Source organism: Natronorubrum texcoconense (assembly GCF_900100335.1).
Classification (GTDB): Archaea; Halobacteriota; Halobacteria; order Halobacteriales; family Natrialbaceae; genus Natronorubrum; species Natronorubrum texcoconense.
The window spans coordinates 57,672-173,014 of record NZ_FNFE01000005.1 but is presented as its reverse complement, the minus strand read 5'-3'; the positions used below and the strand labels follow the sequence as shown (position 1 = coordinate 173,014).

The window sequence follows — 115,343 nt, the reverse complement described above, 5'->3', positions numbered from 1 at the left end:
TTGCGACTTCGAGCAGTCGCTCCTCGTCGACGTTCGTCCGAACGCCCATATCGTGGAGCATGTTGACGAGATCCTCTGTCGGGGTGTTCCCAACGTCGCCGAGGCCGCCCGGGAGAATGGTCCCGCCACCGAGTCCGCAGACGGATGTGTCGAAGCGACTGACGCCACACTGCATCGCCGCGAGCGTATTGGCGAGGCTCATCCCGTTCGTATCGTGGAGATGGAGTCCGACGTCCGCGTCGGGGTGGCGATCGTACACCGCCGACAGTCGCTCGGTCACCTGCCGGGGATCGGCCATCCCCATCGTCGTCGCCAGCGTCACCTCGTCGACGCCGGCCTCGAGCACACGGTCGACGACCGACAGCGTTTGCTCTGCGTCGATCTCGCCGTCGTAGGGGCAGAAGAAACTCGTTCCCAGCCCCGCCTCGACCTCGATATCCGTTCCGTCTGCGAGGTCGACGATAGCTTCGACCTGTTCGAGGTTCTCCTCGAGGCTCATCCCCTGATTCTTTTCGCGATAGCCGTCACTGATGACGACCAGGGCGTTGACTTTGTCGACGTCGGCGTCGATCGCTCGTTCCATCCCGACGGTGTTTGGCACCAACGCTCGGTAACAGACGTCGTCGCGCCGCTCGATTCGCTCGGCGACCTCGGCGGCGTCCCGCAAGCTCGGTACGGCTTTCGGATGCGTGAACGAGGTGAACTCGATCTCGTCGACCCCCGTCGTGGAGAGCGCGTCGATCAGCTCGACCTTCTCGTCGGTCGGGATGAACTCGGGATAGCGTTGGAAGCCGTCTCGCGGGAGCATCTCGACGATGGTCGCCGACTCGGGCAGGCTCAGGTCCATCAGAGCACACCCTCCTCTTCGAGTTCCGCGAGGACGTCTTCGTCATAGGAGAGGAACTCGCCGTAGACCTCCTCGTTGTGTTCGCCGAGGCCGGGGCCCAAATGGTCGACCCGACCGGGCGTCTCGCTGAACTTGGGGATCGTGTTCTGGACGGACGCCTCGCCGAGATCCGGGTCGTCGACGGTGATGACGGCGTCCCGAGCCTGATAGTGTTCGTCCTCGACGATGTCTGCGACGTTGTAGACCGGTGCGATAGTCGCGTCGTGTTTTTCGAAGGTCTCGAGGATCTCCTCGCGGCTGTGGTCAGCCATCCAACGCTGGATGACCTCGTCCAGCTCTTCGACGTTCTCGAGGCGACTCTCGTTGTCCGCGAATCGAGGATCGGCTTTCAGTTCCGGTCGACCGATGGCATCGAAAGTTCGCATCGCGATCGGCTGGGCGCTCGCGGAGAGGGCTACCCAGCGGTCGTCTCCTGTCCGATAGACGTTCCGCGGGGCTGAGGACGTCGAGCGATTCCCGGAGCGACGGGCGACTTCGCCCGTCTGGTCATACGTGAGCGGAAACGGTCCGATCAGGTTGAAGATCGGTTCGATGAGGCTGACGTCGATATACTGGCCCGTGCCGCCGTTGACGTCCCGGTGATACAGCGCGAACATCACCGAAAACGTTGCGTAGAGCGCGGCAATGTTGTCGGCCAGTCCCGTCGGCGGGAGCAGTGGTTCGCGATCCTCGAAGCCGTTGACGTAGGCGAAGCCGCTCATCGCCTCCGCGAGCGTGCCGAACCCTGGCTTTTCGGAGTACGGACCGGTCTGGCCGTAGCCCGACATTCGCAACATGACGAGTTCTGGGTTCTCCTCGGAGAGCGCCTCCCAGCCGAGGTTCCACCGCTCGAGCGTCCCCGGACGGAAGTTCTCGATAAGCACGTCAGCTTCCGAGACGAGGTCCCGAAAGACGGTCTGTCCGCGCTCGGCGGAGACGTCGAGCGTGACTGACCGCTTGTTTCGACTCAGATACTTGTGCCACATCCCGGTCCCGTCCTTCTGGGTTCCGAAGTTCCGGATGTGGTCGCCGTGTTCTGGGTGTTCGATCTTGATGACGTCCGCGCCGAAATCGGCGAGAAATCGGCCGACGGTCGGCCCGGAGATCATCGATCCTGCTTCGATTACGGTGAGTCCCTCGAGGGGGCTCGTCTCAGTCTGTGATTGTGGCATACTGTGTGGCAGTCGTCTCTGTTATCGGTGTCTTCGAATCGCTACAGCGGGCGGTCGACGTGGGTCCCCGTTCCGGGTTCGGCGAGGACCTGTCCCTCCTCGTATGCGAGTTCACCGCCGACGATGGTTTGTGTCGGCCAGCCGGTCACGGCTCGCCCGTCGTAGATCGAGTAGTCGGCGACACTCTGGAGACGTTCCGGCGTCACCGTCTTCGTCTCCTCGAGGTCGACGACAACGAGGTCAGCGTCGCTGCCGACGCGAACCGTCCCCTTCTTCGGATAGAGGTTCCAGGCTTTCGCCGTGTTCGTACTCGTCACGTCGACGGCGCGCTCGAGGCTAATTCGGCCCTCGTTGACGCCTTCCGAGAGGATCAGCGGGAGCATGGTCCCGCTCGAGGGGAAGCCGAGTTTGCTCTCGCGGATCGTCTCGCCGATCTTCTCGTCGGTCGTGTTCGCACAGTGGTCGGTGCCGATACAGGAGATCGTGCCGTCGGCCAGCCGGTTCCAGAGCGTTTCCTGATCTTCGGCGTGGCGTACCGGCGGGTTGACCTTCATTCGATCGTCGCATTCCTCGGACGTCAGCGTCAGGTAGTGCGTGCAGGTTTCTCCCGTAACGTCGTAGCCAGCTTCCTGTAGCGTCGCGAGTTCGTCCGCGGTTCGGCCCGCACTGACATGGACGGCGTAGAAGCTGTCGTCGTAGCCGTGTTGGCGGGCAAGACTTGCACCGGCCACGAGACTTTGTGCCTCCGCGTAGTCGGGGAACTCCTCGACGAAGACCTCGTACTCCTCCTCCTCGGCGGTTTCGTCCGCCTCGGTCTCGATGTACGGGTTCCCGCCCGCGAGCGCGTTCGTAATCTCGACGTTTTCGGAGTGGTAACCGAGCGTCGTCGGCTCATCTTGCTTAGCGAGGGTCTCGATGAATTTGCTGCCGAAGTCGTCGCGCATCTCGCAGTCGACGCCGAACTTCTCGCTGGCAGCGTACTTGTAGTTCATGTACCACTTGAACGTGGTAATCCCGAACTCGTCGATGATCGTCGGAATCTCTTCGACGTGCTCGAACGAGAGCAGACCGAGCGAGAAGAAGTAGTCGTGGCGGTAGTTCGACTCCGCCGCCTCAACGTAGTCGTCCATGATCTTCTCGTAGGACCCCGGTCGCCGGAAGAAGTTTCCGGTCGTCGTGACGCCACCGACGAGATCCGACCGACTCTCAGTATTCGCGTCCTCCGCGAGCGAGTTGTAGATCCCGTGGTGCGTGTGGGGATCGATGGCCCCCGGCAGGACGTGCTTTTCGTCGGCGTCGATGATCTCTTCGGCCTCGAGGGAGCCGTGGCTTCCGATCGCAGCGATCGTTCCGTCTTCGGCGGCGACGTCGGCTTCCAGGAGTCCGCTTTCGGTCACGAGCGTTCCGTTCGTGATGACGAGATCGTAGCTCATGACTCGTGCTCCATAGACTCGAGATAGGCTTCGACTTCGTCGGTCTCCAGTACCTCTGCGTACTTCATCCACATGTCGAGCAGTCCGATCTTATGGGAGGCTTCAATTCGGTCGAAAATACACTCCTGGGGCAGGACCACGTCGAAGCCGTGTTGCTGGGCGTCGACCGTCGTCGCCCGTACACAGCCGCTGGTCGAGTTACCGACGACGACCAGCGTGTCGACGTCGTTGCGGTTCAGTTGGGCGAGCAGATCGGTGCCGTAGAAGGCACTGGCGTAGCTCTTGTCGATAACCGTTTCGTCGGGTTCGGGTGCGACGGGATCGACGATCTGTAGATCGTCGTGGTTCGGATCGTCGTACGAACTTGGCACGACCCGCGTGTAGCTGACTGGAATGTCGTTGCCCCGGGCGAACTCGAGGAACGCTGCGATCCGGTCGACGGCATCCCAAGCAATTTCGCCCATCGCGGTTCGATGCTCCTCGACGGCCTCGAGAATGGGGACGTTGTCACCGACGATGAGTTCCTGTACGTCGATCACGAGCACCATCGGGTTCGATCCGGCCCCCCGAGATTCCCACGATGACGCCCCTTCCTTGTCGTATCCCGCTTTTTCGATAACCCGTTTGTCCTGCTCGGTGAGCAGATCCTCCCAGATACGCTTCGTCATACAGTGAATCGTGGTAAGCGAACGATTATAAAGATGCGCACTCAGTTTGACTTTCCAACCTATCTTATCGGCCGTCCTCGAGGGTCGATGCCGCGTGTAACCCGGCGAGTCGGCCGAGGCCGAGCGCGGTCGTGAGCCCGTTGCCACTCAGGTACCCACCCGATCCGTGACCGCTGATTCCGACCGCAGATCCGCCGCCAGCGTAGAGGTTATCGACGACATCGCCGTCCGTTTTGCGAACACGGCCGTGTTCGTCGACGACCAGCCCGCCCTGTGTGTGAAACAGTGAACCGGTGACCGTCGCGCCATAGAACGGTGGTTCGAGGATGGTCCGACCGTCGACTCGGCCGACATCATCGGGCTCGTCGCTTCGGATCGCGTCGTTGTAGGATTCGAGCGCATCGGCCGTCGTTTTCGGGTCGCAGCCGAGTTTTTCGGCGAGCATCTCGATGTCGGGTGCACTGCGGTACGATCCGAGATCGACTGCCTCGTCGAAATCGTCGAACTCGCCCTCGAGTTTCTCGAAGATTCGTTCGTCGAAAATCTCGTAGGCGACGCTACCGGACTGTTCGACGACGTCGAGTGCTAGCGCGGAGTACCCTTTCGCTTCGTTCCCGAATCGCCTGCCGTTTTCATTGACGAGAAAGCCGCCATTCATGATGATGGCGTAGGTCGATAACGCACCCGTCCCCTGGACGACCGTTGCGTGGCCCTGATAGGAGTCCATACACGCTAATTCGGCGTCGAGTGCTGCTCCCCATCGGATGCCGTCGCCGGTGTTTCCATCGGAGCCGAAATAAAGCGCTTCAGCGATCTGCCCACAGTGCCGTTCGACCATTTGCCTATTCCCGGCGAACCCGTCCGTGGCGAGAATGACTTTTTCGGCTCCAATTACCTCCTCGTGGGTTTCACCGGCAACGGCCCCGACGACGGCGTCGCCGTCCGCAACGAGTTTCGTGACAGGTGTGTGTTTGAGTAGTTCGATGGTTTCGGTCGCCTCGATTCGCTCGCTTAGCTCCTCGATCAGGTTCTCGCCGTTGCGGCCTGCTGGGGCGTGCATTCGGTACGCCGAGTGTTTCGGATATTTAAAATCATCTACGAGGTTGAGCGTGATATCCCAGTCGTCCACGAGCCAATGTATCAGGTTCTTGCTCTCCGTACAGAGGTGTTCAACCATCGCTTCGTCCGCTTCGTGGTCGTTCTTCTCGAGGATGTCACGCGCCATGTCGGCTGGTTCCTCCTCGATACCCACTTCGCGCTGGAATCTGGTTCCGGCGGCGGGGACCATCCCCGTCGACAGGGATGTGTTCCCACCCAGTCGGTGTGACTTCTCGAGCACCGTTATCGTTCCATCCGTCCGGTCGGCTGCGGCGAGTGCAGCGACAAGACCGGTACCACCACCGCCGGCAATGAGTACGTCGGTTTCGACATCGATCGTTACGTCGGCGACATCGACGACCTCCGGTGTGGGGTCCTCAAGCGTTCGCTCTCCCAGTTCTGGTGTTGCCATACCAGCTACGTGAGTCCCACCGTTATGTAAACTTATCCCAGCACGGTCTATGTGAGTGTCTGAACTTTCTTCCCTACTGTTCGACACGCTGACTACTAACGCTCGAATCCGTTACTGTTCGGCGATAGCGAACAGATGCAGACCTGGTGGATCGATAGCAATCGGTATCGGATGGAGTATATCGTGTGTGATCACGTACCACCACGGTTGTGGTCCTCTCGGTTGCTCCCAACGACTGTCTCATCGGTTATCCGTTCGAGAACGACGGTCGCTGTTCGGCAGGAAAGAACTTAGGGGGTCCGGCGCCTTTACACGGCTATGACAGCCAGTTCCCCGGGACAAATACAGTCGGTGCAAACGACCTTTGCGATTCTCGAGTATATTCGAGACAGCGAAGGCGCAGGTGTGACCGACGTCGCAGACGCATTTTCGGTATCGAAAAGTACCGCTCACGGCCACCTCTCGACGCTTGCATCGCTCGGATACATCGTCGACGTCGACGGCAAGTATCGGATCGGGCTGCAGTTTCTGGAATTCGGCCATCACGCGCGGTCGCGGTACAACCTCTATGAGGCGGCCAAGCCGGAGGCTGATCAGCTTGCACAGTTGACCGGTGAGCGCTGTCAGATAATGGTTGTCGAAGATTTTCGTGGCGTCTACATCTACCAGACGGCGGGTGAGCAAGCCGTCCAGACTGACTCACATATCGGTGGCACCGTGGATCTTCACTGTACTGCCGTTGGCAAATCCTATCTCGCGTATCTTCCGGACAACGAACTCGAGGCCTACCTCGAACAGGTTGGGCTTGATGAGCGGACGAAACACACGATCACGGACCCGGAGAAGTTCCGTGAGGAGATCGAACGGGTTCGCGAGCAGGGATACGCTCGTAATCTCGAGGAGCGAATTGAGGGTATGAACGCGTTTGGCGCACCGATTCTTACCGAAGACGGCGAGGTGCTGGGCGCGATCAGCGTTTCGGTCCCGACCACACGTATCGACGACTCAGTCGACGAAAATGAACTGGTCGAGCAGATTCGCCGCAGTGCTCGTGTCATTACGATTAGAACCACGTACAGTTAGTAACGTTCGGTACTGGAGAACTCGATAGTTGCTTCCGGCAACTGACTCGCCGAACCGCTCGCAATTGGTCGCAATAAATTATGTACGTCGGTCTCCTGTTCGGTGAAGGGGAACGATTTCACTGAAATCAACCGCGTAGTATCAGTTCTCGGGTAGCCGACGGCTGGTCGGGTCCGGACATTCGCATACCGTTCTACCACGCGAAATTACAATAGTACCTTTGTAATTCATTCTCTCCCTAGATGGCTGTTCGACCTATTCCGTTGGCGATCCTGACACTACACAAGCAAGTCACAGAATCCGATTAACTTCCGTCTGTAATTCACGGTAGCTATCAAATCGTCATCCGGACTGGCCACTTTACGTATCGTGCTCTGTAAAGGCGTCACCAGCGTCTTTGGCCATCTCTTTCGCCTCGATGTGTGAGTACGACTGGCGAACCACTTCCTCGCTGTTGTCCAGGAGCCGAGCGGCGGCAGTGAACCCGCGCTGGCGGACCATCACTTCGCCAGCACCACGTCGGCCGCCGTGGGGTGCGAGATAGCCGTGTTTATCCTCGAGTTCGATCCCCGCGTCCGCACACAGCCGTCGCATGACCCGCCGGGCGCCGTCCGTATTGATCGACGGTGGCGCCAGCTCCCACTCACGAAACGCCTCGAAAACGTCCAGTTGACCGGTGAGCTCGTCGACGAGCGTCTCGATCTCGTCCGACGACCAGTCATGTCCGTCTCGCAGTCCCGTACGGAGCGTCTCGTAGAGCGAGGGCAGGTGAAACGTCGGAAACACCGGCCACTCGTCGCCGGCAGGATCGGCCACTCTTTTGTATCGCGACATAGGATTTATAGCTTGTTTCGTCAGTGATCGATCTGACCAGTCCTGTTTCTTCGCGAGGACGGTCATCCGCCGGTCCTCGAGCGAGACGTCCCCCCATTTGAGCCCGTTTCGCCGGTCGTCTTTCGGATCCGCAAAAATTTCGCCGCCGCGGACGCCGGAGTAACAGAGCACGTAGACGAGTGCTCGGTCCCGATACGCTCTGATGGTCTCAAACCCCTGCTCGTCGAGGGCGTCGTGGGCCCGTCCGTCGACGTATCGGGTGATCAGCAGCCGATGCTCGTCGGTCCAGGCCTGCTGGTCGCCCGATCGACGGCCGTCGTTCTCCGGCAGCGGCTCCTTCGCGACGTTTCGCTGGGCGTAGTTCGCCTCGAGGAGTCCCTCGCGAACGCACCAGCCGATATACGCGCTGACCTGCGCGTAATAAGTCCGAACGGTTCCCGGCGCGAGATCGCGACTCGCGAGTTCGCGGGCGTACCGCCGAAACGTTCGCTCGTCGATCTCGTCGAAGGTCGTTCCCGACCGAGAATCCGCCTCGAGCCACGCGAGGAAGTCCTCGACGCAGCGCTCGAGGTTCCGTCGGTAGTTCCCGCTTCCCTCGCCGCCCTTGGACTTCGATCGAAGGAACTCCTCGAGCGGCGCCCCAACGGCTGTCGGTTTCGAATTCACGCCTGACCACCCTCGAGAGCCCGGATCTGGCTAGATTTCATCGGTCGTGATTGATAGAGGGAGGCGACCATCATAAAACCACACTTGATTATTGTGCTAATCAAGAGTGACTGGTGTCGCCCACAACTCTGCCGATTTCTCCTATTTCAACCACCGTAAGCTACGTTACCCACATCTATAAATCATATAATGATATACCGAATTCGGGCGGCGTCCACCTCCCACAGATACGGCGTTTGGATTACTACAGATCGTCAATCTTCTACACATGACGGTTGTACTGTTCATATGGATCTCGCTAGGAGCTAGAGCAGGAGTTTGTCATTGGAGCCGCCAGGATCGTGCCAGCGAATCGTGGCTTACGCAGGAACTGGCATGAACGTCTCCGTCAACCACTATCTTTGTCCGCTACGACTGCTAAACAGATGTATTTCGGGCACGCTACCCCTTCGGTCGGACTTGCAATCGATCTATCCCTTTCTTTCACCCTCATCATTTACATCCATACTATTGTAATATATTGGGTCCATCGGGTACGAAAAACTCATAGTCAGTATCGTATCAACGACAGTCGGGATACTCATCCTACCATGCCGGTTCTACATCCCATATTGTACGATACAATATATTTGCAATTTAAATAGCGTCTAACAAAAGCCTTATTCGCGCAATATCGGTCGTTCATCCCAAATTACACATTCCCAGTTCGGTTTTGATTCTGGCCGGGGGATCAATTCTGTCCTGTTATAACAGTCGGCTCAACTGAGTTGCGCCATATTATAGCATCTCGTCATTTCCACCCATTTATTGGTCCGGATCGTCGGCGATAGCATCACGAACTCGGCGGGCAATAGTTGGATAGTCAATCGGTGGTCGATCATCGGTATCGACGGGGTCGACACGACAGACAATCATCGAGGTTCCATCGGTTGCGATTGCGTTTCGATACGCAGTCTCAAACGCGTTGGTACTGTGAACTTCAGTCGCGTGAACGCCGCAGCTTTCGGCCACACCAACGAAGTCTACGGCCGGTGAACGAGTCGGCTGGCCACCGGTGGTTGCATACGTCTCGTTATCCCAGACGACTACAGTAAGGTTGTCGAGGTTGTGCTGGGCCACTGTCGTAAGCTCACCCAGCGACATTAGTAGTGATCCATCTCCCTCGAGGACGGTAACGTGCTCGTCGGAAACGAGCGCGAGTCCTACTCCGACGGGTATCGTGACACCCATGCTTCCCCATTGGTAGAAGTTGCGTTCCCGGTCGGCGACGCCGGCGAGGACGTACGAGGCGACGCCGAGGTTCGAGACGAGGACGGCATCCGGCGTCACGTCGAGGAGTCGCCGGGTACACGCGGTCTGATCGGCGGTTTTGGGAGTGCCGTCCGACATACTACAGCCCCTCCAGTTTACTTCCAGTTACTGTTTGCTCGAGAAGAATGATGTACGGCGTCGCCGTCGAGAATGCCGACTCTGCAGCTAACCGAATATGGTGTCCCACGTCGTCGGCCTCTGTTACCGTGTCGTTTCGGACGCCGAAATCGTCGAGAATACGGTCGATGTTGTAGCCAACGGGCACCTGTGCGACGTTGAACTCGCCGAGATTCCCGCGACGAGTCACGACAGCGAAAAAGGGTGTGCGAGCGGGGAGTGTGAGCGATCCGATCGCATTTATCGCGTTTGCCAGCCCACTCGATTGACAGAGCAACGCTCCGCGTGTTCCGCCAACCCACGCGCCCGTGAGGACACCGATCGCAGCCTCTTCGCGAGCGACCTGTACCGTTTCGAACGCCGAGTCGGACTCGACAGCTTCGATGAGGGGGCCGATTTTCGAATCGGGCAAGTGAGCGACGACCTCCACGTCGGCCTGCTTCAGTGCCTCGACTGCATCGGGAATCCACCGGTCCGTGCGGTTCGAGGATGTCACGTTGTGGTCACCTCGGTAGTCGACGGAGCGGTCTCGACGCTCGTCCCGTTCTCAGCCGTGCGATCGGTCACTGGCGGAACGGTGGAAGTACCAGTGCTGTCTCTAAAAGATTCTTGCGAACTGCTGTCGTCCATGTCCGTTGGTACCGTAACTGCTGTAATGAACGTTTGGACGCTGAGTGGATTGCAGCGAGTATCGGACGCGAAGTACGTCAAACGGACTCAGTAACCACATCCATATAATCTTACACAAGGAGCAAACGCTTTGAGGGTCGTCCGCCACTGTGTGGCGTATGGCGTCCCACCGAACAGATAGTCGTGGATGGATGCAACCGACCGGGTACGAGAGATGACTGAAACATCGACCGAGACTGGAAGTAATTATATTTTGGATGCCCTCGAGCGAGAAGGCATCTCGACGCTGTTCGGTCTCGTCGGGGAGGGGAACGCTCATCTCGTCGACCGAACGAACGACCATGCCCTCCAGTTCACCTACGCTCGCCACGAGCAGGCTGCAGTCACGATGGCCGACGCGTATGCCCGCATGACCGGAACAGTCGGCGTCTGTACGCTCACCCACGGACCAGGCCTGACGAACGGGGCGACCGGGATCGCGGCTGCCGACCGGGACAACGTTCCACTAGTAGTACTGGTTGGAGACACCGGGTTTGCAGGACGTGAGACGTCGTTGCAGTATCTGGATCACCAGTCGTTCACCAGTCCGATATCGGCCTACCAGACGCGAATCGAGACGTCCGAGACCGTCCCCGAGGCGATCCGTCGAGCGTTCGGTGAGGCACGAACCGAGCGCGGACCAGCAGTAGTCGAAATACCGGGCGATATCCAGTCGGCGCCCGCTCCCGAAACGCTGTATCGGCCGAAGCCGACCCCCTCCCAGCGACCCCGTCCCGATCAGACTACTGTCGAAGAAGCGGTTTCCGTCCTCGAGGATGCCGACGCACCCGTGGTTCTGGCCGGCGGGGGTGCAATGACGGCCGATGCGGCGGAGCCGATCGTCGAGCTAGCCGAGCGGATCGGCGCTCCGATCGCGGTGACCTATTTCGCCAAGGGCCTGTTCCCCGAGGATCATCCGCTGTACTCGGGTATCGCGGGTACGTTCATGTCTCCCGCCAACGACGAACTGCTGTGGGACGCCGATGCGGTGGTGACCGTCGGCGCACAACTGTCCGGGAAGGTGACCCGGTACGGCGAACTCTATGCGGACGCAGCCGTGGTTCAAATCGATATCGACCCCAGCGCAGTCGGTCGATACCGCGACCCGACTGTCGCGTTATTGGGAGATGCGTCCGCGGCTATCGAGGCGTTAGTCGATCGAGTGAGCGTCGATTCGAATCGAGTGACGCGAGTCGCGACGGCGATCGAGGAGGCCGAAAACGCGTTCGAGTTCGAACCGGCCTCGACCGACGAGTACGTCGATCCGCGGGTGGCAACCCGAGAAATCGCTGCCCGCGTTCCGGACGATACAGTCGTCACCATCGACTCGGGAAACAATACGGGGTTTCCGGCGGCGTTTCATCCGGTCGGTGACGGCGGTCGAATGCTCGTCAACGGGAATTTCGGGACGATGGGATTCGCCCTTCCGGCAGCGCTGGGAGCGCAGGTCGGTACGCCCGATCAGACGGTGCTGTGCTACGCCGGTGACGGATCGTTGCTTCAGGTCGTCCAAGAGATCGAGACCGCGGTTCGTCTCGAACTGCCGATCATCGTCGTCGTATTGAACGACGAGAGCTACGGCATCATTCGCCACCGGCAGCGCCTCGAGTACGGTCGGGAGACAGCGGCGGACTACTCGAGTTCGGACTTCGCAACCGTCGCGCGCGGGTTCGGTGCTCGCGGCGAGACGATTCGATCGATCGACGACTTAGACATCCTCGAGGAGTACTGTGAATCGGAGCCGTCAGTCCCGCTCGTCCTCGACGTTCGGACCAACCCGGATATCGCGCGGCCGGGGTTCCCACCGTACTGATTCGATCGGGGCAGTGAACCGGTCGACCCGGCGATAACGATGACCCGAACGTATTTATCGGTCCACGGCCCCCCTTTCGGTAGGAGGATGAAGATACTACTCACGGGTGCCAACGGAACCGTCGGTGAGGCGATTCTCTCTCGGCTCGGTGATCGAGACGAGTTCGAGTTTACGTGTCTCGACGTCACGGAGCACCCCGAGCGAGAAACGGTGGTCGCAGATGTCACCGAGTACGACGACATTCGGCCCCACTTCGACGGCCACGATGCAGTGATTCACCTCGCGGCGCTGGTCGATCTGAGCGCCGCGTGGGACGAGATCCTTCGGACGAACGTTATCGGCACGTACAACGTGTTAGAAGCAGCCGCCGATGCAGAAGTCGAACGGTTCATTTTCGCATCGTCGATCCACGTGGTCGGGATGTACGAACTCGACCTCGCGCCGGAGCTCTACGACTCCGAGTACGATCTCGCGCTCGGTCACGAGACGCCGGCCCGACCCGACTCGTTCTACGGACTCTCGAAGGTGTTCGGCGAGAACCTCGGCCGACTCTACGTCGAGAGCCACGAGAGTCCGCTGGGATCGGTCCACTCGGCGTTTACGACCAACACGCGGGAGTTTCCGAGTCGGTTCTACTCGCTTCGCATCAAGAGTGTCAGGGATGACGCTCACGACCACCCCTACGGACTCGCGGAGGAAGGCGTCGAAGCCGGACTGTGGGATCGAGACAGCGAGGACTACGAGTACATGGCGGAGCGACTGAAAGCGACCTGGCTCTCCCATCGTGACCTCGGCGACCTCGTCGAGCGTTGTCTCACCGACGAAACGGTCGAGTTCGACAGTTTCTGGGGAGTCAGCGACAACGACGGGAAGTGGGTGGATCTCGAGCACAGTCGCGAGGTTCTCGGGTACGATCCACAGGACAACGGCGCCGAGTGGACCGGGCCGCCGAGTGAGGAGTGAATCGCCCGTCTCGAAAGCATACGTCTCCCAATTTAGAGGGGACTGTGGGTCGTTACTACCCGGTTGGCGCCCGCATCTTTATGAGACGAGACTCGGAAGTGAGTGTATGGTAGATACGGGCGAGCTAGAAATTTTTCGTCACTCGTTGAAGAGTATCGTCGAGGAGATGGGCGTGACGCTTCAACGGACGGCGTACTCGACGAACATCAAAATCCGACGCGACCACACGTGCGCGCTGTTCGACGCGGACTTGCGTCACATCGCACAGCACGATATCGCGCCACAGCATATCGGCTCACTGGTCTCCGTCATTCCGAAGAACGTCCCCGACTGGGAGGACGACCTCGAGCCCGGCGACGGAATCCTCATCAACGACCCGGATAAGGGAGCGGTTCACCTGCCGGACGTGATGCTCATCTCGCCGCTGTTCCACGACGACGAGATCGTCGGCTACGCCGCGAACTCCGCCCACCACGTCGATATCGGCGGCGGGACGCCGGGTGGCATTCCGAACGACAGCACGGAGCTGTATGCGGAGGGACTGATCATCCCCGGCGTTCGCGCGGTCCGTGACTGGAGCTACGACGAGCAGATCCTGTCGCTGATCCTCCGAAACGTTCGTCGGCCGGATATGCGCCGCGGCGATTACCAGGCACAGCTGGGAACCAACCGCATCGGGGAGCAGCGGTTCACGGCGCTGTACGAGTCCTACGGGGCGGAGCAACTCACGACGTACCTCGACGAACTTCTCGACTACACCGAACGGCGGGTCAGAGCGGCGATCGCCGACCTCCCGGACGGTCAGTACACCGCCGAGGATTACATGGATGGCGACGGCATCGTCGACGAACCGGTCCGGCTCCGGATGGCCATCACCGTCGACGGCGACGAGATAACGGTCGATTTCACCGGGACGGCTGCGGAGAACACCGGGCCGCTGAACTGCACCCCGGCGATGATTTTCGCCGGAACGATGTCGGTAATTATGGCCTTTATCGGCACCGATCTCCCGAAGAACGACGGGTTCTACCGCCCGTTCGAGGTGATAACGCCCGAGGGAACGATGGTCAACCCCTCCGATAACGCCCCGGTCGCCGGTGGGTGGGAGATTCCGATGCGCGCCGGCGATCTCGTTACCAAAGCGCTCGCCGACGCCGTTCCCGAGGAGACCATCGGCGCGACGAAGGGAATGGTCTGTAACGTCGCATACGGCGGGACCGACCCGCGAAACGAATCCGAGTACGTCTACTACGAGACGGTCGCCGGCGGCTACGGCGGTCGCGCCACGAAAGACGGAATGGACGCGGTTCAGACGCACTTCCAGAACACGGCCAACAGCCCCATCGAGGAGTTGGAATCGGAGCTTCCGGTCTACGTCCGACGATACGAGCTGATTCCGGACTCGGCGGGCGCGGGCCGACAGCGCGGCGGACTCGGCGTCCGCCGCGACCTCGAGTTCTCCGATCACAGCGCGTCGTTCTCGCTGTTGACCGACCGAACTCGCTCGGCACCGTGGGGCGTCTTCGGCGGGAAGAGCGCACGCCCGTCCCGGTTCCGCCGCAATCCCGACACCGACGCCGAAGTCGAACTCGAGTCCAAGTCGACGACGCAACTGGACCCCGACGACGTTGTCAGTATCCAGACGCCGGGCGGCGGCGGATACGGCGATCCGCTCGAGCGCGATCCGGACGCCGTCCTCGAGGACGTTCGGAACGAGAAGGTGTCGCCGGAAGCGGCTCGGGAGGCGTACGGCGTCGAACTGACCGACGAGACGAACGTCGACGGCGACGCGACGGCGGCCCGTCGAAGCGAACTCCGTGACACCGCTGCTGCTGACGGCGGTGAGTTGGAATGACGGTCCGTATCGGCGTCGACACGGGCGGCACGTTCACCGACGTGGTGTTGTACGACGCAGCGACGGGTGAGATACACATTACCAAGACGCCGTCGACGCCGCCGAACTTCGACGAGGGCGTGCTGACGGGCATCGATAAGATCATCGAGAAGACGGACACGGAGCCGTCGACGGTCTCGTTTCTGAGTCACGGAACGACCGTCGGCACGAACGCCGTTCTCGAGGGCGATATCCCCGACCTCGGGCTGATAACGAACGAGGGGCTGCGAGACGTCCTGGAGATCGGCGACCAGACCCGGCCCGAACTGTACAATCTGCAGGTGGACAAACCGCCCGCGTTGGTCCCCCGTCGCCTTCGCCGGGAGGTCCCCGGCCGTTTCGATTCGGCGGGCGAGATCATCGATCCGTTCGACGAGACGCAGGCCCGAACGGTCGTCGAGTCGCTCGCCGAGGCGGACGTCGACTCGATCGTCGTCTCGCTGCTGTTCTCGTACCTCGAGGACGACCACGAGCGACGGGTCGGCGAGATTATCGAACGGGTCGATCCCGAACTGGACTACGCGCTCTCGTCGGCGGTCTACCCGGAGCGACGCGAGTACGATCGGACGGTCACGACGGTGCTCAACGAAGCGGTGAAAATTCGGATCCAGGACTACCTCGACCGGCTCGATACCGGAATCGCCGACCGCGGTCTCGACGTTCCGCTCACCGTCATGCATTCGGGTGGCGGTATCTTCGGCACGACGCAGGCGACCGAGTTCGCCATCCGGACGGTCCTCTCCGGTCCTGCGGCGGGTGCCGTCGCGACGCGGGACGTCTGCCAGACCGAGGCGCTCGAGAACGTCATCGGGCTCGACATGGGCGGGACGAGCACCGACGTCAGCGTCGTCGAAGACGGCGATATCGTTCGTTCGACCGCCGGCGAGATCAACGACCTGCCGATCAACACGCCGATGATCGATATCCACACCGTCGGCGCCGGCGGCGGGAGTATCGTCTGGATCGACGAGGGGGGCGGACTCCGGGTCGGTCCGCAGAGTGCGGGTGCGGATCCGGGGCCGATCTGTTACGATCGCGGAGGCACGGAGCCGACGGTCACCGACGCAAACCTCGTGCTCGGTCGGATCGACCCCGACGCGTTCCTCGAGGGAAACATGTCGACCGCTGCCCAACGAGCCCGCGATCGGTTCCGGACCGAGATCGCCGATCCGCTCGGCGAATCGCTCGAGGAGGCGGCAATGAGCGTCCTGAAGGTCGCGAACGCGAAGATGAGTCGCCAGATTCGAAAGGTGACCGTCGAACGGGGACAGGACCCAGCATCGTTCTCGCTGGTGGCGTTCGGCGGGGCCGGTCCGCTGCAGGCGGCCGCGGTCGGCCGGCAGATGGAGATGGATTCGATCGTGCTCCCGCAGAGTCCGGGCGTGTTCTCCGCCAGAGGGCTGTTGCTCGCGGATATTCGACTGGACGAATCTCAGGCGTCTCATAGCACCCGCCCCGATGCCGAAATCGCTCGCTCACAGTTCGAGTCGATGGAAGCGACGCTCGTCGAACGGTTCGACGAGCAGGGGTTCGACCGTCGCGAGGTCGACGTCGAGTACGCGATCGACGCTCGGTACGAAGGGCAGTCCTACGAGCGAACCGTAGCGCTGGCCGGCGAAACGGTCACCGAGGAGACGCTCGGAGCCACCGTCGAGCGGTTCCACGACGTCCACGAGCAACTGTACGGCTACTCCATGCCGAACGAACCCGTCGAACTGGTTGCGCTTCGATCGACCGGGACGGTCGAGACGGCTCCGCTGGAAGCCCAGTCCGTCGACGCCGATGTTGACGCCGTTCGCACCGAACGGAAGGTCTACTTCGAGGGAGGGTTCCGAACCACGCCGATCTACCGGCGATCCGGGCTTTCCGTGGGCCAGCAACTCGAGGGACCGGCGATCATCGAGGAACCGGGCTGTACCTCGCTGTTGCCGCCGGGGACGACTGCAAACGTGACCGAGGACGGGAACGTGATCGTCACGCTTTGACCGATCACGGTTTCGAGCTGGAGCCGCTCGATCGGACGAAGCGGCTACGAGAACCGAAGATTGATTTCGATGATGTCGGCCGCTTCCTGGACGAGTTGTGGCAGTTCTTCCTCGAAGAACTCCCCTTTGACTCTGCTTCTCGGTCCGGAGACGCTGATCGCGCCACAGGGATCGTCGCCGGACGGGGTGATCGGTACCGCAACACAGCGGATACCCGAAACCCGTTCTCCGCGGTCGATCGCGTACCCCCGTTCGCGAATCTCTGCGAGTTCCTCCTTTAATTCGTCACGGCCGGTGATCGTGTTCGACGTCGCACTCGGGAGCCCGTGATCGTCGATGACGGCGTCGACTCGCTCTTCGTCGAACGCCGACAGCATCGCCTTTCCCAGTCCGGTTTGATGGAGGTACGTGCGCATTCCGGGATGGGCGTCCAGATAGAGCGCGTTGTCGCCGCTCTGCAGGTAGGCGTAGATACCCTTGTTGTGTTCTTCGACCAGTACGCTGGCGAGTTCGCCCGTCTGCGCAGCGAGTTCGTCGATCTCCGGCATCGCAATATCACGGATCGTCAATCGATCCTCGATGTGTTTACCGACCGCGAGGAACCGCAGGCTGATCCTGTAGGTGTCGTCTTCCTTGACCAGATACTCGTTCTGCTCGAGCGTCTGCAGATAGTTGTGGACCGTACTCGTCGGTCGGTCGAGTTCGGCAGACAGCTCCCCGACACCGGCCCCGTCGAGTTCTCTGATCGTCTCGAGTATCTGTAGGGTCGTTTCAGCCGATTTGATCCGACTTTTTTGGGCCATGATATCATGGTGCATCCGCGATGGTAAATATCTATCCCACATCGTGGGATGGTTGGTCAGTCGAGATACCGCTCTTGGAACGAGCGTTTTAGGTGCGTACTACAACAGCTACTGACGTCAGCGGAGCCTGTCACAAGATATATCGACATATTGGCAAAAATGATATGTGTCCCCAGCGGAACTGTGGATGTGTATGTCTGACAAGCTAGCTGGCAAGACAGCCGTTGTTACCGGATCGAGTAGCGGTATCGGCGCCGCAATCGCTACCGGGTTCGCCGAGGAAGGGGCGAACGTCGTGACGAACTCCCGAGCCAAGGAGCGAGCTGAGACGACTGCAGCGGAAATACGCGAGGACGGTGGTTCTGCGATCGCCGTCGAAGGCGATATTAGCGACCCCGACGACGTATCGGCGCTCGTCGAGGCCGCCGTCGACGAGTACGGCAGTCTCGACATTATGGTCAACAACGCGGGCATTTCGGTCATCGAACCCGCCATGGAGATGGATCCCGAGGACTGGCAAAACGTGATCGACGTCAACCTCTCCGGCGTCTTTTACGGCGCACAGGCGGCCGGTCGACAGATGATCGAGCAGGGAACCGGCGGACAGATCATCAACATTTCGAGTATCTTCGGGAAAATCGGCATTCAGGGACGGTCCCCGTACAACGCGTCGAAAGGGGGCGTCAACAACCTGACGCGGAATCTGGCGGTCGAACTGGCCGAACACGATATCCACGTGAACGCGCTCGCGCCGGGATTCATCCGAACGCAGTTGGACGAACAGACGCGAGACAGCGACGACCGAGACACCGTTCTCGACGAGGACGAGTGGCCGTACTACGGGTACGACGACCAGCACATCGAGAACCGGGTGCCGCTGAACCGATTCGGCACGCTAGAGGAGATGCAAACCGTCGCCCTCTTTCTCGCGTCCGGCGACCACTATACGACCGGCGAGATACTCAACGCTGATGGCGGCTGGCTCGCGTTCGGGTGGGGAAGCAAAGGACGATAACCGTCCCCGATCAGACACTCACTCGTAGGTACAGCAGTAATCGACGAGTTCGGCGACCGAGACCTCGAACGTCGTCGCTGCGGGGACGGTGAACGATTCCCCCGCTCCGTACTCGGTCGATTCGCCGTCGACCGTTGCAGTGAGTCTGCCGGCGTACAGCTCGATGTGTTCCTCGTCCTCGGTTTCGAACTCGTACTCGCCGGGGTGCATGATCCCGAGGGTCTTCCGAACGCCGTCGTCGGTAACCAGCGATCGGCTGGTAACGCTGCCGTCGTAGTAGACGTTCGCTCGTTTCGTTATCGTCGCGCTTTCGAACGTATCGTTCGACATCTGCACGTACCGTTACTGCCCGCCCACTAAACGCTATCGTCGGATCTGACCTGGACCGTGTCTTCCGCCCTACTCGTTCGACTCGACCAGCAGCAGTCGGCTCTTTGCTCTTCGTCTCTGAGTTACTCGCAGGTCGACCTGTCACGGAATGTCACGGGTTGCAAAATCTATAAAACCACGTACTGTCAATAGAGTACTCACCGCATGGTAGAAATTCACAAGCTATTAGGCGAGCATAGTCACAACGAGTTCAAAGCGTTCCGTGACGATGAAGCTGGCCTTCGAGGATTCATCGCGATTCACGATACGACGCTCGGACCGGCGGCCGGTGGGACCCGACGATACGCCTTCGAATCGGAGGAGGAAGCGATCATCGACGTTCTCAGACTATCGCGTGCGATGACCTACAAGTACGCGATTTCCGGGATCAACATGGGCGGTGCGAAGGGCGTCATCTGGGTGGACGACGAGGACCAGCGAAGCGAGGACCTCTACCGCGCCTACGGACGGATGGTGGACAGCTTCGGCGGCCGATTCGTCACCGGGGCTGACGTCGGTACCGATCAGGAGGCGATGCGTTGGATCGGCGACGAGACGGATTACATCATCGGGCTTCCGGAACAGTTCGACCACCCCGAGGGCTATCACGGCGGTGGGCTCGGCGTCATCAAGGCGATGGAGGCGTGTTGCGAACTCGAGTACGATGGTGACCGCGACCTCGCGGATCTCCACGTGACCGTCCAGGGGGTCGGCGAGATGGGGACCAGTATCGTCCGCTACCTCCACGAGCGGGGTGCGCAGGTGACGGTGTCCGACATCAACGAGGAACAGATCGACTACCTCGAGGACGAGTACGGCGTCGGGTCCGTCGATCCCGAAGGCGTGTACGACGTCGACTGTGACGTGTTCGCGCCGTCGGCACTCGGATTCGTGCTCAACGACGACACGATTCCGCGGCTGCAGTGTGACATCGTTTGCGGCGCGGCGAACAACCAACTCGACGACGAGGAGCGCCACGGCACGATGCTTCAGGAGGAAGGGATCCTGTACGCACCGGACTATCTCGCCAACTCCGGACGGACCATTGACGACACCGATCTCCTTCGGAAGGGCGGGTACAAACACACGCGAGCACGCGCCATGATCGACGGCATCTACGACCGAATGCTGACGATCGGCCGCCGCGCCGACGACGAGGGCCGTCCGACCTACGAAGTCGCCAACGACGTCGCTCAACAGCGCATCGATGCGATGAAAACGATGCGCCAGAAGGTCCACGAGACGCGAAAGCCCCAGTGGTAACGATCTCAGACACGATGTGTACACGCAGTTCGACCACCGACAGCAGTAGCGGGAGTTCGATCGTCGTCTCAGCGGTCGCAACCGACGGCGTCGGAGACACCGACAGTATGAGCAACCAATGAGTTTCGAACCCGGATTTCACGCAGAAGAACAGATCCTCGACGAAGACGGCCGAGTGCTCGATGGCGAAACGCCGCCGGACCTCGACGACGACGTTTTCGTCGATATGTACAAACAGATGCGGCTGTGTCGACAGTTCGACAAACGAGCCGTGAGCCTCCAGCGACAGGGACGGATGGGGACGTACTCGACGATGCTCGCCCACGAGGGCGCGCTCGTGGGGAGCGCCTTCGCTCTGCGCGACGACGACTGGATCGTTCCGTACTATCGCGATCACGGGGCGACGGTCACGCACGGCCTCGGCTTCGAACACATCCTGCAGTACTACATGGGCCACGAGGAGGGCAGCGTCGTCCCGGAGGATACGAGCGTCTTCCCGATCTGTATCACGATCGGCGATCAGATCCCCCACGCAACCGGGGCCGGGATGGCGTCGAAGCTCCGAGACGGAGACGACAGTGCGGTCGTCTGTTACTTCGGCGACGGGGCGACCAGCGAGGGCGACTTCCACGAGGGCCTCAACTTCGCCGGCGTCTTCGATACGCCGAACGTCTTCTTCTGTCTGAACAATCAGTGGGCGATCTCGACGCCGATCGAAAAACAGACCGCCGCGTCGACGCTCGCTCAGAAGGCGTCGGGGTACGGATTCGACGGCGTTCGAGTCGACGGCATGGATCCCCTCGCGGTCTACGAGGTGACTCGGAAGGCGCTCGAGACGGCTCGTGACGCCGAGTCCGAGGCCCCTCGCCCGACCCTGGTCGAGGCGTTGTTGTACCGGATCGGTGCACACAACACGAGTGACGATCCCTCGAACTATCGCCAGGAGTCCGAGACGGAGCCGTGGCGCGAGCGCGATCCGATCTCGCGGATGGAGACGTTCCTCCGCGAGCGCGGCCTGTTGAGCGACGAACGGATCGCCGCGATCGAGGAGGAAAACACCGAAGAGATCGAGTCGGCGGTCGAGATCGCGGAGGCCTACGAGCCGGATCCGGACGACATCTTCGAGCACGTCTTCGACGAACTCCCCGACCGGATCGAAGAGCAACGTGCGGCGTTCCGCGAGCTACACGAACAGTACGGCGACGAGGCGTTTCTGCGCGACTAACGAATGGCAACCACAACACCAGATCCAGCGGCGGTCGACAGCCAGACCCTGACGCTGGTACAGGCGGTTCGAGAGGGACTGTACACGGAGATGAAACGAGACGACGACGTCCTCATCCTCGGAGAGGACGTCGGCGACAACGACGGCGTGTTCCGGGCGACCGAGGGGTTGGTCGACGAGTTCGGCAGCGATCGAGTGATGGACACGCCGCTGGCGGAATCGGCCATCATCGGTACGTCGATCGGGATGGCCGTCCGCGGATTTCGCCCCGTCCCGGAGCTCCAGTTCATGGGGTTCGTCTATCCCGCGTTCGACCAGCTCGTCAACCACGCGGCACGGTTCCGAACGCGATCTCGAGGACGCTTTACGTGTCCGCTGACGGTCCGCGTCCCCTACGGCGGGGGTATCCGCGCGCCCGAACACCACTCCGAATCTACGGAAGCGTTCTTCGCCCATCAACCGGGGCTCAAGGTCGTCGTTCCGTCGACGCCGTACGACGCGAAGGGACTCCTCGCCAGTGCGATAGAGGACCCCGACCCGGTCGTCTTCCTCGAGCCCAAACTCATCTACCGATCGTTCAAGCGGGAGGTTCCGGACGAGCGCTACACCGTCCCGATCGGCGAAGCGAACGTGCTTCGCGAGGGGTCGGACGTCGCCGTTTTCACTTGGGGGGCGATGGTCAGGCCGACGCTCGAGGCTGCGGAGACGCTCGCCGAGGACGGCATCGACTGTCACGTCGTCGACGTGCGCTCGATCTATCCGCTGGACGAGGAGACGATCGTCGACGCGTTCAAGCGTACCGGGCGCGGCGTCGTCGTCCACGAAGCGCCCCAGACGGGCGGAATGGCGGCCGAGTTGACGTCGACGATCCAAGAGGAGGCCGTCCTGTACCAGAAAGCACCGATCAAGCGCATCACCGGATACGATACCCCGTTCCCGTTGTACGCGCTCGAGGACTACTACCTGCCGAGTGCCGCTCGCATCGAACACGGCATTCGGGAGACGGTCGAGTTCTGACAGCCGATGACCAGCAAGGAGTTTACCCTGCCGGACGTCGGCGAAGGGATCGCGGAGGCGGAACTCGTCCGGTGGCTCGTCGAACCCGGCGAGGAGGTAGCCGAAGACCAGCCGATCGCGGAGGTGGAGACGGACAAAGCGGTAGTCGAAGTCCCGTCGCCGTACACGGGCGTCGTCGACGAACTCCGTGCGGTGCAAGGAGAGGTCGTTCCCGTCGGCGACGTACTGATCACGATTCGGGTCGGTGAAGCCGACCTCGAGGGAGGCGTTCCTGACTCGGAGGGGACGGTCGATGGCCGCGAACAGCGCTCTGGGCCGGCGGCCCGGACGACCGATTCCGACGCGAACGACCGCGTCGGTTCGCCCGAAGGGGAACGCGGCGAGCGGGGCCGTCCGATCGCACCGCCTTCGGTTCGACGGTTCGCCAGGGAGCACGACGTCGATCTGGCAGCGCTCGTGCCCGGCCGCTCCGCGACTCGTCTCACGAAAGCGGACGTTCGAGCGGCTATCGATTCGTCCGCAGAACCGACGGAGTCGGGACAAACGGAACCGGTAGCTGATCGCACCGAACGGCCAAGCGGCGACGCGTCGGACCCACTGTCGGCTGACTCGTCCGACACCGTCTCCGCCCCCGCCGCCGGCCGAACTCTCACGTTGGCCCGCCCGAACACGCGACGGATCGCCCGCGAGAACGGAGTCGATATCGACGACGTTCCGACGGAGACACGTCGAGATGGTGCGGCCTACGTGTCCGAAAGCCAGGTCCTTCGCTATGCTGAAGGGGAATCGCCTCCGACTGCATCCACGAATTCCGGACGGGCGACAGCCGCGACGAGCGAGGACGGAGCGCCCGCAGCCGCGACGGCCGAACCCCCGCGGACCGACGCCGAGATCGAGCGGCGTCCGTACGAGGGCGTCAGGCGAACCATCGGCGAGCGGCTGTCGCAGTCGAAGTTCACCGCGCCCCACGTCTCCCATCACGATACGGCGACCGTCGAGGAGCTCGTGGCAACTCGAGCACAGCTTTCGGATACCGTCGAAGGGCGAGGTGCGTCGCTCACGTACCTGCCGTTCGTCCTGAAAGCCGTCGTCGCGGCTCTGAAACGCCATCCGATACTCAACTCCCGACTCGATGAAGAGGCGGCTGAAATCCGTCTGCTTCGGGAGTACCACATCGGTATCGCCGTCGCGACCGACGCCGGATTGCTGGTCCCCGTCGTCGAGGACGTCGATGAGAAGGGTATCGCGTCGCTCGCCGAAGAGATCGCTGACCTCGCCGAGCGGGCTCGCTCGCGGGAGCTGACACCCGACGAGATGTCCGGTGGAACCTTCACGGTCACCAACTTCGGCGTGATCGGCGGCGAGTACGGGACGCCGATCATCAACTATCCGGAGACGGCGATCCTCGGACTCGGCGCGATCGACGAGCGAGCGGTCGTCGAAGACGGCGACGTCGTCGCCCGGCCGACGCTTCCGCTGTCGCTTTCCTTCGACCACCGCGTGATCGACGGCGCGGACGCTGCCGAGTTTACGAACGCCGTGATGGCGTTTCTCGAGCAACCGCAGCTGTTGCTAGTGGAGGACTGAGATGGTCGTTGCGTGAGGCGTCGGAACTCGTTGCCGGGGTGGGACTCGCAATCGAGATGGGTTCGGCGCTTGAAGACGTGTCCGAAACCGTTCACACGCCTCCCCAACGTTGTCCGAGGCGATCGCTGAAACCGCCAAACGTGCCGTAGTCAAGCGATTAACGCGGGTAATTGATCGAATCGGTCAGAATGCGGCGTTCGAGACGCCGAACTGAGAGCGGGTGCCGCCAAAACGGCGGAGCGACGTCCGGGTCCAGACTGTGTGGATCACTTCTTCAAAAGCTTCGTTTGTCGTAGAATGCCGATAACGGCCCCCGATTCAAAAGAACCAGTGTGGATAATTCATATTATGAATTGATAGTACAGGAATCGGTGTCGATGTGCTGAACCAGAACCTATATGTTTGTCTATGACTACCATGATAACGTGTATGGTAGACGATAATCTAGCGCGCAGAACGGTACTAGCCGGTGCAGGTGCGGTGACTCTCGGCTCGTTGGCAGGGTGCTTACAGGACGACGACGGCGAGACGGACGGCTACGTCGTCGGGATGGTGGATGCTCTGACTGGAACGCTGGCTCCCTACGGTAGCGAATACAACGAACGCGCCCGGGAGATGGCCCTCGAGGACATCAACGACGTCGGAATCGGACCGGACAACGAGGAGTTCGAGATCATCTTAGAAGACAGCGAAAGTTCGAACCAGTCCGGCGTCAACGCGGCCCAGCGACTGATCAATCAGGAGAACGTCCCGCTGTTGTACGGTGCAGTCAGCAGTGGCGTCTCGATCGCGATCCACGAGAGCGTCGTCGATGGGACTGACGTCGTTCACATCGCACAGTCGAGTTCGGGGGCGACCGTGTCCGACTATCCCAACTTGTTGCGTCCGGTGCCGAGCGGTGCCGGAAAGGGCGCCGTCCTCTCGAACATGATGTACGAGGATGGACACGACACGATCGCGGTGACGTGGATCAACAACGATTACGGGGACGCAATGGGGCAGGTTGTCGAAGAACACTTCGAGAACGAAATGGGCGGAACGGTCGCGTACAACGGTTCGCACGACCCCGGCGAGGCGAGCTACAGCGCCGAACTCTCCGAGATGGCCGACACGGACGCGACCGCGTGGCTGTTCGCTACGTACGCCGACGAAGCGATCGTGCTGTTCAACGACGCCTACGACCAGGGGTACAACGAGGAGGTCGACTACTACGGTGCCGAGAGTACTATCGCGGACACGATCCTCGACAACACGGAACCGGGGAGTCAGGAGACCCTCAAGGGAGTCCGGGAAGGACCGCCGGAGGGTTCCGACGTGTACGAGCAGTTCGAAGAGCGGTTCAACGACGAGTACGATGCGAACCCTAACGTCTATACGGCGTACACGTACGACGCCCTGATGTGGGGTGCGATGGCGATCGAGGCGGCCGACGAGTACACCGGCGAGGCGATCGCAGAACACATTCGAGAGGTCACGAAAGAGCCGGGCGAGGAGGTCAACTCGTTCGAAGAGGCGAAGGAGATCCTCGAGGACGGTAGTTCGGACGACATCAACTACGTCGGACCGAGCGGTCCCGGCGAGCTGGACGATAACGGCGATCCAGTCGGCGTCTACGAAGTCTACACCGTGGAGGATCACGACTACGTGATTGGTGAAACCATTTCGGCAGACGAAATCTAAGCGGTTGTCTATTGGCACATATGTCGGTTATTCAATTAGCAGTAGACGGAATCGTCTATGGAAGCATCATCGTGCTCGGGGCTGTCGGGCTCTCGTTAGTCTACAGCATCGGGGACTTTCCGAACTTCGCACACGGCGACCTTATGGTGGCCGGGGCGTACGGTGGACTGGTCGCAAACCTCGGCCTTACCCAGATCGGGCTTCAACCGACGAGCGTCTTTTCCCCCGAACTCCTCGTAACGATCGTTGCAGGCCTTGCCATCGGAATTGTCGTCGCAGTCGCAACACACTATCTCGTCTTCAAGCCACTCGATAGTGGCCCGATCGCGTTGCTCATCACGAGTTTCGGTGTTGCTCTCATCTATCGATCGCTCATCTGGATGGGATTCGGATCGAGCGCCCGATCGTACAATTTCCCACGAAGCGGGCCGATCGGATCGATTCGAGACGCGACCGGACTGGCGGTTACCAATCGGATGCTCGTGATCGTACTGGCAACCGCCGTCGTCGTCACGACGCTGCACTTCGTTCTCCAGTACAGTATGCTGGGGAAGAAAATGCGCGCGGCCGCCGACAACGGCGACCTCGCTCGAATCAGTGGGATCCGTCCCCGAGAAACCGTCCTGACGATGTGGGTCGGTGGCGGTGCGCTCGCCGCGATGGGCGGGGTCTTTCTGGGACTCCACACGCTCATCCGCCCGCTGATGGGATTCGACATTCTCCTCCTGATCTTCGCTGCCGTGATCCTCGGCGGGATCGGTAGCATCTACGGCGCGATGCTCGGCGGGTTCGCGATCGGACTCGCCCACGAAATGACACCCGTTATTCCGGGCGTCGGCTCCGAATACGGCGCAGCAGTCGCGTTCGTCATTATGATCATCATTCTTCTCGTCAGACCGGGTGGAATTCTCGGGGAGGAAACGACATGAACGTCACCATTCCGAAGACCGATCACGAACTGGGTTCCACGTCAGTCGTACTGCTCGGCCTCATCGTACTGTTGGGTCTCGCAATCCTGACGGGTGCACTGACCGTCTCGTATGCAACGTACCTGATCGCACTGAGCGGCATGTACGTGCTCCTCGCGCTCGGACTCAACGTCCAATGGGGCTACGGCGGGATTATCAACTTCGCCGTCGTCGCCTTCTGGGGGCTCGGCGCGTACGTCGCTGCGCTTGCGACCGCGAGAACGTCGCCGCTGGGTCTCGAGTGGCATCCACTCTTCGCGCTCGTCGTCGCGATCATCTTCAGCGTGATCGCCGCGATCCTCGTCGGGCTTCCAGCGATCCGATTGCGCGCGGATTACCTCGCCATCGCGACGCTCGGCTTCTCGGAGATCTTCCGACTCCTGGTCGCCAACGAGACCCACATCACCGCCGGAATGGCCGGCCTGGCCGGCATTCCGAGCGTGCTCGAGGACCTGCCGTTCGATACCGTCACGACGAACCTGTTGGTCGTTGCGGTAGCGGGCGCGCTCGTCTTCCTGTTCCTCCGACGGATACATCGCTCTCCGTGGGGGCGAGTCATGCAGATCATCAAGGCCGACGAGGACCTCGCCGAATCGCTCGGCAAGAACGCCTTCTCGTTCAAGATGCAGACGTTCGTCCTCGGTTGCGTGATCATGACCATCGCCGGGGTCTACTACGCTCACTTCATCGGCTACGTCGATCCGACGGACCTCGATCCGCTCGAGACGTTCTTCGTCTGGGTCGCTGTCATCCTCGGCGGCAGCGGGAGCAATCGCGGCGCCGTCGTCGGAGCGTTCATCCTCGTGGCCGTCCTCGAGGGAACGCGATTCCTCACGGATTTCTCGATCTTCGCGGCGCTGAGTACCGGTCCGCTCCGATTGCTCATCGTGGGCGTGCTCATCGTCCTGATCATGCGATTCAAACCCGAGGGACTCTACCCGCCGCGTGACGAACTGATCTGGCCCAAGAGCCAAACGGATACGGAGGGGCAGTCATGAGCTCGTTCGAACTCACCTACGACGGTGCCAACCTCCAGAAAGAGAATACCGTCCTCGAAGTCGCCGGACTGAAGAAATCGTTCGGCGGATTGGTCGTTACCGACGACGTCTCGCTGGCTATCGAATCGGGATCGATTACGGGAATGATCGGGCCGAACGGCGCCGGGAAGTCGACGCTGTTCAATCAAATTTCCGGGTTCTACGACCCCGACGACGGCACGGTCGAGGTCAACGGAACCGACGTCACCGGCAAGCAGCCGAACAAGATCGTTCAAGAAGGTCTGTTACGGACGTTCCAGACGCCTCGACGGCTGGAGAAGATGACCGTTCGCGAAGCGATGCTCGTCGGCGCACAGTCCCAACTCGGTGAATCGATCCTTCCGCTGTGGATATCGGGCGCCGAGGTAACTCGCGAGGAGCGAGCCAACCTCGAGCGAGCGATGGAACTGCTCGAGTTCTTCGAGATCGATCACCTCGCGACCGAGCCGACGACGAGCCTCTCGGGCGGCCAGATGAAACTTCTTGCGCTGGCGCGAGCGCTGATGGCGGAACCCGATATCCTGTTGCTCGACGAACCGGTGGCCGGGATCAACCCGACGCTGGTCAACCAGATCGCGGGCTTTATCGAAGAACTCAACCAGGAGCAGGGGTATACGTTCTTCATCATCGAGCACGACATCGAGTTCCTGATGGGGCTCGCCGAGGAGGTCATCGTCCTCAATCAGGGCCGCGTATTGCTCGAAGGCACACCGGAAACGGTCCAGTCGGACGAACGAGTTATCAACGCCTACCTGGGTGATATGTAATGACCGTACTCGACATCGATCAGGTCGACAGCGGCTACGGTGATCTCCAGATCCTCCACGACGTCTCGATGCACCTCGAGGAAGACGAAATCGTCTGTATCATCGGCCCGAACGGCGCCGGCAAGAGTACGGCGATCAAGACGATTTTCGGGCTCGTCCAGCCCTGGACCGGAGCGATCACGCTCCGCGGAACCGAAATATCCGGGCAGATGCCCGAGGATATCGTTCGACAGGGGATCAGCTACGTTCCACAGACCGACAACGTGTTCAGCACGTTGACGGTCGAGGAGAACCTCGAGATCGGCGGCGTCACGGTCAGCGACGAATCCACGGAGATGATCGAAAAGCTGTACGATCGGTTCCCGATCCTCGAGGAGAAGCGCTCCAAGAAGGCGCGAACCCTCTCCGGCGGGCAGCGTCAAATTCTCGCGTTTTCACGCGCGTTGATGGTCGATCCCGACGTCCTATTGATCGACGAACCGAGCGCGGGACTCGCCCCGTCGCTCGTCCAGGACGTGTTCGAAAACGTCAAGCAGATCAATAGCCTCGGCACGTCGGTTCTGATGGTCGAACAGAACGCCCGCGCCGGGCTCAATATCTCCGACCGCGGCTACGTCCTCGCACAGGGCCAGGTCAAGTACGAGGACGACGCACAGGCGATCCTCGAGAACCCGGAGATCGGTGAGCTCTACCTCGGCGGATAACCCACTACCCCATATTTATGACACCCATTCCAAGCGAGTACGAAGACTTGCTCACCGGTGATGCCATCGCACACGTCGGTACGGTGTATCCAGACGGGAGCCCCCACCAGGCTCCCGTTTGGGTGGATTACGACGGCGAGTACGTGTATATCGGCGGGAAAGCCGAGACGAGAAAGCACCGAAACATCGAGCAGGATCCGAGAGTGTCGATCTCGGTGACGGATCCCGAGAACCCGTATCGGTTTCTGACCGTCAGGGGAACCGTCGTCGAGCGCAACGAAACGGATGCGATGGCGTTCATCGACCGACTCTCCGAACAGTACTGGGGCTGTGAGTTCCCGAGCGATCGGGACGCCGACCGCGTCAAACTGCGGATACGGCCGGATCACGCCGTTGGACGGACTATCCCGCGGCCGGAGTGACGGCGGTCTGCTCGCTGTTGTTCTATCCGCTGCAACTGTTTGCCGCCGTATCTTTTTGTCACATGAGAACATACCACTTGGGTAGCTATGGCCGAACTAGACGGAAAGACAGCCGTTATCACCGGTTCGAGTACGGGCCTCGGACGAGCGATCGCGGAGCGGTACGCCGCGGAGGGTGCAACCGTCGTGACGAACTCGCAGTCGAAAGCGCGTGCAGCGGAGGTCGCCGAGGCGATACGCGAAGCCGGTGGTGACGCGATCGGCGTCGAAGCGGACGTCACGGAGAAAAGCGACGTCGCTGGACTCGTGAACGCCGCCGTCGACGAGTACGGAGCGCTCGATATTATGGTCAACAACGCGGGGACGACCGTGGAGAAACCGCTGTTAGAACAGAGCCCCGAAGATTGGCGACGCGTCCTCGACGTCAATCTCACGGGCGTCTTCTTCGGCTGTCAGGTCGCTGGCGAACGGCTGATCAACCAGGGAGGTGGCGGACAGATCATCAACATGAGCAGCATCTACGGTGCGGGTGGCGTACAGGGCCGGGCACCCTACAACGCCTCGAAAGCCGGCATCGAGAATCTCACGCGAAACGCTGCCGTCGAGTTCGCTGACCACGGCATTCACGTGAATGCACTCGCACCGGGATACATCAAGACCCGGCTGGCCGAAGCGCCGTTGGGCGAATCCGCCGGGGACGACCTCGAGTGGCCGTACGTCGATTACGCCGAGGAACAGATCGAGAACCGAACCCCGCTCGGCCGGTTCGGCACCCACGAGGAGGTCACCAACTGTGCCGTGTTCCTCGCGGCGGGCGGCCACTATACGACCGGTGAAGTGTTGACGCTGGATGGCGGCTGGACGAGTTTCGGTTGGGGCTCAAAGAGTCGGTGAGCCGGTCGAGCCATCGGTCACGACCGATCGACCGCACCGAACCGACCGCCGACGTCGATATCGAACCAGTAGACGGTATCGTCGCCCCAGGCGGTCTCTTCGGCGATCCGGAACTGCTCTCGGACTGCGGCGACGTCCGTCGCGTCGACGAGGAACGCACACGGCAGCGGCGTGTGATTGCTCTCGACGCGGTCGGCGAGCCAGGAATCCGTCGCGAGCGGTTCCGCGACCGCGACCGGAGCGTCGTCGAACGAGACGACCTGCGCCTCAAGTGTGTCATCCTCGCGAGTTTGCGTCGAGGACGTGCCGAAGAACGTCTCGAGCCCCTGAACAGTTTCCTCGAGTTGATCCGTGCCGATGACGACCTCCGTGAGTCCCATCAGCCCCGAGGTTTCCGGGTCGGTCGTCACTTCGACGCGCCACTCGAGGGGGGTGTGATCCATCTCGAGCATCGGTATGGGCGTCCCCTGCGGTCGGCCGCCGACGATCGCTAACTCCCACTCGACGGACGTTCCGTCGGGTCGCTCTCGAGAAAATTTCGTCGGGCCTTCGATTTCGAACCCCTCGTCGGCCAGTCGGTCGCTTTCCTCGTCGATGTCGTCGACGGTCACCGACCACGCCGATGCGCCCGCGTTCGTATCGATCTGGTCGTTCCACCACGGTGCGGTCCCGTCGGGATCGTTCTTGGAAATCAGTTCGACGTACGAGAGGTTGCCGAACCCGATGAGGTGCATGTGCGTGATCCCGTTCGAATGGGTCCCGCCGTAGGCCGTTTCGAATCCGGCGCTTGCGAACGATTCTTCGAGGGAATCCAGATCGTCCGCTGCGAAGACGACGTGGTCGATTGGTCTCGACATGAGATACGGTAGAGATTGGCATCCACTGATAAAAACGTACCGTCGGCGAACACCCGTTCTGGCGAGTGAGACGGGTGTATCGGTCAATCGAGCGACCGATCGGCGAGCGACGCGAGGTGTACGGCTACGGGCTTCGGTTGCGCTCGAACAGACGGCGTCCGTCGATCACAGCACCAATGTCCTTCTTGAGAGCGTATATCCACGCGTAAAGGGTTAGATAGATCGCTCTCTTTGTACTGTCCTGGAACGCTGCTTCGTCGGGTGGACAAACTGAGGTAATACGATTTCGTGTTACATCATATCAAAAGTAGATTGACTCGGAGATGACGCGACTGGCTCGATTTGAGTCTCGTAGAATAGGAGGGGACACCGCGTCAGCAGATGGAGATCAGTGAGCGGCTCAACCTTGCTTATCTCTCGCTTTTGAATACCGATCGAGAATTAGAGACTTCGATACAAAACGTAGCCGAAAGGCAGTCTACGGTTGGGTTCACAAATGCGATCCACAGCGGCAGTCGACAAGAAACTGAATCACTTCGCGCTTGGTGAGACGGTGATTCAACTCGCCGGACATCGCTACTGGTTGTACAGTTCCGCCGATCCAGAAACGAACAGTGTCCTCCATATGCGGCTGTAATCGACGATATAACTGGGTTGACAAAACGATTCCTTCAGGAACTCACTGGGAATGACGATCTCAACAATACCGCGATTACTGTCGATACAGTGATGTATTTCCAAACTGCCCCTCCACGATCTGGGCTTCAATTTTGTTCTGGAACACATGAAAATAGAGGATTCTGAAAATGTTTGTAATACGATGAGATCGCATAACTCTTTGTTTCCAAACTGCTTCAGTTACACAAGGCCATCAACAGCCGAACCGTAGCTTCAGGCCGTCGCCGTCTGGCACAATGCTACAAACCAAACCTGATCGGCGTTGGAGGTATCCATGCGACATCTTCGGAGCGACAGCTATCGGCCGGTGCCGCGTCTTGCACGTCGGCTACGCGACTGCGATCGCTGTGCACACCGCCTCGTCAGGGATTTGCACGCGGACGGCTCTCAATGACCGACTCACCGATGACTCATTCGGCCAGCGGAACGCCGTCCTCGTAGCGTGGCAGGTATCGTCCGTCCCCGCCTTCGACGAGCACGTCGTTGTGTTCGACCACGAGTTCGCCACCCTTGATCGTGTGCGTCGGCGCACCGGTGAGTTCGCGGCCGAACGCCGAACACCAGCGGTTGTCCAGACCGTAGAGGTAGTCCTCGTCGACGGTAAACGATTTCGTCAGGTCGACGATCACGGCGTCGGCGTCCGCGCCCTCGACGAGCGCGCCTTTGCGCGGATAGATCCCGAACCGTTTCGCGTTGTTCGTCGAGCAGACCTCGACCATCCGCTCCATCGAGATGCGGTTCTTGTTCACGCCCTCGCTGAGCATGAGCGGGAGGAACGTCTGCAGCCCCTGATCGCCCGGCGGCGAGTCCCAGACGCTTCCGTCCCGCGGCCCCTTGAACTCGAGTTGATACGGACAGTGATCGGTGCCGACGTTCTGGAACGTGCCGTTGCGAAGCGCCTTCCAGAGCGCTTCCTGATCCTCCTTGTAGCCGATCGGCGGCGAAATCTTCCCCCAGAGACCGACGTCCTCGTCCTCGCAGTGGTTGGCGAGGAAACTCGGCAGGGTCTCCCCGTAGAGGTTGACGCCGCGCTCTTGATACCGGGAGAGGGCGTCGAGCGTCTCCACCATGCTGTTGTGCACGACGTACGACGTTGCGCCGGTGTGCTCGGTGAGCATCCCGATCTGTTCGATCTGCATCGCCTGACTGATGCCCGGCGAGGCGTCGGCCCACGCGCTGAGGTCGTCTCGACCGGCTTCCTGCATCTCTTCGACTTTCACCGGGCCGAGGTCGTCGTTTTCTGCGTGGAACATCACGACCGCGTTCTCCATCTCGGCCGTCTTCTTCAGGACGGTGTAGACGCGGCCGGCGTCGGAGTGGCCGATCCCGAGCTCCGGCGCGGACGTCTTGTACATGTTGAAGAACAGTTTGAACGAGCGGATTCCCTCTTCGGCGAGGTCGTCGATCTCGTCGATGTGATGGTCCTGGTGGACGATGGCGTGGAACCCGAAGTCGATGTAGGACTGCTGCTCGCCGGTCTCGACGAAGAAGTCCATGTCGGGGACGTACGGCTCCTCCTGCAGGAGGAACGTAAAGAACGACGTCACGCCGCCGGCGAGACACGCCTTCGTCTCGGTCTCCATGTCGTGTTCGTACTGGGTGTGATAGTCGTTCTCGTACCGCGAGATCCCCATGTGGTTGTGCGGGCAGATGAACCCCGGTATGAGGTAGTTCCCCTCGGCGTCGATCGTCTCGTCGGCCTCGGGAAGGGAATCCTCCGATCCGATCGCAGTAATCTTACCGTCTGCGGCAGCCATTCCGCCTGGAATCGTTCCGGATGGTGTCACGACGCGTGCGTTGACGACCCGGATGGTAGACTCTACCATATCGTGTACAGACAGCGACCGACGACTTAACTGTAGAGGACCGATCGGGAGCCGCGGCGGGTCGAACAGCAATTTGTCGCGCTACGGTCCCCGCTCGGTGATCCAAGGTCTTCGTCCCAGTACCGTGTCCCTCCTCTCGTGGCGACGTGAACAGTTATGCCGTCGCTGCGGGATAATTGTGTATGGACCGTCTGAACGGAACGACAGCGCTAGTGACGGGTGCGAGCAAGGGTATCGGACGCGGGATTGCTCAGGAGTTAGCGGCCGAAGGTGCGGCCGTCGGCGTCAACTATCCGCCCCAGGAGGGCCCGACGCACGCCGAGGACGTCGTCGAGACGATCGAATCGAACGGCGGAACGGCACGCGCGTTCGAAGCCGACGTGAGCGACGCCGACGACGTCGAGTCGATGATCGACGCGGTCGAAGCCGCGTTCGGGACGATCGACGTGCTCGTCAACAACGCGGGGATCTTGACCCAGTCGCGTCTCGAGGAGATGCCGGTCGAGATGTGGGACGAGACGATCGCGGTCGACCTTCGCGGAACCTTCCTCCCGATCCGCTTCGCCCTCCCGGGGATGCTCGAGTCGGGCGGCGGCTCGATCATCAACGTGGCCTCGCAGCTCGGCATCGTCGGCGGCGAGGAGTTAGTCCACTACTCGGCCGCGAAAGGCGGCGTGATCAGTATGACGCGAGCGCTCGCCCGGGAGGTGTCGCCGACGGTCCGGGTCAACGCGGTCGCGCCGGGACCGGTCCAGACCGAACTCCTGGACGATATCAGCGAGGAGTGGCGCGAGGCAAAGGAGGCTTCGCTCCCGATGGGTCGACTCGGCGAGGTCGAAGACATCACGCCGACGGTGGTCTTCCTCGCGTCCGACGAGAGCAGTTACTACACGGGCCAGACGCTCAGTCCCGACGGCGGGGACGCGATGCACTAGGGTCGCGGAGGTAATCGACCACCTCGTCGACCGGCCTGACGTCGCCGTACTTCGCGTGGATATCGAAGAGGTTGGCCTCGTGGGGCTCCGGCGCGCGGTCGCCGACGCTCTCTTCGGGGACGATCACGCGAAACCCGTGCGAACAGCCGTCGACGGCCGTCGCGCGGACGCAGCCGCTGGTCGTACAGCCGGCGACGACGAGCGTATCGACCCCCCACGCGGTCAGCATCGAGTGGAGCTCCGTTTCGTGGAACGAACTCGCCTGCCGTTTCTCCAGTACGTGATCGGTGTCCCGGAGGTCGAGTCGCTCGTCGAGGTCGACCCACTCGGAGCCCGCGGCCAGCACCTCGAGCGTCGGAATCTTTTCGCCCCAGATCCCGAGATCGGCTCCGTCGGGATGGGAGGTGACGATGCGCGTCGCAACGACGGGACAGTCGGTCTCGCGTGCGGCGTCCAGGAGTTCGTTCGTTCGTTCGACGACGCTCGAGAGCTCCCCGCCCAGCACGCACGAGGGGTCGGTGAAGCCGCGTTGGAGATCCACGATGAGCAGCGCGGGCGAGTCGCCGTAGCCGACGAGTGAGTCCAGTCCTGCACGGTCGTATACCGCCGGTGTATCTGGTGGCATGGGAGATGACGAACTCCGATTCGGTCGATAGCAGTCCGCGCCGGAATCGGATACGCCGATATCCACCGACGCGGTAAAAAAGATTTCGCGGATGAGTGTCTCGAAACCGGTGGCGACGAGCCCGGAATATGTTTTAGGAATACTATGTAATAACATGGAGACTGCGAAACGGTCATTTAGTATTGGGTCATACTAGCACCCAACATGGATGCAGGTGAGACGCAGCTGTCGTCTGTCAAGTCGGTCGATAGACTGTTCGAGATCATCGACGTCCTCGACGAACTCGACGGTGCGCGCGTGACCGAGGTAGCCGAGTTGCTCGAGATGCCAAAGAGCACCGTCCACGGCCATCTCTCGACGATGCACCAGCACGGCTACGTCGTCAAAGAGGGCAACGAGTACTACCTCAGCCTCCAGTTCCTCCGACTCGGGGAACACGCCCGTTGGCGGAAACAGGCGTACAAGCTCGCCCACGAGAAGGTGAGTCGATTGGCCGAACGCACCGACGAACGCGCCCAGTTCATCATCGAAGAGCACGGGAAGGGAGTCTACGTCCACCGCGAGACCAGCGAACACGGCGTGGAAACCGATTCGAACATCGGCGAGAGCGTCCCCTTGCACGCCACCGCGGCCGGGAAGGCGATTCTCAGCGCGCTTCCCGTCCCCTACGCCGACTCGCTGATCGAGGAGATCGAACTCGAGCGGTTCACCGAGCACACGATCACGGACCGCGACGAGCTTCGCGAGGAGCTCCAGACCGCCCGAGATCGAAACTACGTGTTCAACAACGAGGAGAGCACGAAGGGGTTGAGTGCGGTCGGCGTGCCGGTGTTAGAGCAGTCGGGCGCGGTCCTCGGCGCGATCAGCGTCTCGGGGCCGACCTACCGAATGAACGGCGACTGGTTCACCGAGGAGATCCCGCTGATCCTCCTCGGAACGGCCAACGAACTCGAGCTCGATATCACCTTCTCGTGAATATCACCTTCCCATAATATCCTCTTCCCGTACTTCCAACACGGTCGCGTGTGCGGACAGGTTGCGATCACCACGTTGCGCTCGAGCGTGCGATCGCCTCCGTGTGAGCCGACTGACCGTGGTGTTCGTACGCAAAGGCTTATCTACGATTCCCGAGACATAGCTGTATGCCGGTTGCGCTACAGCGAGAGCGATTTGTTTCGACGATGAAAGAGCAGGCCGAAATTGGCGGCACGGACGACGGTGGGCTGCACCGTCTGGCACTTTCGGACGAGGACAGGCGGATCCGCGACTGGTTCGCGGATCAGCTCGCGGCGGCGGACATCACCGTTCGCATCGACGAGTTCGGAAATATGTTCGGCCGCCGTGCGGGGACCGACCCCGACGCGAAGCCCGTGATGGTTGGCTCCCACCTCGACTCCCAGCCCTACGGCGGGATCTACGACGGCGCGCTCGGCGTCATCGCGGCACTAGAGCTGATCCGAGCCCTCGACGACGAGGAGGTCGAGACCGAGCATCCGATCGAGATCGTCAACTGGACCAACGAGGAGGGCTCGCGCTTCCAGCCGGCGATGCAGGGCAGCGGCGTCTGGGCGGGCGCTCACTCGCTCGAGGACGAGTACGCTAAGACCGACGTCGACGGAAACGTATTCGAGGACGAACTCGAGCGGATCGGGTACAAAGGCGAGGAACCCTGCGAACCGCCGGAGGAGTACGAGGCGTATCTCGAACTCCACGTCGAGCAGGGACCGTATCTCGAGGAGAACGAGAAAGACGTCGGCGTCGTCACCGGGATCGTGGGCTTCACCTGGGGAGCGATCACGTTCCACGGTGAGGCCGATCACTCCGGCCCGACGCCGATGCACTACCGACAGGACGCGCTCGTCGCCGCGGCGGACGTGATCAGTCAGATCCGCCGCATTCCGAGCAGCCTGGGCGAGCGCACGGTCGGGACGACCGGCTACATCGACGCGAAACCGAACTCGATCAACATCATTCCCGACGAGGTCACGTTCACCTGGGGCTTCCGGGACCCGTCCGACGACGTAATCGAGGAGGCCCGCCGGCGCGTGCTCGAGGAGGCCGAGTGGGCCGCCGAGCGGGAGGGCGTCGAGTGGGAGTACGAGGATCGAATGCGCGCGCCGGCGGTCGAGTTCGCCGACGCGTGCGTGGACGCGGTCCAGAACGCAGCCGACGACCTCGAGTACGACAGCATGCGGATCTTCAGCGGCGCCGGCCACGACGCGACGCACATGCACAGCGTCTGTGACACGGGGATGGTGTTCGCGGTGAGCGAGAACGGGAAGAGCCACAACGAGTCGGAGTACACCAGCTGGGACGACTGTTTCAGCGCGGCGTCGACGATCGCCAACGCTGCCGTCGACCTCGCCGGAGGTGCGCAATGAGCGACCCGTCGTTCGACCGACTCGGCATCTGGAACTGGGAGAGCGAGAACGTCGCCGACGAGATCGAGTACGCGAAGTACGCCGAATCGAAGGGGTTCGACTCGGTCTGGCAGGGCGAGTCCCGATTGGTTCGCGACGCCATGACGATCATGGGAGCGTACACGCAGGTGACCGATTCGATCAAGTTCGGGCCGGGCGTCACCAACTGCTACACGCGAAACGTCGCGCTGATGGCCCAGACGTTCTCGACGCTGCACGAACTGTCGAACGGTCGGGCGATGCTCGGCATCGGCGCGTGGTGGGATCCGCTCGCCAGCAAGGTCGGGATCGACCGGCAGAACGCCCTCCGGTACATGTGGGAGTACTGCACCGTCCTCAGCAAGCTCCTCGATCTGGAGAACGTCACCTACGACGGCCAGTACATCCAGGTCGAGGACATCGAACTCGACCTGGTGCGGGCGAACGCCGATCCGCGATCGGTGCCGATCTACATCGGCGCGACCGGGCTGACGATGAACAAGATGTCCGGCGAACTGGTCGGGAAGGGCGTCGTCGACGGCGTCTACATGAACTATCTGATCCCGCCGGAGCACAACGAGCTGGCGATGGAGAAGCTCACCGAGGGCGTCGAGAAACAAGGCGGTGAGATCGAGGACGTCGACCGGCCACAACTCATCGCCGTCTCGATGGATGAGGACGCCGACGTCGCCATCGACAACGCCCGCGGGCTCGTGACGCAGTACATCGGCCAGCAGCCACACATCACGAAGGCGTCGGGAATCGATCCCGAAGTCGGCGAACAGATCGGCGAGGAACTCGGCGGCTGGCCCGCCAGCGCCGAGGACATCGAGCGCGCCAGCCGACTGGTCCCCGACGAGGTCGTCACCAACGTCGTCGCGGCCGGCACGCCCGAGGACTGCGTCCAGAAGGTCGGCGACTACTGTGAGGCCGGCTGTACCGAGCCCTCGCTATACTCGCTCGGATCGAACACCGAGGAAGTGATCGACGTGTTCGCCGAGTTCAAAGCCGAGTAAGCAACCCGGGCTCGAGCCCGAATCGCCGTTCGATTTCGTTTTCTGTCGCTTTTTCCGGTCCAACGCTCCCAACCGAGCCCTGTCGCTGTGACGGTGGAGACGGCCGAAAAATGCGCCGCAAAGAATGGCTCGCGACCGAACGTCGGTCGTGTTCCGTCGAAACCGACGCTTGCTTCCAGCGCGGATCAGTTGTCCGGCCAGCGTTCGATGTAAACGTTCTTGTCCGTGTAGAAGTGGATCATGTCCTCGCCCTGGGCGTGGAGGTCGCCGAAGAACGAGTCGCGCTGTCCCCCGAAGTGGAAGAACGCCATCGGCGCGGAGGTGCCGACGTTGACGCCCAGGTTCCCAACGTCGGCGCGGTGGCGGAACTTGCGGGCGTCGAGTCCGCTGCCGGTAAAGAGACTCGCCGCGTTCCCGAACTGGCTCTCGTTCAGGACGTCGATCGCCTCGTCGATGTCGGCGACGGACATCAGCCCGAACACCGGTCCGAAGATCTCCTCGCGGGTGATCACCATGTCCGTCTCCAGTCCGGCGAAGACGCTCGGCGCGAGGAAGTTACCGTCCTCGTAACCCTCGACGGTGACGTCGCGGCCGTCGAGGAGCAGTTCGGCACCTTCGCTGATGCCGGTCTCGATGAAGTTGCGAACGTGTTGCTCGTGTTCGGGCGTGATGAGCGCGCCGATGTCGACGCCGTCGTCGAGTCCGTACCCCACCACCTGAGACTCGGCCTCCTCGAGGACGAGGTCGGTGAACTCGTCGTAGACGGCGTCCTCGACGACGACGACGTCGTTGGCGAGACACCGCTCGCCGGCGCAGGCACACGCCGACGCGACCGTCTTTGCCGCGGCGAACTCGAGGTCGGCCGTCTCCGTGACGATGATGTGGTTCTTCGCCCCGCCCTGGGCCTGAACCCGTTTGCCGTGGGCCGCCGCGGTTTCGTAGACGTGTTTCGCGACCGGGGTGCTGCCGACGAAGGAGATGCCGGCGATGTCCTCGTGCTCGAGCAACGTGTTAACGGTGTCGACGCTGCCGTTGACGAGCTGGACGACGCCGTCGGGGAAGCCCGCCTCGTCGATGAGCTCGAACATGCGCTGGGCGACCAACGGATCGCGTTCGCTCGGTTTCAGAATGAAGCTGTTCCCGGTCGCGACGGCGTACGGCAGGAACCACAGCGGGATCATGCCGGGGAAGTTGAAGGGCGTGATCGCGGCGAAAACCCCGAGCGGCTTGCGAACGGCGCTCTCGTCGATGTCGGGTGCGGCGTTCAGCAGCGTTCCGCTCTGCATCATCGACGGGATGCCGCAGGCGACTTCGACGTTTTCGATGCCGCGGCGGAGTTCGCCCCGGGCCTCCGGCAACGTCTTTCCGTGTTCCTGAACGAGGAGCTCGGCTAGCTCCTCCTGGTGCTCTTCGAGCAACTGCTTCAGTTCGAACAGCGGCTGGATACGGGCTTCGACGTGCGTCGTCGACCACTCGTCGAACGCCTCGAGCCCGGTCGCGACGGCGTCGTTGACGTCCGATTCGGAGCTGAACGGGACGAACGCGAGCTCCTCGCCGGTCGCCGGGTTGATGACGTCCTGTCCGTCGTCGCTGTCCGCGCGTTTCCACGTGCCGCCGACGTAGTTCTGTACGTCCCCCGTCTCCGAGAGTGATGCTAACTCGACCATGCGGAGGCATACCACGACCGGTGAAATAACTCTTCGGTATTCTACCCACTTCGTTCAACGAAATCAGACCATTACTGGACATAGTTCTGCGACATCCGATATAGTCGGAAAATAGTCCGCTCAGCTAGAGCTTTGGTAAAGATTAATCACGCGCGGCAACGATGGGGGAGGTATCAATGTCAGATTCCCAGACATCCGGTGACGCGCTTCCGGACGATGCGACGGAGATCGAACGGCTCGACAAGGAGTACGTGTTCGGAACCTGGTCGTTCCAGAGCGAGGTGTCCCCGACGGAGATCACCGGTGGATCGGGCGTTCGGTTCTCCACCGCCGACGGCGAGGAGTACATCGATCTCTCGGGACAGCTTATGTGCTCAAACCTCGGCCACTCCGCAGACACCGTCGCGGACGCGATCTCAGAACAGGCCCACGAGGGCGCGTACTTCGCACCGGGCTTTACGACCGAACCGCGGGCGCGACTCGGCGAGAAACTCGCGGAGGTGACGCCGGGGAACCTCTCGAAGACGTTCTTCTCGACCAGCGGCACCGAAGCCGTCGAAGCCGCGATCAAGATCGCCCGCATGTACACCGGGAAACAGAAGATCATCTCGCGGTACCGCTCATACCACGGCGCTACCGCGGGTTCGATCAGCGTCACCGGCGACCCGCGACGGCTGCTGGCCGAACCCGGCGTTCCGGGGACGATCAAGGCACCCGACCCGTACGCCTACGGCTCCACCCTCGAGCCGATGGAGAGCCTCGAGTACATCGACGAGATGCTGATGCTCGAGGGCGACACCGTCGCGGCGGTGCTCGTCGAACCGGTCGTCGGCTCGAACGGGATCCTGGTCCCGCCGGATGAGTATCTCCCGCGACTCAAAGAGATCGCCCACGACCACGGGGCGCTCCTGATCTGCGACGAGGTGATGAGCGGCTTCGGCCGTACCGGCGAGTGGTTCGGCAGCGACGTCTTCGACGTGACGCCCGACATCATGTCGATGGCGAAGGGACTGAGCGGGGCGTACGCGCCGCTAGGCGCGACGATCGTCACCGACGAGATTGCCGACCACTTCGAGACTGAGATGTTCTGTCACGGCCACACCTACGCGGGCCACCCCCTTGCCTGCGCCGCGGGGCTCGCCGCCGTCACGAGCTACCAGGATCAGGAGCTGATCCCGCACGCTCGCCAGGTCGGCTCCTATCTCGAGAAGCGACTCGAGGAACTCGCCGAAGATCATCCGAGCGTCGGTGAGACGCGGGGAGTCGGTCTCTTCCGCGGAATCGAACTGACGAAAGATCCCGACGAGCGCGTCCCGTTCGGCCACCGTTCCGACAAGATTTCGATGGGATCGACCGTCGTCGACGAGGTCAGCGCCGCGGCGTGGGACGAGGGCGTCTACGTCGGCAACATGATCAACACGCTCATCATGGCGCCGCCGCTCCCGATCACCGAAGACGACATCGACGAGGCCGTCGCGGGTCTCGACGTCGCCCTCGAGGTGTCCGACGCCGCGATGGATGGGTAGCCCGTCGAATCACTCGAGCGCGGACTTACGCCGATGGCATCTGCTGCTTGACGCTCGAGCGTGGTCGAACGCGAATCGCACGGTTAACCTGCTGGCGACGTACTGACTGGTATGGACACGAACGAACGACCGGCCGTGGACGAGACGGACGTTGCGATCCTCGAGCGCGTCGAACGCGACGCCGACGTGAATCTCGCGGAGCTCGCGGAGGAGCTCGGACTGTCGAAATCGGCGGTTCACTACCGGCTGAACAAGCTCAAGGACTCCGACGTCATCACCTCGGTGTCGGCGGACGTCGACCCGCTCGCGCTCGGGCTCAACATGGTGGTGATCACGGAGGTGTCGGTCGCCCACGAGAGCGGCTACGCCGAAGATATCGGTCGGTCGCTCACCGCGATCGACGGCGTCTTTCAGGTGTACTACACGATGGGGGACGTCGATTTCGTCGTCCACTCGCGGGTGCAAAACCGGGACCAGATGAACGACCTCGTCGACGAGATCGTCACGATCGACGGCGTCAACGAGACGGCTTCGAAGTTCGTGATGCGGGAGCTGAAGACGAGTACGCGGACGGTCGAGAACATGTCCGAAGAGATGCTGCGAGACGCCGTCGACGGCGCCGACTGACGCCGACGGTCGGGACTGGCGGCGTCTGAGCTAGCGGCTATTCTCGGTATAGGACTCGAGCGCGTCGGTGATGATGTCGAGGCCGATCTCGGCCTGTTCGTTCGTCATGACGAGCGGCGGCAGGAGTCGGAGCACGCCGTTTTCTCGGCCGGCTTTCCAGACGAGGACGCCCTGCTCGTAGCAACTGGTCTGGACCGCCTTTACCATCTCCGCGTTCTGTTTCCCGTCCTCGTCGATCAGTTCGACGCCGATGAACAGCCCGCGTCCGCGGACCTCCCCGATCAGGGGGCTGTCGACCGCTCGGATTCGGTCTCGGATGTACTCCCCGAGCTGGGTCGCGTGGTCGAGCAGGTCGTGCTCCTGAATGTACTCGATCGCGGCGATTCCGCCGCGCATAGCCGGGAGGTTCCCGCGGAACGTTCCGAGGTGGCCGCCAGGACCCCACGTGTCGAACTTCTCGTGGTACAACATCGCGCCGAGCGGTAAGCCGGCGCCGCCGATCCCCTTCGCCATCGTCATCGCGTCGGGGGTGACGCCCGCGTGCTCGGCGCCCCACCACTCGCCGGTGCGCCCGAAGCCGGACTGAATCTCGTCGAAGATCAACAGCGCGTCGTTGTCATCCGCGATGTCGCGTAGTCCCTGCAGGAACCCCGCAGGCGGGACGACGACGCCGCCTTCGCCCTGGATCGGTTCGACCCAGATCGCCGCCGGCGGCTCGTGGCCGCTGTACGTGCCTTCGAACTTCTCTTTGACAGCCTCGAGCGAGCGCGCACAGGATATCTGCCCGCAGCAGTCCGACTGCGGACAGAGCGCTGTCGCGCCGTCGTTCGGGAGTCGCTCGCGATAGGGATCGGGATACGGCACGTGAACCGTGTCGGGTAACAGTGGCTCGTAGCCGGCCTTGTACGCCCGGCCGCCGGTGAGGCTCAACGCCCCGGCCGACCCGCCGTGGTAGGAGCCCTCGAACGCGAGCAGTCCGTGGCGGCCGGTGTTGTGTTTCGCCAGCTTGATCGAGCCCTCGATGGCGTCGCTGCCCGAGGGACCGCCGAACACCATTCTGCTGTTTCCGCGCAGCCCCGGCGGCGCGATTTCGCCGATCGCGTCGATGAAGTCCAGGCGGGCTTCCGTCGGGAAGTCGATCGTGTGAACGAGCGTGTTCGTCTGCTCGTTGACCGCCTCGAGCACGTACGGGTTCGAGTGGCCGACGTTCAAGACGCCGATGCCGGCGAAGAAGTCGAGAAATACGTTCCCGTCCGCGTCCTTGATCGTCGCGCCCCGGCCCTCGGCGAACGCCAGCGGCACGGATTTCGGATACGCGACGGCGCTGCTGTCGATCGCCTCCTGTCGCTCGAGTAACTGCTGTGAGCGCGGGCCCGGAATCTGCGTGTCGACGCGCGGTGCGGCATCGAAATGGAGTTCCTCGATCGGTGGTCCTCGGGTCATCGGTAGAGGGTTCGGAAGGCACCCTAATGACTGTTGTTAACTTCACCCATGGATATCGGCTTCGAATGCCGTTTCGGCGTCGCTCCTCGGGGGTCGATCGCGTCTATTGCTCGCGGTTCGTCGGCGGACGCTCGCGTCTCGATCACTCCCCCGGATCGTCACTCGTCAGATCGTACCTGAACGAGATGCAGTACTTCTCGTAGCCGAGCGCGTCGGTGTAGAACCGGTGTGCGTCGTCGCGCCAGTGACCCGACTCGAGTTCCACCGCCACGCAGCCCTCCGTCACCGCCCAGTCGTGGACGAACGAGAGGAGCTGTTCGCCGAACCCTTCCGAGCGCCGGGACTCGGTGGTCACCAGATCGTAGACGTAGGCGTGCTTGCCGAGGTAGAAGTTGGTCGCGGTTTTGGCCCCCGCGACGGCGACCATCTCGTCGTCCTCGTAGAGACCGAACAGTCGGTACCCCTCCTCGTACATCTGCTCGTACTGTTCTTCGAACAGCGCCTCGTCCAAGTGCGTCCGCAGTTCGTTGAGAATCGGGAACGCCTCGCGCCGTTCCGCGTCGGTCGATAGCTGCTGGATGGTGATCTTGCTCATCTGTCTCTCGCCTCGACGGTCCCGCCGCTGGCCGACTGACTCCACCGCTCGGTGGCGTCGGCGACGACGATCGATCGATAGCAGTGGAGTACACACGGAGTACCGGCAAAAGCGTTTTGTCAGGCCGCTGCCGGCTACGGGCGACCCTACTGCCACTCCGCGGCTGCTCGTCGACCGAGCATCTCGCGGAACTGCTCGGTCGTACGCTCGAGCAACTCCTCCGTCTCCCACTCGAGGATGACGCCGTACTGGCGGACGAGGTCGTGCTGGTCGAGTTCGCCCTCGCGGTAGCGTTCGGCGACCGATTCGGGATCTTCCTCGAGCCAGGACTCCCGGTTCTCTCGAATGTGTTCGCGCGCTCGCTCCGTCGCCTCGCGATCGATCTCGTACTCGCACAGATCGGGATCGACGGCGTCGATTACCACGCCGTAGTCCGTCTCCGCCCGCTCGATCGAGACGTAGTCGTCGATGACGTCCTCGCGGACCGCCTCGGGGTCGCGCTCGAGCGGATCGCCGAAGCCGCCGCCGCCCGAGGAGGGGCGAACGAACGCGTCGCCCTCCGCGATCGGTCGGTTGGAGAAGACGGTCCCCATATCCTCGGTCTCGCCGTCCCGCGTGAGCGACACGCCGTGTGGGATCCCCGGTAGCCCGCCGTTGAGCCCCCACGTGATCGAGCGGGACCGATCTGAACAGTAGGAGATCACGCTGTTCTCGCTCTCGAGCAGACGGCCACCTTTCCGGACGCCACAACCGCCGCGGAACTCGCCGGGGCCGGCGGAGTCCGTGACGATCGTATGCTCGCTCGTCAGCAGCGGCGTGTCCCGCTCTTGGCCCTCGAGCGACTGGACGGCCAGCCCCGCGCCGAAGACCGGAGCGGTCGCGTTCGCGCCGTCCATCCCGTCGCGGCCGCCCCAGCCGCCGGCCATCCAGTCGTACCACATGAACTCCTCGCCGTCGCGGTCGGGGCGACGGTCGGTGCCGCCAGAGAGCAGGTACTCGAGGTTGAACGCACAGGCCATCGCGCGCTCGGGCAGCACCTCCGACCACATCTCGAAGATGGCGTTCATCACCTTCTCGTAGGCCCCCGCGACCGAGCCGGTGACGGGGACGGGCTCCGGCGCGTTGACCACGGTCCCTTCGGGGAGCGTCGCGTCGACGACCCGGTACATCCCCGAGTTGAGCGGCACGTCCGGGAAGAACATCTTCGTCCCGGCGATCACCGCGGAGAACGACGTCCCGTACGTGGAGTTGAGGAAGTTGCCGATGTACTCGTCCGAGCCCGAGAGGTCGTAGTGGACCTCGTCATCGTCGATCGTCATCTCGACGTCGATCGTGACGAACCCCTCCTCCTCGGTGGGGTCGCCGTCGATGTAGTCCTGGGTTCGCCACGTGCCGTTCGGAAGCTCCCGGATCCGTTCGCGCATGATCCGCTCGACGTAGTTCTTCGACTCGCCGAACGCCGTTTTCACGGTGTCGATCCCGTACTTGTCGACGAGTTCGAGCAGGCGCTCCTCGGCGATCCTGGTCGCCTCGGTCTGGGCGCGCATGTCGCCCAGCCGGTCCTCGGAGAGGCGCATGTTCGACACCAGCAGGTTCGCGACGTCCTCCTGGAACTCGCCGCGGTCCCAGATCTTCAGCGGCGGGATGCGAAGCCCCTCCGCGAAGTAGCTGCTCGCTTCGATGTTGAACGACCCCGGCGACGGCCCGCCGACGTCGGCCCAGTGACCGTTCGACTGCGTGACGGCGATGAGTTCGTCGTCGTAGAACACCGGCCGCATGATGCGAACGTCGTTGATGTGCGTCGCGCCGAGGTAGGGGTCGTTGACGATGTAGACGTCGCCGGGATTGATGTCCCCCTCGAAGTACTCGAGCGTCTCCTTGCAGGTGTAGTGGAGGGTTCCGACGTGGACGGCGATGTCCTGTGAACCCTGCATGACGGTGTTTCCCTCCGCGTCGTTCAGGCAGTTACTGAAGTCGCGGTTGTAGATCACGAACGAGTAACACGTTCGCTGAATCTGTTCGGCCATTCGATCGACGAGGTTCGTAAACGAGCTCCGCAGGACCTCGAACGTGACCGGGTCGAGGTCGATATCGGTGTGTGCGTTGGATTGTGACATGGTTATATCTCGATGATCAGGTTCCCCGTCGCTTCGACTTCCGCCGTGGCTTCCGGCGGGACGACCACGGTGGAGTCCATCTGTTCGACGATCGCGGGGCCGCTAACCGTCTCGCCCGCGCCCAGTCGCTCGCGTTGGTAGAGGTCGGTCTCGACGAACTCGCCGGCCGACTCGAAGTACACCTCGCGCGTGCCGAGGTGGGCGTCCTCGAGACCCCCCGAATCGATCTCCGGGAATGACGGCTTTTCGACGACGCCGCGTCCCGTGACGCGGATGCCGTATATCTCGACGGTCGCGTCGCGATCCGAGTAGGCGTAGACGCGCTCGTGTTCCTCGTGGAACCGCTCGCGGATTGCCTCGACGCTCTCGATCGGTAACGAACACGGCACGGCCAGCGACCGCCACTGGCCCGCGTAGCGCATCTTCACCTCGTGCTCGAGCCGGATCTGGTCGTCCGCGATCTCTTCGGCGCGCAGGCGGTCGAGAATCTCCGCCTCGACTTCCCGAAGCGTCTCCTCTAAGTCGTCGACGATTTCCTCGGTCGCGTTCGCGACGAACGTCTTCGAGAGGTCGTGCTCGACGTCGACGAGCAGACAGCCAAGCGCGGAGTTGATTCCGGGGTACGGCGGGACGATCACGTTCGGGATGTTCATCTCCTCGGCCACGTGGGCGGCGTGCATCGGGCCGGCGCCGCCGAAGGCGACGATCGCGAAGTCGCGGGGGTCGTACCCCTTGCTCGTCGAGACGAGCCTGACGGCGTTGCACATGTTCGCGATCGCGATCTGCTCGATGGCGGAGGCCGCCTCGGTGATCTCGAGACCGAGCGGCTCCGCGATTTCGCGTTCGATGACGTCTCGAGACGGGCCGGCGGTCGCGTCCATCTCCCCGCCCAGGAACTTGTCGGGGTCGACCCAGCCCAGCAACACGTTCGCGTCGGTGATCGTGGGCTTGTCGCCGCCGCGCATGTAACAGGCGGGGCCGGGATCCGCGCCCTGGCTTCGGGGCCCGACGCGGAGCGAGCCGCCCTCGTCGATCCAGGCGATCGAGCCGCCGCCCGCCCCGATCGTCTTGATGTCCGTCGAGGGGAACATGATCGGATAGCCGTACTCGACGGCCCACTCGTCGGTCATCTCGATGTCGCCGCCGTAGGTGAGCGAGACGTCGACGCTGGTGCCGCCCATGTCGAAGCCGATGGCGTTGTCGAACCCGCACTGCTCGGCGATGTACTGTCCGGCGATCGCTCCCGCCGTCGGCCCGGAGTTCGCGATTCGGGCCGCGTAGTAGGCGATCGCGTCGGTGGTCATCACGCCGCCGCCGGAGTGCATCGCGAGCACGTCGTTGTCGTAGCCGCGTTCTCCGAGTTGGCGTGCGAGATCGGTCAGGTACTCCCTGACGACGGGCACCAGCGCCGCGTTGACGATCGTCGTGCTCGTCCGCTCGTGCTCGAACATCTCGGGCAGGATCTCGTGGGAGCAACAGACGAACGCGTCTGGGTGTTCCGCCTCGACGATTTCCTTGACTCGACGCTCGTGATCGCCGTTGACGTAGGCGTTAACCAGCGAGATCGCGATGGTTTCGATGCCCCGTTTCTCGAAGATCTTGACGGCCTCGCGAACGTCGTCCTCGTCGAGCGGCGCCACGACCTCTCCGTTGTAATCGATTCGCTCCGTCACCTCGAGCCGATCCCGCCGGGTTACGTACGGCTCTGCGACGTCGGTGTAGGCGTCCCAGACGTCCTCCTTGGTCGCGTCACGGATTTCGTGGACGTCGCGAAAGCCCGCCGTCGTTATCAGTCCCGTTCGCGGCAGTTCCCGTTCGATCAGCGCGTTGGTCCCGACGGTCGAGCCGTGCGAGAAGAAGTCCAGATCGCTGATCTCCGTCTCCGCCTTCGTCAGCCCGTTGATCACTCCCTTTGCGGAGTTCTCCGGCGTCGACGGCGTCTTCGTAATCTCGATCGTCCCGGTCTCTTCGTCGAACACGATGAGGTCGGTGAACGTCCCGCCGATATCGATACCGGCTCGAGTCATGATATCATCTCACGTAGAAGGACACGCAAGTGCTATATAACGTTTTAGTCGAAAACGCTGGGTACAGACGGCCGACGCGGTCGACGTCGATACGACTAAGGTCGACGGGAGAGAGTCGAACGCATGAGCCTGGGTTTCCAGTGTCACGGACAGCGCCGCCGACGGACTCCGAACGCGAACGAGCAACTGTGCGGCGAACGATGGCGTCGAAGCGATCGATCGAGCCGAACCGAGGGGGAACGCCGATGAGCGAGTCCGACCTCGCCGAGATGCGAACCCAGGCCGATCGCCTCGGGTTCGACCTCCCCGAGTCAATTCTCGAGGAGATTCTCGAGACGGCGACCGCCGGCGAGGAGCACGCGGCGGCTTCCGTTCGGACCAGCGAGGGCGCCGGCCACCGCTCCGAGGACGAGGAGAACGCGCTACTGGCCGTTTTCGACGAGCCGCGAGTCCGTACCGACTCGGGTCCGCTCTTCGGCAAGACGCTCGCGGTCAAGGACAACATCGCCGTTTCCGACCTCGAGATGACCTGCGGCTCCGCGGCCTACTCGGTGGTTCCGTCGTTCACCGCGCCGGCGGTCGACCGCCTCCTCGAAGCCGGCGCCGGACTCGTCGGCAAGGCCAACATGGAGCCGTTCGCGATGGGACCCACGGGCGAGTTCAGCGACTTCGGGCACGTCACGAATCCGATCGATCCCGATATCGTCGCTGGCGGCTCCTCGAGTGGCAGCGCGGCGGCCGTCGCGGCCGGCACCGTCGACGTCGCACTCGGCTCCGATACGGGCGGCAGCATCCGCATCCCGTCGGCCTGCTGCGGCATCGTCGGCGTCAAGCCGTCCCACCGGCTCGTGCCGCGGAACGGCTTCGTCGACTTCGCCCCCTCGTTGGACACGATCGGACCGATGACGCGGGACGTCTCGACGGCCGCCAGCGCGCTGGCGGCGATGGCCGGGCGGGACCCTCTCGATCCGACCTCGGCAGATCGGTCGGTCGCGCTCGAAACGCTCGAGGACCTCGACGACGTCGACGGGCTAACCGTCGGCATCCCCGACACGCCGTTCGAGCGCGCATCGGACGAGGTCGCCGACGCCGTTCGGACGGTCACCGACCGGCTGTCGACGCTCGGGATCGAGACGGAGTCCGTCGAACTCGACCTGGGCGATACCGAGGCGGCGTACCTCAACATCGGCGCGGCGGAATTCTCGTGGCTCGTGTCCGGTAACGGCGTCACCAGAGGGCAGGGGACGGGCTACGACGAAACCCTCCGTCAGGCGTTCGAGTCGGCCCGAGAGGCGGGACTGGGCGAACACGTCGCGAGGCGCATCCTGCCGCCCGCGTTCCTCGACATGACCAGCGGCGGGGCCTCCTACGCCGCCGCTCGCGAGGAGGGACTCGCCTTCTCCGCCCGACTCGAGACCGCGTTCGAGGCCGTCGACGCCCTCGTCACGCCGACGCTTCGCGTTCGGCCGCCGGCGGTCGAGACGGTCACGACTCGAGCGGATCTGCTCCCGATCCTCGGCAACACCGCCCCGTTCAACATCGCCGGAACGCCGGCCGTGACGGTCCCGGTGACGTCGGTCGACGGCCTGCCGGTGAGCGCGCAGGCGGTCGCCCCGCAGTTCGAGGACGCTCGAGCACTCCGCGTGGCGCGGGCGTTAGAGCGCGTCGCCGACTGATCGATCGACGCGCCACTCGGACGGACTGAAACGCACTGAAAACCGAAGAAACGATGCCGACTATTCGCCGCGCAGTTCCGCCGTCGCCGCCGTATCGAGGGTTCCGTCCTCGATGACGACACCGTACTCATCCCGGGCGTCGGTCGCCGACACCAACCCGTCCAGATAGTCCTCGTAGACGGTGTCCGCCGGCCGCTCGTGCGGATCGCCGTAGCCGCCGCCGCTCGCCGTCTTGATGAGCACGCGGTCGTCGGCTTCGAACTTGTAGCCGGACTCCTTCGAGTGCAGGTCAAGCACCTCGCCGTCGGCTTTGATGTGCTGGAGGTCGCCGTGGGTCCCCTCGCCGCCGCCGAAGAGTCCGTGCGGGCGGTAGCTGTTCCCGTCGCCTTCCATCGTCATCACGGCGTCCGTCAGGAAGCGAGACTCCCGGACGATCCCGTGACCGCCTCGAGTCCGACCGGCGCCGTGGCCGTCTTCGCGGAGCCCGTAGCGCTCGAGGCGCATGGGGTGCGAGAGCTCGATGTCCTCGACGGGCCGGTTCTTCGTGTTGTGGACGAGCGCGTCGACCGCGTCGAGGCCGTCAGCCCCGGGTCGGCCGCCGTAGGAGCCCTCGTTCACCTCGAGGTAGACCCAGTACTCGCCCGCGTCGTTCGTCCCGCCGTAGCTCACGAAGTACACTTGACCGCAGGTGCCCGCACAGACCCGCTCGGGGATCGCATCCGCGAGCGCTTTGATGATGAGATCGCTCATCTTGTCGACCTGGTTGATGCGGGCGAACGCCGACGTCGGCGGCGTCGGGTTGAACATACAGCCCGGCCGGGCCTTCGGGTGGACCGGCGCGAACGTCCCCGAGTTCTGCGGGAGGTACTCGTCGCGGACGAAGGTGTCCATCAACAGCGATCGGATCGTGAAGTAGATGCAGACGTCGGTCGAGCCGTGGAACGGGATGTTATACCCCGTCGGCGTCTGATCGGCGGACTTGCTCATGTCGACGGTGATGTCGCTGCCGTCGACGGTCACCTCCGCGGCGATCTTCAGGGGGACGTCCCGGTTACGGCCGTCGTCGTCGAGGTAGTCCTCGGCGTAGTAGGTGCCGTCGGGGATCGTCCGAATCTCGTTGCGCAACAGTGCCTCGGCGTAGTCCATGAGCGCCTCGCCGGCGTGTTGGATCTCCTCGAGGCCGTACTTCTCGACGAGGTCGAGGTATCGATCCTTCCCAACGTTACAGGAGGATATCTGGGCCTGGAGGTCGCCGATGACCTCTCGCGGAGTTCGAACGTTATCCTCGATGAAGTCCCAGATGCCGTCGACTCGTTCGCCCTCCTCGTACACCTTCGTCGCTCGGAACAAGCTCCCCTCGGCGTACATGTCCTCGAGGTCGATCGCGAGGCCGGGCGTCGCCGAGCCGATATCGAGATGATGGGCCGTGTTGGCCGCCCAGGCGATGTGTTCGCCCTCGTAGAAAATGGGCACGGCGACGGCGATATCCGGCGAGTGGCTCGCCCCGTAGTGGGGGTGGTTGTGGATGAAGACGTCGCCCTCGTTGATGACGTCCTCGCGATCGACGCCGCGCTCCTCGAACGTCTCGTACATGCCGTCGAGGTAGCCGATGAGCGAGCCGACGTGCATCGGCGTGGAGTCGCTCTCGCACAGCTCGCGACAGTCGGTGGTGAAAATCCCCGCGCCCATGTCCTCGCTCTCGCGGATGATCGAGGAGTACGACGAGCGGATGAGTTTGTACCCCATCTCCTGGGCGATCGTGTCGAGTTCGCCGCCGATGACCTGCATCGTCACCGGGTCGATGTCCCGCTCGCGGAGGACGTCCGCCGCCGTCGTCTCCGCGCGTTCGTCGTCCGTTGCCTCCGTTCGGTTCGTTTCGTGGGGGTTCTCGGTCATTTGTCGCTCTCCGTCCGCAGTTTGATCGATCCGTTCTCGCCGATGGTCGCCTCCCAACCGGGGTTGACGACGACCGTGCTGTCGAACTCGTCGATGACGGCCGGCCCGCCGATCACGTGTTCGGCCGCCAGTTTCGCGCGGTCGTACCGCGGAACGGTCATCTCCTCGGGGTCGTCGGCCGTTCCGAAGACGACCGTCGACTCCGTCGTCTGGGCCGCGGAGAGATCCCCCGTCGCCGGGATTTCGGGGGGTGCATAGGACTGCACGTCGCCGATCGCGGTCACGCGCACGTTGAGGAGTTCGACGGGGTCGTCCTCGAAGTAGTGGCCGTACTCGGCCTCGTGTTTCGCCTCGAACTGCTCGCGGAGTCTGGCGTGCCAGTCCCCGTCCGTGCCGTCGAAGTCGATGTTCAGTTCGTAGCCCTGCCCGTCGTACAGGCAGTCGACCGACGATCTGAACGTCCACTTCGAGGAGTCGATCTCGTCGCGCGCTAACTGCTCGCGTCCGCGATCCTCGAGTCGTTCGAACGCCTCGTCGACGAACGCGCCGTCGACCTCCTCGAGTCGACTGCTGACCGTCTGCTGGTAGTCGTACTTGACGTTCCCCGTCAGAAGCCCGCGAGCGGAGGCGATCCCCGGCGACGGCGGAACCAGCACCGTCGACACGTCCAGCTTCTCGGCGATGCTCGCGCCGTGCATCGGGCCGGCGCCGCCGAATGCGACCATCGTGTACTCCCGCGGGTCGTACCCGCGCTGGACGGTCTGTTCGCGGATCGCCCGATACATGTTCGTGTTCGCGACCTCGAGCGCCGCGAGCGCGGCTTTTTCGGGCGTCTCGAACTGCGCCTGATCGGTGCGATCGCAGAGCTTCGTCTGCAGTGCTTCTCGAGAGCGCTCGGGCTCGAGGTCGAGGTCGCCCCCGAGGAAGCTGTCGGGATCGATCCGTCCGAGGACGACCTGGGCGTCGGTCGTCGTCGGCCGATCGTTGCCGCGGGCGTAACACGCCGGGCCGGGGTCAGCGCCGGCGCTCTTCGGTCCGACGTTGAACCCCATCGCGTCGTCGAACCAGGCGATCGAACCGCCGCCAGCACCGATCGTTTCGATGTCGAGCATCGGCGTGATCGTGGGGTACCCGCCGACGGTGCTGTCGCGGGGGTCGCGCTCGAGCACGCGCCCCGGGATCACGGAGATATCGGCGCTGGTGCCGCCCATGTCGAGCATGACCAGATTCGGTTCGTCGACGTGGTTCCCTTCGAACTCCGCCGAGAGCACACCGGCAGCCGGTCCGGAGACGAGCGTCGTGACGGGGCGTTCGGCCACGTTTCGGACGCTCGCCATCCCACCGTTAGACTGCATGATGAGCACCTCCGCGTCGAACCCTTCGTCGGCGAGCCCATTGCTGAGGCGATTGAGGTACGTCGACAGCACGGGTTCTAACCGCGCGTTGATCGCCGTCGTCGTGAACCGCTCGAACTCCCGGAACTGGGCGACGACGTCGCTCGAGGTCGAGACGCTGACGTCCGGAAACTCCTCCTGGAGGAGTTCTTTCGTCCGATCCTCGTGATCGCGGTTCAGATAGGAATGGAGATAACAGACCGCGATCGACTCGACGCCGTCGTCGACGAGCTCGCCGGCGTGCTCGAGCACTTCGTCCTCGTCTAACGGCGTGATGACGTCGCCGGGCGGGTAGACGCGCTCCGTGACCTCCTTTCGATGTCGTCGTTCGACGATCGGGTGTTCCTGCCAGGGGATCGTCTGCTGGAGGGAGAAGCTGTGTGGCTTTCGGTGCCGACCGATGTGGAGGACGTCCCGAAAGCCCTTCGTCGTGAGGAGTCCGGTTCGCGCCCCTTCGTGTTCGATGAGGGCGTTCGTCGCCACCGTCGTTCCGTGGAGGATCTGGTCGACCGCGCCGGGATCGATGCCGGCGTGGCGACACACCTCCACGATCCCGGTGATCGTCGACTCCGACGGATCCGCGGTCGACGGCGTTTTGAAGGTGAACTCGTCCTCGTCGGTGACGAGGATCACGTCGGTGTTCGTCCCACCGACGTCGACGCCGACGCGGATCTCGCTTCCGCTGGTACTACTCTTGCTAGCCATGCACACCCAATACTCTGCGCTCGAGGAGTTAACCGTTTCCCTCGGCGGATAGCGGTTCGCTGGCGGCGATTCGATCGCGAGTCCTCCTCGTCGGCCGCTCACGGCGATGTGACGGCCGGCGAACACCAGCCACGCGTAAGTTTATCTCGCCGACCACACAAGGAATAGTGATGGCCACAGTAGCGACGGATACCGTAGCGCTGACTGCGCAGCAGGAACTCGTCAGGGACAGCATTCGCGATATCTGCAGCGAGTTCGACGACGAGTACTGGCGGGAGAAAGACCGCGCGGCCGAATACCCGACGGAGTTCGTGACGGAACTGGCAGATCACGGCTGGCTGGGGATCCTCGTCCCCGAAGCGTACGGCGGGGCCGGGATGGGGACGGCGGAAGTCGTCGTGATGATGGAGGAGATCGCGGCGAGCGGCGGCGGGTTCGCTGCCGCACAAGCGATTCACGGCGGGATTTACAACTCCGTGCCGATCGTCCGCCACGGCAGCGACGAACTCAAAGAACGGTTGCTGCCGGACGTTGCAGCGGGGGACGTCGCGATTCAGTCGCTCGGACTCACCGAACCGAACGCGGGTTCGGACTCCACGTCTATCGAAACGTTCGCTGAAGAGCAGGAAGGGGAGTACGTGATCAACGGACAGAAGATCTGGATCTCGCGGGTCGACGCGAGCGACTATCTGCTGGTCGTGGCCCGAACGACGCCGAAATCGGCGGCCGAAAAGCGAACGAAGGGGATCTCGATGTTCCTCGTCGACATCGACGACGCCGTCGACGCCGGAACGTTGACGATGCGATCGATTCCGAAGTCGGCCAGCAACGCCGTCGGCGCCTCCGAACTCTGGTTCGACGACCTGCGGGTTCCCGCGGACAATCTCGTCGGCGAGCGCGGAAACGGCTTCTATCAGCTGCTGGACGGACTCAACGAGGAGCGGCTGGTGATCGCGGCGGAGTGTCTCGGACTCGGCGAACTGGCGATCCGAACGGGCGTCGACTACGCGAACGAGCGTGTGGTGTTCGACCGCCCGATCGGGATGAATCAGGCTATCCAGCATCCGCTGGCGAAGGCGTACGCCGAACTACAGGCCGCAAAGCAACTGACCTACAGCGCCGCGAGCGCGGTCGACGGGGAGTCCGGAAGGGGCGTCGGCGCGCAGGCGAACATGGCGAAGTATCTGGCTGCCGAAGCCGCCTTCGCAGGCGCCGATGCCGCCGTCCAGGCCCACGGCGGGTTCGGCGTCGCTCGGGAGTACGACGTCGAACGCTACTTTCGGGAAGCGCGACTCACGCGACTCGTGCCGATCACCCAGGAACTCGTCCTCAACTACGTGGGGGAGAACGTGCTTGGGCTTCCGCGATCGTACTGACTGCCGAGTCGTCCGTACTCGACCCACGGCGACTCCATCGCTGAGTTTCGGTATCGACGCGCTATCGAACTGAACCGCTCGAGGATCCGATTCCCTTTTCGACTGTTTTGGTTCAGCCGGCGCCGTACCCGTCTCAGAGCGACGAATTACTGTCAGACCGACGGCGACCCTTGGCGTTTGGGTATAAAAGGTTCGTTGTTACCGAACGACATCGTTCTTCTGTGATGTGTCTGTCAGGAATCGATTCGAGTGGTCGACGCCTGGCTTCGAAATCATGGGTGGGTTTGCCTATCATGGCCCTCCCGTTCAAATCGCTGACGCCTAAATATTCGAACTACAAACAAATTCCCGATCTTAGAAACTGCATCGGAATGATTTGCGAGTATAAATGGTGATTTGGTGCAATATATGGAGATATAATGAATATAGGCTGGTGAGGGTCAATTTTCAAACTCATGATCTCACGATGACTATTAGTATATAAAAGGCGGCGTTATCGAACGGGTACACCACAGTCGATTAGTGCGGAAACCGCAGTACTGCAGCGCCATAGGTCCTCGTCGTACCCGATCGAATCGCGGGTTCTGTCTCCCCGTTGACGGGTGGTTCTCCGCGATTATTTACAGAAGTACGTATGTAACGCATAGATTTCAGCACTGCCACGTCTGCAAATGATCATCTCCGATAGCGGACATACCTGGCCAAATTTACGAATGTACTTTTGTAATTTTCGGAGAGAATAGTCGGAAACGTTCTCGAGTCTCGATTCGTCCGGCGAACGGTGGTCGATCACATATAAAGTTCGACGATGACGAACGACGCCCGATTGTGTTGCTCTTCGTTCCACACGTTCGGCGCTCGAATCTTCTGGAGAGCGGGTGCTCGTCGGGCTGAGTCGAATCGAGAACGGAAGGGAGACTGACCGCTTGAGTCCGTGCCTACAACTGGTAGCGTTCGGGGTAGCCGACGATCTCCTTCGACTCCGGCCGTTTGTAGGTTCTAACCGTGCTCGTGCGCTTGCCGAGCTGGACGAGACTCTCCGCGAGCACGGCCCCCGCGCCGACGCTGTCGATGACGGGGACGGGCAGTTCAGCTTCGAGCGGTTCGTCGAGGCCGCCCATCCCGGCGCAGCCGAGACAGATCACTTCGGCGCCGTCCTCCTCGACCGCCTCCCAGCTCGCCTCGAGAAGGGCCTCCGCGGCCGCGTCACGCGTGTTTTCGGTTTCGACGACGGTCAACTCGGTACAGCGGACCGACGCGCAGTGGCCGTCCAGCCCCGTCTTTCTGACCGCTTCCTCGATGAAATCGCGCGCTCGAGGGAGGATCGTGACGACCGAGAAGTTCGCTCCCAGCATGTTCGCGACGTACATCGAGCCCTCGGCGATGCCGACGACCGGTTTGTCGGTGACTTCGCGGCAGGCGTCGAGCCCCGGATCGCCCCAGCAGGAGTTGACGAACGCGTCGAACTCGTCGTCCTCGTCCTTGAGGATCTCGTCGAGGATGCCGGGGACGGCGAGGTAGTCGTCGTAGTAGGATTCGATACTGATCGGCCCGCGGTCGGGGGAGGCGGCGACGACTTCAGTGTCGTCGCTCGTGTACTTGTTCGCGACCGCGCCGATGTTCTCGGTCATCTCGAGGGTGGTGTTCGGATTGATAGCTTTGATTTTCATAGTCTCGCGCCACGGGGAGAGGTGGACGGGGACGGGCAAAGCTGTTTCTCCGGTCGAACCGCGCCGCACCGCCGCTGTAACGATAGTACCGTCGGCCCGGCGTCAGGATCGCCAGTCGAACGCCGACCCGAGGTGGTGGGGAATGTGACCGCCCCCCGTCTCGCCGCGGGCGACGTACGCCTCGAGGTCGTCGACGAACTGCGGGTGGCCGCAGTGCTCGATGAGCAGCCGGCTGCGCTCGCGAGGCGAGCGCCCGCGGAGGTCGGCGACGCCCTGTTCGGTGATCACGACCGAGATGTCGTGCTCCGAGTGGTCGACGTGCGGACACATCGGGACGATACACGACGTCTCCGCGCCGTGTCTCGAGGGAAGCGTCGTAATCGAGAGGGCGGCGTTTCGGTTGAAATCGCCGCTGCCGCCGACCCCGTTCAGCACGCGCGAGCCGTCGACGTGCGTCGAGTTCGCGTGTCCGTAGAGATCGACCTCGATGGCGCTGTTGATCCCGACGACGCCGAACCGATCGATCAGCGCCGGGTTGTTCGAGAGGTCCGCGGGCCGAAGGACGATCGACTCGCTGTAGCCGTCGATGTCGTCGAACAGCCGCTGTTGGCCAGCCGAGGTAAGGGCGAACGCCGTCGCGCTGGCGCCCGCGAGCGTCCCGTTCTCGATCATCTCGAGCAACCCGTCCTGAAACACCTCGCCGTAGTAGTAGACGTCCCGGTCGCCGAAGTCGATCGACGACAGCGCGCCCATGAGCGCGTTTCCGAGGCTTCCGACGCCGAACTGAAGGGCGATCCGGTCGTCGAACATCGAACAGCGCTCGAGTTCGGACTCGAGGAACGTCGCGAGGTTCGCGGCGATCTCCCGGTCGGTCGCCGAGGGCTCGCGGAAGTCGTACGGATCGTCGGCCGCCTCGGTCTCGACGACGGCGAGGAGATTCGCCGGATCGAACTCGATCCGCGAGTCGCCGATTCGGTCCGCCGGCCCCTCGAGCGGGATCGACTCTCGATTCGGCGGCAGCGAGCGCTCGTAGACGTCGTGAAACCGGCCGACGTCGCGCGGAATCGAGTCGTTCACCTCGATGATCAGCTTCTCCGCAGCCCTGACGTACGCGACGGTGTGGCCGATCGAGAGCGAGGGGACGAACCAGCCGTCGCCGACGGCCACCGCCTCGACGATCGCGACGTCGGGCGCCGGAACGTGTCCGAGTTCGACCTCGTCGCCCAGTTTCGAGATGAACCGATCCTGAAAGGCGATCGTTTCGTCGTTGACCGCCTCCCGCGCCGCGGCTCTCGCCTGGTAGGGATAGCGACGAGCGATCGCGTCCGCTTCGACGAGTGCCGTGTCGATCTCCTTACCGACGCTGCCCCCGCTGATGATCGTCAGCGAGAGGTCGCGATCGTCGGCCGCAAGGGCCAGCGGAAGGGCTTTCGGGTAGCCGACCGCGCCGAACCCGCTCACGGCGACGACCGCATCGGGGTCGACGTGGGCGGCGGCCGTCGCGGCGTCGACCGGCGCGTCCGTCTTCTCGAGTCGGCCGCTCATGAGTCGGTCTCCGGCTGCGTTCCGATCCCCTCCGGCCATCCCGGGGGTTTCGCCGCGCTGGGCTGTGCGTGCTCGCGTTTGAGCACCATCGGCGTTCGCTCGAGGGAGATCACGAGGTCGCCATCCTGATTGTAGCCGCGCAGTTCGGTCGTGACGATCCCGACGTGGTCTCGGGAGCCGCTCTCGCGTTTGTCGATCACCTCGCTTTCGGCAAAGAGCGTATCGCCGTGATAGACGGGTCCGTGATGGCGGATATCGTCGTAGCCGAGGTTGGCCGTGGCGTTGACCGAGATGTCGATCACGCTCATCCCGACGACCAGCGCGATGACGAACGTGCCGTCGACGAGCCGTTCGCCGAACTCCGTCTCGGCGGCGTACGCTTCGTTGAAGTGCATCGGGTTGAGGTTCATCGTCACGTTCGTCAGCCAGACGTTGTCCGTCTCGGTGACGGTGCGGCCGAAGGGATGCTTGTAGATATCGCCGACCTCGAAGTCCTCGTAGTATCGGCCGTGCCATCCCTCGACGATGCGCGTTTCTCCGTCCGTTTGGTCGTCTGTTGTCATAGGGTCCTCTCGGGGCGGTGTCTACGGCGGTCCTGACCGTTCCGACGGTATCGTCGGCGGCCGGACGCCGAGTTTTGAGAGTAGTATTCGTTCTCGGCGAATCGCTATAGCTGTTATCGCTACGAACTGCAACGTGGCGTCCGGAGACGGTCGCTGACTCGGTGTCGGCTGGTCGCTCGAGAACGTATATACGTGTCCGCGATCATCGATTCGTATGCCATTCGACGAGCAACCGAGTCGACAGGGCGACGCTCGAGCGATCGACGACGAGGGGGTGGACGGACTCGAGATCGGGGAGCCGGATCGGCGCCAACTCCGCGAGCGACTGGACGACGACGAACGGGTTCAGTACGCGCTTCGCGGGCGGATCATGGATTACGAGACGAACGACGACGACCGCGACCGTCGCGAGGAGAGCCGAACCCGCAAGATGGCGAGTCGCGGCCGCGACCTGCTGACGCTCGTGACGGACCGACGGCTGTTGATCGTGATTCAACGCGAAGCGCCCGCCGATCACGAGTACCGATCGATACCCTACGACGAACTGGGGGAAGCGACGCTGGAGACGGCGAACGGCAACCAGCGGCTCGTGCTCCGCGGACCGAAACGGTACTACATCGACGTCGGGCGGAGTGCCACCGACGACGCAACCGCAGCCTGTTCGACGATTCGCCAGCAGTTAGCGGCCGAATCGGACGACGACTCGTTCGATTCGCTCGAGCGACTCGAGGCCTTATTCGAACGGGGCCACCTCACGGAACGCGAGTTCGAGACGATGAAACGGGAGTTGCTGGAGTAGAGTGGTCGGCAATCGGTTCGAAACCCGGTACGGGACCGCCGTCTCATACGGTTTACTGTAATTCATTTCCGGCGCAACCGCCTCCGGATCGCGGTTGGGCCGGTAACTCGTTACAGTAATCCGTCTCAGTTGTTCTCGCGGAACTCGGTGGCGACGGCGTCCATCTCCTCGAACTCGACGTCGTCCTTGCTCTTCATGTGCTCGATCAGTTCCTCGAGTCGCGAGATGCGGTGGGCCTGGCCGATGACCTGCGGGTGGAGAGTCAGGATGAAGACGCCGTCGTCGACGTTCTCGTGCATCCAGTCGAACTGGTCGTAGTAGCGCTGGAACAGCGAGTCCTCGCTTACGTAGCCCATGCGGTGTGGCCGCGCCCAGGTGAACGTCAGTGCGGGCCAGTCGTCGCGCTGCCAGGAGACGGGGAGTTCGACGATATCGGTGGGCTCTCCGCGGTCGTACGCACCGTCCTCGGGGGCGCTCCAGCCGCCGTAGAGCCAGTGGGGTTCGAAGTCGGAGGCCATCTTGCTCGAGTCCCACTCGATGCCGACCTCGTCTAAGATGTCGAGGGTGTTCGCGGAGTAGTCCCACGCGGGAGAGCGATAGCCGGTGGGTTTGCGCCCGGTGAGGTCGACGATCGAGTCGATCGCTCGCTCGACGTCGGCTTTCTCGTCCTCTTTGGTCTCGTAGGTTGCGGGCCCGGTGTGGCTCCAGCCGTGGTGTTGGATGTCGTAGCCGCGGTCCCACACCTCGGCGCTGATCTCCGGGAAGCTGTCGATCGTGTGGCCGGGAACGAACCACGTCGCCGGGATGTCGTGTTTGTCGTGGAGGTCGAGCAACCGCGGTGCGCCGATGTTGGCTCCGTATACGCCCCGGGAGTGTCGTGTCGGCATATCCCAGGAGTCGTATGACCAGAGCCACGTCGATACTGCGTCGAAGTCGTACGAAAGGCAGACTTTGGACGTCATTGCGAATTGAGGTTCGAGGGGTACCTAAAAAGCCTTTTCTTGTGGTTGATTGATAGTAACACGCATATTCGGTCCGCGGAAGCGTCGCTTCGGTAGCGCTCCGTCAGGACTGTCTGGCGCCGTAGACGACGAGACCCCCCGCGACGAGGAGAAGGATCGTCGAGAACACCGTCGTTACGCTCCCGAGGGCGAACAGCTCCGGGGTCGCCCGCTCGGCGGATGCGATGCTGAACACTTCCATGGGCATCGTTCGGTCACGTCCGACGAGGAGCAGGCCGCGTTCGGCCTCGTTGTACGAGAGCGTGAACGCGAAGACGGCCGCACCGAGGACCGTCGGGGCGATCTGTGGCAACACGATCTCGCGGAACGTGGTTACTCGATCCGCACCCATCACTCGCGCGGCCTCCTCGTTCTGGGCCAGGTTCGGCGGGAAGCCGGCGAGCAGCACGATCACCGCGAACGGGAGCGTCCAGACGACGTGTGCCGGCAGGGCAACCCACATCGACCGCGACAGACCGAGTACCTCGTTGAGCAACAGCGTCGAACCGACGCTGAACGCGATCCCCGGGGTGATGATCCCGAGCACGATCAGGTAGAGGAACAGCTTCCGCCCGCGGAAGTCGAAGCGGTACGCGAGTGCCGCAGCCGTCCCCAGCACCGTCGTGATCACCGTCACGACGAGTGCGAGTTGGATCGATCGCAGGACCGAGTTGATGATCCCCTGGTTCGCCGCGAGTTCGCTGTACCACGCCAGCGTGAACCCCTGATACGGCGGCGAGATCCCGCCCGAGTTGAACGAAAAGGCGATCAGCGCGAGCATTGGCGCGTAAATATACAGTGAGATCAGGATAAAGTACGCTGCCAACAGGCGTTTCATATCGACCCACTGCACGAGCCGCGTGAGCGCAGATCGATCCATCTGCTTGTCGACCGAAGTGTGCTTTGTCGCCATCTACCTTGAGTACTGGTGGCATATTATATAAAGATGCTGCGCTGGGGCCGTGAGACGCGACCGCGCGTGATCGCCACCGGTGGCGACGCGGGATAGGTTTTTACCTGCTGCCCGACGGAATGACAGTATCGAAGATGGGAGACACAACCGATTCGGAGGCGGAAATACAGTTTCCACACGCAAATATCGTCGCCGCTCGAGCGATCCGCGGCGTCCTCGAGAGCTCGCTGGGGCCGCTCTCCCACGAGACCCTGATCCAAAGCCGTGCGGGGAAGACGGAACGGGAGCCGGGGGAGCCGGAGACGCGGGTCGATACGGTCAGCAGCGACGGGGCGACCATTCTCGAGGAGCTGCCGGTCGAACACCCGATGGGGCCGATTATCCGCCGGCTCGTCGCCCCGGAACGCCCGGGAACGACGGACGTCGAGGGAGAGCTCGTTCCCGACGGGATCGCGACCACCGTAGTACTGCTCGGCGCGCTGCTGGACGAAGGGGAACGCCTGCTCGAGATGGGCGTCCATCCGACGACCATCGAGGACGGCTACACCGCTGCACTCGACTGTGTCGAGCAAACGATAGAGTCGCTCTCGCGTCCGCTCGAGTCGTTCGAGGATCCGACGGCTGCCGCGGAGATGGTCGCGCGATCGGCGATGACGGGAAACGACGTCGGAAACGCGCGGGAAGCGTGGGCGAGCGGCGCCGTCGAGGCGGCGAGACAGATCGGGATGCCGGACGAGGAGACGCTCGCCATTCGGCAGATTCGCTCGGGCTCGATCGACGACTCGCGACTCGTCTTCGGGACGGTGCTCGATCGAAACGATATCTGTGACGATCGAATGCCGAGCCGGGTGGAGGACGCGAACGTCCTCGTCATCAGCGGATTCAAGCGCGGGAAGGCCAACGACGGCAAGACCGGTGGCCTGCAGGACCCGGACTTTCAGCAGGACGGCGAGCGACTCGTCATCGAATCGCCCGACGAGATCGACGCGTTCGACGACGTGTTCGCGAACCGCCGCGAGGAGGTCGTCGCGGGTCTCGTCGACGCTGGCGTCGACGTCGTCGTGACCAGAACCGGCATCAACGACGCCTATCAGGAGCTCCTCGTCGAACACGGGATCGTGGGTATTCGCGGTGTCAACCGCCTCAAACTCGCGCAGTTAGCGAGTGCAACCGGCGCGACGCCGGTCGTCGATCCCACCGACGTGACGTCGGCGGACCTCGGCCACGCGGGACTGGTCGAACAGCAGACGATCGACAAACGGCAGGGTCGCCGAAAGCGCCGACGCATGGTGGTGTTCGACGAGTGTTCCGACCCGGCGTCGGTCACGTTCCTCCTGCGCGGCGTTCACGGCCAACTCGGCGCGCAGGCGGCGACGGAGATCCGAAAGGCTGTCGCCGCGGTCGCGACGGCGATGGGGGAGACGACCGGTCCAGCGGGCGTCCTCCCCGGTGGCGGGGCGACGGAGCTCGAACTGGCGAGCGCGCTCCGCGACGCCGCACTCGAGGCGGACGGACGGGAACAGCTCGCGTTCCAGGCGTTCGCCGACGCGACGGACCGATTCCTCTCGACGCTTGCCCGGAACGCGGGGATGGACACGCTGACGACACTCACGTCGCTCCGGGAAGCAACGACGAACGCGACGAACGGCACCACGCCGGGGCTCGTCTTCCCCGCCGGGGAGATCGACGACGTACTCGAGGCCGGTCTGCTCGATCCGACGGCGATCCGGCTCCGGTGTTATCAGCACGCGGTCGACGTCGCGTCGCTCGTGCTCCGCGTCGACGACGCGCTCGATGCGACCTTCAGCGAGGAGCCGACGCAGCCGGGAGATGCGATCTACGACGAACACGCGGAGAACCATCAGGCGTATCTCGACGAGCGGGACGATACGATCTGGCACGAGTGAGCGTTTTTGCGGGTCGGGACGGCTCGATTGCCGAGTCGCCGACTGTCGGGTGAACTCCGTCAGAAAAGTCCGTCTCGAGTTACTCCTGGCTCGCGATCTCGGTGATGTCGACGACGCGGAACAGGAGGAACACGAACGCGAAGATCACGACGAGTAGCGTGATCGAGAGCGCGGCGGCCGACGGGTAGTTCAGACCCTGGCTGTAGCGGCTGTAGATCAGGGTGGGAACAGTGTTGGCACCGCCGCTGAGGAACGACGGAACGGTGAAGTTCCCGATCGTGAGGACGAACGTGAACATACAGCCGATCGCGACGCCGGGCAGGCTCAGCGGCCACGTGACGTTCCGGAACGTTTCGATGGGATTGCCGCGAAGCGTTTCGGACGCGTTGAGCAGTCCCTCGTCGATCTGCGAGAGCGAGATGTAGATCGGTGCCGCCATGAACACCACGTAGTTCTGGAGGTAGCCGACCGCCTGGGAGAACGACGAGAACAGGAGCCAGCCGATCGGCCCGCTGGTGATCCCCAGGTTCATCAGTAGTCCGTTGATGATCCCGTTTCGACCCAGGATCGGGAACCAGCCGAACGTCCGGATCAGTTCCGACGTCCAGAACGGGATGACGAGGAACAACAGCAGGACGAGTCCGACCATGGGCGTGGTGTGGAATCGGAGATAGTACGCGAGCGGGTAGCCGAACACGAGCGTGATGAGGGTGACGACGATTCCGACCCCGATCGTTCGGACGAACGCACCGCGGACCGCACCGGAACCGAACACGCCGTCGATCCAGGCCGAGAGCGTGAACTCGTGGATCACGTTGAACGACGAGTAGGTGAGGAAGCTGTAGTAGAGGATAACCAGCAGCGGCAGGAGCAAGAAGACGGTAAACCAGATGACCGTCGGTGCTATCAGGCCGGTTACCTCGTTGTTCAGATCGTCTTTGTCGATACCCAGGCGACTCAACGCTCCGGTTTTCGGTTCGGAACTCATTTGATTCGTCTCGCTGGTTGTGTTGAAAGTGTCGAAAGCATGTTCTGTTCAGGCGGCCTGGAAGTCCTCCCAGCGCGAGACCATGTAGTCCGCCTCGCTGGGCCAGATCTGGAAGAACCCGATGCGGTCGATCCGTTCCTCGATCGGTCCGCTATCGCGGGTGCCGCCGTCCGAGTCGGGATCGCCCTCTTCCATCGACCAGTCGTAGTCGAGCGGATCGAACAGTGCCGGTTCGTCGATCTCCTCGTACGTGGCCTCGCCGCGGTACGCCCAGTCGTAGTACTCCGGACCCATCCCCTCGCCGGAGTCGTCCGAGCCGTCGCGGACGAGTTCCTCGTTCTCGTAGTGGGGAACCGAGTAGCCGCGACCCTGCACGAAGCCGGGGAACCACGCGCCGAGGTGAACCTTGTCGTACAGGAACGTGACCTGATCGACGTTCTGGCGCTCCTCCGCACCCTCGAGCGTCGCCATCCCGCCGTACCAGTACCGGTAGCCCTGGATACCTTCGCTCATCGTCGCGTATGTACACGGCGTCCCCTCGCGGCGAACGTCCATCGCCGCCGGCTGCCAGATGTCGCCAATGACCGCTTCCTCACCGGCCATGAGCGTCACGGACTCGCCGTACGCTTCCCAGGTCGAGCGGAACTGGCCGGCCTCTTTCTGCTCGATGAGGAAGTCGATCGCCGTATCGAGCTGGTCCTCCGTCGGGTCGTTCAACTCGCCGATGTCTCCGTCGATCATGTCGTTGTCGAGCAGGTGCATGATCGCCTGCGGGATAGTGATCGCCGCCGTCTCCCCGACGATCACTTCGCCTTCGTACTGTTCGTCGAACTGCGCACTCCACAGGGAGACGTCGTCGACGTACGACGGGTTGTACCCCATCGCGTCGAAGTTGTAGGCGTACGGCGAGAACAGGATCTCGTCGCGGCTGTCCCCGTCGACCCACAGCTCTCGATTGACCGTCTCGACCTGCTCGCCGAGGTGGCTCAACCGCTCCTCCGGGTTCGTGAACAGATCGGAAATCTGCTCTTCGTCCCAGTTGTCCAGGTCCTCGACCGGCATCGGAATCGTCACCGGGTTGTCTCGAGTGAGCGCTCCGGAGCCGGTCGTGTCCGAGGTGAACACGTCCGTGTTCTCGGAGCCGCCGCCGAGGAGCTGTGCCTGCGTGTCACCGATCGTCGCGATCGTCGTGTTCACTTCGACGTCGGACATCTCCTCCATCTTCGCGGCCTGTTCGTCGCTGACCGCCCAGTCCGGGCCAATCCACTCGAGCGGACGTGCCGGTCCGTCGTCGCCACCCACACATCCCGCGAGCGCGGCGCCCGCTGCTGCTCCACCGTACGCAACAAAGTTTCGTCTACTGATACCGTCTGGCATTACAGGCTGTCACACACACCGTGCCGTATTAAACGTTCCTCTTAGGGACCTCAGAAGAGGAGATGTTACACGATAAGACGGTCTTCAGTTGAACATTCCGAGGAAGCTATCGATCGTGCGAAAGAGATAACCAATGTACGGGTGATCGTGATGTATGCCACCAACTGTTGTCGTCCTCGGAACGGGCGGAACGATCGCGAGCACGAGCGCGTCGGGCGGTGCGACGCCGAGCAAACGCGGGGCCGAACTGGTCGATGCCGTCCCGGACCTCGAGCGTCACGCCGAGATCGAGGTCGAAGAGGTTGCCCAGATTCCGAGCTACGATATGGGGTTCGAGACGATGACCGAGTTGGCGGCTGCCGCCCGGCGCGTCGCGGCCGACGGCGCGGACGGCATCGTCGTCACCCACGGAACTGATACGATCGAGGAGTCGGCGTACTTCCTCGATCTCGTCCTCGACGGTGGGATTCCGGTCGCGTTCACGGGTGCACAACGACGGCCCGACGAGGTCAGCCCTGACGGGCCAGCGAACCTGCTGGCGGCGGTGAGAACCGTCACTCACGACCGGTTCGACGACGGCGTCTACGTGGTCACGAACGACGAAGTCCACGCCGCCCGCGATGTGACGAAGACCCACACCAGCGCGCTCGAGACCTTCGACTCGCCGAGCACGGCGCCGGTCGCCTCCGTGACGCGCTCGGAGCTTCGAATCGTCCGCGAGCCGAGGAGTTACTCGCAGACGTTCGACGTGGAGGACGTGACGAGCGACGTCGCGGTCGTCGCCAGCGGCGCCGGCGTGGGGCGTCGACCGATCGATCGAGCGCTCGAGGACGGCATCGACGGACTCGTCGTCGACGGAACGGGCCTCGGGAACACGACGAGCGCGCTCGGCGACGCGATCGACGATGCCGTCGCCGACGAAACCCCCGTGGTTGTTACGTCGCGCTGTCAGGCCGGGACGACGGCCCCGGTGTACGGCGGCGCTGGCGGCGGCAGCACACTCCGTTCACACGGGGCGATCCACGGCGGTGAGCTGCCGGCTCACAAGGCCCGGATCAAACTGGCCGTCGTCTGTTCGGTCGACGACGACCTCGAGGAGCGACGGCGACTGTACGCCGGCGAGTGAGCCAAACGGTAGCTATTTCTCCCCGGCCATAGATGTTGGTGACGCATGACACAAGGACGCCTAGACGGCCGTGTCGCACTCGTCACGGGTGCGAGTTCGGGCATCGGAAACGCGATCGCATCGACGTTCGGCGCCGAAGGCGCGAGCGTCGTCGTCACCGACGTGAGACGTGAACCGAAACTCGAGGACGAAGAGTCCGTCTTCGACCGACTCGACGCGGTCGACGCCGACTACGAGTTCGTCGAACTGGACGTGACCGACGAGGACGACATCGAGGCGGCGCTCGAGACGGCGACCGACGAGTTCGGTGGGCTCGATATCCTCGTGAACAACGCGGGGATCTACTTCCAGAATCAGGCCCACGAGGCGCCCGCGGACGAGTACGACGCCATCATGGACGTCAACCTCCGGGGGGTGTTCCTCGCGAGCAAACACGCGCTCCCGCTCTTGAAAAAGAGCGACCACGGGAAGATCATCAACCTCTCGTCGATCTACGGGCTGGTCGGCGGAGAGAACAGCGCGGCCTACTGCGCCTCGAAAGGGGGCGTCTCCAATCTGACGCGCCAGATGGCCCTCGACTACGCGGCCGACGAGATCAACGTCAACGCGCTGGCGCCGGGCATCATCGAGACCGCACAGAACGCCGAGTGGCGGGAGACCGACGAGGAACTGCTCGCCGACTGGCAGGCGTCGACGCCGTGGCCTCGGTTCGGGACCCCCGACGACGTCGCCGACGCCGCGCTGTTTCTGGCGGGCGAGGAAAGCGAGTTCGTCACCGGTCACGTCCTGCGCGTCGACGGCGGCTGGACCGCGTGGTGAGCGTCGTGAGCGAACTCCACCTCACCGTCGGCGAGAACACGTACGTCGCACCGCTCCTCGAGTCGGAGGCTCCCGAGTCGGTTCGTGCGCTACAAGATATCCTCCCGCTGACCTCGGAGCTGATGCACGTCCGGTGGAGCGGCCACGCGACGTGGATCAACATCGACGAGATCGACCTCCCGGAGCTCCCCCGAGAGAACCACACCGTCTACCCGTCTCGCGGTGACATTCTGCTATACCCCGGCTACAGAAACGAACAGGAGATTCTGGTCGCCTGCGGCCCCACCTGTTTCAAGAGCCCCGCCGGCGAGCTCGCCGGCAACCACGTCGGCACGCTCGAGGCGACACGGGCGGAACTCACCGCACTGGAAGAACTGACCCTTAGAGACGGCGTTCAGCCGGTTACCGTACGAATTCGGGAGTCTGACGCGGACCAATCGTAACGGGAGGATCGCGACGAGAGGGGCCACGACCCCGCGCTTGCTCGCTCATTCGCCGAGAATATCGGTCTCGAGATCGATTCCGTCGACGATACTCGTCTGCTCGAGCAGCGTCGCGTGATCCGCGCTCCAGCCGACGTCGACGGTACCCGTGGGATCGATTCGGTCGAACGACTTCAGCTGAATTTCGTGGGCCGCCCCCTCGGGCGTGGTCGCCTCGAGGATTACTTGCGTCCCCGATCCGGGCTGGTGGATAACGTCTTCGACCTGACAACTGACGCTGTTGTCCAGTTCGTCGGTGACCTCGAGGTACTGCGGCCGGACCGAGAAGGGGATCCGTTCCCCGACGAGGGACGTCGGTTCGGATCGAAGATTCGCCGTCGTCGCGAGAAACGTCCCGAGCGGCGTCTCGATGTGCGCGTAACTGCCGTCGTCGCTGACGTCGGTCAGTTCGCCCGTGAAGATGTTCGAGTCGCCGACGAACGCCGAAACGAACGCCGTCGCCGGATCGTTGTAAACGCGCTCGACGGAGTCGGATTGCTCGATCTTGCCGTCGTTCATGACGACGATCTGATCGGCCAGTCGCATCGCCTGCGTCTGATCGTGCGTGACGTAGACGAACGTCGTGTCGAGCTGGCGGTGGAGTCGGAGCAGCTCTCGTTCCATGTGTTTCTGGAGCTTGTAGTCCATGTCTCCCAGCGGTTCGTCCAGCAGGAGGAGTTTCGGCTTGAGGACCATGCTCCGGGCGAGTGCGACGCGCTGTTTCTGCCCGGCCGAGAGCTCCTCGGGGTGGCGATCGACCAGCTCCTCGAGACGCATCATCTCGATCATGTCCTCGACACGAGCCGTGCGGTCGTCTGCGTCGACCTGCAGACGTTCCAGTCCGTAGCCGATGTTCTCCTCGACCGTCAGGTGTGGAAACAGCTGGAAGTCCTGAAAGACGAGCCCGATGTCGCGTTCGTAGGTTGGCTCGTCGGTGATGTCTTCGCCTCCGAGCCGTATCGTTCCCTCCGTCACCGGGATTTTGCCGACGAGCGAGTGCAGCGTCGTCGACTTCCCACAGCCGCTGGGACCGATCAGCACGCAGAAATCTCCCTCACTGATACTGAAGCTGATCTCTTCGACGGCGACGGTTCCGTCGGGGTAGATCTTCGTCAGTTCGTCGACTTCGAGCGCAACTGATTGCGATTCGTCGAGCGCCGGTTCGGGCGGCGACACGTCCGCCTCGGTGGGTTCTATGTCAGACATTGTCATTCTTCAATGAGATCCGTGATGGTAACGGTGTCGGTTACGCTGAGTTCGTCGAAGTAGAGCGCGTCGTCGACGTTCCAGCCGAGATCGATCGGATCACCGATCGCACCGATCTCGGGGTTGTCCGGAACGACGACGTAGAACTCGCGGTCGGTTCCGTCGAGTGACACCGCGAACTCGGTGGTTTCGCCGGTGTACGTTCGGCCTTCGAGAACGCCCGTGACTGTTACGTCACAGTCGTCCGTTTCGAGCGAGACGGCCTCGGGTCGGACGATCAGCATTCCGGTCTCCGACTCGGTCCCGTTCTGGGCAGTCGCCCGCATCGGACCGACCTCGGTCTGGACGTCCACGACACCGTCGCCGACCTCGGTCGGCTTGCCGTTCGTCACGAGCGCGTTCGAGTCACCGACGAACCGGCAGACGAACGCGTTCTTCGGGTTGTGATACACCGTTTCCGGGGTGCCGATCTGTTCGATCATGCCGCGGTTCATCACGACCAGCTTGTCGGCGAGTTTGAGCGCCTGGTCCTGGTTGTGCGTGATGTAGAGGAACGTGCTCCCGAGGTCCGCGTGGAGGCTTCGCATCTCGAGTTCCATGCGTTTCTGTAGCTTGTAGTCGAGGTCGGCCAACGGGTCGTCGAAGAGCATCACCTCGCAGTTGCGACACAGCTGTCGCGCCAACTCCACGCGTTGTTGTTGTCCGCCCGAGAGCGCTCCCGGGAGATCGTCCCGCGTCTCCTCGATCGCTAACAGGGTCAACATCTCGTCGATCGTCTCGTCAATCTCCGACTGAGTGGGCGGGTCGTCCCGTTGCTCGAGACCGAACGCGATGTTCTCCGCGACGGTCTTGTGGGGGAACAACGTCTCTTCGAACTCCTGGAACACGTAGCCCAGATTCCGATCCTGGACGGAGAGGTCGGCCGCGTCACGACCGTCGAGCGCGATCGTCCCGTCGTCGGACTCGATCAATCCGGCGATACACTTGAGGAGCGTACTCTTTCCACAGCCGCTCGGGCCGAGCACGACGCAGAACTCGCCGCTTTCGACCTCCAGTTGGATATCCCGAAGCACCGTCTCGCTGCGAAACGATTTGGTCACTGACTCGATCGCTATTGCGGTAGCCGTCATCACTGCACACTGTGTGCAGCGAGCATTTAGCTCTACCTCCTCGAACGGCCCGATGTGGGAGACCGATCGTGAAGGGCTGCTGAAGCGCCCTCGTCGACGACGGTTCGCTCGAGTCGAGCGACTGCGTCGAAACCGGGTCGGTATGCGATTACATTGGGATCGGTCTCCCTCGAGGAACCGATGTCACACGCCACGGAGATCGTCGGTAACTCCCGTCGCACTCGTATTCGGTTTCGGATCGGCGTCGTCCCTATTTTGTATACTACTCTGAAATCAGTCAGTTACGCTCTCGAAAATGTCCAAATACTCGCCTTCGAACGAGTTGACAAATGTGATGGTCGAGTGATAATATATTTTCAGCCCACGACGAGCGCGACGGTACCGTCGGTTTGCTCGTCAGTTAGCGATGCGGTCTCGAGCGAACGGCCTATCTCACATACCGAGTGAAGCGCGCGTATGAAGCAGTTTCGGGCGCTTTGGCCGTGACCGTGCGTCTTTTATAGGATACCTCGATCGATCCGCAGAACACGGTCACGTAGGAGTTTTATTCGTAGACGGGATCAATTTTTCGGGAACCGGTGACGGGGGGAAGACTCTGATTCGAGACCGATATTGGAGAGAGAATACCTATCACCGTGAAATGAGTATAGAATACTACTCCGAATGCAGATAATTCTATTGAGTGCCACTATCTATGCTGAAATCGTATGATCGCACTCTCCAGACCTATTGTACCTATTGAAACTACTGTGCCTATTGTCACTATTAAGCCTATTGCACCTATTGTCGCTGCTACCCGCCGCATTCGGTTCGCCGCATGAGCAACGGCACGGCCAGTTCCAGGTTCTGCTCCCGTCAACCGACCGCTTGTGCGCAAAAAAGCCCGGGACCGAATCTCCGTTACTGGGCCGCCGACGCCGAGTCGATCTCCGTGATCACGCCGTGGTCGACTTCGACTGCTTGTGCGTCCTCGTCGAGCAGCGCCACGACGAGGTACGGCACGTAGGACTCGAAGTAGTCGACGAGCATCGCGATCCGCTCGGAGTCGATCGCCTCGAGCGAGTCCAGAAGCATGAACGGAACCGTTTCGTAGACGTCGTGGACGAGGTAGCCCGCGAGGGCGAAGACGAGCCCCGTCACCTCTCGCTCGCTCTCGCTCAGGTGGTCGATCGTGTCCTCGTAGGCCGCCCCCTCGTCGGTGCTGCGGACGATTTTGAGATCGAACGACGAGCGCGACACCTTCCGTCGTCCCTCGCGGACTTCCTGGGTAGTCCGATCGATCCAGATCCGATCGAGGTTGCCGTACTCGAGCACCTCGAGGAGGTTCTCCATGTGCTCGTTGAAGGCTTCGACCGCGTCGGCCTCGATTTGGTCGATCCGCGTGCGCAGATCGGTCAGTTCGTCGGTGATGTCGTCGCGTCGGGCCTCGAGCGTCTCGCGCTCGTCGAGGCGGTCCTCGATCGACGCCATTCGGTCGTCGAGATCGTCGCGTTCGCGTTCCTTTCGCTCCAGTTTGAACTCGAGCTGATTGACCTCCTTGTGCTGGTCGAGGACCCCGCTGTAGTCGTCGGTCTCGAGGTCGTCGATCGTGTCCTCCAGCTCGTCGACTTCGTCGGTAAGCTCCTCGCGGTCGGCCGTCGACGCCTCGATGCGCTCGCGTCGCCGCTCGATCTCGTCGTCGATCGAGTCGAGGCGTCGCTGCGTCTGACGGTACTCGGTGCGGTTCTCGTTGATCGTGGACAGCGTCTCCCGCTTCTCGTCGAGTTCGGCGCTGATCCCCGATCGTTCCTCGAGTCGCTCCTGGCGCGCGGTTCGAAGCTGTTCGATCGTCGTTTCGATCTGGTCGCGGGCGACCGACGAACCGCAGGTCCAACAGGTGACCGTCTCCGAGTCCGCCAGAAGCTGGTCCGTCACCGGCTCGTCGTCCTCGTCGGCTTCCGGGAGCACCGACTCCTGCTCGTCGAGGAGCTGTTCGTTGAACTGAATCGTGCTCTGGAGCTGCGAGATCTCGTCGGAGAGCGCCGCCTTCTCGTCCTGAAGCGTCTCGATCTCGGCCTCGAGTCGGCTCACCTCCGACTCGTCGCCGGACGAGAGCGAGTCGAGGCGCTCCTCGACCTCCTCTCGCTCTTCCTCGAGCGCGTCGATGCTTTCCCGTTCGGTTTCGATCCGATCGCGAACGCGTTCGAGATCGGAGCGGGTCTCGCGGAGTTCCTCGAGTTTCGTCTCGAGTTCGGACTGCTCTTCCCGCCGTTCGTCGACGTCGACGTTGGTCTCGTCGAGCTCAGCCTGTGCCTCCTCCAGCTCTTCTTCGAGCGTCTCGATCTCGTCGGTCACTCGGGTCCGCTTTGCCTCGAGGTCGGGCAGCTTGCCTTCGAGTTCGTCCAGCTCCGCGAGCTGATCGTCGATCTCCTGTTTCCGTCGCTGACACTGCTCGATTTCGGCCTTGATCGCGTCGGTGTCGACCGGGCGCATGATCAGTTCGCGGAGATCGTCGCCGCGTGCGACGGCGCGTCGCGCCTCGTTCGATTCGAGCAGGAACGCAAAGAGGTCCGCGAGCTCGGGGTCGTCGAGGTAGGGCTCGCCGTCGGTAACGATAGTACCGTTTCGACGCTGTAGCGTCCGTCGGTAGGTTTCGTCACCGAGCTCGAGCTCCGCCTGCCCCTCCTCAGCGTCGGCTTTGAGACTGACTTGATCGCTCCCCAGTGCGGCCATGATCGCCTGTAACAGCGATGTTCGGTTGGTTGCGTTTCGTCCCGAGAGCACCGTTGCCCCTCGCTGAAACGAGACCTCCGTCTCGTCGATGCCGCCGATATTGTCGACGAAGAGCGTCGCTTGCTCCGGAGTATCACGTTCCGCCCTATCCAGTTCACTTTTCATATCACCGCGTTCTCGCTCCCATCAAAAATATTTTGCCCCTTCCGTGCGCGGTGAACGACGCTCCGAGATCGTCGGTTTGATTCCCTGCTATGCCGAATCGTCCGCGGTCGCGTCCTGGCAATCGCAGGATCGTTCGTCCAGCAACGTCCGAATCGGGTACTCCTGGAGGCAGTCCTCGCACGTTACGGTCACGGAGACGGTCACGTTGAACTCGCCGAGGTCGAGGATTCCGTTTCGCTCGAGTTGGGCGATCGTATCCGACGTCACCGCCTCGGTTCTGTTCTGCAGTGCGCCGAGTTTGTCGGCGCTTCGTTCCACTCGTTCGTCGTCGCTCGGCGTCTCGAGCGTCGCTGCCAGACAGTCCGTCAGGTGGTTGTAAACCGTCTGGTGGGAGACGAAGTTCGACTCGACCTCGTCGATCGGCACGCCGTCGCGCTCGAGTTCGTTTCGCGTCTGCACCTGTGTCCCGCTGCTGACGTCGTCGTCGGTCAGCAGTCGGTAGGTGTTTTCGATCTCGCCGTCTTTGAGGAGGACGTTCGCGTCCTCGAGTGCGGTCTCGAGCACTCGCTGGTTTACGTAGGTCGCGAGTTGGCGCGTGCTCATCTTTTCGTCCCGCTCGCCGGTCCAGTAGCCGACCAGTTGGTCGTCGAGGCTCTGGAGCCCGTACTCGTCGGCGACGCGTCCGAGCTTACATCCACACGAGGTCTCCGAGTCGGACGACTGGGTGCGTTCGGTCACTGACTGAAGCTATCGACTGGTGGCTAAAAAATATTTGGGTCACGACTGGTTTACGCCAGTATGTATGTAATCAAGGTTCCTATTATACCCCTGACCAGACACCCCATAGTATCGATTTTATGGGAATGAAACACAACAGTCATATCATCATTATCTCCCTCCGAAAGAGAGAACTCGAGCCACACTAACTCAGATCGTACGCAACTGTTCGAGTACCGGGAGTAGGACACTTCTACTATCGTCTCGCGACTTCGAGTACGATCGTTTCGACCGCGGATCGATCGAGTAACGAGATCGCTCCAGTTGGACCCTCCAGGGACAGACAACGTCTCTGTTCCGTTCTCGGTTCGGGAATGGTTCCGTTTCGACGGTGGTACTGGTGCAGACTATCGGTTTAACACCACTCATTCCAGTTCGATACCGCTACCCGTCGCGAGGTTGACTATCTTCGCCTTTGTCGAGCGTTCTCGCTCAGGTCGAACTCCTAAACTGACCGGTCCGGAACCCAAGGAACAGTCGTCGGTAGACACGACACGCGACGAATTGCCGCCGATTGTACGCAGATCACAGTGGCTCCAATCGACGAAAGGGCACTATATCTATAAAAATATGCTTTCGTGCACATATCAGTATATGATTATATCTGCCGGTCGCCGCTTCGCAACACTAGCGGTTACTTGTCGCTACACAGATTCCACCAATCGATGTCGTCTGTGGTCGTGCGCGGGCATCCTCCTCGAACCCGATTCGGTTCCGAGCCGTCGGCGACGTCACTGCACCCACGACATACTCAAAGACGAACTACTTGCTGCCGTGCTGTCCGAGATACACCCGCCGAGATCGGTATTATTATCCCCCGATTCGTCCTATCGACTACGCGTTATGGCCGATTTAGCCACGCGAACGGACGAGTATCGCTCGTCGCTCGAGCAGACGCTGACGGACAACGTCCTCGGGTTCTGGTTCCCGCGAAGCATCGACGACGAACACGGGGGGTTCCTCACGAGCTACGACGAACGCGGCGAGTTCGCCGGCAACGGGAACAAACAGGTCGTCACGCAAGCGCGCATGGTCTGGCTGACGGCGCGCCTCGCCCGCGAGGGGTACGGCGACGAGTACCGCGAAATCGCCGACCACGGGGTCGCGTTTCTGCTCGACGAGATGTGGGACGAAGCCAACGGCGGCTTCGTGTGGGAAGTCGAGCGCGACGGGACGACGAGCAAACCGAACAAACACCTGTACGGACAGTCGTTCGGTCTCTACGCGCTCTCGGAGTACGCCCGCGCCAACGGGGACGATGAGGCGGCCGCGTACGCCCACGAGCTCGTCGATCTGCTGGACGAACACGCAAAAGACGACGAGCACGGCGGCTACGTCGAGTACTTCACGCCCGAGTGGGAGCCGATCACCGAGGGCCAGACCTACCTCGAGAACATCGAGCCCGACTGGTCCCCCAAGGAGTCGGGCGACAGCGTCCTCGATCCGACGCTGAAGCTGATGAACACCCACCTCCATCTCATGGAGGCGTTTACGACCTACTACGAAGCGTTCGACACCGACCGCGGACGCGACCGCCTGCACGAACTGCTCGCCATCCTCACCGGAACGGTCTACCGGAAGAGACGCGGCTTCTGTACGGACAAGTACGATCCCGACTGGTCGCCAAAGATCGACGACGAGGAGTTTCAGGTCGTCTCGTACGGACACGACCTCGAGAACGTCTGGCTCGTCATGGAGGCCGCCGACGCGCTCGATATTTCGACGGCTCTCTACCGCGAGTTCTTCGAGACGCTGTGGGACTACTCCCTCGAGTACGGGTACGACGACGAAGACGGCGGCTTCTACTTCTACGGCGGCTTCGACGAACCCGCAAGCTTTCGCATCAAAGCCTGGTGGGTCCAGGCCGAGTGCATGACCAGTGCCCTACGCACCTACGAACGCACCGGCGACGAGCGCTACTTCGACGTCTTCGCAGAGACGTGGGCGTTCCTCGACGAGCACCAGATCGACCGCGACCACGGCGAGTGGCACTCCGGCGTCGACGAAACCCTCGAGCCGGTCGGCCGTAAGGGCGCCGTCTACAAAGGGGCGTACCACAACGGCCGGGCGCTTCTCGAGTGTATCGCCGCGCTCGACCGACTGTAGCCGTCCTCGGGGAACCGATCGCCGATATTTTCGACCGTGATCTGTGACTCGTCCAGCGTATAGTCACTCACATATGATGTTTTTCAACCAGGTTCAGACGAGATTGCTGCTGTCAATTTTTCTATCGATCACTGTCGGTGGCCGTATCAGTGCTACCGCGGTCGCTCAACTTACTGCTCACTGAGATCTCGTACTGTTCACGTGACGGTGATTCGCTGTCTGGTTTACAATCGTACCCCCGTATACCTGAAGGGACGATATTCTGACTTGTCGAACAATAGTCTTGCAGCGATACTACTGGATACCACTGAACCGACCCGTTGAAACTGTCCGTTCACCGGTCCTTCAGCGGTTCCCACCTGTTTGATGCTGGGAACGCCAGACGACCAACCCGGTACTCCTCGATCGATCTCGTGGACAGAGGTGATGTGCGGTTCTCGACTTGTTGCCGAACGGCAACTGCATGGATGTACTCGTCCACCGAGGTTGAAAACAGAGTGAGATCGACTCGAGAACGGTGACGTTCGTTGTCAGTTCGGTGAGCACCACGTTACTTCACCCCTTCGATAAGACAGGGCAGAGCGGACGTCGAAGCCGTCACACCTGCGAGCAGCGTCGCATACGACCTGCCGATCCGACCCATCGTAACGGGGACCGAACGATTAGATGAAATCGTTCCGGTCGTCCGCAACGGTATAACCGACGCAGCCCACGCAACGGAAAACGGGGCGAACCGACACGCATTTGCCGGACGACGGCGACTGCCGCGTATGTCCCAATTTCACGCGGTGTTGTTCGACATGGACGGCGTGCTCGTCGATTCCGAAGAGCACTGGCACCGATTGTGGCGAGACGTGGTGTTTCCGCTCGTCGACGCCGACCTGTCAGTCGACGCGGTAACCGGCCGCAGCTTCGAAGAAACGCTCGTCGAACTCGAGCGCCGCCACGGGCTGGCCGACGATCGGCTCGCGGTCGAAAGTCGACTCAGAGATGCCGGCGAACGGATTTACGCCGACCACGTGACCCTCACGCCGCAACTGTCCGCACTCGTCGAAACTATCCGCGATCAGGACATTTCCGTAGGAATCGTCTCTTCGTCGCCGCGACCCTGGATCGAACACGTCGTCGAGCGGTTCGACCTCGGTCCGATGGACGTCCTCGTGAGCGCCGAAGACGTCGACGCGCCGGGGAAACCCGCACCGCACGTGTACGAGCGAGCGGCCGAGTCTCTCGAGGTCGATCCGACCGACTGTCTCGTCGTGGAAGATTCCGAAAGCGGGGTCGCTGCAGCGGCTGCGGCCGGTGCAACCGTCATCCGATTTCAACGAAGCGGCGTCGCCGAACCGCTTCCGGACGCTGACTCGACGGCGCCGGACCCAGCAGCACTTCGGACGACCGTGACTGGCTACCTCGAATGATCCACCGATTGTGTCGAGGGTGATGCGTTCGAGGTGAAACGAGAGATGCTCCATTCAGTGAGATACTGAAGGAGTGTGCTGTACCGGTGTACGCCGCTGAAGAGGTGTCACGCATTGGCGCTCGGGTCAGAATCGAGAGGATAGCGTACCCGACCGTATTCTGTATACGAAAACACTATTGACGCTGACAGAACTGACTACGCACGAGTGCATTTCGTTTCCGTAGCCGTCGTCCCGCTCGCGACAGTTCGATCCGAAGTCGATGGATACCAATCACTGCCACCCGGGGTGTAATCTGTACCACCGCATCGGTGTGTTCAGGTGCTCGGCGGAATGTGGATGACGATTTCCCCATCAGAATCGATTCGTTCGTGGTCGGTGTCGTCGACCGAATCCAGGGTAGATCCCATCGTCCGTAGCAGTCGCTATCGGTTGTTATGCACGTATACAGAACACTATTTTCTCACGTGGAATCGACGTTGCGATACTGAGGGCAGTGGTAGTATCTCAGTCCGAGATACGAAGGCTACGTTCTCCCGATCGATCCTCGGTTTCCACGCTCGGCGCGTGAGTAGACGAAAACGGAGAGTATCGTAACGAGTGCCGTTTCCTGCCGTCGATTACGACTTGACAGCGCCTTCAGCCAGCCCTTTGACGATGTAGCTCTGGAGCAGGAAGAAGACGATCAACATCGGGATCGTCGCCCCGAGTGCGCCGGCCATGATCATGTCCCAGTTGAGCGCTTGCTGTCCGATCCACTGGCCCATTCCCGGCGGGAGCGTCTGCTTTTCGGAATCGTTGATCAGGACCAACGCGAAGACGAACTCGTTCCACGCGAGTACCCACGTGAAGATCGCCGTCGTCGCGATCGCTGGGGCCGACAACGGGAGGATGACCCGGACGACAGCACCGAAGCGGGTACTCCCGTCGATCATCGCCGCCTCCTCGAGAGACTCGGGGAGGTTCTCGTAGAATCCGCGCAACATCCAGATCGCGAACGGAAGCGTGAACGCGACGTACGCGATCACGAGCCCGGTCAGCGTGTTGAACAGCCCGAAGTCCCGGAATACGAGGAACAGCGGGATCGCGACCAGAATGGCCGGAAACATCTGCGTGATCAGCAGGAACGTCGCCATCGCCGTGCGGCCGCGGTATCGAAGCCGACCGATGCTGTACGCGCCGAGCGTACAGACGGCGACGCTCAGCACCGTCGCGCCGATGCTGACGATCAGACTGTTCTGGAACCAGAACGGGAAGTCGGATTCGTACCAGACTCGATAGTAGCCGGAGAGGTCCGCGCCCAACGCCCAGCCGATGGGATCGCTGACGAACGCCCCGAACCCCGTCTGGTTGACCGAGACGACGAACATCCAGAAGACGGGGAACAGAACGAGCGCGATGAGCGACCACAGCGTCGCGTGGAACCCGATCGTTTTGACTCGCTCGACCTGACGATCGTTCAGCCCCAGGGGGCCGGTGTTCGATTCTTCTTCGGGAACCGCTTGTGTGTCCGTTGCCATCGTTATTTCCCTCCAACGTCTTCGCGGTACAGTCGCAGATAGATCAGGCCGTACGTCAGCATGACCAGCAGCATGACGACCGCGATCGCACTGGCCAGTCCCATGTTACCGAAGTGGAACGCCTGCTGGTAGATGTAGACCGGCAACACCATCGAGGAGTTGCCCGGGCCGCCGCCGGTCATCACGTAGATCAACGTGAAGTGGTTGAGCGACCAGAGGCTCATGAGCAGCGTCATCACGACCACGACCGGCTGGAGGAACGGCAGCGTGATGTGGCGAAACGAATCGATCTTCGAGGAGCCGTCGACTCGAGCCGCCTCGTAGAGGTCGCCCGGAATCCCCTTCATGCCCGCCAGGAAGGTGAGCATGAAGAAGGGGAAGTTACGCCAGACCCAAGCGAGCATCACCGAGAACAACGCGTACCGCGAACTCGCGATCCACGGCAGCCCGTCGCTGATCCCGGCGAGCCGGAGGAAGCCGTTGAGCGGGCCCAGTTCGAAGTTGTACATCAGCCGCCAGTTCAGCGCGATCGAGATGAACGGCACTGCCCAGGGGAGCAACAGGAGCGTCGTCGCGATCGAACGGCCGCGAAACTCGCGGTTGAGCATGATCGCGAACCCCAGTCCGATCGTCGCCATGATCACGACGGCCGCGAACGCCCAGACCAGCGTGTTCCGCATGACGATCCAGAACTCGGTCCACCCGAGGATGGTCGCGTAGTGGTCGAGGCCGACCCACTCGGGATCGCCGATTCCATCGTACTCGAAGAAGCTGAGATAGATTCCTCGAGTGAGCGGGTAGACGCTAACGAGACCGAGGACGAGCAGCGAGGGGAGGAGGAACAGCCACCCCCAGACGCTCTCTTTCGAGAGCCAGTGGTAGTACTCTCTCGGAAGTTCGAACTGACGGAGCTTACCTATGGTCGACATGCGTTAGTAGATGGTGACGGGGGATGTGTCATCGTGTGTCGATCTCACTCGTACGGGTTCCAGATCTGAGGCGTGTCGCCGTCGCCCTGAATCCACGCCTGCAGTTCGTCGGGTGCGTCGTCGAGGTCCGGCTCGTCCGTATTCTCCCCGAGATCGTAATCGACTTCGTCGGTGATCGTCTCTCGAACCTGATTCGCCTGGCTGACGATCGCTTCCTTCGGATCCTCGTCTGCACCGAGGATCGCAGAAATCGCAATCGAATACGCGTCCGTGGTTCCCTCCAGATCGCCGAGGAACGGCGCGTTCTGTTCGGGACCGGAGATCCCGTAGCGGGCAGTGTCTTCGGCTTGCTCGAGTCGCGCGTCGATCCACTCGTCGGGAATATCCGTCGTGTTCTCGGTGAACGGCTGGATCTCATCCTGAGCCTCCCGAACTGGCAAGAAGTTCGGTGCCGCTTCCGGAAAGTATCCTTCCATGGTGTCGGGAAGCGTCATGTACCGGATGAACTCCATCGACTGCTCGTCGTCGACGTCGTGTTGGGTGTAATCCGACTCGAACGCCGAGAGACAGCTGCCACCCATGAAGGCGGTGTTGGTCCCCATCGGTCCCTCCGGAATCGTACTGAGTTCGGTGACCTCTCCGACCTCCTCGCCGTCGCTGGCCATCTCGTTGGCGGTGTCGCCGGAGTTGATCATGAACGCGACGTCGCCGCCGCGGTACAGCTGCTCGGCGTCGGTGCCGTCCATTCCCGCCCAGCCGCCGGGACCGATATCCCACTCCTCCTGGAAGCTCGCCATCCAGAGGTGACTGAACAGCGACGTCGGAGAGTCTAACTCGACGGACCACTGCTCGCCGTCGTGATCGAAGAACGAGCCGCCGGACTGGACGGTCGCACCGTAGAGTGCCTGTCCGGTCCCCGTGTCCTGAGAACCACTCGAGACGAAGCCGGTCTTGTCGGTCTCGTCGACGACGTCCATCGCCATGTGAACCATCTCTTCCCACGTCTCGGGGATGCTATCGTGACCGGCGTCCTCGAGGATGTCCATGTTCGCATAGAGGTTCCGAACCTCGATGAACCAGGGGAACCCCCAAACGTCGTCCTCGTACTGCCCCCAGAACGACGGCGTTTCGTACCAGTCGTCGTACTCCTCGAACAGTTCCGTGTTCGGCTGGACGACGCCGGAGGAACCGTAGTCGACGGCGTGTTCGTTGGCCATCTCGCTGACGTTGGGCGTGCTTTGGCCCTGGATGGCGGACATCCACTGTTCGAAGACCTGGTTCCACGTCACGACGTCGGTGGTGAGGTTGACCTCGCCATCGTACCAGTCCTCGAACTCTTCTGCGGCGTTCCTGATCGCTTCCTCCTCCTCGGGGATGTAGCCCCGCATCGTCCACCAGAGGAAGTCCCCTTCGCTCGTCCCGCCGGTACACCCTGCTAACCCGGCAGTCGCCCCTGCCGTAGCCATCGCGCCCGCAGTTTCCATGAACCCGCGGCGCGAGTACTCGTCGTCCGCAGCCGGATCGGAACTCGGCGTGGCTGTGCAGTCCGGTCGATCACTACCACTGTCTCTGCCAGACGTGGCTCTCCCTGACATACCATAGAGATACCGACTAACCCATAAATAACTTCGTATATCTGTCACACGATTTGGTTATCACGGCCGAACACTCCGCTATACGTGGCTTTGAAGATATATTGTCCAGTACGGTCGGCTATCGAACGTCGTGATTTCAGCGCGTCCGTCACACAACAGACGGTGGAGGGCAATCTTTTATGAGGGTCCGACCCAATTCCTCGAACGATCATGGCAGTCCAAACTATCGAATCGCGAACGGTAGGTACCGCTGGGGCGCTTGCGGTCGGGTTTCTACTCCTCGCCGCCGCTGGCGTCTGGTTCATACTCACACAGGGATGGGGATTGATATTCGAGATTACCTACCTCCTGGTTCTGGTGATCGCACTATCGCTTATCGTCGACCGGCTGTTCATCCGGTAGGTGTCGACGATGGACGATACCCCCTACCCAGTACGGAACGTCGCACGCACAGTACGGAGGTGTCTCCGATAAATGCCGGACGCTAACGCGTCCGCAGCCGTCAGCTGGGAACAGCTGTCCGCGGGCGAAACGAGGAGCGGGATCCAACAGGCTGCCCGCGAGATGGGCGAGCTCGTCCGAAGCACGCTCGGACCGTTAGGCGCCGACAAGATGATCGTGCGGCGAATGGACGACGATAGGCTCCGCACGTTCGTCACCAACAACGGCGTCGCGATCCTCGAGGAGTTCGAGGGCGAGACGGATCACCCGATCGCGAACCGGTTCATCGCGCTCGCGGAGGACCACGAAGACGCACTCGGTGACGGGACGACCACGACGGTACTGTTGGCCAGCGATCTTCTGACGAGCGGCGTGGATCTGATCGAGGCTGGCGTTCCACCCGTCGACGTCATCGAGGGGTTCTCGATCGGCGCACAGCGAACGCTCGAGGTCTGGGACGAGATCGGAATTCCAGTCGCAGACGCCGACCGACCGACGACGCGAGCCGCGTTCGACGAATCGGTGCTCGAGCGGATCGCACACAGCGGGATGACCAACGGTCGCCTCGGCGCCTGGCCGCTCGAACAGTTCGCCGACGACGTCGTCGACGCCGTCTTTCGGGCGTGGGAACCGGAGCGGGACCGCGTCCACATCGGGTACGTCTCCATCGAAGCGATTCCCGGGGGCGACGCGTCGTCGTCGTCGGTGATCCCCGGAACGCTTCTGCCGGACGATCCGATGGTCGCACACCTGCTGCCCGTCGACGGCGACGTCCTCCTCGTCGACGGCTCGCTTCAGCCCCGCGAGATCACGGCCGGTTCCGTGACGGTCAGTGCCGACTGCGCCGACGGGTTCGACGACCGCGAGACCGACGGCGAGCGGATCGCGGCGTCGATCGCCGACTCGAACTGTGCGGCGGTCTTCGCCACCGGCGACGTAACCCACGAGATCGGCGAACAACTGGCTGCACGCGGCGTCGTGTGTTTCCGAAACGTCAAGGACTCGTCCATCGACGTCCTGTCGCGGGTGACCGGGGCGACGATCCGCGGGCCGGTCACACCCGGCGAACCCGCGACACCCGACGAGTTCGGTCGCGGGACGGTCAGATTGCGCGAGGCACAGAACGACAAGACGTGGCTGGAGGTCACGGCTCCAGACGGTGTCGATCCGCAGACCGTCGGGCTGGTCGTCCGTGGCGGCACCGAGAGCGCCGCCGACGAGGCGAAACGACGAATCACGGCCGGTCTCAACGCGGTTCGCGCGGCGATCAAGCGACCCGTCGCGCTCCCCGGCGGCGGCGCGGCCGAGGTCGAAGCGGCGAGAGCCGTCCGGCAGTTAGCCCCGAGATTCGACGGGCGCGAGCAGCTGGCCGTCGAGGAGTTCGCGACCGTCCTCGAGTCGATCCCGCAGACGTTGGCGCGAAATGCGGGCCACGACCCGATCGATGCCCTGACCGAACTGCGCACGCACCACGACGCTGGACACACGCACGCAGGGATCGATGCCTCCGGCCGGATCGTCGAGGATACCGTTACAGCCAGTGACGCACTCGACGCCCAGCTGATTCGGACGAACAATTTGGCCTGGAGCGTCGAGTTCGCGAACTCGTTGTTCAGGGTCGACAACGTCGTGTTCGATACGTCCCCACCGATCGACCTGGACGAAATCGGCCGATAGTCAGAGCAAGAACGCGGTGATCACGCCGACGAGCGTCACCGGCAGCACGCTCACGACGCTTCGTTTCTCGTCAATGTCGTACAGGTGTTGGACGACGGGCAATAGCAGGAATCCCGTCACGACCCAGGCGGTAGCCTTGAGGATGCGAACCGCGTGCATCTGCGTCGAGTCGTAGACGAACGAGTACGCCGTCGTCGCGAACTCGACTGTGCCGTCACCGTTCTGTGCGGCCGCGTCCGCGCTCACGCCGTCGGGAACGCTGATGGTCGCGATCACCACCGAGCCGACGAGGAAGACCGGTGCGAACAGGACCGTCAGATAGCCGCCGAACTTGAACATATCCGCGACCATATCCTCCTCGTCCGAGAGAAAGCCGGCGATGACGCCGACGAGTCCGAAGTAGCAAAACCACGAGAAGATGACGACGAACGAGCCGAAGAGGACGTTGACGACGAGCGCCGCGGGCCACCCGGGAAAGACGTAGCCTTCGACGATGATAAACGGCTCGCTGAGGTACTCGAAGGCACCGCGAGCGAGCGAGTGGAGTGCGAGTCCGAACAGCGCCGGCAACCAGCCGTACCGTCGGACCACGCGAATCATCCCGTCGATATCGTTCGATTGGACGAGCTTGCGCCACGGTCGAATCACCGTCCAGTTCGAGGGGCGACGGTCGTCGTTGGCGTTGCGACCCATCGTTGCTTATGCAGACGGGGCGATTTCCCGTTCCAGTTCATCGAGGTGGGCGACATTGAGACCGGTGTCGGCGTCGAACACGTGGATCTGCTCGAGGTCGAAGTGCAGAAACACTTCGTGTGCGTCCTCGGAGATCGACTCGGGTTCGATGAACGCCTTGCGCTCTTGGACCTCCGTCTCCGGCGCCGCATCGTCGCTGAGGGTGGCGGCTTCCGTCGAGACGAGACTCCCGGTGTCTTCCAGTTCGAAGTACAGCAGATCGTGTCCGCCCAGCGGCTCGATGATGTCGACGTAGGCGGCGACGTGTTCCTCGCTGCTCGTCCGGCTGACGCTGACGTCTTCGGGACGGACGCCGAGTTTCAACTCGTCGGTGGTCGCGTCCTCGATCTGGGCCGCTCGTTCGGCGTCGATCTCGAGGTCGACGTCGCCGACGAGTCGGCCGCCGTCGTCCGTCGGCTCGTAGGTCACGTCGAAGACGTTCATCGACGGACTGCCGATGAACTGGGCGACGAACAGGTTCCGCGGGTGGTTGTAGACGTCTCGAGGCGTGCCGACCTGCTGGAGTTCGCCGTGATTGAGGATGGCGATTCGGTCGGACATCGTCATCGCCTCCTCCTGGTCGTGGGTAACGTAGATGGCCGTGGTCTCGAGTTCCTGTTGCATCCGCTGGAGTTCGGTTCGCATGTGCTTACGGAGTTTCGCATCGAGGTTCGACAGCGGCTCGTCGAACAGGAAGACGGCGGGCTCTCTGACGATCGCCCGCCCGGTCGCCACGCGCTGTTGCTGACCGCCCGAGAGCTGTTTCGGTCGGTCGTCGAGTAACTCGGGAATGCCCATGAGTTCGGCGACGTCATCGACGCGCTCGTAGATCTCCTCGTCGGACAGATTGGTCGATCGTTTGAGACCGAACGCCATGTTCTCGCGGACGCTCAGGTGGGGGTACAGTGCGTAGCTTTGGAACACCATCGCGATGTCGCGGTGACGCGGCGGGAGTTTGTTGACGGTCTCCCCGCCGATCGATATCGTTCCGTCGGTGATATCCTCGAGGCCGGCGACCATTCGCAGCAGCGTCGACTTCCCGGAACCGCTCGGGCCCACGAGCGTCAGGAACTCGCCGCTCTCGATCGTGAGATCGAATCCGTCGACGGCGACGATCTCACCGTCGTACACCTTTCTCACGCTAGTAAAGTCGATCGAACTCATGGTAAACACGTTCGAAAGCGACCGTTAATATTCTTTGGGTGGGAGCGCACTGACAGCCCCCTGGAGTCTGCAGCAAAGACTTTCGAGAGCGAAGACTGTGCAGTCGGTATACACATCTGAGTCTGTTACTTTCCGGAGCACTGGCCGCGCGATCGGTGGGAGACCGACGTTCAGCACATGGCCGACGCCGGTATCGAGTACGTCCGCATGGGCGAGTTCGCCTGGTCACGCATCGAACCCGAACCCGGCGCGTTCGACGTCGAGTGGCTCGATGAAGTCCTCGACCTCGTCGGCGGCCACGGGATGCGGGCGGTGCTCAGTACGCCGACAGCTCACCGGCTCGAGGCTACGAGGGTGCCGCGGACGCCGCGGCGGAGTTCTCGGCGCTCTCGGACCTCGACTGTCCGTAGCCGTCCGCCGACGTCGCCATCGTCGTCGACTACGAGAGCCTGTGGGCGCTCGAAGAGCAACCGATGCACCCCGACTTCGACTACTGGGAGCACGCGCTGACGTACTACCGGGCACTGCGCGCTCACGGTGTCACCGTCGACGTCGTGACGTCCGAGTCGGATCTCTCCACCTATCGGGCGCTGGTCGCCCCGACGCACCACCTCGTCGACGACGTCGAGCGGCTTCCGACGCGCGTTCGGCTCTGGGAGCGGGAATCAGTAGGGGGTTAGTCGGCACCGTGTTTCGGGAGAAACCCGCAGTCCGGGCAACCCATAGGATGCTGATCCACCGCGATCGTTCGAGTACAACGAGGACACTCGTACTTCATAGCACAGCGCACTATCGCTGATTACTAAAACCTTACTACGACGATCGTCGAACCAACGCGTGCATTCTCGAACGCAGTTGCATCGGTCGTCGGAGACCACGACACCGGATCGCTAGCTCTCGCTGATCGCTCTCAAGAAGGAAATTCGCGTACCTGCTGGTTTCGAGCGGACCGAAGGCGACGGCCGTTACCCCCTTGAAGCGGACGGCGACGCAAGCGGCGTACACAAGAGCTGTGGCGATGTGCTGCTCTGGTCTCGATGGATCGTCCACAAACAACGAACCGCCCTACGAACACCGCGATTCAGAGTGCCCAATTCGAAGAGTGGGTCGTCGGAGCATCGATCCGTCGAGCTACGACTGTAGGGATGCTCGTGATCACGGCGAGACGCGGCTGATGGCTGACGACTGTTGACGACCCGTTCTCGACAACGTGACGGAGGCTACTAAATAATTCGGTGACAGTCGGCCGAAGAGGCACCAGTGTTCCTGACTCGTTCCCCTCGCTCAGTACGGTGAAGACCGAACGCTCGATGAGTGCCTCTTCGGCAGCCTCGATGATCACCTGCGCGGCGAGGTTTCGAACGGAAAGCGCGTCGAAGTGGTCAGAACGGCCGTCTAAAACGACTTACTCTCGCATCACACTAACGTCGAAGACGGGTTTGCAGGTGTCTCCCGCCAGGAACGCTTCGAACGCCTCGTCGGCCTCGAGCAGCGAGTACCGATCATCGAGGAGCGTCTCGAGGTCGACATCGCCGGGCTCGATGAGACGCATCGACCGCTCGAAGTCCTCCCAAGTCGAGGCGTAGGAACACTGCAGGTCGATCTCCGCGCGGACGAGCGGCGAGTACTCCATCGTCGTCTCGCCCGTCTGGCCAACCATGACGATCTGGCCGCCCTTTCGCACCTCGTCGACGGCCATCGTCAGTCCGGAGGGGTGGCCGGTCGTGTCGAAGACGACGTCGTAACCGACGCCGTCGGTCAGTTCTCCGCGGGCAGTCTCGAGGTCGTGTTCCTCGACGTTGAGCGTTCGGAAGCCGAGTTCCTCGGCGAGTGGGAGCCGATAGTTGGTGTCGCTGCTGACGCCGGCGACGACGACGTCACCGCCTTGGGCGTCGGCAATCTGGGCCGTCAGGAGTCCGATCGGTCCCGGGCCGGCGACCATGACGCGCGATCCGGCACCGACGCGCGAGTTCCGGATGACCGCTCGAGCGCCGATGCTCGTCGGTTCGACGAGCGCGGCGTGCTCGGGGTCAACGTCGCTGGGGACGTGTTGGAGCGCGGTTTCGGGAACGGCGATGTATCCCGCGTACGCGCCGTCGTGGTCGACGCCGGTGATGACCGCGTCCTGGCAGACGTTTTCTTCGCCGATCTGACACTGATAGCAGGTGCCACAGCTACGAATCGGTCGCTCGACGACGCGATCGCCCAGTTCGAACATCGTAACGCTCTCACCGACGTCGACGACGCGGCCGGTGTACTCGTGACCGATGGTCGTGGGAAGCGACATCCGTTCGAATGCCGATTTGAACTTGTAGATCCCCGCGTCGCTGCCGCAGAGGCCCGCGTAATCGACTTCGATCAACACTTCATCAGGTGCCGGCTCCGGACGCTCGCGGTCGACGAGTTCCATTCGTCCGTACTCCCGACTCGTTTTAGCAAGTGCGTGCATATCTCACGTCCTTCGGCGACGAGTATAATTCTATGGGAGTGACTGATCCGGCTCCGAATCAGTGGTCGATATCGATTGGGCCGTCGTACTCGGCGGCCTCGTGGATCGCTCGGATCGTTCGCATATCCGCGAGTCCGTGGCGGCCGTCGGGGAGGATCGGCGCACCGCTTTCGACGCGATCGGCAAAGTAAGCAAACTCCTCGCGCATCTCCTCGACGGCGCCGTAGTCGGTATCCTCGATCGTCGCACGGAGGCTCCCCGACGAGAGGTGAAGCGTCGCCTCACCGTGGAACGCGGGCGTGAGTTCGATCGTTCCCTCGGTGCCGATGATCTTGAGCTGCGTATCCTGCTGAGCGTGCTGGCTGGTCGTACAGACCAGCGGCAGATCACCCTCGAGCGTGAGTGTAAACGTCGCCGTCTGATCGGGAACGTCCTCGAACGCCTCGTGCGAGGAAGCCATCCGCGCGCTCACCCGCACGGGATCGCGCTCGAGGAGGAATCGCGCGGTGTTGATCGGGTAGATTCCGAGATCCATCACGGAGGTGCCGTAGCCGGTGACGTCGGGATCGAGCCGCCACTGGTCGGGATCCGGATTCATCTCGAGGATCGGCTGGGTGTTGTTGCCGTAGACGTGAGTCGGCTCGCCGACGAAACCGTCCTCGATGAGTTCTTTCGCTCGCCTGACGGCAGGTTCGGTCTGCATCCGGTAGGCCGTCATCAGCGGAATATCGGCGTCCTCGGCGGCCTCGACGAGTCGTTCGGCGCGTTCGACGGTCGCCTCGAGGGGCTTCTCACAGAGGACGGCCTTGCCGAGTTCGGCGGCGGTCTCGACGTACTCGAGGTGGTACGCGTTCGGCGTCCCGACGTAGACCGCGTCGTACGCATCGGTCGCGGCGCCGTCGTGGAAGTCGTCGTAGGTGATCGCCTCGGAAACTTCGTGTCGGTCGGCCAGCCGCTTTGCTTTCTCTGCGGAGGAACTGACGAGGACGGTCGTCTCGCAGGACGCCGATTGCTCGATCGCGGGAATAACGACATCGACGGTCCACCAGCCGAGACCGACCAGTGCGAAGCGGACGGTTCCGTCGGTCTCCGTCTCCCAATCGCGTTCTCCGAACCGGTCGAGTACGGAACGAGTTTCCATGCACCTCATTCCGTCAACGGGGCTTAAAATCGTTCGCGTCGGTCCTCTCGGCTCGATTTCTCAGTATACTTCCGGATCGTACTAGTTACGAGAACAGTGTTCTCCCTCACAGAACAGATGTTCGTCAGGCTGCGACACTAATTCGTCTTCTCACGAGTTGTCCGGTGAATCAGTCGATTGACGTAGCTAGTAGCCCCCTCGAGAGATCGGACTGGAAGCTAGCAACAGTGCCGTGACAAACGTACGGCTGTAATATGAGACGTCTATCGGTAGTTCGAACCGACTGTTACAGCAGTGGAGCGTAATCGATCGTTCGCCGACGGCTCGAGTCGAGAGGGAGGGCTGAGTATCTCGAAGCGATAGTAAAATCGGCTCAGTAGACCGCCAATCACGTACTCAGCGGTTGTACCGTCGACACGGAACATTGCCAACGGCTGTCGTGGCATACCGTGTATAACGCAGGTGTTGTTCTGTAGTGGTAGATACTGTTCTGTAGCGGAAAATAGTATTCCGTGCGACTCGAGGAGCTGTCGTCACGAGTGGGCGTCGACGGCGATCTCGCTTCCGCGCCGACGGTGTGAGCCCGTTGACGCTGGCGAACGTTGGCATCGTGGACACCGTCGGCAGAAACGGGCTGCAATAGTCGGCCGTCGTGTCAGTCACGGCGATCCAGCGTCGCGACTACCGGCGCTGTACATCTGAAGAATCGGCGGCTTCGCTGTGTACCACGAGACCGTCCGAAAAAGGCCGGGTTGCTATGGGAGAGGGGCGGTTCGTGTGTTCGGCGGAGCTACTCCCGCCGAACGACCCGGACAGAACTCCGCGAGTATGACGTCGGCTTATGCCGCGTCGAACACCGCTGAGCGGATCGCAGTGAGCCCGAGGAAGCTACGCTTCATCGAAGAGAGTCTCGCCCTCGACCATGTACTCCTCGACCGCGTCGAGATCGAGCGTGAGTCCGAGCCCCGGTTTCTCGGGAACCGCCATGCGCCCGTTCTCGATGAGGTTGTCTTCCTCGACCAGGTCCTCCCACCAGTCCAACTGGTAGGAGTGGTACTCGACGGCCAGCGAGTTGGGGATCGCTGCGGCGACCTGTGCGGACGCCATCGTCCCGATCGGCGAGGAGACGTTGTGCATCGCCACGGGCGTGTAGTAGAGATCCGCGAGCTGTGCTACCTTCTGCGTCTCGCGCATCCCGCCCACGCGGGGCAGGTCCGGCGCGATGATGTCCACCGCCTGTTCCTCGAGCAGCCGACGCTGGCCGTGGGTCCGGTAGACGTTCTCCCCGACGGTGATCGGCGTCGTCGTCGACTGGGTGACCTCGCGCTGGACGTCGTGGTTCTCCGGCGGCACGGGGTCCTCGAGCCACCAGACGTCGTACGCCTCGAGTTCGCGGGCGAGTCGTTTCGCGGAGCCGGCGGAGAACGACCAGTGGCAGTCGAACGCCACGTCGGCTCTGTCCCCGACGCGTTCGGTGACCTCGCGGACGATCTCGACCTTGTGGTCGATTTCGGGGCCGCGAAGGTGGCGGTTCGCGCGGTCTTTCTCGTGGCCGGAGGGAACGTCCAGGTCGAACTTGATGGCGTCGTACCCCAACTCTTCGACGACGCGTTCGCCTTCGTCGGCACACGCGACCGGGTTGGCCTCGTCCTCGGTGTGCAGGTCACAGTAGATTCGGACCTCGTCGCGGTACTTCCCGCCGACGAGTTGGTACGCGGGAACGTCGAGGATCTTGCCCGCGACGTCGTGGAGCGCGATCTCGATGCCCGAGATGGCCGAGACGACCTTGCCCGAGATCGAGCCTTCGCCGGACATCTTCTGGATGAGGTGTTCGTACAGTCGGTCGATATCGAGCGGGTTCTCGCCGACGAGGAACGGCGTCATCCGTTCGATGATCGCGTCGTCGCCGCCGCCCCAGTAGGACTCGCCCGTTCCGACCAGTCCGGCGTCCGTGTAGACGCGAACGAGGATCCACGGGTAGTTGCCGTCGACCATCGTCGTCTGGACGTCCGTGATCTCCACATCGCGTGGTCCGCGGTCGGCGTCTAAGTTCATCGTCTCCGCCGAGAGGTCGCGCATCGTATACTCTGCGTTCGGATCGTGTAGCGTCCGGTAGTTCGGCATACGATCGACATATATTCGGCGGGGTATATCACGTTTGGCATGTCGACTACTGGCACTGGTACCGCCGATGCGTTCTGCGTGGGTGGATTCCAGTTCCGAAGCAGTGCTGACGGCTCGCTCAACAGGGAACGTCCTCGAAAAATGATTGTCGTCGTCGCGCGCCGTCGGCTCCGTCAGAAACTGTCGTAGACGGTTTTCTCGATCGTGTAGAAGTCGATCCCGGCGTCACCCTGCTCGCGCCAGGTCTCGCTCGAGGACTGCTTGAACCCGCCGAACGGAACGTGCAGCTCGAGGCCGGTCGTCTTCGCGTTGATTTTGGCGACACCGGCCTCGACCTCGTCGACGAAGCGCTCCGCTTCGGTGTGATCGTCCGTGACGATACTCGCCGAGAGGCCGTAGTCGACGTCGTTTGCGGTCTCGAGACCGTCCTCGAAGTCCTCGACTTCGATCACGGCGAGGACGGGGCCGAACACCTCCTCCTGAGCGATACGGAAGTCGTTCTCGACGTCCGAGAAGACCGTCGGCTCGACGTAGTAGCCGTCGCCGAATCGCTCGCCGTCGGGCTGGCCGCCGCCCGTCTCGAGGGTCGCACCCTCGTCCTCGGCGATCCCGATGTAGTCGAGGGTTCCCTCGAGTTCGCTCTCGGTAACCTGTGGCCCCATATCGTACTCGTCGCCGGGACCGATCTCGATCGATTCAGCCTCCGCGACGACCGCGTCGACGAACTCGTCGTAGACGTCCGTGTGCACGATCGCGCGTGAACAGGCGGTGCAGGCCTGGCCAGTGACGCCGAACGCGCCTGCAGCGACGATTTCGGCGGCTTCCTCGACGTCGGCGCTGTCGGAGACGACGGTCGGGTTCTTCCCGCCGAGTTCGGTCTGGACGCGCTTGCCGTCGTCGGTGGCCGAGTCGTAGACCATGTGGCCGACCTTCCCGGAGCCGGTAAAGGAGACGGCGTCGACGTCCTCGTGGGTGACGAGTGCGTCCCCGACGGTGCTGCCTGGGCCGGTGACGACGTTCGCGACGCCCTCGGGCAGTCCGGCTTCGTCGAGCGCCTCGAAGAGTTCGACGGCGACGCCGGGAGCGACCTTCGCGGGCTTCATCGCGACCGTGTTGCCGGTCGCGAGCGCCGGCGCGAGCTTCCAGGCCGGGATGGCGATCGGATAGTTCCACGGCGTCACCAGCGAGACGACACCAACTGGCTCGTCGACGGTGTAGAGGTTCGTCCGCGGCCCGCTCGCGGATTTAACCGACCCGCCGAGGTCGCGGGTCTTCTCCGCGTAGTAGTAGAAGATGTCGACGGCCCGCTGGACCTCACCGCCGGCTTCGGCGTGGGTCTTGCCTTCCTCGCGAGTGAGGAGTTCGGTAAGCTCCGCCTTGCGGTCGGCGAGGATCGACGCCGCCTCTCGCAGGATTGCGCCCCGTTCGGGTGCGGGCGTATCCGCCCAGTCGTCCTGGGCCTCCGCCGCGGCTTCGACGGCCGCGTTCGCATCGGCGACGCTCGAGTCGGGATACTCGGCGACGACTTCCGCCGGTGCCGCCGGATCGGTACTCTCGAAGGTCTCGTTCGTCTCGGAGTCGGTCCACTCGCCGCTCACGTAGTTCTGGTAGCGTGCGGTCACGGCAGACACATCGGGGCGGGAGTATAGAATTCTTGTGATCTATACCAAACTCTCCGCTTCGAGAGCACTCGCTCGTTCCGGAGGCTGTACTGTCTCACACAGCGTTTTCGTCGGCCCGTCGGGAGAGTGCCCCGAGCACCAGAGCTAATATGGTTGGGCGAAAAGGGGGTGGTAGCTACATGCGTTACTACCAGCTTTGCGAGGGGGGTTCCCCTCGTCTCGTAGTGGAAACGGCGGGATCACTGTCAGATCTCACCGCGGCAACGTCACAACTGCAGACGTTCGAGGACCTCCTTCGGGCGTCAGCGATCACCAACCAATCCGTCGACGCCGTCGCCGACAGCCTGCTCGGGGACGCGGCCGACCTCTCCGCCGAGGCACTGGAGGAGAGTCCGCCGACGACTCCCGTCTCCTCGGGGGAGATCTGGGCGGCGGGCGTCACGTATCGGATCAGCGAGGAAGCGCGCAAGGCCGAGAGTTCCATGCCGGACATGTATCTGGACGTCTACGAGAACGACCGGCCGGAAGTGTTCTTCAAGGCGACGCCGGACCGAACCGTCGGTCCGAACGAGGGCGTCGGCATTCGCGCCGATTCGGAGTGGGACGTCCCCGAACCGGAACTCGGTGTCGTCCTCTTCGAAGGCGACATCGTCGGCTACACGATCGGCAACGACATGAGTAGCCGCTCGATAGAGGGGCAGAATCCGCTCTACCTCCCACAGGCGAAGGTGTACGACCGGTGTTGTTCGATCGGCCCCTGCGTCCGCTCGGCCGACTCGATCGACGATCCACACGACCTCGAGATGTGGATGACGATCAGTCGGGGCGACGACGTCCTCTACGACGAGTCGACGAACACGGACAAGATGGTCCGATCCGTGGAGGAACTGGTCGACTGTTACGTGGATCACAACGCCGTCCCCGACGTTTCGGTCCTCCTGACGGGGACGTCACTGGTCCCAGACGAGGAGTTCACGCTCCGCGAGGGCGACGAGATCGAAATTGGCCTCGAGGAGATCGGGACGCTCTCGAACACCGTCGTCGAAGTCTGACCGATCTACTCGGCACCGAGACGGCCGGCGCGGCCGTCGGACGGCGAGCGGTCTCTTTCTGGTTCACAGCCAAACCGAACCGAATGCGCTCGGAGCCGTCTCACTCGTCGACAATCCTCGTCCGTCACTGGCGATGACGGGAGCGGCGGTACGAAAAAACGGACTGTTCGATCAACTCGACGCCGTCGGGTTCCGTCGGATTACTCCGGCGAGAGACCGTGCTCAAGGAGGTAGTGAGTGATCCGATTCGAGGTCAACCAGGCGTCCGAGTCGAGATCGAAGTCCCAGTCGCCGACGTTCACCCAGTAGTGTTCGCTCCACGGGTGGACCATCGCGGCGGGCAGGAGCTGATTGTGTACCCACGCGAGCTTGGTCGCGTGCGCTATCGCTTCGTCCTCGTCTTCTGCGGTCGCGATTCCGTCGAGTTCGTCGGGAATATTGACCGTCTCCGTCCCGCCGTCCGGGTTTCCGATCTCGGATACCTCGACTTCTTCCTCGAAGAGGTTTCGCTCGGTGAGAACGCCCCTGTTGGGGTTGTACATCTCCTCGTACAGGTCGGAGTGAGCATGATACTGCCGCGCCATCCCGTAGTTCAGGTGGACGGTCAGATCGAAGTCGAGATCGGCCTCGCTCTCCGATTGCCACGTCGGCATCTCGTTGACGTAGTGATCCATGTCGATCCCGAATTCGGCGAGGTTGTCGGAGATTATCTGCGACGAATCTCTGAACCAGTCGCCTACCGGGAAGTTCAGCGTCCACTCGTCTCCGTCGGGCGTGTACCACGCACCGCCCTCGTAGCTGAAGCCGACGCCCTCGAGTAACTCCTGGGCAGCGTCGGTGTCCTGGGGCGCGTAGTTCGGCATCGCGTCCAGAACGTCGTCCTCGACGAAGTGCTCGGCGTAACCGATGTCGATCCCGGCGGAGTAGGTGTCGACCGGCGTTCCCGGACTGGCGACATTGACGACGTGTTCCATATCGACGGCGTACGCGAGCGCCTGCCGAACTTCCGGATAGTCCCGAATGTACTCGTCGTCCCGACCGAAGATGATCGCGAACGTCTGCCCGGAGAACGACACCGGCGGTTCGTCGTACTTGTCCGGGAGGTCCTCGATCGTCGGATCGTTGTGTTCCCAGTCGACCTCTCCCGCCTGGAGCCCCTGTTCGCCCTCGTACTGTCCGTGTCGGAGGTAGAAGTCCCAGTCCTGTGCGACCGGATGATTCTGGTTCGGAACCTGATCTGCGTACTCTTCGTTCGCTTCGACGAACATGAACGGACCCGATACCAGAATCTGATCCCAGTGGGGGGCGGCCGAAACGAGGTCCCGCTGAACGTCCTCGATCTCGTCGTCGGTCGCACTCTCGAACTCCTCGACGATGGGACCGAACTGCTCCTCGGAGACGTCGAGGAGCATTTCAGCCCATTGATTCAACCAGAGTTCCTCCTCGAGACCGACGTACTCCTCTCGCGGTTCGATCTCGAACGTGTGGTCGTCGACGACTCGAATGCCGTCCTCGGGGTCGACGTACTGCTGGAGACCCATCTCCATGTACGCCTCCAGCTTGAGTGCGGTCACGAAGTCGCCGGCGGTGATAGGGGTCCCGTTGGACCAGCCGTACTCGTCGCTGATCTCGACCGTCGTGAGACGGGTTTCCTCGTCGATCTCCCACCCCTCTGCAATGCGGTGAATGAACTCTCCATCGTCCGTGTTGTAGACGGAGAGGTACTCGTACATCGTCTCCTGGGCGTCTCCCGCGTTCCAAGAGGTGTGGTACGGGTTGAAAGTATACTCGCCGTTGAACGGGTTGACTGCGCCGGACGGGACGACCTCGTTCATCTCGTCTTCGTAGTCTTCCGGGTATTCGATGTCGACCTCGTCGAAATCGCCACCCAGTAAGTCCGACGCGTCGTCATCTCCACCGAAACAGCCCGCGAGTGTCGCTGCACCTGTCGCACCGGTTGCTGCCAGGATCCGACGCCGCGTCAGATACTCCTGGCGATGTTTCTTTGCTGGCATCGTCATAATATGTATTATAATACATGATAAGTGTTTCGGGGTACCATCCCACACTGAGTAGTTAGTTTGGATATTCATATTTTCGGCACTAATTATGAGAGATGAGATTCGAATACCGACCGATGGAGTAGCGGGTTAGATCGAAACCGTCTCGCCTCGCTCGGCCGCCTCGTAGATCGCTTCGAGCGTTCGCATGTCGACGAGTCCGTGTTCGGGAGTGGCGTCCGGACGTCGTCCGGCGAGGAGACAGTCCGCGAAGTAGTCGAACTCCTCTTCCATCTGATCGACCTGCGGCGTCTCCACGTCGACGGTCGTGTTCTCGATCGAAACCTCGAGGCTGCTTGCCATGTGGAACGCGGGGTCGATCGTCACGGTCCCCTCGCTCCCGACGATCTTCAGGAAGCTATCCATCGACGAGTGTTGACTGGCCGTGCAGGTCGCGTACACGTCGTCCTCGAACGCGATGGTGAACGAAGCGACCTCGTCCGGTACGTCCTCGAAGTAGTCGTGGCTCGAGTGCATCATCGACTGGGCGGCGATCGGATCGCGGTCGAGAACGAATCGCGTCGTGTTGATCGGATAGATACCGAGGTCCGTGACGCTCGCTCCGTCCCCGACGAGGTCGCTGTCGAGTCGCCACTGCTCTCGGCCCCACCCGGTGATGGACTGGGACATGGAGCCGTGAACGAAGCGCGGTTCGCCGATCGCCCCGGAACGGACGAGTTCTCGCGCGCGTCTGACCGCCGGCTCCGTGTGCATCCGATAGGCGATCATCGCCATCACGTCGGCAGAATCGCAGGCGTCCGCGAGCCGCTGTGCGCGCTCGAGCGTCGCTTCCATCGGTTTCTCACACAGAATCGCCTTGCCGTGTGCCGCCGCGCTCTCGACGAACTCGAGGTGGCGGGCGTTGGGCGTACAGACGTAGACGGCGTCGTAGGCGTCGGTCGCGACGCCGTCGTGAAACTCCTCTCCCGAGAGGCCGACTTCGACCGACTCGTGTTCGGACGCGACCCGTTCAGCCTTCTCCTTCGAACGACTCACGACGGCGGTCGTCTCACAGAACGTCGACGCGTCGATCGCGGGCATCGCCTTGTCGGACGTCCACCAGCCGAGGCCGATCAGGGCGAATCGAACGTTTTCACCGTCTTCCGCCGTTTCCTGCCACTCTCGATCCGTGAACGAGTCGAGATACGCACTGAAGTCGTTTGGCTCCATACGATCGAGTTCAGGATGTAGTCTAATAAATCACGCCGATTAGGAACGTACCGTTCGACACGGCCAGTAACTGATCTTCGCGCGTACTACGGATACGACGCCTCGTCGGCCGTCCCCGTGTCGTCGGGTGGCAAACGGACGAATAGGTGTGATGGAAGGACATATATAAGAAAAGCCCGAACGTGATACTCAATGTCACGTGTGTTCGGTTCACGGAACCTCGGTATCAGGTGTCGCGATCGAGCGAACGGATTTTACAGAAGGTGAGTATCAATGGCAAGTGATGCAGCAAAATCGACGGAATCGACCCATCGAACCTCGGGCGAGCCGATAATCACGGTTCGAAACGCGAGCGTTCGGTTCGATATGGACAAGGGGACATCGAAGGTGCTCAACGACGTCAGCATCGACATCAATCGCGGAGAAACGCTCGGCGTCGTCGGCGAGAGTGGGAGCGGAAAGTCGATGTTCGCCGACGCGCTCTTAGACGCCGTCGTCGACCCCGGTATCCTGACCGGGGAGATCACGTACTACCCGGAAGACGGCGAGCCGATCGACGTCCTCAACTTACGACCGTGGGAACTTCGCGAACTGCGGTGGGAGAAGATTTCGATGGTGTTTCAGGGCGCGATGAGCGCGTTCAACCCGACGATGAGTATCGGCGAGCACTTCGAAGAGACGTTGAACGCCCACGGCTGGGACGAAGACGAAGGAATCGAACGCGCTCGACAACTGTTCGTCGATCTCCACCTCGATCCCGATCGAATGCTCTCGTCGTTTCCCCACGAGCTAAGCGGCGGCCAAAAACAGCGCGCGCTGATCGCGCTGAGTCTGATCTTAGAGCCGGAGGTCCTCGTGATGGACGAGCCGACCGCCGCGCTCGACCTGTTGATGCAGCGGTCGATTCTCAACTTACTGTACGACATCAAGGACAAGTACGATCTCACGCTCGTGTTCATCAGCCACGACCTCCCGATCGTCTCCGGCTTCGCCGACCGGATGGCCGTCCTCTACGCCTTCGAGTTCGTCGAAGTCGGCGAAGCGACCGAAATTCTCGGGAACGCAGCCCACCCGTACACGCGAGCACTGCTCAAATCCACCCCGAACCTCGAGATCTCGCTCGACGAGATGCGTCCGATCGAAGGCGAAAGTCCCGACCCCGTCAGTCACCCGGCGGGCTGTTCGTACCACCCCAGATGTCCGCTAAGTGACCGCCGATGCAGGGACGAGGACCCCCGGTACCAGCCCGTTACGGACGACCACGAGGTTCGCTGTCACTACTGGGAAGAGGCGGACGAGGCGGTTCCGCTCGCATTCGGAGGCGAGGACCGATGAGCGACCGTGACGAACCGGTGGTCTCGGTCCGCGATCTCGAGGTACACTTCGAGGACTCGTCGATGCTGAACTCGGTCGCCCCCTCGTGGCTCAGCGACCGAATCGGACTGACGGAGGATCCGGCCGTTCGGGCCGTCGACGACATCGATCTGGATCTCGGCGAGAACGACGTGCTCGCGCTCGTCGGCGAGAGCGGCTGTGGGAAGACCACCCTCGGAAAGACGATGGTCGGACTCACCCGGCCGACCGGCGGCTCGGTCGAGTACCGCGGCCACGACATCTGGGAGGTCCGCGACGGCGACGACGACGGCATCAGCTTCGAAGAGATCCGTCGATCGCTCCAGATCATCCATCAGGACCCGGGCTCCGCGCTCAACCCGTACCGATCCGTCCTCGAGAATCTCGCGGTGCCGCTCAAGCGGTGGCATCCCCACCTCAACTACGCCGAACGCCGTAGTCGAATCCTGACGATGCTGAAACGGACGGGAATCAGTCCACCGGAGGACTACGCCGAGCGGTACGTCCATCAGCTCTCCGGCGGCGAACAGCAACGCGTCGCGCTCATTCGCGCGCTGCTCATCGAACCCGAGGTCATCCTCGCCGACGAGGCGGTCAGCGCACTCGACGTCTCGCTGCGAATCGGCGTGATGGATCTCTTCCTCGAGATGCAGGAGCTCTTCGACACCTCGTTCGTATTCATCAGTCACGACCTCGCGAACGCGCGCTATCTGGCCGGCAAATCCGGCGGAAGAATCGCGGTGATGTATCTCGGCGAGATCGTCGAAATCGGGACCGCAGAGGAGATCATCGAGAATCCACAGCACCCCTACACCAAGGTGTTACAGTGGGCGACGCCGAAGCTCAATCCCGAACAGGCCGAACAGGCGATGCGCGAATCTCCGCCGGTCAGAAAGATCGACATTCCGGACGCGACCAACCCGCCGACTGGCTGTCGGTTCCACACGCGGTGTCCGGACGCGCGAGAAGCCTGTCGCCAGGAGACGCCGGATCTCTACGACAGTGAGAGCGAACAGTACCACCGGACGAAGTGCTTCCGCGAGGTCGAAGACCACGAGTACTGGCAGAGCGACGAACTCACCGACGACGCACCGCTTGAGGAGTCGTCGACGGACGACTCCTCGACGGTCGACGAAGCCTCCTCCTGACCGGAGCGGATTCGTCGACGTCGGGCCACAACTCCTGACCGATTTTTTCCGTCCGTCGTTAGAACGGTTCCCAGTCGGAGAGCAGCGCGACGAGCGTGCCGAGTATCGTGAGACTCAGGACGATCGCGCTGACCTGTCCGATCACGTACGACGGCGTTCCGGGCTCGAGGTGGAGAAACGACCATCCGAGTAACAGTAACAGCGCGGTCGAGAAGGCGAGCATCCAGATCCAGAGCTGGCTACTGAAACTCGATGCGCGAGCCGGCGGTCGGTTTGCCATTGGTAGCGGAGGGTAGCGGACCAGACTAAATAAACGTGGGGGTGGTTCGTCCGTCTCGTCGGACCTGGAATCGATCTATCGGCGGTGAGAGACCGCATGATTGATATGCCATGCCATCGTCACTCGGTATCATGATCGATGCGTACACGGACCGATTCGACCATCCGTACCTACTCGCACTCGTGCCGGTCGCTGGCGTCCTGCTCGGACTGTCGGCAGTCGCCGAAATTGCCGGTATTAACTCCGTCGCTGGATTTCTCGCCCTGTACGCGATGGTCGCGCTGATTATCTGCGTGATCGGCTACGCCGCCCTCTATACCCTCGCGTACAGCACTGAAGTGCTCCGACAGTGGCGAATTAGCCGCTCGGATCTCGAGTAACGCCGTTCTCGTTTCGACCGTCGGTTCGAGCGGGCTTTTTCGGGACGATTACGACACACCGTCGGCGACGCGCCAGCCGTCGTCCTCGTGCAGCTGGCCGATCAGCGACATCTTGGCGCATCGATTCGGGTGCCGTCGACGGACGGAGCCAGACGGACTGGCCTGAGTCACCGAGGAACCCGTCCGTTTTCGTCCGCGACCGTCGAGTGATCGTAGAAGTACGCACAGAGAGCGTCACGCCAGCGCTCGGCCTGCACGACGTGCTCGTCGAACCGCTCGGCGACGTGACGATATCGGCGGTCGTCGACACGCCCCTCGAGCCCGTTCCACCTGGCTCGTAGTTCGCGGACCGCTTCGACGCCGTCGAAGCAGTTGTCGTACAGCCGCTGGACGACGGTCGTCCCGTCCGGGAGTTCGTACTCCCACGGAAGGTGGTGGAAGAACAGCAACAACTCCTCGGGACACGTCTCGGGATCGTCGTACAGGTCGGTGAGCGGGGCGCGGTACTGCGCGGCGTAGCCGCTGCCGCTCGAGGTGCGGTCGACGCCGATTCCGTCCCCGGTCGCGCCGACGTACTCGGGCCACTCCTCGGGGGCCGGATCGTAGTGGTTCTCGAGGGCGGCTTCGCCGTTGTACATCATGTGCATCAGTCCGAGACCGCCGGTGTGGTAGTCGATGCAGGCGTCCCACGACTCGAGCAACATATCGCTGACCGTCTCGACGACCGTTTCGTCGTGCCCGAACGTCTGGCGGACCCACTCGTCGGTGATCTCCTCGGCAGTTAGATCGGGATCCCAGCAGAGCCGACCGAAGCCGTAGAGGTTGGACTGGAGGAGGTAGTTCCCGGTCCAGTTGGGGTCCTCGCCGACGATGCCGACGCCCGCGATGCCCTGGCCCTCGCGGTCCGCGAGGACGTCCTTCACCGGCGTCCCCTCGCCGTCGGCGTAGGTGTCGAACTCGAGGATCTCCTTCCACATCGGGACGTGGTACGTGGCGTGGACGCCCTGCCCGGTGTACTCGCCCGTGAGTTGAAGTTCACAGCCCAGATCGGTCTCGGGCATCGCACCGAAAAGCGTCGAGATGGGTTCGCGCTGCTGGAAGTCGATCGGCCCGTTCTTGATCTGCACGGTAACGTTCTCGTGGAACTCCCCGTCGATCGGTTCGAACGTCTCGTAGGCCTGGACGGCGCGGTCGTCGTGCTCGGAGTAGACGAACGCGCGCCACCAGACGCGGCCGCCGTGTGGCTCGAGCGCCTCCGCGAGGACGTTGGCACCCTCGGCGTGGGACCGGTCGTAGTCGTAGGGCCCCGGCTGGCCCTCCGAATCGGCCTTCACGAGGAAGCCGCCGAAGTCGGGGATCACGTCGTACACTTCGTCGGCCTTGTCCTGCCACCACTGTTGGACTTCTGGATCCAGCGGATCGGCCGTCTCGAGCCCACCTAAGCGGATCGGCGCGGCGTAGTTCACCGACAGGTAGGTCCGGATTCCGTACCGGCGAAAGACCGAGGCCAGCGCCTCGACTTTTTCGAGGTTTTCGGACTCGAGGAGCTGCCAGCCCGCTCGCTCAGCGACGGCGTCGTTCGCGGTCGGACGGGACGGGATACCCGTATTGACGTTGTTCGGCACGATACCGTTGATTCCGAGCGACGCGAGCAGTCGGGCGTAGTCGACGTACCGCTCCCGGAGGTCGGGGAGTCGCTCCCAGTCGAAGATCGACTGGCCAGCGTAGCCGCGCTCGACGGAGCGACGAAACGGGTTATCCCAGTGATTGAGGATTCTCGAATTGTTCGCCGGCTCTTCGACGATATCGAGGTCGTCGATCGGTTCGCCGAGCGCGAGGAGGCGAAGCAGGTGAAAGGTACCGTAGACGAGGCCGCGGTCGCTCGGGGCCGTAACGACGGTGCACTCGTGCTCTTCCCACTCGACGGTGCGGATGACGTACCCATCCTCGGCGAGGGTCCAGATCTCGTCGGGATCGATCGTCTCGCTGATCGGGCGCATCTCCTCGGGGTGGCCGATTACCAGAAACCGCTCGATCGAACGTGGTGGATGCTGCCAAAGATGCGGTTCCCGACCCAGGAGGCCCTCGAAGCCTCGACCGAGTTCCGCTCGGACGGCGCCCAGTTCCGGTGCCCCCTCGGAGACGTAGGCGTGTGAAAGCCGCTGTCGGTACGACGTGCGCAACTCGTCGTCGTCGACTCGCTCGTACCGGAGCCAACAGTCGTCGTAGTTCGTCTCGAACATTCGTATTGACGACTGCGAGCAGAGGTAAAAGTGTTCTCGGTTACCGGTAACACCGTTCGCCATCCGGTTTCGTTCTGAAACGCTAACAGTTATCGTCGTTCGCCAATAAGCGAATGAGTAGCATGCCAGAAAGCCGCATGGGACGACCGCAGCGTACCGCTCGATCAGCCGTCCATCGACGACCCGTTCTCTGGTCTCTGGGGGCTCTCGCCGGTGCCAGCGGGCTGGGCGTCGGCGTCGACGGCGCGACCGCACTCGGTTCAGACGGGGACGACTGGGAAGCGGCCGCCGACGAACGGATCCGGAACCACCGGACGGCCGACCTCGAGATCGTCGTGACCGACGTCGACGGGAACGCGATCGACGGCGCCGACGTCGACGTCGAACTGCACGAACACGAGTACGGCTTCGGAACCGCCGTGGACGCCACTACGCTGATCAACGAGACGGAAGCCGGCGACGAGTACCGCCAGTACATTCCCGAACTGTTCAACACGGCCGTCCTCGAGAACCAGCACAAGTGGCGCTTCTTCGAGGAAGATCCGGACCTCGCGGACGACGCGACCGCGTGGCTCGGTGAGCGGGGACTCGACATGCGCGGCCACACCTGTTTGTGGGGGAACGTCGATGCGTGGGCCGTCCCACCGGACGTCGTGGAGGCGATGGGGATCGAGTGGGAAGACGGCGGCGCGACCGATCCCGACCTCGATCCCGAATACGTTCGTGAGCGAAGTTTCGAACACCTCGAGGAGATCATCACCCGTTACGGCGACGAGATCGACCAGTGGGACGTGGTCAACGAGGTGTTCCACGAGCCCTCGATGATCGAGGCTATCGACGGCGATGACGTCGATCCCGTCGAAGCGCCCGTACTCGCGGAGTGGTATCGGGCGGCCGACGAGTTAGGCGAGGAACTCGGCGTCGCCGTCGACGTCAACGACTACAACACGCTCGCCGGCCCTCACGAGTACGCCAGGGAGAGCTACCGACGGCAGATCGAGTTCCTGCTCGAGGAGGACGTCGACCTCGACGGCATCGGCATGCAGTGTCACTTCAGCGCCGATGAGACCCTGACGCCCGAAGGGATCTTGGACGGACTCGACGAGTACGCCGATTACGGCGCGGAACTCCGCGTAACGGAGTTCGACACCGAGGGCGGCCCCTGGGAGGGTCCCGAAGAGAAAGGCGAGTTCCTGTATACGTTCCTGAAGACCGTGTTCAGTCATCCGGACACGACGGACTTCCTGATGTGGGGGTTCTGGGACGGCGAGCACTGGCGAGACGAGGCCCCACTGTTCTTCGACGACTGGGAACCGAAACCCGCATACGACGCCTACACCGACCTCGTCTTCGGCGAGTGGTGGACCGACGAGACGGGCGAGACCGAAGACGGAACGTACCAGACGTCCGGGTTCAAGGGTGAGTACGAGATCACCGCCCGCTACGATGGCACGTCGGAGACCACCACCACGACGCTCGCGGACGGTGGAGCGACCGTCGAGATCGAACTCGAGGTCGACGCTACCGACGCCGACGACAGCACGCCGGGACTGGGCGTCAGTTCCGCGGTCGCCGGACTGTTGGGACTCGCAGGCTACGCGCTCGTTCGAGGCGGCGACGAACGCGACGAGAAATGAGATCCGGCCGAGTCGGCTACTCCTCGAGCGCGTCCCTCACCGCGTAGTACGCGGGCTTTCGCTCGTACCGGTCGTCGAACAGCAACGGATCACCGGAGTAGCGTTCGCCGAAGTCCTTGAAGCTCCGCAGCCACGAATTAGCGTCGTGGACGTCCCACGTAACGATCGTGTCACAGCCCGCCTCGAGACAGGCCTCGACGACCTCGCGGTAGTAGTCGGCCTGAATCTCGAGTGCGTCCGCCGGCACGTCGTCGGCGTGGAAGGCGACGTCCATCTCGGTGATCTGGACCTCGAGGCCGAGATCCCGGAATCGCTCGATGTTTTCGGCGATCGAGTCGGGGTCCGGGTGGTCGCCCAGGGCGTGAAGCTGCAACCCGACGCCGTCGATCGGCACGTCGCGCTCGAGCAGCCCCTCCAGCAGGTCGTAGATCGCGTCGGACTTCTCGTTGATCTCGTCGGCGCCGTAGTCGTTGTAGTAGAGATCAGCGTCCGGGTTGACCTCGCGGGCCCAGGTGAACGCCTCCTCGAGGTAGTCTTCGCCCAGCGCGTCGGACCACACCGTTCGGCGCATCGAGCCGTCGTCGGCGACGGCCTCGTTGACGACGTCCCAGGCGTCTACCGTCTCGCGGTAGCGACCGACGACGGTGTGGATGTGTTCCCGCAAGAACTGGCGTAGTTGCTCGTCGGTGTAGTCCCACGCCTGGAACCACTCGGGTTTCTGGTTGTGCCAGACGAGGGTGTGTCCGCGGACGGTCATGTCGTTCTCGCGGCCGAAGTTGACGACCGCGTCGGCATCTCTGAAGTCGTACGTGTGTCGTGACGGCCGCAACGGCCCCATCTTCAGGGCGTTCTCGGGCGTGACGGCGTTGAACTCGCTCGAGGCCGTCTTCCAGTAACTGGGATCGCGGCGGAGCGAGTCGGGATCGATCGCGGTACCGATGGTGAACTCGCGCTCGTCGGCGACGTCTCGGAGTGTCGACTCGGTTGGCTCGGCTGACATCGTTCGAAAAGCGCTGCCAATACACATAAAGCGTCGGGTCGCGGCAGCCGAACGACCGCTTACGGCGGCGCAAGGATTGTATAGGTGGTGTTCAAACGAGCAGGTATGACGACTACCGATCGACAACGGCTGTTCGCCCGTCGAGCGATGTGGGCGTCCGTGCTGCTCGGTCTCCTGGGAGCGTTGTACTTTACGACCCGGGGCGACCCGATTGCCGGCCTCGTCCTCGGACTCCTGTTCGGCGGCGGCGGATACCTGGAGTACAAGCGCCGGTTGCGCGACTTCGAGGCGGCGGAAGATCCGGCTCGAGACCCATTCGAAGAGCGAGAGCGACGCCGGTGATCGCAGCTCACTGCAGGGAGAGAGATGGCATCGACGAGTCGGTCTCGTGAGCTAACTATAACTACGATGGTGTTCTACGGTAGCACAGATGACGGAACCGCTACGCTACGACGCCACGATCGAGGACGGAACCCTCTTCCTGGAGGGCGAACACGAGCGACTCGAGATCGGTCAGATGTCCGCGATACTCGAGTTGGTGGGCGGCGAGACGTACACGCTCGAGTACGAGCCCCGACAGAGTACCGTCTCGTGGCTGTCGACCGACGAGGACGACACGATCACGTTCGACGTTCGCGACGCGCTGGTCGACTGGGCGTACACCGAAGCGTTCGTCGCCAACGTCAGAGAGAGTCCGCTCGAGCGGACCGACGACGACGGCCATCCGATTCGAACCGCGGTCTTCGTCGATATGGTGACGGCGATCTGGGACTCGAAGGGAGACGTGACGGTGTGAGTCGTCGAGTTGCGGTTGTGCGATCGGTCGCTTCGAACAACATTTAACTCGTGTGGGTGTCTGTACTCGCGTAATGTCTTCCGACACTAGCGGAGACGTCCGCTCAGACGAGTTCGACGAGTTGCCGATGCGGATCGGCGTCGGGCAGTTCATGGATCCGAGCGAGAAGCGACTCCGCTACATCAAGCAGCTCGGGGTCGACGACATCCTCCTGAATATGTACCAGTACGATCCCGACTACGAGCACATGCCCGACGACGAGCGGATGCCCCTCGAGGGCGACGGCGAGTGGTCGGTCGAGAACCTGGTCGCCCTTCGCGAGCGCGTCGAAGCCGCAGGGATCCGCCTCAACGCCATCGAGAACGTCCCGATCTCGTTCTACGAGGACGTGATGCTGAACGGCCCGAAGCGAGACGAACAGCTCGAGAAACTCAAGCGGACGATCCGGAACATGGGCGAGGCGGGGATCCCGATCTTCGGCTACCACTGGGCGCCGGCGGGCGTGTGGCGGACCGGCTCTGACACGGTTCGGGGCGGTGCCACGGTCTCGTCGTTCGACGCCGACGACCTCGACGACGAGTACACGCACGACCGCGAGTACACCGAGGAGGAGCTCTGGGAGAACTACGAGTACTTCCTCGAGGAGGTCATCCCGGTCGCCGAGGAGGCCGGGATCAAGCTCTGTCTCCACCCCAACGACCCGCCGATGGAACGCCTCGGCGGCGTACCCCAACTGTTCCGGAACTTCGAGAACTTCAAGCGGGCGATGGATCTCGTGCCGAGCGACAATCACGGACTGGAGCTCTGTCTGGGCTGTTGGTCCCAGATGGGTGAGGACGTAGCGGAGGTGATCCGCTACTTCGGCGAACGCGACGAGATCTTCTACGTCCACTTCCGCGACGTCGACGGAACAGTGCCGGCGTTCAAAGAGACGTTCGTCGACGAGGGCAACTACGACGAGTACGCACTGCTCGCGCTGCTCGACGAGGTGGGTTTCGAGGGCATGATGATTCCGGACCACACGCCACACCTCGAGGACGACACCGACTGGGAACACCGCGGCCGCGCGTTCACCGTCGGCTACCTCCGCGGGATGCTTCGCGGTCGCGTCGCCGAGACGCGCGGCGAGTAAGCCGTTCTTCGAAACCGGTCTTCCGTTACTCGTCGAAGTACGGGATGATCGTCTCTTCGTAGTGGCGCATCGTCTCCTCGAAGTCGCCAACCGGGATGAGCACCAGGTTGTCGACGCCGGCGTCGACGAACGCCTCGATCCGCTCGATCGCCCGCTCGGGGTCCCCGGAGACGGTCACCTCGTCGACGGCTTCGTCGGGAATGCGCTCGGCGGCCGCCAGCAGTTTCCGTTCCTGCTCCTCGTCGAAGGCCATCTCCCACATGATCGGCGTGTCGTCGGCGATGTCTTCGTAGCCCATGTCGGCCAGCAGCGGCGGGCGGAGCGCCAGACTCGTTCGGTTGCGTTCGATCCCCACCGCTTGAGCCTCGTCCGCGTCCTCGGAGACGGTCGTCGGAACCATCACGGCGCGGTCGATCGCGTCGGGATCGCGTCCCCTTTCTTCGGCGACCGAGAGCACGCGGTCGAGGTCCGCGGCGTACTGATCGGGCGAGTGGATCCAAGGGAACCAGCCGTCGGCGACCGCCCCCGCAAAGCCGCGCATGCTGGGACCGTAGCCGCCGACCCACAGCGGCGGCCGTGGCTTCTGGACCGGCTTGAGGCCCATGTGTGCGTCCTCGAGCTGGAAGAACTCGCCGTCGAACGAGAAGCACTCGTCCGGCGTGGACGTCCAGAGGCCGTCGACGACCTTCACCGCCTCGACGAACCGCGTGAACGGGTCGTCCCAGTCGATATCTCCGATCGGTACGAAGTTGAACGCCTCACCCGCGCCGATCCCGAGGCCCGCACGTCCGTTGGTCATCCGATCGAGCGTCGCGACGGCGTGTGCGAGCTCCGTCGGATGCCGTCGCACCGAGTCGGTGACGCCCGGCATCAGGGTCGCTCGCTCGGTGTGCTGTGCGATCGCGCCGAGGACGGTAAACGCCTCCCACGGCGGTTCGACGAGGAACTCCTCGGACCCGGTCGGGTGAAACAGGTGGTCGGGAAGCGTGAGAACGTCGAACCCCGCATCCTCGGCGCGTTTCGCCTGTTCGATCGTTCCGTTGACGTCGCCGTACGCGACGACCTGACAGCCGAAGGTCAGGTCGTTCGAATCGGAGCCATTCATCGACGTGACATTCGGAGACCTGCAGTAAATAGGTGGGCATTTTCAACCCGGCTTGTCGGGCGACGTCAATCGACCGGTCATCCCACGCGAAACCGAATCGATCGAGTCGGGGGGATCGCACCCGTAGTTTTAATCCGATTCACTGGAAACGGTAGACAATGAGTTTCCTCGGTGAGGACTATCTGCTCGAGACGGACGCCGCGCGAGAACTGTACGACGAAATCGCGGACCTTCCGATCGTCGACGCCCACACCCACGTGGACGTCGCCGAGATCGTCGAAAACGACGGCTGGAACGACATCTGGGAGGTCGAGGCCGCCACGGATCACTACGTCTGGGCGCTGATGCGCAACTGCGGCGTCGACGAGGAACTGATCACCGGCGACGCGCCCAATCGCGAGAAGTGGAACGCGCTCGCGGAAGTGTTCCCGCGGTTCGCCGGCAACCCGACCTACGAGTGGGTCCACCTCGATCTACAGCGCCGGTTCGGGATCGAGAAATCGATTTCGGCGGACACGGCCGACGAGATCTGGACGGAAACGAGGACCCAACTCGCTGACGACGATATGCGGCCCCAGCAGCTCCTCGAGGCGATGAACGTCGAAATCGTCGGCAGCACCGACGACCCGACGGACGACCTCGAGTACCACGAGCGCGCCGCCGAGGAGGTGTCCGGCGTCGATATCGTGCCGACGTGGCGGGCGGACCGCGCGGTCAAAATCGACCGACCCGAGTGGATCGCGTTCGTCGACGAACTCGAGTCCGCAACCGGGATCAGCGCCGACGAGTTCGACGGCTTCTGCGAGGCGCTCGCCGCGACCCACGACTACTTCGACGAGCGCGGCTGCCGGGCCAGCGACCTGGGTATCGAACAGCCCACCTCCCGTCCCGTCAGCGAGCGGCGAGCGCGGGACGTCTTCCGCACGGGACTCGCGGGCGGTTCGCTCTCCGAGCGCGAGATCGGGGATTTCCAGGCGTTCCTCCTCGAGTTCGTGGGCGAGTTGAACGCCGAGAAGGGGTGGGTGACGCAACTCCACATCGGTCCCGTTCGTAACTATCGAGACGACCTGTTCGACCGGCTGGGTCCCGCGGCCGGCGGCGACATCTCTACGGGGGACGTCGAACTCGCCGACTCGCTCGAGCACTTCGTCAACCGGTTCGACGGCGAGACCGAGATGGTCCTGTACACGATCGACCCGACCCACTATCCGACGATCGCGACGATGGCTCGCGTCTTCCCCAACGTTACCATCGGCCCCGCCTGGTGGTTCAACGACAGCCCGTTCGGTATGGAACACCAACTCGAGTACGTCGGCACGGTCGACCTGCTCTCCCAGCACGCCGGGATGGTCAGCGACTCCCGAAAACTCCTCTCCTACGGCTCGCGTTTCGAGATGTTCAGACGCTCCTTGTCGAACGTCGTCGGAAAACAAGTCGATCGCGGACAGATACCGATGGACGTGGCCCGTGACCTCGTCGAGCGACTCGCCTACGAACGACCGAACGAACTGTACGGGTTCTAGACTCCTGCGACGACGTACTGTTCGACGGTGACGTGTCGCCGAACGTGCGTTCGTGCATTACCGAGTTCGACCCGACGAGGCACAGGCCGTCTCTCGAGGCTGTCCAAAGCGATCGAAAAACGGGAGTGGCGTTACAGCCGGTCGAAGCCGACGATGATGTCGCCGTCGGCCGTTCGGCCGGTTATCATCGCAACGTCCTCGAGTTCGCTGTCAGCGCCGTCGAAATGGACCATCTGCGAGCAATTGCCACGGCCGTTGCCGCGTCCGGTCCCGTCGCCTGGTCCACCGGGGAGATGAACGACATCGCTCCCGCCGCCGCCTGCAACGACGTCGGGGTCACCGAAGCGAACCGTGTCGTAGTCGACATCGGCAGGATCGAACGCGTCTCCGCCGTGAACGTGTACTGGCACGCGGCCGTTGCCGCGTCCCGAGCCCCGAACGTCAATCTCGACGAGTGTGATTTCGACCGACTCGTCAGTTGGTTCCTCGAGCGAGAGCGACGTCGAGAATTCGCCGTCGCCGGCGTCAATGGTCAGGTCGTACTCACCGAGGAACGCCGTCGCATTGAACGCACCGTCGGCGTTCGTCTCGCCCGTTTCGTCGGTCCACCACTCCTCGAAGACGAGGTCGGTGTAGACATCGTAGGTCGGCTTTGGATTCCACTCTTCGTCGAACAACGGTGCATCGTCCTGCCAGTGTTCGTCGTCCCAGAAGCCCCACATGAGGAAATCCTCCATCTCGGGGTGACTGTAGATCGTCTTGAGGAACCAGTGGAAGAAGTCGGCTTTGTCCGCCTCGAGCCAGTTCGGATCGGCCATGTCGAACTCGGTGATCCGAAGGGGCGCCCCATCGCCGGCCTCGGCGTAGCGGTCGAGCACGTCCATGATCTCACCGGGTGTGAGTTGCTCGCCGCGGCTGAAGTGACTCTGCAGGCCGATCCCGCCGAGGTCGACCCCCGCTGCCCCTGCGAGGAACTCGATCTGGCGCTCGTAGTCGTCGCGAGTCCCCTCGTAGGGACCGGAGAGCACGTTGTAGTCGTTGACGTCGAGTGCGACGCTCTCGGGAGCGACCTCCGTCGCCGTCTCGTACCACTCCTCGAGTATCGGCGCTTCGACGGGGTCAACGTCTTCACCGTCGATTACCTCCGTCATCTCGGTTTCGTGGACTGCCTCGTTGACCACGTCCCAGTGTTCCATGTCGTCGCCGTAGTGTTCGATGACCGTCTCGATATGCTCGAGCGAGCGCTCTGCGACGTAGTCGGCGTCGCCTTCGTCCATCGCATCCTCGACGTCTTCGGGGATGGAGTTCGAGTCTCGGCTCGACCACAGACAGGCGTGACCGCGAATATCGAGGTCCTGCTCGAGGATCCAGTCGGTTGCGTCGTCGGCCAGTTCCTGATTGTCCTCGAAGAAGCGCCACTTGTGGTGGTTCTCGAGGACGGTCGTGTTGAACAGTTCAGGAATCAGCCCTCGGTACTGCTCGCCGTCGGCGTCATCCGTCTGAAGTCGGTTCGCGTCGACGGCCGTTCCGAACGCGAACTCGTGGTCTTGCATCTCGAGGTCGACAGCGGCGTCGACCGCGTCCCCATCTGCATCGGTGACCGAAACCGTGAGATTCGCGGTCCGGTGTTCCTGAATGCGCGCGTCCGCTTCTTCTTCCCAGCCGTCCTCGAGGTCGATCTCGTCGTCCCAGGAGGGGAGTTCGTTGGCGTCGACGTCCTGTGCGAAGTTGAGCAAGGCGAGACCGCCGATATCGACGGTCTGGCCTTCGATACCGACCCAGAACTCAGTCCACCACTCGCCGGCGTCGCCGGCCGTCTGGAAGTCGATCGGGAAGAAGTAGCGCTCCCACTCCTGGCCGGCCGCGATGCCGCCGTTCAGGACGTAGTTCTCTGCTTCGTTGTCCGCCTCGGTCGATTTGTACGTGACATCTGCCGTCGAGCCACCCGTCCCTGGATTGCGGACGTACGCCACGCCGAGTAACGTATCGCCGGCCGAAACGGCCTGGTCCTCGACCGTCGCCTGGACGGTGACACCCCACGGATCAAGCGACCCGTCCTCGAGTTCGCCAACCGAAATGCGGGTCGCTTCGACGAAGGTGACATCGTCGTCGCTAACATCGAGCGATTCACGCGCGGCGAGATCCTCGTGTTCCCCCGCGAGTTCGTAAGTCGCGAAGGTGTCAGCCTCGTTCTCCGCGCACACGAACTCGCCGGGTGGGATGTCGAGTTGTGAAAGGTCGCCGACTAGCTCCGCGTAGTAGTGATCGTCCGGTGACGGCCACCCGTCCTCGTCCGCGCCGACGCGGCCTGCCAATCCCGCTCCGAGGCCAAATGCGCCAACCGTTCCCAAGAACGGACGACGACGGATCGATCCGTCCGACGACGATTGCTCTCGCTCCTCCCGATCGTTTGGATTTGTCATGTCCACCGGTAACTATTCTCAATCATAAATAAAAATGTTTCCAAGTTCCGCTGGGTAAAATACGGGAAAGAAACGAAGAAACGGCTGTCGGCGCTCTTGAAACGAGTCACACAGTGACCGCAACGCCATCCGGCTCGAGTGTGGTGACGTTCGGGAGCGCCGATCTCTGCTCGAGTCCTGCTTAGACGTTATCGAACGTCCAGAGCTGGTTATCGTCGCCGTGCCACTCGTACTGCTGGACGTTGGCACCGTCATCGGTCGAGGAGCTTTCGACTTCGAGTGCCTTCTCGGTGTGAACCGGCTGGATGTGGTACTGGCCGCTGCCCTGGTCGTGCAGGTAGAAGCGCTGGTTGTCGCCACCGTGGTCCGAGTACTGCTGGACGTTTGCGCCGTCCGACTCGCCGCCGACATCGAGGACGTTGCCGCTGTTGACGTTCTCGATACGATACGCACCGCCACCAGTGTCCTCGACGTTCCACTGCTGGTTGGTGCCGCCCCAGTACTCGTACTGCTGGATGTTCGCGCCGTCGTCTGTCGACTCTTCGGAGACGTCGAGGCCCTTGCCGCTGTTGACGTTCTGGATGCCATAGGTGCCGTCGGCGAGGTCTCCGGAGGAGCCGCCGTTGCCGTCGTCGTCACCGGGGTCGCCGCCAGGGTCACCACCACCGCTGGCTTCGCCGAACGAGACGGAGGCACTGTTGGGACCCTGGTAGTCCCAGGCTTCGACGGCCATAATCTGGTAGTCGTGGTCGCCCAACTCGAGGCCGTGGTTCTCCCAGGCGTCGAAGTGATTGCCGACGTTGATGGTGCCGCTGGTTCGTGAGTTCTGGCGGATGCTCCAGTACTGGGTGAACGTCGCCGTGCCGATGATGGACGGCTCTTCGATGCGTTCGGACGTGGCGATGTCGTACGTGCCGCCGTCGCTCTGGTGGGTACCGTGTTCTTCGTCGCCAGGCCGATAGGTGCCGTAGTTTTCGATGATGTAGTACTCCACGAGCGGATCCGTCGTCCACCCGTAGACGCAGAGATAGGAGTTTTCCGATGGGTTGTGCGTGGCATCGTACTCGATCGTCCGGCTCGCACCGGGATCCCAGCCCATCCCGACGACGAAGTTGCCGGTGTTTTGCCAGTCGACGCTGTAACTGCCGCCGTCCTCGAGCGTCATCGAGACCGTGTCGTCGGTGTCGGTCCAGAACGACACGAACGAGCCGTCGTAGGTGGTCTGTTGGTTCTCCGTGAGCGTTTCCTGGGCTGCAGCCGAAGTCGACATTGCCCCGATTCCGAGACCGGCCGCTGCGGTTGCTCCCGCCGCTTTCATGTAGTCGCGTCGGTCGATTAGTTCATCAGTCGATGCGTTCGCGTCGTGTGTCTCGTCGTTTGTCATTGTTCTCGTGGTTGTGTCGCCTTGGTCGTTCGATCCGCTACTGTGTGGGTGGGCCTCCCAACCGTTCGGTATGGGTTACCACCACGCTAGGGTAGTCAACGAAGATTGTTGATAAAGTTTTCTGAATATTAGTTACTAAATATATAATACAGATGCGTTTCTGTTATCAATCAACTGGGATTCAAGCGAAAGTCGGGGACGGCCGACTGGCTATCCAGGACCAGCGTAGTAGCGGAACACTCGAGGCGGCCGATCGACGAAAACCGAACCCGCGGCTGTCTGCGTTACTCTGCGTCGACTGCCGAGTCCGTGTAGTACGTGCGGGCAGTCTTCGGCACCGTCTTCGTGTCCGTGATCTCGAGGTCCTCGGTTGCCTCGATATCGGTCGCGGAGCTTCCGACGCGGATCTCGTACGGCCC

Annotated in this window: 93 protein-coding genes and 2 pseudogenes (2 of these 95 cut by a window edge); 46 read left to right on the top strand and 49 right to left on the bottom strand. The window is 62.4% G+C overall.

What is annotated here, in order from left to right; genetic code table 11:
• The 5 genes from BLT08_RS15665 to BLT08_RS15645 all read right to left on the bottom strand — a co-directional run.
• Positions 1-847, bottom strand: the 5' portion of a protein-coding gene (locus BLT08_RS15665) for a hydroxymethylglutaryl-CoA lyase (protein ID WP_090309665.1). Its footprint begins 110 nt before the window's first position; the window shows 847 of its 957 coding nt (coding positions 1-847); it begins with the start codon at positions 845-847; its stop codon lies beyond the left edge, outside the window.
• Positions 847-2,058, bottom strand: coding sequence for a CaiB/BaiF CoA transferase family protein (locus tag BLT08_RS15660; RefSeq protein ID WP_090309662.1), 1,212 nt, complete (start codon positions 2,056-2,058; stop codon positions 847-849). Before BLT08_RS15660 ends, BLT08_RS15665 begins: the two co-directional genes overlap by 1 nt.
• Positions 2,059-2,099: 41 nt before the next feature.
• Positions 2,100-3,563: a dihydroorotase gene (locus BLT08_RS15655; protein ID WP_245724239.1), complete on the bottom strand. Its 1,464-nt coding sequence runs from the start codon at positions 3,561-3,563 to the stop codon at positions 2,100-2,102.
• Positions 3,488-4,159 (bottom strand): isochorismatase family protein, encoded by a 672-nt coding sequence (locus BLT08_RS15650; protein ID WP_090309656.1) that lies wholly within the window; start codon positions 4,157-4,159, stop codon positions 3,488-3,490. The genes BLT08_RS15655 and BLT08_RS15650 overlap by 76 nt, the downstream gene beginning before the upstream one ends.
• Positions 4,160-4,223: 64 nt before the next feature.
• Entirely contained in the window at positions 4,224-5,669 is a 1,446-nt protein-coding gene (locus BLT08_RS15645; RefSeq protein ID WP_090309653.1) for an FAD-dependent oxidoreductase, read from the bottom strand.
• Positions 5,670-5,987: 318 nt separating this feature from the next.
• Between BLT08_RS15645 and BLT08_RS15640 the strand changes: the two genes are divergently transcribed.
• A complete protein-coding gene (locus BLT08_RS15640) occupies positions 5,988-6,752 on the top strand; it encodes an IclR family transcriptional regulator (protein WP_090309650.1) in 765 nt (254 codons plus the stop codon).
• A 360-nt stretch (positions 6,753-7,112) separates the two neighbouring features.
• Here the strand turns inward: BLT08_RS15640 and BLT08_RS15635 are convergent, their stop codons facing one another.
• The 3 genes from BLT08_RS15635 to BLT08_RS15625 form a co-directional block, all read right to left on the bottom strand.
• On the bottom strand, positions 7,113-8,252 hold the full coding sequence (locus BLT08_RS15635) for a tyrosine-type recombinase/integrase (RefSeq protein WP_090309647.1): 1,140 nt from the start codon (positions 8,250-8,252) through the stop codon (positions 7,113-7,115).
• Between the two features lie 804 nt (positions 8,253-9,056).
• Positions 9,057-9,641: a thiamine pyrophosphate-dependent enzyme gene (locus BLT08_RS15630; protein ID WP_090309644.1), complete on the bottom strand. Its 585-nt coding sequence runs from the start codon at positions 9,639-9,641 to the stop codon at positions 9,057-9,059.
• A gap of 1 nt (position 9,642) precedes the next feature.
• On the bottom strand, positions 9,643-10,176 hold the full coding sequence (locus BLT08_RS15625) for a thiamine pyrophosphate-binding protein (protein ID WP_090309641.1): 534 nt from the start codon (positions 10,174-10,176) through the stop codon (positions 9,643-9,645).
• 348 nt (positions 10,177-10,524) lie between these two features.
• On the opposite strand from BLT08_RS15625, the gene BLT08_RS15620 reads away from it, so the two are divergent.
• The 4 genes from BLT08_RS15620 (at position 10,525) to BLT08_RS15605 (ending at position 17,004) form a co-directional block, all read left to right on the top strand.
• Entirely contained in the window at positions 10,525-12,162 is a 1,638-nt protein-coding gene (locus BLT08_RS15620) for a thiamine pyrophosphate-binding protein (protein ID WP_175529338.1), read from the top strand.
• 87 nt (positions 12,163-12,249) lie between these two features.
• On the top strand, positions 12,250-13,125 hold the full coding sequence (locus BLT08_RS15615) for an NAD-dependent epimerase/dehydratase family protein (RefSeq protein ID WP_090309634.1): 876 nt from the start codon (positions 12,250-12,252) through the stop codon (positions 13,123-13,125).
• Positions 13,126-13,231: 106 nt separating this feature from the next.
• Complete coding sequence (locus tag BLT08_RS15610; RefSeq protein ID WP_090309631.1) at positions 13,232-14,980, top strand: hydantoinase B/oxoprolinase family protein; 1,749 nt, start codon at positions 13,232-13,234, stop codon at positions 14,978-14,980.
• Entirely contained in the window at positions 14,977-17,004 is a 2,028-nt protein-coding gene (locus BLT08_RS15605) for a hydantoinase/oxoprolinase family protein (RefSeq protein ID WP_090309628.1), read from the top strand. Before BLT08_RS15610 ends, BLT08_RS15605 begins: the two co-directional genes overlap by 4 nt.
• Before the next feature lie 44 nt (positions 17,005-17,048).
• On the opposite strand, the gene BLT08_RS15600 is transcribed toward BLT08_RS15605, so the two are convergent.
• Positions 17,049-17,807, bottom strand: coding sequence for an IclR family transcriptional regulator (locus tag BLT08_RS15600; RefSeq protein WP_090310143.1), 759 nt, complete (start codon positions 17,805-17,807; stop codon positions 17,049-17,051).
• A gap of 193 nt (positions 17,808-18,000) precedes the next feature.
• Here BLT08_RS15600 and BLT08_RS15595 point away from each other — a divergent pair, with 193 nt between their 5' ends.
• Positions 18,001-18,822, top strand: a complete 822-nt coding sequence (locus tag BLT08_RS15595) for an SDR family NAD(P)-dependent oxidoreductase (RefSeq protein ID WP_090310141.1) — start codon at positions 18,001-18,003, stop codon at positions 18,820-18,822.
• A gap of 18 nt (positions 18,823-18,840) precedes the next feature.
• Here the strand turns inward: BLT08_RS15595 and BLT08_RS15590 are convergent, their stop codons facing one another.
• Positions 18,841-19,152, bottom strand: coding sequence for a pyrimidine/purine nucleoside phosphorylase (locus BLT08_RS15590; protein WP_090309625.1), 312 nt, complete (start codon positions 19,150-19,152; stop codon positions 18,841-18,843).
• Positions 19,153-19,356: 204 nt separating this feature from the next.
• On the opposite strand from BLT08_RS15590, the gene BLT08_RS15585 reads away from it, so the two are divergent.
• The 11 genes from BLT08_RS15585 (at position 19,357) to BLT08_RS15535 (ending at position 30,755) form a co-directional block, all read left to right on the top strand.
• The gene (locus BLT08_RS15585; protein ID WP_090309622.1) at positions 19,357-20,454 is read left to right on the top strand and encodes a Leu/Phe/Val dehydrogenase; all 1,098 of its coding nucleotides are present in this window, start codon (positions 19,357-19,359) and stop codon (positions 20,452-20,454) included.
• Positions 20,455-20,572: 118 nt separating this feature from the next.
• Positions 20,573-21,679: a pyruvate dehydrogenase (acetyl-transferring) E1 component subunit alpha gene (gene pdhA / locus BLT08_RS15580; protein WP_090309618.1), complete on the top strand. Its 1,107-nt coding sequence runs from the start codon at positions 20,573-20,575 to the stop codon at positions 21,677-21,679.
• 3 nt (positions 21,680-21,682) lie between these two features.
• On the top strand, positions 21,683-22,696 hold the full coding sequence (locus tag BLT08_RS15575; protein WP_090309615.1) for an alpha-ketoacid dehydrogenase subunit beta: 1,014 nt from the start codon (positions 21,683-21,685) through the stop codon (positions 22,694-22,696).
• 6 nt (positions 22,697-22,702) lie between these two features.
• Positions 22,703-24,283 (top strand): dihydrolipoamide acetyltransferase family protein, encoded by a 1,581-nt coding sequence (locus BLT08_RS15570; protein ID WP_090309613.1) that lies wholly within the window; start codon positions 22,703-22,705, stop codon positions 24,281-24,283.
• Between the two features lie 429 nt (positions 24,284-24,712).
• Positions 24,713-25,963 carry an ABC transporter substrate-binding protein gene (locus BLT08_RS15565; protein ID WP_090309610.1) on the top strand — a complete coding sequence of 417 codons (1,251 nt, stop codon included), beginning with the start codon at positions 24,713-24,715 and terminating at the stop codon, positions 25,961-25,963.
• A gap of 20 nt (positions 25,964-25,983) precedes the next feature.
• On the top strand, positions 25,984-26,892 hold the full coding sequence (locus BLT08_RS15560) for a branched-chain amino acid ABC transporter permease (protein ID WP_090309607.1): 909 nt from the start codon (positions 25,984-25,986) through the stop codon (positions 26,890-26,892).
• Positions 26,889-27,929, top strand: a complete 1,041-nt coding sequence (locus BLT08_RS15555; RefSeq protein ID WP_090309604.1) for a branched-chain amino acid ABC transporter permease — start codon at positions 26,889-26,891, stop codon at positions 27,927-27,929. Before BLT08_RS15560 ends, BLT08_RS15555 begins: the two co-directional genes overlap by 4 nt.
• Positions 27,926-28,735 carry an ABC transporter ATP-binding protein gene (locus BLT08_RS15550; protein ID WP_090309601.1) on the top strand — a complete coding sequence of 270 codons (810 nt, stop codon included), beginning with the start codon at positions 27,926-27,928 and terminating at the stop codon, positions 28,733-28,735. Before BLT08_RS15555 ends, BLT08_RS15550 begins: the two co-directional genes overlap by 4 nt.
• Entirely contained in the window at positions 28,735-29,439 is a 705-nt protein-coding gene (locus tag BLT08_RS15545; RefSeq protein ID WP_090309599.1) for an ABC transporter ATP-binding protein, read from the top strand. The genes BLT08_RS15550 and BLT08_RS15545 overlap by 1 nt, the downstream gene beginning before the upstream one ends.
• A gap of 17 nt (positions 29,440-29,456) precedes the next feature.
• On the top strand, positions 29,457-29,861 hold the full coding sequence (locus BLT08_RS15540) for a PPOX class F420-dependent oxidoreductase (RefSeq protein WP_090309596.1): 405 nt from the start codon (positions 29,457-29,459) through the stop codon (positions 29,859-29,861).
• A gap of 87 nt (positions 29,862-29,948) precedes the next feature.
• Positions 29,949-30,755 carry an SDR family NAD(P)-dependent oxidoreductase gene (locus BLT08_RS15535; protein ID WP_090309593.1) on the top strand — a complete coding sequence of 269 codons (807 nt, stop codon included), beginning with the start codon at positions 29,949-29,951 and terminating at the stop codon, positions 30,753-30,755.
• A 17-nt stretch (positions 30,756-30,772) separates the two neighbouring features.
• Here BLT08_RS15535 and BLT08_RS15530 read toward each other — a convergent pair whose 3' ends face one another.
• Positions 30,773-31,612, bottom strand: coding sequence for a VOC family protein (locus tag BLT08_RS15530; RefSeq protein ID WP_090309590.1), 840 nt, complete (start codon positions 31,610-31,612; stop codon positions 30,773-30,775).
• A 342-nt stretch (positions 31,613-31,954) separates the two neighbouring features.
• On the opposite strand from BLT08_RS15530, the pseudogene BLT08_RS15525 reads away from it, so the two are divergent.
• Positions 31,955-32,501: pseudogene (locus BLT08_RS15525) on the top strand (IS6 family transposase).
• A gap of 199 nt (positions 32,502-32,700) precedes the next feature.
• Here the strand turns inward: BLT08_RS15525 and BLT08_RS15520 are convergent.
• Positions 32,701-34,116, bottom strand: a complete 1,416-nt coding sequence (locus tag BLT08_RS15520; protein WP_245724237.1) for a dihydroorotase — start codon at positions 34,114-34,116, stop codon at positions 32,701-32,703.
• Between the two features lie 182 nt (positions 34,117-34,298).
• Here BLT08_RS15520 and BLT08_RS15515 point away from each other — a divergent pair, with 182 nt between their 5' ends.
• Positions 34,299-35,051 (top strand): SDR family NAD(P)-dependent oxidoreductase, encoded by a 753-nt coding sequence (locus BLT08_RS15515; protein WP_090309584.1) that lies wholly within the window; start codon positions 34,299-34,301, stop codon positions 35,049-35,051.
• Here the strand turns inward: BLT08_RS15515 and BLT08_RS15510 are convergent.
• Positions 35,020-35,676: an isochorismatase family protein gene (locus BLT08_RS15510; RefSeq protein ID WP_090309581.1), complete on the bottom strand. Its 657-nt coding sequence runs from the start codon at positions 35,674-35,676 to the stop codon at positions 35,020-35,022. The two genes, BLT08_RS15515 and BLT08_RS15510, sit on opposite strands and share 32 nt — an antisense overlap.
• A gap of 204 nt (positions 35,677-35,880) precedes the next feature.
• Between BLT08_RS15510 and BLT08_RS15505 the strand changes: the two genes are divergently transcribed.
• The 3 genes from BLT08_RS15505 to BLT08_RS15495 all read left to right on the top strand — a co-directional run bounded on the left by BLT08_RS15505 (position 35,881) and on the right by BLT08_RS15495 (position 39,091).
• Positions 35,881-36,651, top strand: a complete 771-nt coding sequence (locus BLT08_RS15505; protein WP_090309576.1) for an IclR family transcriptional regulator — start codon at positions 35,881-35,883, stop codon at positions 36,649-36,651.
• 167 nt (positions 36,652-36,818) lie between these two features.
• Positions 36,819-38,057 (top strand): Zn-dependent hydrolase, encoded by a 1,239-nt coding sequence (locus BLT08_RS15500; protein WP_090309572.1) that lies wholly within the window; start codon positions 36,819-36,821, stop codon positions 38,055-38,057.
• The gene (locus tag BLT08_RS15495; protein WP_090309569.1) at positions 38,054-39,091 is read left to right on the top strand and encodes an LLM class flavin-dependent oxidoreductase; all 1,038 of its coding nucleotides are present in this window, start codon (positions 38,054-38,056) and stop codon (positions 39,089-39,091) included. The genes BLT08_RS15500 and BLT08_RS15495 overlap by 4 nt, the downstream gene beginning before the upstream one ends.
• 185 nt (positions 39,092-39,276) lie before the next feature.
• On the opposite strand, the gene BLT08_RS15490 is transcribed toward BLT08_RS15495, so the two are convergent.
• Positions 39,277-40,758, bottom strand: a complete 1,482-nt coding sequence (locus BLT08_RS15490) for a CoA-acylating methylmalonate-semialdehyde dehydrogenase (protein ID WP_090309566.1) — start codon at positions 40,756-40,758, stop codon at positions 39,277-39,279.
• Between the two features lie 176 nt (positions 40,759-40,934).
• Between BLT08_RS15490 and BLT08_RS15485 the strand changes: the two genes are divergently transcribed.
• Positions 40,935-42,284, top strand: coding sequence for an aminotransferase family protein (locus BLT08_RS15485; RefSeq protein ID WP_090309563.1), 1,350 nt, complete (start codon positions 40,935-40,937; stop codon positions 42,282-42,284).
• A gap of 111 nt (positions 42,285-42,395) precedes the next feature.
• On the top strand, positions 42,396-42,911 hold the full coding sequence (locus BLT08_RS15480) for an Lrp/AsnC family transcriptional regulator (protein WP_090309560.1): 516 nt from the start codon (positions 42,396-42,398) through the stop codon (positions 42,909-42,911).
• A 30-nt stretch (positions 42,912-42,941) separates the two neighbouring features.
• On the opposite strand, the gene BLT08_RS15475 is transcribed toward BLT08_RS15480, so the two are convergent.
• The 4 genes from BLT08_RS15475 to BLT08_RS15460 form a co-directional block, all read right to left on the bottom strand.
• Positions 42,942-44,354, bottom strand: a complete 1,413-nt coding sequence (locus BLT08_RS15475) for an aspartate aminotransferase family protein (RefSeq protein WP_090309558.1) — start codon at positions 44,352-44,354, stop codon at positions 42,942-42,944.
• Positions 44,355-44,496: 142 nt separating this feature from the next.
• Positions 44,497-44,949: a GNAT family N-acetyltransferase gene (locus BLT08_RS15470; RefSeq protein WP_090309555.1), complete on the bottom strand. Its 453-nt coding sequence runs from the start codon at positions 44,947-44,949 to the stop codon at positions 44,497-44,499.
• Positions 44,950-45,095: 146 nt separating this feature from the next.
• Positions 45,096-47,066 carry a hydantoinase B/oxoprolinase family protein gene (locus tag BLT08_RS15465; RefSeq protein WP_090309551.1) on the bottom strand — a complete coding sequence of 657 codons (1,971 nt, stop codon included), beginning with the start codon at positions 47,064-47,066 and terminating at the stop codon, positions 45,096-45,098.
• A gap of 2 nt (positions 47,067-47,068) precedes the next feature.
• Positions 47,069-49,093, bottom strand: coding sequence for a hydantoinase/oxoprolinase family protein (locus BLT08_RS15460; RefSeq protein WP_090309548.1), 2,025 nt, complete (start codon positions 49,091-49,093; stop codon positions 47,069-47,071).
• A gap of 245 nt (positions 49,094-49,338) precedes the next feature.
• Between BLT08_RS15460 and BLT08_RS15455 the strand changes: the two genes are divergently transcribed.
• Positions 49,339-50,769 (top strand): amidase, encoded by a 1,431-nt coding sequence (locus BLT08_RS15455; protein ID WP_090310139.1) that lies wholly within the window; start codon positions 49,339-49,341, stop codon positions 50,767-50,769.
• A 60-nt stretch (positions 50,770-50,829) separates the two neighbouring features.
• On the opposite strand, the gene BLT08_RS15450 is transcribed toward BLT08_RS15455, so the two are convergent.
• Both BLT08_RS15450 and BLT08_RS15445 read right to left on the bottom strand, forming a co-directional pair.
• Positions 50,830-52,665, bottom strand: coding sequence for a hydantoinase B/oxoprolinase family protein (locus BLT08_RS15450; RefSeq protein ID WP_090309545.1), 1,836 nt, complete (start codon positions 52,663-52,665; stop codon positions 50,830-50,832).
• Entirely contained in the window at positions 52,662-54,764 is a 2,103-nt protein-coding gene (locus BLT08_RS15445) for a hydantoinase/oxoprolinase family protein (protein WP_090309542.1), read from the bottom strand. Before BLT08_RS15445 ends, BLT08_RS15450 begins: the two co-directional genes overlap by 4 nt.
• A 170-nt stretch (positions 54,765-54,934) precedes the next feature.
• Between BLT08_RS15445 and BLT08_RS15440 the strand changes: the two genes are divergently transcribed.
• A complete protein-coding gene (locus BLT08_RS15440; protein ID WP_090309539.1) occupies positions 54,935-56,140 on the top strand; it encodes an acyl-CoA dehydrogenase family protein in 1,206 nt (401 codons plus the stop codon).
• Between the two features lie 938 nt (positions 56,141-57,078).
• Here BLT08_RS15440 and BLT08_RS15435 read toward each other — a convergent pair.
• The 3 genes from BLT08_RS15435 to BLT08_RS15425 all read right to left on the bottom strand — a co-directional run bounded on the left by BLT08_RS15435 (position 57,079) and on the right by BLT08_RS15425 (position 59,918).
• Entirely contained in the window at positions 57,079-57,810 is a 732-nt protein-coding gene (locus tag BLT08_RS15435; protein ID WP_090309537.1) for an aspartate/glutamate racemase family protein, read from the bottom strand.
• 102 nt (positions 57,811-57,912) lie between these two features.
• On the bottom strand, positions 57,913-59,355 hold the full coding sequence (locus BLT08_RS15430) for an acetyl-CoA hydrolase/transferase C-terminal domain-containing protein (RefSeq protein ID WP_090309534.1): 1,443 nt from the start codon (positions 59,353-59,355) through the stop codon (positions 57,913-57,915).
• Complete coding sequence (locus BLT08_RS15425) at positions 59,352-59,918, bottom strand: MaoC family dehydratase (protein ID WP_090309531.1); 567 nt, start codon at positions 59,916-59,918, stop codon at positions 59,352-59,354. The genes BLT08_RS15430 and BLT08_RS15425 overlap by 4 nt, the downstream gene beginning before the upstream one ends.
• 214 nt (positions 59,919-60,132) lie before the next feature.
• On the opposite strand from BLT08_RS15425, the gene BLT08_RS15420 reads away from it, so the two are divergent.
• Entirely contained in the window at positions 60,133-60,717 is a 585-nt protein-coding gene (locus BLT08_RS15420; protein WP_090309528.1) for an SHOCT domain-containing protein, read from the top strand.
• Positions 60,718-60,842: 125 nt separating this feature from the next.
• Here the strand turns inward: BLT08_RS15420 and BLT08_RS15415 are convergent, their stop codons facing one another.
• Both BLT08_RS15415 and BLT08_RS15410 read right to left on the bottom strand, forming a co-directional pair.
• Positions 60,843-61,604 carry a polysaccharide deacetylase family protein gene (locus tag BLT08_RS15415; RefSeq protein ID WP_090310137.1) on the bottom strand — a complete coding sequence of 254 codons (762 nt, stop codon included), beginning with the start codon at positions 61,602-61,604 and terminating at the stop codon, positions 60,843-60,845.
• A gap of 178 nt (positions 61,605-61,782) precedes the next feature.
• On the bottom strand, positions 61,783-62,598 hold the full coding sequence (locus BLT08_RS15410; protein WP_090309526.1) for an ABC transporter permease: 816 nt from the start codon (positions 62,596-62,598) through the stop codon (positions 61,783-61,785).
• A gap of 167 nt (positions 62,599-62,765) precedes the next feature.
• On the opposite strand from BLT08_RS15410, the gene BLT08_RS15405 reads away from it, so the two are divergent.
• Positions 62,766-64,538: a TCP-1/cpn60 chaperonin family protein gene (locus tag BLT08_RS15405; RefSeq protein ID WP_090309523.1), complete on the top strand. Its 1,773-nt coding sequence runs from the start codon at positions 62,766-62,768 to the stop codon at positions 64,536-64,538.
• Between the two features lie 79 nt (positions 64,539-64,617).
• Here the strand turns inward: BLT08_RS15405 and BLT08_RS15400 are convergent, their stop codons facing one another.
• Positions 64,618-65,526 carry an ABC transporter permease gene (locus BLT08_RS15400; RefSeq protein WP_090309520.1) on the bottom strand — a complete coding sequence of 303 codons (909 nt, stop codon included), beginning with the start codon at positions 65,524-65,526 and terminating at the stop codon, positions 64,618-64,620.
• Between the two features lie 48 nt (positions 65,527-65,574).
• Entirely contained in the window at positions 65,575-66,903 is a 1,329-nt protein-coding gene (locus BLT08_RS15395) for a type 2 periplasmic-binding domain-containing protein (protein WP_175529337.1), read from the bottom strand.
• Between the two features lie 154 nt (positions 66,904-67,057).
• Here BLT08_RS15395 and BLT08_RS15390 point away from each other — a divergent pair, with 154 nt between their 5' ends.
• From BLT08_RS15390 to BLT08_RS15380, 3 genes are read left to right on the top strand one after another with little or no spacing between them, the layout of a single operon-like run.
• A complete protein-coding gene (locus BLT08_RS15390; protein ID WP_090309513.1) occupies positions 67,058-68,029 on the top strand; it encodes an asparaginase in 972 nt (323 codons plus the stop codon).
• 45 nt (positions 68,030-68,074) lie between these two features.
• The gene (locus tag BLT08_RS15385; RefSeq protein ID WP_090309507.1) at positions 68,075-68,848 is read left to right on the top strand and encodes an SDR family NAD(P)-dependent oxidoreductase; all 774 of its coding nucleotides are present in this window, start codon (positions 68,075-68,077) and stop codon (positions 68,846-68,848) included.
• Positions 68,845-69,291, top strand: a complete 447-nt coding sequence (locus tag BLT08_RS15380; RefSeq protein ID WP_090310135.1) for a DUF3830 family protein — start codon at positions 68,845-68,847, stop codon at positions 69,289-69,291. Before BLT08_RS15385 ends, BLT08_RS15380 begins: the two co-directional genes overlap by 4 nt.
• 45 nt (positions 69,292-69,336) lie before the next feature.
• On the opposite strand, the gene BLT08_RS15375 is transcribed toward BLT08_RS15380, so the two are convergent.
• The 4 genes from BLT08_RS15375 to rdfA all read right to left on the bottom strand — a co-directional run bounded on the left by BLT08_RS15375 (position 69,337) and on the right by rdfA (position 75,281).
• Complete coding sequence (locus BLT08_RS15375; RefSeq protein ID WP_090309504.1) at positions 69,337-70,536, bottom strand: ABC transporter ATP-binding protein; 1,200 nt, start codon at positions 70,534-70,536, stop codon at positions 69,337-69,339.
• 2 nt (positions 70,537-70,538) lie between these two features.
• The gene (locus BLT08_RS15370; RefSeq protein WP_175529336.1) at positions 70,539-71,666 is read right to left on the bottom strand and encodes an ABC transporter ATP-binding protein; all 1,128 of its coding nucleotides are present in this window, start codon (positions 71,664-71,666) and stop codon (positions 70,539-70,541) included.
• Positions 71,667-72,566: 900 nt separating this feature from the next.
• Positions 72,567-74,543 carry an archaea-specific SMC-related protein gene (locus BLT08_RS15365; protein WP_090309498.1) on the bottom strand — a complete coding sequence of 659 codons (1,977 nt, stop codon included), beginning with the start codon at positions 74,541-74,543 and terminating at the stop codon, positions 72,567-72,569.
• Positions 74,544-74,630: 87 nt separating this feature from the next.
• On the bottom strand, positions 74,631-75,281 hold the full coding sequence (rdfA, locus tag BLT08_RS15360) for a rod-determining factor RdfA (RefSeq protein WP_090309494.1): 651 nt from the start codon (positions 75,279-75,281) through the stop codon (positions 74,631-74,633).
• 882 nt (positions 75,282-76,163) lie between these two features.
• On the opposite strand from rdfA, the gene BLT08_RS15355 reads away from it, so the two are divergent.
• Together BLT08_RS15355 and BLT08_RS15350 are read left to right on the top strand one after the other, a co-directional pair.
• Positions 76,164-77,426, top strand: coding sequence for an AGE family epimerase/isomerase (locus BLT08_RS15355; RefSeq protein ID WP_090309491.1), 1,263 nt, complete (start codon positions 76,164-76,166; stop codon positions 77,424-77,426).
• Between the two features lie 770 nt (positions 77,427-78,196).
• Positions 78,197-78,844 carry an HAD family hydrolase gene (locus BLT08_RS15350; protein WP_090309488.1) on the top strand — a complete coding sequence of 216 codons (648 nt, stop codon included), beginning with the start codon at positions 78,197-78,199 and terminating at the stop codon, positions 78,842-78,844.
• 620 nt (positions 78,845-79,464) lie between these two features.
• Here the strand turns inward: BLT08_RS15350 and BLT08_RS15345 are convergent.
• Genes BLT08_RS15345 through BLT08_RS15335 form a run of 3 tightly spaced genes read right to left on the bottom strand, consistent with a single transcriptional unit; the run spans position 79,465 to position 82,888 of the window.
• Positions 79,465-80,364 carry a carbohydrate ABC transporter permease gene (locus BLT08_RS15345; RefSeq protein WP_090309485.1) on the bottom strand — a complete coding sequence of 300 codons (900 nt, stop codon included), beginning with the start codon at positions 80,362-80,364 and terminating at the stop codon, positions 79,465-79,467.
• Positions 80,365-80,366: 2 nt separating this feature from the next.
• The gene (locus BLT08_RS15340; RefSeq protein ID WP_090309481.1) at positions 80,367-81,293 is read right to left on the bottom strand and encodes a carbohydrate ABC transporter permease; all 927 of its coding nucleotides are present in this window, start codon (positions 81,291-81,293) and stop codon (positions 80,367-80,369) included.
• 44 nt (positions 81,294-81,337) lie between these two features.
• Positions 81,338-82,888, bottom strand: coding sequence for a sugar ABC transporter substrate-binding protein (locus BLT08_RS15335; protein ID WP_090309478.1), 1,551 nt, complete (start codon positions 82,886-82,888; stop codon positions 81,338-81,340).
• A gap of 210 nt (positions 82,889-83,098) precedes the next feature.
• On the opposite strand from BLT08_RS15335, the gene BLT08_RS15330 reads away from it, so the two are divergent.
• Together BLT08_RS15330 and BLT08_RS15325 are read left to right on the top strand one after the other, a co-directional pair.
• Positions 83,099-83,290, top strand: a complete 192-nt coding sequence (locus BLT08_RS15330) for a hypothetical protein (protein ID WP_245724235.1) — start codon at positions 83,099-83,101, stop codon at positions 83,288-83,290.
• Between the two features lie 72 nt (positions 83,291-83,362).
• Entirely contained in the window at positions 83,363-85,006 is a 1,644-nt protein-coding gene (locus tag BLT08_RS15325) for a TCP-1/cpn60 chaperonin family protein (protein ID WP_090309472.1), read from the top strand.
• On the opposite strand, the gene BLT08_RS15320 is transcribed toward BLT08_RS15325, so the two are convergent.
• Both BLT08_RS15320 and BLT08_RS15315 read right to left on the bottom strand, forming a co-directional pair.
• Entirely contained in the window at positions 85,007-85,699 is a 693-nt protein-coding gene (locus tag BLT08_RS15320) for a hypothetical protein (RefSeq protein WP_090309469.1), read from the bottom strand.
• 6 nt (positions 85,700-85,705) lie between these two features.
• A complete protein-coding gene (locus BLT08_RS15315) occupies positions 85,706-86,902 on the bottom strand; it encodes an ABC transporter ATP-binding protein (protein ID WP_090309466.1) in 1,197 nt (398 codons plus the stop codon).
• Between the two features lie 120 nt (positions 86,903-87,022).
• Between BLT08_RS15315 and BLT08_RS23770 the strand changes: the two are divergent.
• Both BLT08_RS23770 and BLT08_RS15305 read left to right on the top strand, forming a co-directional pair.
• Positions 87,023-87,235 (top strand): annotated as a pseudogene (locus BLT08_RS23770) (beta-galactosidase); the annotation flags it as partial.
• A gap of 95 nt (positions 87,236-87,330) precedes the next feature.
• Positions 87,331-87,582: a beta-galactosidase trimerization domain-containing protein gene (locus BLT08_RS15305; RefSeq protein WP_090309461.1), complete on the top strand. Its 252-nt coding sequence runs from the start codon at positions 87,331-87,333 to the stop codon at positions 87,580-87,582.
• 725 nt (positions 87,583-88,307) lie between these two features.
• Here the strand turns inward: BLT08_RS15305 and BLT08_RS15300 are convergent.
• The 4 genes from BLT08_RS15300 to xacF all read right to left on the bottom strand — a co-directional run bounded on the left by BLT08_RS15300 (position 88,308) and on the right by xacF (position 94,238).
• A complete protein-coding gene (locus BLT08_RS15300; RefSeq protein ID WP_090309457.1) occupies positions 88,308-89,351 on the bottom strand; it encodes a zinc-dependent alcohol dehydrogenase in 1,044 nt (347 codons plus the stop codon).
• A gap of 58 nt (positions 89,352-89,409) precedes the next feature.
• Positions 89,410-90,492 (bottom strand): D-xylose 1-dehydrogenase Gfo6, encoded by a 1,083-nt coding sequence (gfo6, locus tag BLT08_RS15295; protein ID WP_090309452.1) that lies wholly within the window; start codon positions 90,490-90,492, stop codon positions 89,410-89,412.
• A gap of 888 nt (positions 90,493-91,380) precedes the next feature.
• Positions 91,381-92,616 carry a mandelate racemase/muconate lactonizing enzyme family protein gene (locus BLT08_RS15290; RefSeq protein WP_090309448.1) on the bottom strand — a complete coding sequence of 412 codons (1,236 nt, stop codon included), beginning with the start codon at positions 92,614-92,616 and terminating at the stop codon, positions 91,381-91,383.
• A 173-nt stretch (positions 92,617-92,789) separates the two neighbouring features.
• Positions 92,790-94,238: a 2,5-dioxovalerate dehydrogenase gene (gene xacF / locus BLT08_RS15285; protein WP_090309444.1), complete on the bottom strand. Its 1,449-nt coding sequence runs from the start codon at positions 94,236-94,238 to the stop codon at positions 92,790-92,792.
• A gap of 179 nt (positions 94,239-94,417) precedes the next feature.
• Here xacF and BLT08_RS15280 point away from each other — a divergent pair, with 179 nt between their 5' ends.
• Complete coding sequence (locus tag BLT08_RS15280) at positions 94,418-95,290, top strand: fumarylacetoacetate hydrolase family protein (RefSeq protein WP_090309440.1); 873 nt, start codon at positions 94,418-94,420, stop codon at positions 95,288-95,290.
• A gap of 200 nt (positions 95,291-95,490) precedes the next feature.
• Here the strand turns inward: BLT08_RS15280 and BLT08_RS15275 are convergent, their stop codons facing one another.
• On the bottom strand, positions 95,491-97,305 hold the full coding sequence (locus BLT08_RS15275; protein ID WP_090310133.1) for an ABC transporter substrate-binding protein: 1,815 nt from the start codon (positions 97,303-97,305) through the stop codon (positions 95,491-95,493).
• Positions 97,306-97,440: 135 nt separating this feature from the next.
• Entirely contained in the window at positions 97,441-98,520 is a 1,080-nt protein-coding gene (gfo6, locus tag BLT08_RS15270; RefSeq protein WP_090309435.1) for a D-xylose 1-dehydrogenase Gfo6, read from the bottom strand.
• A gap of 273 nt (positions 98,521-98,793) precedes the next feature.
• On the opposite strand from gfo6 (BLT08_RS15270), the gene BLT08_RS23700 reads away from it, so the two are divergent.
• Together BLT08_RS23700 and BLT08_RS23695 are read left to right on the top strand one after the other, a co-directional pair.
• Positions 98,794-99,855 (top strand): ABC transporter ATP-binding protein, encoded by a 1,062-nt coding sequence (locus tag BLT08_RS23700; protein WP_090309430.1) that lies wholly within the window; start codon positions 98,794-98,796, stop codon positions 99,853-99,855.
• Complete coding sequence (locus BLT08_RS23695) at positions 99,852-101,021, top strand: ABC transporter ATP-binding protein (RefSeq protein ID WP_090309427.1); 1,170 nt, start codon at positions 99,852-99,854, stop codon at positions 101,019-101,021. Before BLT08_RS23700 ends, BLT08_RS23695 begins: the two co-directional genes overlap by 4 nt.
• Positions 101,022-101,079: 58 nt before the next feature.
• Here BLT08_RS23695 and BLT08_RS15255 read toward each other — a convergent pair whose 3' ends face one another.
• Positions 101,080-101,301 (bottom strand): hypothetical protein, encoded by a 222-nt coding sequence (locus BLT08_RS15255; protein WP_090309423.1) that lies wholly within the window; start codon positions 101,299-101,301, stop codon positions 101,080-101,082.
• 131 nt (positions 101,302-101,432) lie between these two features.
• Between BLT08_RS15255 and BLT08_RS15250 the strand changes: the two genes are divergently transcribed.
• Positions 101,433-101,681: a hypothetical protein gene (locus tag BLT08_RS15250; RefSeq protein ID WP_139171316.1), complete on the top strand. Its 249-nt coding sequence runs from the start codon at positions 101,433-101,435 to the stop codon at positions 101,679-101,681.
• A 167-nt stretch (positions 101,682-101,848) separates the two neighbouring features.
• Here the strand turns inward: BLT08_RS15250 and BLT08_RS15245 are convergent, their stop codons facing one another.
• Positions 101,849-103,924: an alpha-glucuronidase family glycosyl hydrolase gene (locus BLT08_RS15245; RefSeq protein ID WP_090309415.1), complete on the bottom strand. Its 2,076-nt coding sequence runs from the start codon at positions 103,922-103,924 to the stop codon at positions 101,849-101,851.
• 122 nt (positions 103,925-104,046) lie between these two features.
• Here BLT08_RS15245 and BLT08_RS15240 point away from each other — a divergent pair, with 122 nt between their 5' ends.
• On the top strand, positions 104,047-105,561 hold the full coding sequence (locus tag BLT08_RS15240; RefSeq protein WP_175529335.1) for an endo-1,4-beta-xylanase: 1,515 nt from the start codon (positions 104,047-104,049) through the stop codon (positions 105,559-105,561).
• Between the two features lie 16 nt (positions 105,562-105,577).
• On the opposite strand, the gene BLT08_RS15235 is transcribed toward BLT08_RS15240, so the two are convergent.
• Positions 105,578-106,561 (bottom strand): endo-1,4-beta-xylanase, encoded by a 984-nt coding sequence (locus BLT08_RS15235; RefSeq protein WP_090309408.1) that lies wholly within the window; start codon positions 106,559-106,561, stop codon positions 105,578-105,580.
• 105 nt (positions 106,562-106,666) lie between these two features.
• Here BLT08_RS15235 and BLT08_RS15230 point away from each other — a divergent pair, with 105 nt between their 5' ends.
• The 3 genes from BLT08_RS15230 to BLT08_RS15220 all read left to right on the top strand — a co-directional run bounded on the left by BLT08_RS15230 (position 106,667) and on the right by BLT08_RS15220 (position 108,489).
• Entirely contained in the window at positions 106,667-106,903 is a 237-nt protein-coding gene (locus BLT08_RS15230) for a hypothetical protein (protein ID WP_090309404.1), read from the top strand.
• 88 nt (positions 106,904-106,991) lie between these two features.
• The gene (locus BLT08_RS15225) at positions 106,992-107,357 is read left to right on the top strand and encodes a hypothetical protein (RefSeq protein ID WP_090309399.1); all 366 of its coding nucleotides are present in this window, start codon (positions 106,992-106,994) and stop codon (positions 107,355-107,357) included.
• Between the two features lie 73 nt (positions 107,358-107,430).
• Positions 107,431-108,489: a mannonate dehydratase gene (locus tag BLT08_RS15220; RefSeq protein WP_245724233.1), complete on the top strand. Its 1,059-nt coding sequence runs from the start codon at positions 107,431-107,433 to the stop codon at positions 108,487-108,489.
• Between the two features lie 25 nt (positions 108,490-108,514).
• Here BLT08_RS15220 and BLT08_RS15215 read toward each other — a convergent pair whose 3' ends face one another.
• Positions 108,515-109,594, bottom strand: a complete 1,080-nt coding sequence (locus tag BLT08_RS15215) for an LLM class flavin-dependent oxidoreductase (RefSeq protein ID WP_090309396.1) — start codon at positions 109,592-109,594, stop codon at positions 108,515-108,517.
• A gap of 158 nt (positions 109,595-109,752) precedes the next feature.
• Between BLT08_RS15215 and uxaC the strand changes: the two genes are divergently transcribed.
• Positions 109,753-111,117, top strand: coding sequence for a glucuronate isomerase (gene uxaC / locus BLT08_RS15210; protein ID WP_090309393.1), 1,365 nt, complete (start codon positions 109,753-109,755; stop codon positions 111,115-111,117).
• Positions 111,118-111,248: 131 nt separating this feature from the next.
• Here uxaC and BLT08_RS15205 read toward each other — a convergent pair whose 3' ends face one another.
• The 3 genes from BLT08_RS15205 to BLT08_RS15195 all read right to left on the bottom strand — a co-directional run.
• A complete protein-coding gene (locus BLT08_RS15205) occupies positions 111,249-113,540 on the bottom strand; it encodes an endo-1,4-beta-xylanase (RefSeq protein ID WP_090309390.1) in 2,292 nt (763 codons plus the stop codon).
• Between the two features lie 181 nt (positions 113,541-113,721).
• Positions 113,722-114,924 carry a glycoside hydrolase family 11 protein gene (locus tag BLT08_RS15200; RefSeq protein WP_090309386.1) on the bottom strand — a complete coding sequence of 401 codons (1,203 nt, stop codon included), beginning with the start codon at positions 114,922-114,924 and terminating at the stop codon, positions 113,722-113,724.
• Between the two features lie 284 nt (positions 114,925-115,208).
• On the bottom strand, positions 115,209-115,343 hold the 3' portion of the coding sequence (locus tag BLT08_RS15195) for a glycoside hydrolase family 3 N-terminal domain-containing protein (protein ID WP_090310129.1). The gene runs 2,106 nt beyond the window's last position; 135 of the gene's 2,241 nt are visible here — the last part of the coding sequence; its start codon lies off the right edge, out of view — the gene reads right to left on this strand; its stop codon occupies positions 115,209-115,211.

Bases quoted from the DNA above. Each gene is read 5' to 3' on its own strand.
- BLT08_RS15480 (WP_090309560.1), top strand. From the start codon at position 42,396: ATGGACACGAACGAACGACCGGCCGTGGACGAGACGGACGTTGCGATC.
- BLT08_RS15565 (WP_090309610.1), top strand. From the start codon at position 24,713: ATGGTAGACGATAATCTAGCGCGCAGAACGGTACTAGCCGGTGCAGGT.
- BLT08_RS15410 (WP_090309526.1), bottom strand. From the start codon at position 62,598: ATGGATCGATCTGCGCTCACGCGGCTCGTGCAGTGGGTCGATATGAAA.
- BLT08_RS15425 (WP_090309531.1), bottom strand. From the start codon at position 59,918: ATGACAACAGACGACCAAACGGACGGAGAAACGCGCATCGTCGAGGGA.
- BLT08_RS15590 (WP_090309625.1), bottom strand. From the start codon at position 19,152: ATGTCGAACGATACGTTCGAAAGCGCGACGATAACGAAACGAGCGAAC.
- BLT08_RS15645 (WP_090309653.1), bottom strand. From the start codon at position 5,669: ATGGCAACACCAGAACTGGGAGAGCGAACGCTTGAGGACCCCACACCG.
- BLT08_RS15230 (WP_090309404.1), top strand. From the start codon at position 106,667: ATGACGACTACCGATCGACAACGGCTGTTCGCCCGTCGAGCGATGTGG.
- BLT08_RS15300 (WP_090309457.1), bottom strand. From the start codon at position 89,351: ATGCACGCACTTGCTAAAACGAGTCGGGAGTACGGACGAATGGAACTC.
- BLT08_RS15520 (WP_245724237.1), bottom strand. From the start codon at position 34,116: ATGGTAGAGTCTACCATCCGGGTCGTCAACGCACGCGTCGTGACACCA.
- BLT08_RS15430 (WP_090309534.1), bottom strand. From the start codon at position 59,355: ATGAGCGGCCGACTCGAGAAGACGGACGCGCCGGTCGACGCCGCGACG.
- BLT08_RS15200 (WP_090309386.1), bottom strand. From the start codon at position 114,924: ATGACAAACGACGAGACACACGACGCGAACGCATCGACTGATGAACTA.
- BLT08_RS15320 (WP_090309469.1), bottom strand. From the start codon at position 85,699: ATGGGTCGCAACGCCAACGACGACCGTCGCCCCTCGAACTGGACGGTG.
- BLT08_RS15570 (WP_090309613.1), top strand. From the start codon at position 22,703: ATGACCAGCAAGGAGTTTACCCTGCCGGACGTCGGCGAAGGGATCGCG.
- BLT08_RS15205 (WP_090309390.1), bottom strand. From the start codon at position 113,540: ATGACAAATCCAAACGATCGGGAGGAGCGAGAGCAATCGTCGTCGGAC.
- BLT08_RS15395 (WP_175529337.1), bottom strand. From the start codon at position 66,903: ATGCCAGACGGTATCAGTAGACGAAACTTTGTTGCGTACGGTGGAGCA.
- BLT08_RS15240 (WP_175529335.1), top strand. From the start codon at position 104,047: ATGCCAGAAAGCCGCATGGGACGACCGCAGCGTACCGCTCGATCAGCC.
- BLT08_RS15415 (WP_090310137.1), bottom strand. From the start codon at position 61,604: ATGCCGACACGACACTCCCGGGGCGTATACGGAGCCAACATCGGCGCA.
- BLT08_RS15615 (WP_090309634.1), top strand. From the start codon at position 12,250: ATGAAGATACTACTCACGGGTGCCAACGGAACCGTCGGTGAGGCGATT.
- pdhA (WP_090309618.1), top strand. From the start codon at position 20,573: ATGAGTTTCGAACCCGGATTTCACGCAGAAGAACAGATCCTCGACGAA.
- BLT08_RS15485 (WP_090309563.1), top strand. From the start codon at position 40,935: ATGTCAGATTCCCAGACATCCGGTGACGCGCTTCCGGACGATGCGACG.
- BLT08_RS15250 (WP_139171316.1), top strand. From the start codon at position 101,433: ATGATCGATGCGTACACGGACCGATTCGACCATCCGTACCTACTCGCA.
- BLT08_RS15315 (WP_090309466.1), bottom strand. From the start codon at position 86,902: ATGAGTTCGATCGACTTTACTAGCGTGAGAAAGGTGTACGACGGTGAG.
- BLT08_RS15605 (WP_090309628.1), top strand. From the start codon at position 14,977: ATGACGGTCCGTATCGGCGTCGACACGGGCGGCACGTTCACCGACGTG.
- gfo6 (WP_090309435.1), bottom strand. From the start codon at position 98,520: ATGGAGCCAAACGACTTCAGTGCGTATCTCGACTCGTTCACGGATCGA.
- BLT08_RS15330 (WP_245724235.1), top strand. From the start codon at position 83,099: ATGGCAGTCCAAACTATCGAATCGCGAACGGTAGGTACCGCTGGGGCG.
- BLT08_RS15495 (WP_090309569.1), top strand. From the start codon at position 38,054: ATGAGCGACCCGTCGTTCGACCGACTCGGCATCTGGAACTGGGAGAGC.
- BLT08_RS15280 (WP_090309440.1), top strand. From the start codon at position 94,418: ATGCGTTACTACCAGCTTTGCGAGGGGGGTTCCCCTCGTCTCGTAGTG.
- BLT08_RS15355 (WP_090309491.1), top strand. From the start codon at position 76,164: ATGGCCGATTTAGCCACGCGAACGGACGAGTATCGCTCGTCGCTCGAG.
- BLT08_RS15455 (WP_090310139.1), top strand. From the start codon at position 49,339: ATGAGCGAGTCCGACCTCGCCGAGATGCGAACCCAGGCCGATCGCCTC.
- BLT08_RS15385 (WP_090309507.1), top strand. From the start codon at position 68,075: ATGACACAAGGACGCCTAGACGGCCGTGTCGCACTCGTCACGGGTGCG.
- BLT08_RS15575 (WP_090309615.1), top strand. From the start codon at position 21,683: ATGGCAACCACAACACCAGATCCAGCGGCGGTCGACAGCCAGACCCTG.
- BLT08_RS15550 (WP_090309601.1), top strand. From the start codon at position 27,926: ATGAGCTCGTTCGAACTCACCTACGACGGTGCCAACCTCCAGAAAGAG.
- BLT08_RS15535 (WP_090309593.1), top strand. From the start codon at position 29,949: ATGGCCGAACTAGACGGAAAGACAGCCGTTATCACCGGTTCGAGTACG.
- BLT08_RS15540 (WP_090309596.1), top strand. From the start codon at position 29,457: ATGACACCCATTCCAAGCGAGTACGAAGACTTGCTCACCGGTGATGCC.
- BLT08_RS15545 (WP_090309599.1), top strand. From the start codon at position 28,735: ATGACCGTACTCGACATCGATCAGGTCGACAGCGGCTACGGTGATCTC.
- BLT08_RS15340 (WP_090309481.1), bottom strand. From the start codon at position 81,293: ATGTCGACCATAGGTAAGCTCCGTCAGTTCGAACTTCCGAGAGAGTAC.
- BLT08_RS15445 (WP_090309542.1), bottom strand. From the start codon at position 54,764: ATGGCTAGCAAGAGTAGTACCAGCGGAAGCGAGATCCGCGTCGGCGTC.
- BLT08_RS15510 (WP_090309581.1), bottom strand. From the start codon at position 35,676: ATGCCACCAGATACACCGGCGGTATACGACCGTGCAGGACTGGACTCA.
- BLT08_RS15435 (WP_090309537.1), bottom strand. From the start codon at position 57,810: ATGAAAATCAAAGCTATCAATCCGAACACCACCCTCGAGATGACCGAG.
- BLT08_RS15220 (WP_245724233.1), top strand. From the start codon at position 107,431: ATGTCTTCCGACACTAGCGGAGACGTCCGCTCAGACGAGTTCGACGAG.
- BLT08_RS15275 (WP_090310133.1), bottom strand. From the start codon at position 97,305: ATGCCAGCAAAGAAACATCGCCAGGAGTATCTGACGCGGCGTCGGATC.
- BLT08_RS15465 (WP_090309551.1), bottom strand. From the start codon at position 47,066: ATGTCACAATCCAACGCACACACCGATATCGACCTCGACCCGGTCACG.
- BLT08_RS23700 (WP_090309430.1), top strand. From the start codon at position 98,794: ATGGCAAGTGATGCAGCAAAATCGACGGAATCGACCCATCGAACCTCG.
- BLT08_RS15490 (WP_090309566.1), bottom strand. From the start codon at position 40,758: ATGGTCGAGTTAGCATCACTCTCGGAGACGGGGGACGTACAGAACTAC.
- BLT08_RS15400 (WP_090309520.1), bottom strand. From the start codon at position 65,526: ATGAGTTCCGAACCGAAAACCGGAGCGTTGAGTCGCCTGGGTATCGAC.
- BLT08_RS15555 (WP_090309604.1), top strand. From the start codon at position 26,889: ATGAACGTCACCATTCCGAAGACCGATCACGAACTGGGTTCCACGTCA.
- BLT08_RS15470 (WP_090309555.1), bottom strand. From the start codon at position 44,949: ATGAGCAAGATCACCATCCAGCAGCTATCGACCGACGCGGAACGGCGC.
- BLT08_RS23695 (WP_090309427.1), top strand. From the start codon at position 99,852: ATGAGCGACCGTGACGAACCGGTGGTCTCGGTCCGCGATCTCGAGGTA.
- BLT08_RS15640 (WP_090309650.1), top strand. From the start codon at position 5,988: ATGACAGCCAGTTCCCCGGGACAAATACAGTCGGTGCAAACGACCTTT.
- BLT08_RS15335 (WP_090309478.1), bottom strand. From the start codon at position 82,888: ATGTCAGGGAGAGCCACGTCTGGCAGAGACAGTGGTAGTGATCGACCG.
- BLT08_RS15505 (WP_090309576.1), top strand. From the start codon at position 35,881: ATGGATGCAGGTGAGACGCAGCTGTCGTCTGTCAAGTCGGTCGATAGA.
- uxaC (WP_090309393.1), top strand. From the start codon at position 109,753: ATGAGTTTCCTCGGTGAGGACTATCTGCTCGAGACGGACGCCGCGCGA.
- BLT08_RS15610 (WP_090309631.1), top strand. From the start codon at position 13,232: ATGGTAGATACGGGCGAGCTAGAAATTTTTCGTCACTCGTTGAAGAGT.
- BLT08_RS15460 (WP_090309548.1), bottom strand. From the start codon at position 49,093: ATGACTCGAGCCGGTATCGATATCGGCGGGACGTTCACCGACCTCATC.
- BLT08_RS15500 (WP_090309572.1), top strand. From the start codon at position 36,819: ATGCCGGTTGCGCTACAGCGAGAGCGATTTGTTTCGACGATGAAAGAG.
- BLT08_RS15600 (WP_090310143.1), bottom strand. From the start codon at position 17,807: ATGGCCCAAAAAAGTCGGATCAAATCGGCTGAAACGACCCTACAGATA.
- BLT08_RS15370 (WP_175529336.1), bottom strand. From the start codon at position 71,666: ATGACGGCTACCGCAATAGCGATCGAGTCAGTGACCAAATCGTTTCGC.
- BLT08_RS15620 (WP_175529338.1), top strand. From the start codon at position 10,525: ATGACTGAAACATCGACCGAGACTGGAAGTAATTATATTTTGGATGCC.
- BLT08_RS15290 (WP_090309448.1), bottom strand. From the start codon at position 92,616: ATGCCGAACTACCGGACGCTACACGATCCGAACGCAGAGTATACGATG.
- BLT08_RS15530 (WP_090309590.1), bottom strand. From the start codon at position 31,612: ATGTCGAGACCAATCGACCACGTCGTCTTCGCAGCGGACGATCTGGAT.
- BLT08_RS15450 (WP_090309545.1), bottom strand. From the start codon at position 52,665: ATGACCGAGAACCCCCACGAAACGAACCGAACGGAGGCAACGGACGAC.
- BLT08_RS15660 (WP_090309662.1), bottom strand. From the start codon at position 2,058: ATGCCACAATCACAGACTGAGACGAGCCCCCTCGAGGGACTCACCGTA.
- BLT08_RS15345 (WP_090309485.1), bottom strand. From the start codon at position 80,364: ATGGCAACGGACACACAAGCGGTTCCCGAAGAAGAATCGAACACCGGC.
- BLT08_RS15365 (WP_090309498.1), bottom strand. From the start codon at position 74,543: ATGAAAAGTGAACTGGATAGGGCGGAACGTGATACTCCGGAGCAAGCG.
- BLT08_RS15350 (WP_090309488.1), top strand. From the start codon at position 78,197: ATGTCCCAATTTCACGCGGTGTTGTTCGACATGGACGGCGTGCTCGTC.
- BLT08_RS15255 (WP_090309423.1), bottom strand. From the start codon at position 101,301: ATGGCAAACCGACCGCCGGCTCGCGCATCGAGTTTCAGTAGCCAGCTC.
- BLT08_RS15375 (WP_090309504.1), bottom strand. From the start codon at position 70,536: ATGTCTGACATAGAACCCACCGAGGCGGACGTGTCGCCGCCCGAACCG.
- gfo6 (WP_090309452.1), bottom strand. From the start codon at position 90,492: ATGGAAACTCGTTCCGTACTCGACCGGTTCGGAGAACGCGATTGGGAG.
- BLT08_RS15225 (WP_090309399.1), top strand. From the start codon at position 106,992: ATGACGGAACCGCTACGCTACGACGCCACGATCGAGGACGGAACCCTC.
- BLT08_RS15515 (WP_090309584.1), top strand. From the start codon at position 34,299: ATGGACCGTCTGAACGGAACGACAGCGCTAGTGACGGGTGCGAGCAAG.
- BLT08_RS15405 (WP_090309523.1), top strand. From the start codon at position 62,766: ATGGGAGACACAACCGATTCGGAGGCGGAAATACAGTTTCCACACGCA.
- BLT08_RS15595 (WP_090310141.1), top strand. From the start codon at position 18,001: ATGTCTGACAAGCTAGCTGGCAAGACAGCCGTTGTTACCGGATCGAGT.
- BLT08_RS15245 (WP_090309415.1), bottom strand. From the start codon at position 103,924: ATGTTCGAGACGAACTACGACGACTGTTGGCTCCGGTACGAGCGAGTC.
- BLT08_RS15585 (WP_090309622.1), top strand. From the start codon at position 19,357: ATGGTAGAAATTCACAAGCTATTAGGCGAGCATAGTCACAACGAGTTC.
- BLT08_RS15235 (WP_090309408.1), bottom strand. From the start codon at position 106,561: ATGTCAGCCGAGCCAACCGAGTCGACACTCCGAGACGTCGCCGACGAG.
- BLT08_RS15475 (WP_090309558.1), bottom strand. From the start codon at position 44,354: ATGACCCGAGGACCACCGATCGAGGAACTCCATTTCGATGCCGCACCG.
- BLT08_RS15420 (WP_090309528.1), top strand. From the start codon at position 60,133: ATGCCATTCGACGAGCAACCGAGTCGACAGGGCGACGCTCGAGCGATC.
- BLT08_RS15440 (WP_090309539.1), top strand. From the start codon at position 54,935: ATGGCCACAGTAGCGACGGATACCGTAGCGCTGACTGCGCAGCAGGAA.
- BLT08_RS15650 (WP_090309656.1), bottom strand. From the start codon at position 4,159: ATGACGAAGCGTATCTGGGAGGATCTGCTCACCGAGCAGGACAAACGG.
- BLT08_RS15215 (WP_090309396.1), bottom strand. From the start codon at position 109,594: ATGAATGGCTCCGATTCGAACGACCTGACCTTCGGCTGTCAGGTCGTC.
- BLT08_RS15390 (WP_090309513.1), top strand. From the start codon at position 67,058: ATGCCACCAACTGTTGTCGTCCTCGGAACGGGCGGAACGATCGCGAGC.
- BLT08_RS15325 (WP_090309472.1), top strand. From the start codon at position 83,363: ATGCCGGACGCTAACGCGTCCGCAGCCGTCAGCTGGGAACAGCTGTCC.
- BLT08_RS15630 (WP_090309644.1), bottom strand. From the start codon at position 9,641: ATGTCGGACGGCACTCCCAAAACCGCCGATCAGACCGCGTGTACCCGG.
- BLT08_RS15560 (WP_090309607.1), top strand. From the start codon at position 25,984: ATGTCGGTTATTCAATTAGCAGTAGACGGAATCGTCTATGGAAGCATC.